Source organism: Bradyrhizobium sp. HKCCYLRH3099 (genome assembly GCF_051167855.1).
Classification (GTDB): domain Bacteria; phylum Pseudomonadota; class Alphaproteobacteria; order Rhizobiales; family Xanthobacteraceae; genus Bradyrhizobium.
The window spans coordinates 335,837-448,310 of record NZ_JBNPTW010000001.1 but is presented as its reverse complement, the minus strand read 5'-3'; the positions used below and the strand labels follow the sequence as shown (position 1 = coordinate 448,310).

Sequence of the window (112,474 nt, the reverse complement as noted above, 5' to 3'; positions counted from 1 at the left end):
GGCCTCGTCCGCGGTCTTCAGGATCGCCTCGCGTGCCTCGGCCTCCAGCGCCTTGGCGGTTTCCGGCGTCGGCTTCACCGCGCGCACGGCGACGCCGAGGATTTCAAGACCCAGCGCATCGATGTCGGCCCGTTGCTTCAATCCGGCTGCGATCGCCTCGGCAATACGATCGGAGGCGCGCAGCGCTTCCCGGAGGGTCATGTCCTTGACCGCCTGCTGCGCCAGCACCTCGACCGCGCCGAGCACGCGCTGCGGCAGCTCCTCGGGGTCGTCGGACTCGTAGGTCTTGCCGTCGCGCTTGAGGGTGAAGTTCAGCATCGCCGCCGCCTTCTTCGGCTCGCCGATGCGGTAGGTGACCTGGCCCTGGATCGTCAGCGTCTGAAAGTCGCGGGCGATCTGCTGGAAGATGAAGGCGGCGTCGCGGCTGCCGATCGGGATCGCGACCAGCGAGGTGGCGGGTCCGTAATAGAAGGTGGAGAGCCCGGCGCCTTCCTCCACGATCGCGCCGGCACGGTACTTGAGCAAATAGGTGGTGGGCTGGGCCTTGATGAAACGTAAGCCGAACATGGCGGTCTCCTGACGTTTGGCGACATAAGTGTGTCACGCCAACTAAGTAAGTTGGACAGTACAACTAAGTGTGCTAGTGTCAAGGGGCAAAATCGGCGGGAGCGGCGGTATGGCGGGACGGCAGGGGCACGGCGGGGGCGCAGGCGCAGGCGCAGGCGATCAGGCGGGCGCCAGAAGGGCCGGCCTGGATTTTCCGCGGCCGCTGACCACGGTCGACATCGTCATTTTCACGATCCGACAGGAGGCGCTGCATGTGCTGCTGGTACGCCGCGGCCAGGGTGACGGTGAGCCGTTCCCGGACACGTTTGCGCTGCCGGGCGGCTTCGTCGACGTGACCAAGGACGCCGATCTCGCCGCCTGCGCCCGGCGCAAGCTCGCCGAAAAGACCGGCGTCGTCAGTCCGTATCTCGAGCAGCTCGGCAGCTGGGGCAGTGCCACGCGCGATCCGCGCGGCTGGTCGGCGACCCATGCCTATTTCGCACTGATCCCGTCGTCAGCGGCGGAGGCCGCATTGGCGGCCGATGCGCAATGGTTTCCGCTTCAAGGCGCAGGCGTGAAGCCGAAGCTCGCCTTCGACCATGCCGAGATCCTGCAGGCCGCCGTACAGCGGCTGCGCAACAAGGTCGAATACACCTCGCTGCCCGCCTATCTCATGCCGGAGGAGTTCACGCTCCCCGAGCTGCAGCGGACCTACGAGATCGTGCTGGACCGTCCGCTGGAGAAGAGCGCCTTCCGCACCCGCATGCTCTCAGCCGACCTGATCGAGCCGATCGACAAGATGCGCAAGGGGCCGAACCGACCGGCCCAGCTCTACCGTCTAAAGAAGGCGGCCGCGCCGGTATACTTTGCGCGCACGTTCAACGCGCCGGAGTGACGGTGGTGTAGCCCGTCTGCCTCGCCACCGTCATTGCGAGCGTAGCGAAGCAATCCAGGGCCGAGCAAGGACTCTGGATTGCTTCGCTACGCTCGCAATGACTGGGATGAGAGGACAATGCGCCAAGCGACCGCACTGGCTGCGCGGCGCAAGGCCGGATCAGGCCGAAAAATCCACCACCAGCGATTTGCTGGTCGAGCTCGAGGAGCTGCTGCCGCTGGCGCTGTAGGACGACGTCGTGCTGCTGTTCGAGCTCTGCAGCGCCTCGAGCAGCTTCTTCAGCAGCTCCTCGATCTGGGACGAGGAGTCCGTCGACGTCGATGACGAGGTGCTCGACGTGGTGTCGGTGCTTGAGTCGTCGCTCGGCGGCGGGCCGGGCGGCGGGCCGCCGGCGCCGCCCGGACCGCCGGAGAAGGCGTTGGCGAACACGTTCTTCAGCTCGGTTGCCTGGTCCGAGGTGAGCTTGCCGCTGTCGACCTCGCTCTGGATCAGATCGTCGATCTTCGACTGCATCTCCTTGGGTGAGGGCGGCGTGGAGCTCGTCGACGCGGACGAGCTGCTGCTGCCGCTCGTCAGCGCCGAATCGATGTCGTCGAGCGCTGACGACAACGCGGTCTGGTCGGTCGAACTGACCTTGCCGGCCGAGACTTCCTTGGTGAGCTCCTGCTTGAGCAAATCGAGTGGCGAGAAGCCACTCATGGAGGAGGCAGAGATCGACGTCATGGCGTGCTCCGAAGGTTGCGACATCAAACCTGCCTCAAGCTGTCGACCGGGGCGCTTAACAGGGTCTTGTTCCGTATGTCCCGATGTGTCGGGCCGCGGGTTGCACACAAAACGAAGCAAGAAAGTCGACGATGTCCGTAATTTTGCGGAGCATTCGCAAGTGCGGCGGCGGACGGCGACCGACGAATTATTAACGACAACAGATGAAAGTAGTCCCGCAATACTTCGGGGTGGATTGATCAGATGCGATTGCTCGACGGCCTGACCATACGAACCGTTCTCGGCTTGATCATCGGCGCGCTGGCGCTGCTGTTGATCGGCAGCCTCGCCACCGGCCTGGTCGACGCGCTCGGCCGCTATCAGTCGGCGCAGCGGATCGCGCGGCTCGCCAGCGCCGACCAGCAGCTGTTCAACACCCTGATCGGCTTCCGGCTCGAGCGCGGCACCTTCCTGGCCACCCTGGCCGCGGAGGGGACGGCCGACCAGGCGGCGGAGACGCGCATCACGACCAACCGCCAGATATCCGAGACGGCCTACAAGCAGGTGCAGGAGGCGCTGTCCGGCGTGGCCGACGCCAAGATCGCGAGCCGTCTCAGCACGCTCGTCGCGACGCATGACCGGCTGGCCTCGCTGCGGCCCGACGCCGAGCGGGCCATCAGGCAGCCCAAGACGTCGCGCGACGGGCAAACCGCCGATGCCTTCCGCAAGGCCGCGCAGGACTATCTCGATGCGCTGCTCGTCATCGCCGCCGATCTCGAGGAGACGATGAAGCTTGCCGATCCCGCCGTGGACCAGATGGTCAACGTCAAGCAGTCGGCCTGGGCGGCGCGCAATTTCGGCGGCCAGTTCGCGATCAAGATCGAGAACGCGGCGGCTTCGGGTAAGCCGTGGAGCGTCGCCGAGATCGTTGCCGGCGCTGATGATTCCGGCCGGCAGGCGCAGGCCTGGAGCCAGGTGCAGACGGCCGCCGCGCGGCCCGACGCGCCTGCTGCGCTCGTCGATGCCGTTAACCGCTCCAAGCAGGCGGAGGCCACGGCCATGGCCGAGCAGCAGGCCGGGCTCGTCAAGGCGCTGCGCAACAACCAGAGCATCGACTTCAAGTTCGCCGAGCTGTCCAAGCTCAACACCGCGCTATTGTCCTACAGCGTCGACGCCGCCAATGCGGCGCTGGCGGAGATGGTCGCGGTCGCCGGCCGGCGCATCGGGGAGGCGCGCGAGAGTCTGATCATCAACCTCGTGATGATGGGCATCGCGCTCGCCGTGGCGCTCGTCGGCATGGTCGTGGTGCAGAGCCGCATCTCGGCGGCGATCCGCTCGCTGGCCGCGGCGATGCAGCGCCTGGCCGATCGCGACTACACGATCGAGCTCGCCGGGCTCGCCCGTCGCGACGAGATCGGCGAGATGTCGCGCACCGTCGCCGTATTCAAGGACAGCATGATCGCCGGCGACCAGCTTGCAAGTGAGAAGGAAGCTGCGCAGGCCCGGCGCGAGCAGCGTCAGGCCACCGTCGATGCGCTGATCCGGCAATTCGAGGCGACCGTGACCTCGTCGCTGAAGACGCTGACCTCGGCCTCGAGCGAGCTGAACGCAACCGCGCAGTCGATGTCGGCGACCGCCGACCAGGGCCGCCAGAAGGCCTCGTCCGTCGCCGACGTGTCGCAGCGCGCTTCGGGCAATGTCCAGATGGTGGCGGCGGCGACGGAGGAGTTGTCGGCCTCGATCAGCGAGATCAGCCGCCAGGTCACCGAGTCGACCTCGATCGCCAGCGCAGCAGCGACGCAGGCGGAGAAGACCAATGACGAGGTGCGGGCACTGTCGGATGCAGCGCAGCGGATCGGCGACGTCGTGGCGCTGATCAGCGGCATCGCCGAGCAGACCAATTTGCTGGCCCTGAACGCGACCATCGAGGCGGCCCGCGCCGGCGAGGCCGGCAAGGGGTTTGCCGTGGTGGCCGCCGAGGTGAAGACGCTGGCCAACCAGACCGCGAAGGCGACCGAGGAGATCACCTCGCAGGTCGCCGGCATTCAGAGCGCCACCAAGGCCTCGGTGGACGCCATCCAGGCGATCTCCTCGACCATCCATCGCGTCAACCAGATCGCCTCGGCGATCGCGGCGGCGGTCGAGCAGCAGGGCGCCGCGACGCGCGAGATCGCGCGCAACGTGCAGCAGGCATCCGAGGGAACCAACGCGGTGTCGCAGAACATCTCGACCGTGTCGGAGGCCACCGCTGCCACCGGCCAGGCCGCCGGCGGCGTGCTCGACTCCGTGCGCACGCTGTCAAAGCTGTCCGCCGATCTGCGCCACGACGTCGACCAGTTCGTGAGCCAGCTGCGCGCGGCGTAGCGTCGTGATCTGCGGGAATCATCTGGGCGGAACGTGATGCCACCGCCCGTCGCCTCACCACCGGTGATGCAGAGGGATGGATTCCGGGCTCGTGTTGCGCACGCCCCGGAATGACGGCCTCTATGGCGGCAGAGGGGCATGTGTCCCCAACGACATTGCGGCATGCCGAGAGCGCAGTGCTCGGGGCCGCGAAATGGTGTATCCGCGGGTGACTGGCGGCGCCTCACGGGGCATGTCCGCCACAAGGAATAAATTCCCGGAGGAACTCCATGTCGGCGCTGCCGCTATCTGGCATCAAGATTCTCGACCTCACCCGCGTGCTGGCCGGGCCGCTGTCCGCCCAGATGCTGGCGGATCTCGGCGCCGAGGTGATCAAGATCGAGCGGCCGGGCACCGGCGACGACGCGCGCGCTTTCGGCCCGCCCTACCTGAAAGACCCCGAGGGCAAGGCCAACAACAACAACTCGTTTTACATCTGCGCCAACCGCAACAAGAAGTCGGTGACGGTGAACATCGCCTCGCCCGAGGGGCAGGAGATCATCCGCGCGCTCGCCAAGGACTGCGACGTGTTCATGGAGAACTACAAGGTCGGCGATCTCAAGCGCTACGGCCTCGATTACGAGGCCATCAAGGCGGTCAATCCCGACGTGATCTACTGCTCGGTCACCGGCTTCGGCCAGACCGGGCCGTATTCGCCGCGCGCCGGCTATGACGCGATCTTCCAGGCGATGGGCGGGCTGATGAGCGTCACCGGCCACATGGACGGCGAGCCGGGGGCGGGGCCGATGAAGGTCGGTCCCTCGATTGTGGACTACATGACCGGCATGAACACCTCGATCGGCATCCTCTCGGCGCTGTACCACCGCGACGTCAATGGCGGCGGCGGCCAGCATGTCGACGTCTGCCTGTTCGACACCGTGATCGCGTCGCTGTCGCATTACGCCCAGATCTTCCTGATCAACGGCAAGTCGCCGCCGCGGCGCGGCACCTGGGGCAATGGCGGCATGCCGGCCGGCGTGTTCCGCTGCACCGACGGCGAATTGATGCTCGTGGTCGGCAACGACGCGCAGTTCGCGCGCACCTGCGCGGTGCTCGGCGCGCCGGAGCTCGCGACCGATCCCAAATTCCTCAAGAACAACGACCGCGTCGTCAACGGCAAGGAGATCATGGCGATCTTCGCCGGCCTGTTCCTGAAGAACTCGGTCGCGCATTGGCTGGAGGAGCTGGAGAAGGCCGGCGTGCCCTGCGGCCCCGTCAACGACTTCGCCCACGTGTTCGCCGATCCGCACGTCCGCTCGCGCGGCATGGAGGTCAAGGTCGAGCACAAGTTCGAGCCGCAACTGTCGGTGATCCGCAACGCGCTGACCTTTTCGGGCACGCCGATCACCGACTACCGCGCCCCGCCGCTGCTCGGCGAGCATACGCAGGACGTGCTGGCGGGGCTCGGCTACGACGCGGCGAAGATCGCGGCGTTGAAGCAGCAGGGCGTGGTGTAGCTCCTCCGAATCCCGGCTCTCTCCGTTCGTCATTCCGGGGCGCGCGTAAGCGCGAGCCCGGAATCCATAGCCACAAGCGGTCAAGGTAGAGCGAGCTGGACGTGGCCGCTGTCTCCGAACGACTGCTGTTCGTGGTTATGGATTCCGGGCTCATTCGCGCTGTTTCAAGATGGCTTCGCCATCTTGCGCGCGAATGCCCCGGAATGACAGCGGGCGTGGGTGGGGACTGCTCCCCGCTAACGTGTACGGTGATGCCTGTGCCGCTTCGGTTTCGGCCGGTGATAGCCCGGCTCTGCCACGTAGGGCGCAGGCGGCGGTGCGCCGAGTTGCTGCCGCGACTCCTGCAAGCGCCTTTGATAACCGGGGGAGTTCATGATGTTGGCGGCGGCACCACGCGCGAGCACCGGCTCGCTGGCCGAAACCATCGCGAGCGCCGCGGCGGCGACGGCCATGATCAATCGCAGGCGCTGCGTCATCAGGCTTGCTCCATTCTCGTCAGCGCGCCTCGCGCGCCGCAACCTTCGGCGCTGACTTTGCCGCCGGCACACGCGCGGTCAAGCCGAGCACGGCACCGCGCACCACGCGGTCGATCACATCCTCGACATCGTCGAGGTCGCATTGGCCATCGGAGAGTTTTGTCAGACGCTCGCTCTCGCGGATGGTGTGATGCGCCATGGCGAGCGCGAAGTGAAGGCCCCAGAACAGGTCGACCTCGGAACTCTCCGGCAGCGCGCGGGCCATCGCCGCGGCGAATTTTCGCAAGTGGTCGATTTCCTTGGTCTTGATGCGGCGGATCGGTGGCACCGATTCGATCGAGGCGCGGATCATGAACTGCGCCACCGGCGAGCGCTGGTTCTGTGGCCCCAGGCAGCCGCGCAGGATCGGGCCGACGAGGGCGCGCAGGATGGCGCCGATCTCGGCGCGGCCGCCGCCGGCATCCTCGGCTTCGCGCAATTCGCGCAGCCGCTCGCGGTTGAGCGCGATCGAGCGCGTCACGAACAGCTCGGCGATCAGCTCGTCCTTGGAGCCGAAATGATAGTTCACCGCGGCGAGGTTGACGTTCGCCGCCGCCACGATGTCGCGCAAGGTGACGTCGGAGAAGCCGCGCTCGGCATAGAGCCGCTCGGCCGCCACGAGGATCGCAGTCCGGGTCTGGTCGGTCGCCATCGGGTCCCCGTTGCGTTTCAAACAATTGTATGAAACTATTGTTTGAGACGACCGGAATGTCAATCGCGGTGCTTCCGCGGGGCGAGATTTCGGCGCTGCAGCGACGATCCCTGGGAAACCGTGCCGCGCAAGAACGCTCTTGCGCAGACGCGGCCGGCGGATCGACACTGCGGCCCAACAAGGTTCGAGGAAACGCTCAAGGAGAGTCCCATGGACTTCACGATGTCGGCGAAGCAGCAGGAATGGCTGGAGCGCGTGCGCAGCTTCATGACCAAGCATGTCCGCCCGGCGGTGCCGATCTACAAGCAGCAGGACGCCGAGGGTGACCGCTGGAAGGTGATTCCGATTCTCGAGGATTTGAAGGCCAAGGCGAAGGCGGAGGGCCTGTGGAACATGTTCATGCCGCCGTCGCCGCACGAGGACGACGAGTTCCGCGGCGCCGGCCTGACCAACCTCGAATACGCGCTGCTGTCGGAGGAGATGGGCCGCATCTCCTGGGCCTCCGAGGTGTTCAACTGCTCCGCTCCGGACACCGGCAACATGGAGGTGTTCATCCGCTACGGCACCAAGGAGCAGAAGCGCAAATGGCTGCGCCCGCTGATGGACGGTGAGATCCGCTCGGCGTTCCTGATGACCGAGCCGGCCGTGGCCTCGTCCGACGCCACCAACATCGAGACCCGCATCGTGCGCGACGGTGATCACTACGTCATCAATGGCCGCAAATGGTGGTCATCGGGTGTCGGCGATCCCCGCTGCAAGATCGCGATCCTGATGGGCAAGACCGATCCGTCGGCCGCCAAGCATCAGCAGCAGTCGCAGATCCTGGTGCCGCTCGACACTCCCGGCATCAAGGTCGAGAAGATGCTGCCGGTGTTCGGCTTCGACGACGCGCCGCACGGCCATGCCCAGGTGCTGCTCGAGAACGTGCGCGTGCCCGCCGAGAACATCCTGCTCGGCGAGGGCCGCGGCTTCGAGATCGCGCAAGGGCGTCTCGGTCCGGGCCGCATCCATCACTGCATGCGCACCATCGGCAAGGCCGAGGAGTCGCTGGAGAAGATGGTGCGCCGGCTGATGACCCGCACCGCCTTCGGCAAGAAGATCATCGAGCATTCGGTGTGGGAGCAGCGCATCGGCGAGGCCCGCACCAACATCGAGATGTGCCGGCTGCTCTGCCTCAAGGCCGCCGACATGATGGACAAGGTCGGCAATAAGACCGCGCAGGGCGAGATCGCCATGATCAAGGTCGCCGCTCCCAACATGGCGCTCAAGATCATCGACGACGCCATCCAGGCGTTCGGCGGCGCCGGCGTGTCCGATGATGCGGGTCTTGCCAAGGACTACGCCAACATCCGCACGCTGCGTCTGGCCGACGGCCCGGACGAGGTCCACAACCGCGCCATCGCCCGGCTCGAGATGAAGAAATACGCCAACGAGCCGCGCCACTGAGCGCGAACTTGTAGGGTGGGCAAAGCATCCGGCTGTGCGCGCAGCGCGCAGGCGGATGCGTGCCCACCATTCGCGTTTGAAGCAAGACGGTGGGCACGCTTCGCTTTGCCCATCCTACGTTTCTCGGCACGCTCGCAACCACGATCTCCGTCATTGCGAGCGTAGCGAAGCAATCCAGGGTTCCGCCGGGACTCTGGATTGCTTCGCTCGGCGAACGCGCTCCGCGCGCCCGCCGGCTCGCAATGACGGAGGGATCGAATGGCGCAGATGGCCGCCGCTCGATGGATGAGAGATCACACCAAGCGACCAAGGGAGTTCGTCGTGGCCGACGGCGTCAAAAAGGACGAAGAATTCTCCGGCACCAAGCCGGTCGAGGAGCGGCATCGTTTCGACGAGGCCAGGCTCGCGGCCTGGATGGCCGAGCATGTCGAGGGCTATGCCGGCCCGCTGACCGTGCTGCAATTCAAGGGCGGCCAGTCGAATCCGACCTACCGGCTCAACACGCCGTCGCGCTCCTACGTGCTCAGGCGAAAGCCGTTCGGCAAGCTGCTGCCGTCGGCGCATGCCGTCGATCGCGAATTCCGCGTCATCGCGGCCCTCGGCAAGCAGGGCTTCCCGGTCGCGCGCGCCTATGCGCTCTGCAACGACGACAGCGTGATCGGCTCGGCCTTCTACATCATGTCGATGGAGGAGGGCCGGGTGTTCTGGGATCCGACCCTGCCGCATGTCGCGGCTCCCGAGCGCCGCGCGATCTTCACCAGCAAGATCGAGACGCTGGCCAAATTGCACACCTACGATCCCGCCGCGATTGGGCTGGCCGATTTCGGCAAGCCCGGCAACTACTTTGCCCGCCAGGTCGACCGCTGGACCAAGCAATATCGCGCCTCGGAAACCGAGCATCTGCCGGAGATGGAGAAGCTGATCGAATGGCTGCCGCGCACCCTGCCGGTGCAGCAGCGCGTCTCGATCGTGCATGGCGACTACCGGCTCGACAACATGATCTTCCACGCCTCCGAGCCGCGCGTCATCGCCGTGCTCGACTGGGAGCTGTCGACGCTCGGCGATCCCATGGCCGACTTCACCTATCTGCTGATGCAGTGGATCATGCCCGGCCTCGCCGGCGTCGATCTCAAGGCGCTGAACATTCCGACCATGGAGGAGGCGGCGGAAATCTATCGCGGCGTCACCGGGACCGAGCTGCCCGACCTCAACTGGTACTTCGCCTACAATCTGTTCCGCCTTGCCGGCATTCTCCAGGGCATCATCGGCCGCATCCGCGACGGCACCGCCGCCAACGACAAGGCCATCGAGTCCGTCAAGCGCATGGTGCCGATGACCAAGCAGGCCTGGGAGTACGCGCAGAAGGCGGGCGCAGTGTAGCTACGCAGATCCAAGCACCGTCGACGACATCGTTGAGTCAGGCACCGTCGACGGCGCGGACGCATGGCGGGTAGGGTGGTCAAAGCGGCCGCCAAAGGCGGCGGCGTGCCCACCGTCCATCCGCGAACTCATCAGCAAACTCATTGGCAAGGATGGTGGGCACGGCGCCACGACGATCTCGTATGTGGAGATTGCACGGCTGCGCCTTTGCCCACCCTACGAGCCGATCCGGCCGCCGCCTTGGTGTATGTTAGCGCCCGCCGCCACCGCCGCCACCGCCGCCACCGCCACCACCGCCACCTCCGCCGCCACCGGCCGCGGTCATCGCGCTGCTGTAGCGCGGGTCGGTCTGCTTCATGTAGATCGGCGACGTATCTCGATTGGGACGCCGCCCGGCCTGCTGCACCGGAACCTCAGTGCCGCATGCGGTCCAGGAGACGAGTTCACAGCCCGGCCACTGGGTCTCGCGCGCGTTCGCGCTCGTCATGGCCGCGCCGGCGGTGAGAGCGCCCAAAGTGATCAAGGCTAGCTTCGATAATCTCGACATGGTGTCCATCCTTCGTTTCGGCGAAGCCGGAATGGTCCGCTTGCGAGGTTCGACGGCGGCTTGCAGAGCTCGGTTCGAGGACTTCCGCGGAAAAAAACGCCATTCAGTGGGGTAGACATGCGTGAACCCGATCGGGGCTCGCGGCGACGTGATGGTCTCGCCGCAGCCTCCCTCGACACGGGAGGTCCGCCGACGCATGGACCTGCCTGCCGGGAGCTTGACCGCGACGGGCGCGCGCAGTTAGGCAAACGACGTCGCATGCCATCTCGCAGAATGTCCCGCGAGCGGAGCCTTGTCGCCATGTCGCCGCTTTCGATCAGGCCCAATCTCGTGGTCGATGACGCAACCGCCGATGCAATGCTGGCGCGCGCTGACATCGACGCGCGGGTTGCCTCGGTGTCGCTGCTGTATGGTGGCGAGATCAGTGCCGTATATGCGCTGGCTCTACGAGGCGACCAGCCGTCGCTGGTGCTGAAGATCTATCCCGACAGCATGAGCTGGAAGATGCGCAAGGAGGCGCGGCTGCTCGATCTGGTCCGGGATCGTCTGCCGGTGCCGGCGCCGCTGCTGCGCGCGGCGGACGCCTCGCGCGAGCTGATCGGTCTGGACTACGTCCTCATGAGCCGGCTCGACGGTGAACCGCTCGGTCCGCTCGAGGAGGCGTTGCCGGCCTCGGAGCGGCGTGCAGCGTTCGAGCAGGTTGGCCGGTTGTCGCGTGCGTTTCACGACATTGCGATGGATGCGTTCGGCTATATCGGCGCCGACGGCATCATGGCGGGCCGCGCCGACAATCGCAGCTATCTCAGCTCTCAGTTCGAACGGAAGCTGGCAGAGTTTCGCAATCGCGGCGGAGCGACTGATCTCGCCGCGCGCATCGCGAGCCGTGTGGCCGACGCGAGCGATCTGTTCGCGGCCTGCGGTGCGCCGGTGCTGTGCCACAACGATCTCCATCCTGGGAACGTGCTCGCGCGTGTCAACAGCGGCCGGGTCGAGCTCACCGGTGTCGTCGATTTCGAGGGCGCGCTGGCCGGCGATCCGCTCAAGGATGTCGCCAAAGCGATCTACTATCTCTCGCCCGCGCAGCGCGAGGCGTTTCTGGATGGCTATGGTCCGATGAGCCGAAGGGCGGCCGAGCCGACGCTCGCGATCTATCGTCTGCTGTTCTCGCTGGAGCTGTGGTGCTGGTATCGGCAGTTCGGGGCGGACGAGAAGCTTCCGCCGGTCATGGAGGATCTCGAACGCCTTGCGAGCGGCTAGGTCCGTTCGGTCGACGCGTGCTCGTCGGGCAAATCGGCATGTGTGAAACCGGCGCTGAAGGCCGTCGCGAAGGCCCTGGCCGTCACTGAAATCATCGCCGCCGATGAAGAAAGATCGCGAGCGCGGTCAATATGATCGTCTCGTTCAGCCCCGATGGCTGAAAAATTCAGCTTTCGTTTTTCCGAATAACATGATTTGATACGCGCATCCCGTCCCACCGAAGGGGCGTTGCGCGCGATCGTCACGACACGCGGGGCGGGGAGCGGTGGCCGCGATCCTGTCGCAGCGTAGCCTGGCTACGCGGACGAACGGCAGGGCGCGGACGTGAAGTCGCAGCGTGCTGGCACCCCGATGCTGGTGCTACGTTCGTGACGGCGCATGCGCGCCGCGCGAGCCATGGTGGCCAACAAGCCCGGCGCACCAGGCAGACTGCGTATAAGCGTGAAGACCATCGCGCAGGGAAGGCCGGGTGTTGTCCGGCTGCACCTGTGGTACCTGCCGCCTGCATTTTTTCTCGCAGGCGGGCCGCAGGCGTCAGCCGACGCCTGGCCTTCCCTGCGCCCTTCGATTGCGAGGGGCGGTGACTATCAGGATCACTCGGGCGTGGATGCGCCGCGGGAACAAATCTGCATGATTTCACTCCGTCATTGCGAGCGCAGCGACTTGTCCGCCGTAGCTCGAAGAGCGAAGGCGGAAGCAATCCAGGGCTCAGGCGAAAACTCTGGATCGCGTCGCTGCGCTCGCGATGACGTTCACAACACACACCGTCATCCCGGCCAAGCACCGGCAGCGCGAACGCGCTGGCGGTGCGCAGAGCCGGGATCCATACGCCGCAGCAGAACTGTTGGGCAAAAAGCCAATGACCAGCCTGCCTCAAACCGCTCCCTGGGGGTATGGGTCCCGGCGTTCGCCGGGACGACAACCTTTGTTGCCGCGCGAGTGCTGCCCCCTGACCACCGCTGCGCGCCACAGCCTCCGCTGTCGTCCCCGCGGACGCGGGGACCCATACCGCGTGATCTATCGAGGGATGTCACTGTAGGTTGCCTGCCTCATTCCGGCCGGTGGCTATGGGTCCCGGCGTTCGCCGGGACGACGCTGGTGGACGGAGCGGTGGCTCAACTAGATCGGCTTCCCCGCATATGGCATCGAGGCCGTCAGGCCGCCGTCGACCGGGAACGCCTGGCCGTTGACGTAGGAGGCTTCGTCGCTGGCGAGGAACAGGGCCATGGCGGCGATCTCGTGCGGCTGGCCGGCGCGCTTCAAGGGATTGAGCTGGCCGATCTTGCCCTCGGTGCCGCGCTCCTTGGCGCCATCGAAGATCGGCTTGGTCATGCCGGTCTCGATCAGGCCGGGGCAGACCGCATTGATGCGCACGCCGGTGCCGGACAGCGAGTAGGCGGTGGTCTGCACCAGGCTGATGACGCCCGCCTTGCTGGCCGCGTAGGGATGGCCCGAGGCGCCGGACTTCAGGCCGGCAACCGAGGCCGTGCAGACGATCGCGCCGCGCTGCTGCCGCACCATGTGCGGCATGGCGTATTTGACCGCGAGGAACGGGCCGATCAGATTGATGCGCAGGATCTCCTGCCAGTGCTCGACCGTCTGCTCGGCGATCGGCTTCAGCCCGCCGGAGATGCCGGCATTGGCCCAGATGACGTCGAGCTTGCCGTAGGTCGCAACCGCGCGATCGATGAAGCCGGAGACATCGGCCTCGGAGCCGGCGTCGGCGAGCACGGCCTCGGCGATGCCGCCCTGCTGCTTGACCATGTCGACCGTCTCCTTGACGGCCTCGCTGCGATCGACCGCAATCAGCCGCGCGCCTTCCTTCGTGAACATCAGGGATGCCGCGCGGCCGATGCCGCTGCCGGCGCCGGTGATGATGACGGATTTGCCTTCGAGGCGGCCCATGTTTCCTCCTGTTGTGGTTGCGATCAGTTGCGTGCCGCGCAACGGAATTCAAACGCCGTTTCAAACGTGCCGGGATCGGCAAGCGGCTTGAGACGACTGATGCCTTCACGTACAGCGAGAGACCGGCAGAGGGAAGGGTGAGCGATGACGAGTGATGGAAGCAAGCCTTCTGTGGTCACCACGCGCTGGTGGTGGGTGCGCCACGCGCCGGTGCGCAGCGACGGCGGCAACATCTATGGCCAGTCGGACATCGCCTGCGACACGGGGGATCGCGAGGTGTTCGAGGCGGTCGCAAAAATCCTGCCGCGTAGCGCGGTGTGGTATGCGAGCAATCTGATGCGCACGCATCAGACCGCGGAGGCGATCTGGGCCGCCGGGTTTCCGCAGCCCGATACGATGATCAAGGAAGCCGCCTTTGCCGAGCAGCATCTCGGCCAATGGCAGGGCATGAACCGCGCCGCGTTCCTGGCGAGCCGCCCGGCAGGCAGCCATTGGTTCGCCGCGATCGACGAGCCCGCGCCGGGCGGCGAGAGCTACATGGATCTGTACACGCGCGTCACGGCGGCGATCGGGCGGATCACGGTGGCCGAAGCCGGCCGCGACGTCATCGCGGTCGGCCATGGCGGCACGATCAAGGCCGCGGTCGGCCTGGCGCTTGGCGGCCTGGTCGAGAAGGGGCTGGCGTTCGATATCGACAATTGCTCGGTGACGAGGCTCGATCACATCGTGGCCGGCGACGTCAGCACGTGGCGCCTGCCGATGGTCAACCAGCAGCCCTGGATCGCCGATGCCGCACACAAGGCGATGCATCAGCCGGCCGGGCCGGAGGTCACGACGAGCAAGCTGGCGTGAGGAGACGCGTGGGTGTTCGACAGGTTGAATATGGGTGGTGAGCCTCTCAGTGCACCCGCACATTCAACTGTCATCGTCCGCGGAGGCGGACGATCCAGTACACGCCGGCCTCCCGGGTCTCATGACCGCCGCAGCGTACTGGATGCTCCGCCTGCGCGGAGCATGACGGCGGTGGGTGGAACGGCTTCCATCCGCCTCACGACAAATGTCGCCCCGATAACTACCTAACAACAACCAGGAGGACTCCCATGACCCTGTTCGACATGACCGGCAAGGTGGCCGTCATCACCGGATCGACCCGCGGCATCGGGCTCGCCATCGCCGAGCGCATGGCGGAGCACGGCGCCAAGGTGGTGATCTCGTCGCGCAAGGCCGATGTCTGCGACGCCGTCGCCAAGGAGCTCAATGACCGCTTCGGCGCCGGCACTGCGGCGGCGGTCGCCGCCAACATCTCCAGCAAGGAGAATCTGCAGAACCTCGTCGACGAGGCCAACCGCATCTACGGCCAGATCGACGTGCTCGTCTGCAACGCGGCGTCGAACCCGTACTACGGACCGCTCGCCGGCATCTCCGACGATCAGTTCCGCAAAATCCTCGACAACAACATCGTCGCCAACAACTGGCTGATCAGCATGGTGGTGCCGCAGATGATCGCACGCAAGGACGGCTCGATCATCATCGTCTCCTCGATCGGCGGCCTGAAGGGCTCGACCATCCTCGGCGCCTACGCGATCTCCAAGGCCGCCGACATGCAGCTCGCGCGAAATCTCGCCTGCGAATACGGCCCGCACAATGTGCGCGTAAACTGCATCGCGCCCGGCCTGATCAAGACCGACTTCGCCAAGGCGTTGTGGGACAATCCGGACAACCTGAAGGCCTCCACCGCCCGCTCGCCGCTCTTGCGCATCGGCATTCCCGACGAGATCGCGGGCGCCGCGGTGTTCCTGGGCTCGGCGGCGGGCAACTTCATGACCGGCCAGACCATGGTGATCGACGGCGGCGCGACGATCAGTTGAGGTCGGACGACGCGTTTGACCGGCGGTGCCGCCACACCCACCACTGTCGTCCCGGCGAACGCCGGGACCCATAACCCCCGGCTGTGGTGAGGCAGGTGATTGGCAGTGACATCCCTCGACAGATCACGCGGTATGGATCCCGGCGTTCGCCGGGATGACGATGGTGGGTGTCGCCAGATCCGGGCATACGACGTAGCCGCCTCACTCCACCGCCGCGTACACGACGTCGCGCACCAGCGTGCGCAGATAGTCGCGCTGCCCCGGGGCCTGGGCCATGAACACGCAGAACAGCTCCTCCTTCGGGTCGATCCAGAAGAACGTGCCGGCGATGCCGCTCCAGAAGAAGGTGCCGGGCGAACCGGGGAAGGGCGCGATGCCGGCGTCGCGGCGGACGGCGAAGCCGAGGCCGAAGCCGTGACCGGGCGAGAGCAGGGTGCCGACCGTCTTCACCTCGGGTCCGAGATGGTCGGAGGCCATCAGCTCGAGTGTCTTGCGGCCGACCAGCCTGGTGCCGTCGAGGCTGCCCTTGTTGAGCAGCATCGCGCAGAAGCGGGCATAGTCCATGGTGGTCGCGACCAGGCCGCCGCCGCCGGATTCCATCACCGGCTGCTCGGTCATCTTGAACAGATTGACGGCCTCGCCGGTCCACGGGTCCTTGGCGAACGGCTCGGCCAGCCGGCCGGCATTGGCCTCGCTGGTGAAGAAGCCGGTCTCGTTCATGCCGAGCGGCTTGAGGATACGCTCGGACAGGAACGCGCCCAGCGATTGGCTGGAGACGACCTCTATGATCCGGCCAAGAATGTCCGTCGAGCGGCTGTAGTTGAACTCCACGCCCGGCTGGCAGATCAGCGGCAGGCCGGCGACGATGGCGGCGTGCTCGGCGTTGCTGATCTTGCGGCTGCGCACCCGCGACTGCTGGTAGAGCTGGTGCACCGGCCCGGTGCCGGTGTGTTCGTAAGCGAGACCCGAGGTGTGGCGCAGCAGGTCCTGCACCGTCATCGGCTGGGCCACCGGCACCAGCTCCAGCTTGCCGCCATTATCGATCCCGACCTTCTGGTCGCCGAACTCCGGGATGAATTTTGCGACCGGATCGGACAGCAAGAGATCGCCGTCCTCGGCCAGCATCATGATCCCGAGCGAGACGATCGGCTTGGTCATCGAGAAGATGCGGAACAGCGAATCGGGCCGCATCGGCGTGTCCGCATCGGGCGCCTGCCGGCCGATGGCATCAAACCAGCCGATCCGGCCGCGCCGGCCGACCAGCAGGGTGGCCCCGGGGATGGTTCCCTTGTCCGCCTCGCGCTTGAACGCATCCGACGCCCGCTGCAACCGCGCGGCCGAGAGCCCCAGCGCCTCCGGCCGGTCATCCGGCAGCGGCGGGCTCAGGGAGCGGAGCGCGGACAGCGGCATGCTGGGGGCGGGGGACGGGGTCATGGGCTCTCCCTTGGGCAGGTTTGTTCTGGGCAGTGTTGTCGGCTTGCATCAAGTCTGGCGTGGAAGTTGTGGTCTGACCAGTCGATTTGCCCCAATGCACCCTTGCATTGGGGGGGAGGTCTATGCTTGAAAGCGCCCGAACCGGCGACACTGTCCCGGCTCGCTAGGAGTGTAGCTCAATTGGTAGAGCACCGGTCTCCAAAACCGGGGGTTGGGAGTTCGAGCCTCTCCACTCCTGCCAGCGAGACGGTTGCCAGCGAGATCAAGCACTTAAAGCCAAAATCGACGAAGACAGTTTGCCCGGGGCCCGCGATACGCGAGCCCCGAATGCGTTTTGGCGGGTCTTTATTGTTTCACGTAAGGACAATTGCCGTCCTTCAGCGGCCGGAACGCCTGGTCGCCGGGCACTTCCGCCAGCACCTTGTAATAGTCCCACGGGCCCTTCGATTCCTCGGGCTTCTTGACCTCGAACAGGAACATCGAGTGCACCATGCGGCCGTCCTCGCGGACGATGCCGTTGTCGGTGAAGGCGTCGCGGACGGGGGTCTCGCGCATCTTGGCGAGCACCGGCTTGGTGTCGCGGGTACCGGCGGCCTTGACCGCGTTGAGGTAATGCAGCGTGGCGCTGTAGGTCGCCGCCTGGTTCATGGTCGGCATCCGCTTCATCTTGTCGAAGAACCTCTTGCCGAAGGCGCGGGTGCGGTCGTTGAGGTCCCAGTAGTAGGCCTCGGTGATGATCAGGCCCTGCGCCAGCTTCAGGCCGAGGCTGTGGATGTCCGAGATGAACATCACGATGCCGGCGAGGTTCTGGCCGCCGGCGACGATGCCGAACTCGGCCGCCTGCTTGATGGTGTTGATGGTGTCGCCGCCGCCATTGGCCATGCCGATGATCTTGGCCTTGGAGGCCTGCGCCTGCAGCAGGAAGGACGAGAAGTCCTGGTTGTTCAGCGGATGCCGGGCGCTGCCGACCACCTTGCCGCCGGCGGCGCGCACGACGTCGCCGGTGTCGCGCTCGATCGAATGGCCGAACAGATAGTCCGCGGTGATGAAGAACCAGCTGTCGCCGCCATTCTTGACGATGGCCTGACCGACGGTGTGGGCGTTGCCGTAGGTGTCGTAGGTCCAGTGCAGGGTATAGGGCGAGCAGGATTTGCCGGTGATGTCGGAGCTCGCCGCGTCCGTCACGATCATGATCTTCTCGAACTGCTTCGACATCTCCATGCCGGCGAGCGCGGTGGCCGAGGTCGGCATGTCGATGATCATGTCGACGGCTTCGTTCTCGTACCATTTGCGCGAGATCGAGGCGGCGATGTCGGCCTTGTTCTGCGGATCGGCGCTGATCACCTCGATCGGCTTGCCGAACATGGTGCCGCCGAACTCCTCGACCGCGAGCTTGGTCGCCTCCAGATTGCCCTGGCCGCCAATGTCCGAATAGACCGACGAGAAGTCGCCGAGCACGCCGATCTTGAGCGGCGCCTGGGCGCGGGCAGGGACGGCGGTCAGGGTGAGGGCGGCAAGGCCGGCAACGAGACCGACGGCGGCAAGGCGCGTCCGTCCCTTGCCCGTGGCAAAGGTCATGGGTTTCCTCCTGATTGTTCTTGTGCCCGCGAGCATGAGCGGGCGTCGCAGGCGCGGCAAGGGCTGGAAACCTTCCATCCCGGGCATTTCGTCGCGGCACCTGCTCAACCTGCCGTGGTGCGGAAATGGCCTGCCGTGGCGCGAAAAACCGGTGTAAAGCGGAGCCGTCGAGGCTGTGCTGCCGATATGACCGGGGACACCCGGCCTGCCCATATCTTGACCTCGGGCCGGTCCGACAGTAGATATCGGAGACCTGCAGCCGGCCCGCGGACAGCGGATATCCGGCGCGGCTTTTCACTCCCCGAACAAGCGAGCCCGTGGTTTCCGGCTCATCTCTCCGACAAGAGGGTGGGCAGCGGTCGGCTGTTCGGTTTTCCCAGTCAACTCTTCAATCGTCCGATGACGGACGAGGACCCCTGACGATGGCTACAAGCCCGTTCAAATTCCTGCAGGAAGTGCGCTCGGAGACCGCCAAGGTCTCGTGGCCGAGCCGTCGCGAGGTCACCATCACCACGATCATGGTGTTCGTGATGGTGGCGCTGGCCTCGGTGTTCTTCTTCGCCGCCGATCAGATCATCCGTTATCTCATCACCCTCGTGCTGGGCATCCACTGATGGCAACCGCAACGCATTCGTCCGACAAGCGCTGGTACATCGTCCACGCCTATTCGAACTTCGAGAAGAAGGTCGCGGAGTCGATCCGCGAGCAGGCCAAGCAGCGCAATCTCGAGGAGCTGTTCGAGCAGGTGCTGGTGCCGATCGAGAACGTCACCGAGGTGCGCCGCGGCCGCAAGATCAACGCCGAGCGCAAGTTCTTCCCCGGCTACGTGCTGGTGAAGATGAAGCTGACCGACGAGGCGTTTCATCTGATCAAGAACACGCCCAAGGTGACCGGCTTCCTCGGTGCCGAGAACAAGCCGATGCCGATCTCCGAAGGCGAGGCGATGCGCATCCTGAACCAGATGCAGGAAGGCGTGGAGCGGCCGAAATCGTCGGTGTCGTTCGAGATCGGCGAGAACGTCCGCGTCGCCGACGGCCCGTTCGCGTCGTTCTCCGGCGTGGTCGAGGAAATCGACGAGGCCCGTTCGCGCGTGAAGGTCGCGGTGTCGATCTTCGGCCGCGCCACCCCGGTCGAGCTGGAATTCAACCAGGTCGAGAAGGTGGTCGGCTAAGGCCGGTGATCCCTCGGTCCTTCCGCCGTCATTCCGGGGCAGCCCGAAAGGGCTGAGCCCGGAATCCATAACCCCAGGCGGGTGTGGGACGGCGATCTGCCACTTCCTGGGTGCCTCAAATGGCATCCTGTGACTATGGATTCCGGGCTCGCCCTTGCGGGCGCCCCGGAATGACGGGAGGAGAGAGCTTCGGCTCGACCCTTTCCTTTTCGTCCGATCTCGTGTATCGGGCGCGCTTCGCTCCCCGAATGGGGGGCAATTTCGTTCGTGGGAGGCGCGGCCGGCTTTGCCAGCCGGAATAAAGCGCGCCGGACCACGGTCCCAAACCTCGCCCAAAGGGTTTTGTCGCCCGGAGGGCGGTGCGTTCGCATCAGGCAAAAAGCGCGAACGCGTTGGAGAATCACAATGGCAAAGAAAGTAACCGGTTACCTGAAGCTTCAGGTCCCGGCCGGCGCGGCGAACCCGTCGCCCCCGATCGGCCCCGCGCTCGGTCAGCGCGGTCTCAACATCATGGAGTTCTGCAAGGCGTTCAACGCGCAGACCCAGAAGGAAGAGAAGAACACCCCGATCCCGGTGGTCATCACCATTTACGCGGACCGGTCCTTCACCTTCGAGATGAAGACCCCGCCGATGTCCTTCTTCCTCAAGCAGGCCGCCAAGATCCAGTCGGGCTCCAAGGCCCCGGGTCGCGACAAGGCCGGCAAGGTGACCAAGGCGCAGGTGCGCGAGATCGCCGAGAAGAAGATGAAGGACCTGAATTGCGACTCGATCGAGTCGGCCATGAAGATGGTCGAGGGCTCTGCCCGCTCGATGGGTCTGGAAGTTGCGGGGTAAGCGGCCATGGCACTCGGAAAGCGTTTGAAGAAGGCCCGCGAGGGCGTCGACCGCACCAAGCTCTACCCGCTTGCTGATGCGATCAAGATGATCAAGGAGCGCGCCACCTCGAAGTTCGACGAGACCATCGAGGTCGCGATCAACCTCGGCGTCGATCCGCGTCACGCCGACCAGATGGTCCGTGGCGTCGTGATGCTGCCGAACGGCACCGGCCGTACCTTGCGCGTCGGCGTGTTCGCCCGTGGTGCCAAGGCCGACGAGGCCAAGGCCGCCGGTGCCGACGTGGTCGGCGCGGAGGACCTGGTCGAGAAGGTGCAGAACGGCAACATCGACTTCGACCGTTGTATCGCCACCCCCGACATGATGCCGCTGGTCGGCCGTCTCGGTAAGGTGCTCGGTCCGCGCGGCATGATGCCGAACCCGAAGATTGGGACCGTGACCATGGACGTCGCCGGCGCCGTCAAGGGTGCCAAGGGCGGCTCGGTCGAGTTCCGCGTCGAGAAGGCCGGCATCATCCAGGCCGGCGTCGGCAAGGCCTCGTTCGCCGAGGACAAGCTGGTCGAGAACATCAAGGCGCTGGCGGACGCGGTCGTGAAGGCCAAGCCGGCGGGCGCCAAGGGCACCTACGTCCAGCGCGTTGCGGTGTCCTCGACGATGGGCCCGGGCGTCAAGGTCGAGCCGGGCACCGTGCTCGCGTAAGCGGCCTCGCATAGGTTAGACAGCAAGGGCGGGATCGTTGATCGATCCCGCCCTTCGCATTTTGGAGTCCGCAGCCGCGATGCCCGACAAGGTCCTGATCTATTCCCGCTTCCCCAAATCCCTCACCCAGCGCTTCGCCGACCGCTTCGACCTGCTCGACACCGGCGGGAAGCCCGCCCACCAGGTGTTTGCGGCGGAGGAGGTGGCGCAGGTCCGCGCGCTGCTCACGGCGGGCGCCACGCGGTTGGGCGCGGAAGAGATGGACCGGCTGCCGGCACTGGGGGCGATCGTCTGCTACGGCACGGGCTATGACGGCGTCGACCTGGAGGCGGCGGCGGCGCGCAACATCGCGGTCGGGCACAGTCCCGGCGCCAATGCTGCGGCGGTAGCCGATGTCGCGGTCATGTTGATGCTGGCGAGCACGCGGCGGCTGATGGTCGCCGACGCTTACGTCCGCGACGGTGGCTGGGCCGGCGCTAAGCCGTCGCCGCTGATGAAGCCGCCGCCGAGCTTGGCCGGCTGCAAGGTCGGCATCTACGGCATGGGCGAGATCGGCCGCAAGATCGCCGCGCGTGTCGCGGCGTTCGAAAGCGACGTCGGCTACTTCAGCCGCACCCGCTACGACGGGCTGCCGTACACATACTTCCCGAGCCTCGGGGCGCTCGCCGAATGGTGCACCGTGCTGATGGTCGCGGTTCGCGCGAGTGCCGAGACGACCCACGTGGTCAATGCGGATCTGCTGAAGAAACTCGGCACGGATGGCCATGTCGTCAACATCTCGCGGGGCTCGGTCATCGACGAGCAGGCGCTGGTGGCCGCACTGAAGGACGGCACCATCGCCGGCGCCGGGCTCGACGTGTTCGAGACGGAACCTCATGCTCCGGATGAACTGACGGCGCTTCCGAACGTCGTGGTGACGCCCCATATCGGCGGTAACACCCGCGAGTCGCATGTGGCGATGCAGGCGTGCGTGGTGGCCAATCTCACGGCCTTCTTCGCCGGCGAGAAGCTGCCTTACGCGGTATCCGCGTCCTCGGCGGGCTCATAAACGACTTTAAGAGCTGCGCGCAGAGGTGCGTCCGCGCCCACAACTGGTGCGAATTTTGCCCTGAGGGTCTTGGCAAGTCGCCATCGACCCGTTAAAGAACCGTCTTCCAGGCGGGCCGGCTGTTGCTGGCGCGCCTGTGCGCGCATTCCGAAAGACCTGGAGAGAGCCAGCATTCCTTTTGAGGATATCCATTCGGATGACTCGGAAGGAAGAAGGAACTTTCTGCTTTCGAAGGCCGCAGGGGAGGTCGGTCCGCCGATCCCCTCGAATCCTGTCCGAGACTGCAGGTGCCGGCGCGGAAATCCAATTTCCTCAATGGCTTAATCATTCAGCCTGCATAGACGGGTGAAGACCGGATTTCGGCATGTCCTCTGCGTTTTGTCGTGGTGGCATGCAGATTTGGTTCGAACCTCGACACTCCCGTGCCGCAAGGCGCGTGGAAGGGCAGGCTATTCATCGCCGTTTTGCCTTGCGTGTCCTCGGGGTCATCGGTCCAGAGGTCAGGTTTGGCGGGCGGCGGGTTTAACCCGGCGGTCCCGCTTTCGGGCGAAGGCCGCCAACCGGAGAGAGCTTGCTGTGGAACGAGCGGCAAAGAAAGAGGCGGTCGAAGAACTGCACGAGGTCTTCAAGACCACGGGCGTCGCGGTCGTCGCTCACTATTCCGGCCTCACCGTGGCCCAGATGCAGAAGCTGCGTTCGCAGATGAAGCAGGCTGGCGCGTCGGTGAAGGTCTCGAAGAACCGTCTCGCCAAAATTGCTCTTGAAGGCACGGACGTCGTCGGCATCGGTCCCCTGTTGAAGGGGCCGACCGTGATCGCAACTTCGAACGATCCTGTCGCGGCGCCCAAGGTTGCCATCGAATTCGCCAAGGCGAACGAAAAGTTCGTCATCCTCGGCGGCTCGATGGGTTCAACCGTCCTGAATGTCGACAGCGTGAAGGCTCTCGCCTCGCTGCCGTCGCTGGACGAACTGCGCGGCAAGCTCGTCGGCCTGATCCAGGCTCCGGCGACCAAGCTGGCCCAGCTCGCCAACGCTCCCGCGGCCAAGGTCGCGCGCGTCATTCAGGCTCATGCCTCAAAGGGCGAAGCGGCCTGACGCCCTTCGCAAACACTCACAACCTGGTTTCGAACCGAACCACACTAAGGGACTACATCAATGGCTGACCTGCAGAAGATCGTCGACGACCTCTCGGCCCTCACCGTTCTCGAGGCTGCTGAGCTCGCGAAGCTCCTGGAAGAGAAGTGGGGCGTGTCCGCCGCGGCCGCCGTGGCCGTCGCCGCTCCGGGCGCTGGTGGCGCCGCTGCCGCTCCGGCGGAAGAGAAGACCGAGTTCACCGTTGTCCTGGCTTCGGCCGGCGACAAGAAGATCGAGGTCATCAAGGAAGTCCGCGCCATCACCGGCCTGGGCCTGAAGGAAGCCAAGGACCTCGTCGAGGGTGCTCCGAAGCCGCTCAAGGAAGGCGTCAACAAGGAAGAGGCCGACAAGATCAAGGCTCAGCTCGAGAAGGCTGGCGCCAAGGTCGAGCTCAAGTAATCGGTAGCTCCTGATGGAGCGCCTCGCCGCCTGATGGCCGGGCGAGGCGCTTCCGAACGATTTCGGTGACCGGGTGGTAACATCGCCCGGTCATCATAAAGACAAAGACGTTTGCGGGGGTATCCGAAGCGGCCGGAATCGTTGCAAAAGGCGTGCAACGGAAACCTTCGCTGCGGGCCGAACACGGAAAAGTGTGGAGATTTGGGGACGTCGCTCTCGAATCTCGACTAATGTCAACCCATATTGGGTCGGCAGCACGAAAAGCCGGTTTTGACGATGGAGTGGCGTTTCCGTCGTAAGCCGTTGGGAGATAGGCAATTTCGGGCTTTTGCAGTCCGTGACGAGATGGTTCTGACGAGCGGGTGCGTCCTCGCGCCTCGCGCGTCGTTTTGCGTTTTGGCGGTGTGAAGAACAGATCTGGGACGTTTCCGTTCCGCGCTCTGTCCCTCAGACCTTCGAAATGGATCGAAATTCAACCCGGAAGGGCGGTGGCAGCCGCTGTTTCGGAAGGATCGCCCCTCCGGGCGACGACATGAGAGGCCACGATGGCGCAGCAGACATTCACCGGTCGCAAACGCGTTCGCAAGTTCTTTGGACACATCAAGGAAGTCGCGGAGATGCCGAACCTCATCGAGGTTCAGAAGGCGTCCTACGACCAGTTCCTGATGGTGGACGAGCCCACGGGCGGGCGGCCGGATGAGGGCCTGCAGGCGGTGTTCCGCTCGGTGTTCCCGATCTCCGACTTCTCGGGCACCTCCATGCTCGAGTTCGTCCGCTACGAGTTCGAGCCGCCCAAGTACGACGTCGACGAGTGCCGCCAGCGCGGCATGACCTTCGCTGCGCCGCTCAAGGTGACCTTGCGCCTCATCGTGTTCGATATCGATGAGGAAACCGGCGCCAAGTCGGTCAAGGACATCAAGGAGCAGGACGTGTACATGGGCGACATCCCGCTCATGACCATGAACGGCACCTTCATCGTCAACGGCACCGAGCGCGTCATCGTCTCGCAGATGCACCGGTCGCCGGGCGTGTTCTTCGACCACGACAAGGGCAAGACCCATTCGTCGGGCAAGCTCCTGTTCGCCGCCCGCGTCATCCCGTATCGCGGCTCCTGGCTCGACATCGAATTCGACGCCAAGGACATCGTGTTCGCGCGCATCGACCGTCGCCGCAAGCTGCCGGTGACGTCGCTGATGTTCGCGCTTGGCCTCGACGGCGAGCAGATCCTGGCGACCTTCTACAAGAAGCTGATCTACAAGCGCATCAAGGAAGGCTGGCGTGTTCCGTTCGACGCCAACCGTTTCCGCGGCTACTCGACCGTCAACGACCTGATCGACGCCGACACCGGCAAGGTCGTGCTCGAGGCCGGCAAGAAGCTCACCGTCCGTGCCGCCCGCCAGCTCCAGGAAAAGGGGCTGAAGGCGCTGCGCATGTCGGATGAGGAGCTGCTCGGCAACTACATCGCCGAGGATCTCGTCAACCCCAAGACCGGCGAGATCTACGCCGAGGCCGGCGAGGAGATCACCGACAAGCTGTTCAAGGTGCTGAACGAGCAGGGCTACAAGGACCTGCCGCTGCTCGACATCGACCACGTCAATGTCGGCCCCTACATCCGCAATACGCTGTCCGCCGACAAGAACATGACGCGTGAGGACGCGCTGTTCGACATCTACCGCGTGATGCGTCCGGGTGAGCCGCCGACGCTCGATTCCGCGCAGGCGATGTTCCAGTCGCTGTTCTTCGACGCAGAGCGCTACGACCTCTCCGCGGTCGGCCGCGTCAAGATGAACATGCGCCTCGAGCTCGATGCGCCGGACACCCAGCGCACCCTTCGCAAGGAAGACATCCTGGCGGTCATCAAGACCCTGGTCGACCTGCGCGACGGCAAGGGCGAGATCGACGACATCGACCATCTCGGCAACCGTCGCGTCCGCTCGGTCGGCGAGCTGATGGAGAACCAGTATCGCATCGGTCTGCTCCGCATGGAGCGCGCCATCAAGGAGCGCATGTCGAGCGTCGACATCGACACCGTGATGCCGCAGGACCTGATCAACGCGAAGCCCGCCGCGGCCGCGGTGCGCGAGTTCTTCGGCTCGTCGCAGCTGTCGCAGTTCATGGACCAGACCAACCCGCTGTCGGAGATCACCCACAAGCGCCGCCTGTCGGCGCTTGGACCGGGCGGTCTGACTCGCGAGCGCGCCGGCTTCGAGGTGCGCGACGTGCATCCGACGCATTACGGCCGCATCTGCCCGATCGAGACGCCGGAAGGTCCGAACATCGGCCTGATCAACTCGCTGGCGACCTTCGCCCGCGTCAACAAGTATGGCTTCGTCGAGACGCCGTACCGCAAGGTCAAGGACGGCCGCGTCACCGACGAGGTGGTGTATCTGTCCGCCATGGAGGAGGGGCGCTACCGCGTCGCGCAGGCCAACGTGCCGCTCGATGCCAAGGGCCGCTTCACCGAGGACCTCGTGGTCTGCCGTCATGCCGGCGAAGTCGTGCCGATGACGCCCGACAAGGTCGACTACATGGACGTGTCGCCGAAGCAGCTGGTTTCGGTCGCCGCGGCGCTGATCCCGTTCCTCGAGAACGACGACGCCAACCGCGCGCTGATGGGCTCGAACATGCAGCGCCAGGCGGTGCCGCTGGTTCGCGCCGAGGCGCCGTTCGTCGGCACCGGCATGGAAGGCGTGGTCGCCCGTGACTCCGGCGCTGCGATCGCGGCGCGCCGCTCGGGCGTGATCGACCAGATCGACGCGACCCGCGTCGTCATCCGCGCCACGGAAGATCTCGATCCGACCAAGTCGGGCGTCGACATCTACCGGCTGATGAAGTTCCAGCGCTCGAACCAGTCGACCTGCATCAACCAGCGTCCGCTGGTGAAGGTCGGCGACATCGTCAAGAAGGGCGACATCATCGCTGACGGTCCGTCGACCGATCTCGGCGAGCTCGCGCTCGGCCGCAACGTGCTGGTCGCGTTCATGCCGTGGAACGGCTACAACTTCGAAGACTCGATCCTGCTCTCCGAGCGGATCGTGAAGGAAGACGTCTTCACCTCGATCCACATTGAGGAGTTCGAGGTGATGGCCCGCGACACCAAGCTGGGTCCGGAGGAAATCACGCGCGACATTCCGAACGTGTCGGAAGAGGCGCTGAAGAACCTCGACGAAGCCGGCATCGTCTATATCGGCGCGGAAGTGCGCGCCGGCGACATCCTGGTCGGCAAGATCACGCCGAAGGGCGAAAGCCCGATGACGCCGGAAGAGAAGCTGCTCCGCGCCATCTTCGGCGAGAAGGCCTCGGACGTTCGCGACACTTCCCTTCGTGTTCCTCCCGGTGTGCAGGGCACGATCGTCGAGGTCCGCGTGTTCAACCGCCACGGCGTCGACAAGGACGAGCGTGCGCTGGCGATCGAGCGGGAAGAGATCGAGCGTCTCGCCAAGGACCGTGACGACGAGCAGGCGATCCTGGACCGCAACGTCTACAGCCGTCTCGCCGACATGCTGGATGGCCGCCAGGGCATCTCCGGCCCGAAGGGCTTCAAGAAGGATACCAAGATCACCCGTGCGGTGCTCGACGAGTATCCGAAGTCGCAGTGGTGGCTGTTCGCCTCGGCCAACGACAAGCTGATGGCCGAGATCGAGGCCATGCGTAAGCAGTACGACGAGTCGAAGAAGGGGCTGGAACAGCGCTTCCTCGACAAGGTCGAGAAGCTGCAGCGTGGCGACGAACTGCCGCCGGGTGTGATGAAGATGGTCAAGGTCTTCGTCGCCGTGAAGCGCAAGATCCAGCCGGGCGACAAGATGGCCGGCCGTCACGGCAACAAGGGCGTCGTCTCCAAGATCGTGCCGATCGAGGATATGCCGTTCCTGGAGGACGGCACCCATGCGGACATCGTGCTGAACCCGCTGGGCGTGCCCTCGCGCATGAACGTCGGTCAGATCCTCGAGACGCATCTCGGCTGGGCCTGCGCCGGCCTCGGCAAGCGCATCGCCCAGACGGTCGATGCCTATCTGTCGAAGCAGGACGTCAAGCCGCTGAAGGAAACCTTGAAGCGCATCTACGGCGAGGACGAGACCATCAAGACGCTCAACGACAATGAGCTGCTTGAACTCGGTCACAATCTGAGCCGCGGCGTGCCGATCGCCACCCCGGTGTTCGACGGCGCCAAGGAGAGCGACATCGAGGAGATGCTGAAGCTTGCGGGCATGGACGCGTCCGGCCAGTCGACCGTCTATGACGGCCGCACCGGCGACCCGTTCGATCGCAAGGTCACCGTCGGCTACATCTACATGCTGAAGCTGCACCATCTGGTCGACGACAAGATCCATGCGCGTTCGATCGGCCCGTACTCGCTGGTCACCCAGCAGCCGCTGGGCGGCAAGGCCCAGTTCGGCGGCCAGCGCTTCGGCGAAATGGAGGTGTGGGCGCTCGAAGCCTACGGCGCGGCCTACACGCTGCAGGAGATGCTGACGGTGAAGTCGGACGACGTCGCCGGCCGTACCAAGGTCTACGAGGCGATCGTGCGCGGCGACGACACGTTCGAGGCCGGTATTCCGGAATCGTTCAACGTGCTGGTCAAGGAAATGCGCTCGCTCGGCCTCAACGTCGACCTGCACAACTCCAAGCTCGGACCGGCGCCGACGTCGGAAGCCGCCGAGTAGTTCAAGAGATCCGGCTCGGCCGCCACGCGCGGCCGGGTGCCGGCGCCTTCCTCCCGCGGGTCGGGCAGGGCGCCGTCTCAAGAGAGATTTTCGAATTTGCGGCTGACCCCCGATCGGTCCGCGAGGAGAATACGATGAACCAAGAAATTATGAATCTCTTCAACCCGACGACGCCGGCTCAGGTCTTCGACCAGATCCGCATCTCGATCGCGTCGCCGGAAAAGATTCTGTCCTGGTCCTACGGCGAGATCAAGAAGCCGGAAACGATCAACTACCGCACCTTCAAGCCGGAGCGCGACGGCCTGTTCTGCGCCCGCATCTTCGGGCCGATCAAGGACTACGAGTGCTTGTGCGGCAAGTACAAGCGGATGAAGTACAAGGGCATCATCTGCGAGAAGTGCTCGGTCGAGGTGACCCTGTCGCGCGTCCGGCGCGAGCGCATGGGCCACATCGAGCTCGCCGCTCCCGTCGCGCACATCTGGTTCCTGAAGTCGCTGCCGTCGCGCATCGGCCTCTTGCTGGACATGACGCTGAAGGATCTCGAGCGGATCCTGTACTTCGAATACTACGTCGTCCTCGAGCCGGGCCTCACCGCGCTTAAGGACCGTCAGCTGCTGTCCGAGGACGAGTACCTCAAGGCGCAGGACGAATACGGCCAGGACAGCTTCACCGCCATGATCGGCGCCGAGGCCATCCGTGAGCTGCTGCGCGGCCTCGAGCTGGAGAAGCTCGAGCAGACGCTGCGTGCCGAGATGCAGGAGACCGACTCCGACATCAAGCACAAGAAGCTCGCCAAGCGCCTGAAGATCGTCGAGGCCTTCCGCCACTCCGGCAACAAGCCGGAATGGATGATCATGACCGTCGTGCCGGTCATCCCGCCGGACCTGCGTCCGCTGGTGCCGCTCGATGGCGGCCGCTTCGCGACCTCCGACCTCAACGACCTCTACCGCCGCGTCATCAACCGCAACAACCGCCTGAAGCGGCTGATGGAGCTGCGCGCGCCCGACATCATCATCCGCAACGAGAAGCGCATGCTTCAGGAAGCGGTGGATGCGCTGTTCGACAACGGCCGCCGCGGCCGCGTCATCACCGGCGCCAACAAGCGTCCGCTGAAGTCGCTCGCCGACATGCTCAAGGGCAAGCAGGGCCGCTTCCGCCAGAACCTGCTCGGCAAGCGCGTCGACTACTCCGGCCGTTCGGTCATCGTGGTCGGTCCGGAGCTGCGCCTGCATCAGTGCGGCCTGCCGAAGAAGATGGCGCTCGAGCTGTTCAAGCCGTTCATCTACTCGCGGCTGGACGCCAAGGGCCTGTCGACCACCGTCAAGCAGGCCAAGAAGCTGGTCGAGAAGGAGCGCCCCGAGGTCTGGGACATCCTGGACGAGGTCATCCGCGAGCATCCGGTGCTCTTGAACCGCGCGCCGACGCTGCATCGCCTCGGCATTCAGGCGTTCGAGCCGGTGCTGATCGAGGGCAAGGCGATCCAGCTGCATCCGCTGGTCTGCTCGGCCTTCAACGCCGACTTCGACGGCGACCAGATGGCCGTGCACGTTCCGCTGTCGCTCGAAGCGCAGCTGGAAGCGCGCGTACTGATGATGTCGACCAACAACATCCTGCATCCCGCGAACGGTCAGCCGATCATCGTGCCGTCGCAGGACATCGTGCTCGGTCTGTACTACGTCTCGATCATGCGCGAAGGCATGCCCGGCCAGGGCATGACGTTCGGCAACATGGCCGAGCTCGAGCATGCGCTGCACGCCAAGGCCATCCATCTCCACAGCAAGATCAAGTATCGCTGGGAGGGGATGAACGAGGAAGGCAAGATCGCCAAACGCTGGATCGAAACCACCGCAGGCCGCGTCATGCTCGGCAATCTGCTGCCGAGGCACCCGCGCGTGACCTTCGAGATCATCAACAAGCTGATGACCAAGCGCGAGATCTCGGGCGTCATCGATCAGGTCTATCGTCACTGCGGCCAGAAGGAGACGGTGATCTTCTGCGACCGCATCATGGCGCTCGGCTTCTACAACGCCTTCAAGGCGGGCATCTCGTTCGGCAAGGACGACATGGTCGTGCCGGCGGGCAAGTGGAAGATCGTCGACACGACGCGTACGCTGGCGAAGGATTTCGAGCAGCAGTACAATGACGGCCTGATCACCCATGGCGAGAAGTACAACAAGGTCGTCGACGCCTGGTCGAAGGCCTCGGAAGAGATCGCCAAGGAGATGATGAAGGAGATCTCCGTCACCAAGAAGACGGCGACGGGCGCCGATGCCGACATCAACTCGATCTACATGATGTCGCACTCCGGTGCGCGTGGTTCGCCGGCCCAGATGCGTCAGCTCGCCGGCATGCGCGGCCTGATGGCCAAGCCGTCGGGTGAGATCATCGAGACGCCGATCATCTCGAACTTCAAGGAAGGTCTCTCGGTTCTCGAGTACTTCAACTCGACCCACGGCGCCCGCAAGGGCCTCGCGGACACCGCGTTGAAGACCGCGAACTCGGGTTACCTCACCCGTCGTCTGGTGGACGTCGCGCAGGACTGCATCATTACGCAGGACGATTGCGGCACCCATCTCGGCATCAAGATGCGCGCGATCGTCGACGCCGGCACGCTGGTGGCCTCGCTTGGCTCGCGCATCCTGGGCCGTGTGCCCTGCGACGACGTGCGCGATCCCGCCACCAATGCCGTGCTGGTCAAGGCCGGCACCCTGATGGAGGAGAGCCACATCGACGCCATCCAGCAGGCTGGCGTGCAGGAGGTGAAGATCCGTTCGGCGCTCACCTGTGAGCTCGTCAACGGCATCTGCAAGATGTGCTACGGCCGCGATCTCGCGCGCGGTACGCCGGTCAACCACGGTGAGGCTGTCGGCGTCATCGCCGCGCAGTCGATCGGTGAGCCCGGCACCCAGCTGACGATGCGCACCTTCCACATCGGCGGTGCGGCGCAGCTCAACGAGCAGTCCTTCGTGGAATCGAACTTCGAAGGCAAGGTGGTCATCCGCAACAAGGCGATCGCTCGCAACAGCGAAGGTCACCTGATCGCGATGGTCCGCAACATGGTCGTGACGATCGTCGACCCCGACGGCACCGAGCGTGCGACGCACCGTATCCAGTACGGCTCGCGCATGCATGTCGACGACGGCGACATGATCAAGCGCGGCCAGCGCATCGCCGAGTGGGATCCTTACACCCGCCCGATCCTCACGGAAGCGGAGGGCACGATCGGGTTCGAGGATCTGACCGAAGGTCTGTCGATCTCGGAAACGCTCGACGAGTCCACCGGTATCGCCAAGCGCGTGGTCATCGACTGGCGTGGAACGCGCGGTGGCGCGGATCTGCGTCCGGCGATCGTGATCAAGGGCAAGGACGGCAAGGTGCTCAAGCTCGCCCGTGGCGGTGATGCCCGCTACATGCTGTCGGTCGACGCGATTCTGTCGGTCGACGTCGGGGCGACGGTGAAGCCGGGCGACATCCTGGCGCGTATCTCGACCGAGAGCGCCAAGACGCGCGACATCACCGGCGGTCTGCCGCGGGTGGCGGAGCTGTTCGAAGCGCGCAAGCCGAAGGATGCCGCGATCATCGCTGAGATCGCCGGCACCATCCGGTTCGGCCGCGACTACAAGAACAAGCGTCGCATCTCGATCGAGCCGGTCGACAAGACCGAGGAGCCGCGCGAGTACCTGATCCCGAAGGGCAAGCACATCCATCTGCAGGATGGCGACATCGTCGAGAAGGGTGACTTCATCGTCGAAGGCAACCCGGCGCCGCACGACATCCTGGCGATCAAGGGCATCGAGGAACTCGCGGCCTATCTGGTCAACGAGATCCAGGAGGTTTACCGGCTCCAGGGCGTGCTCATCAACGACAAGCACATCGAGGTGATTGTTCGTCAGATGCTGCAGAAGATCGAGGTCACCGACCAGGGCGACACTGACATGATCTCGGGCGAACAGGTCGACAAGATCGAGTTCGATCTGCTGAACGCGAAGGCGCAGGAGGAGGGCAAGAAGCCCGCCACCGGCAATCCGGTTCTGCTCGGCATCACCAAGGCGAGCCTGCAGACGCGGTCGTTCTTCTCGGCGGCTTCGTTCCAGGAGACCACCCGCGTCCTCACCGAGGCGGCGGTCAACGGCAAGATCGATCCGCTCGAGGGTCTCAAGGAGAACGTCATCGTCGGCCGCCTGATCCCGGCCGGCACCGGCGCCTCCATGGCCCGCATCCGCGAGGTCGCTCTCAAGCGCGACAAGCTGATTCTCGACGAGCGCGAGAAGCAGGCCGCGATCGTGCCGTCGCAGCCCGAGCCGCAGCCGCTGGCGCTGCCGCCCGCAGAGTAAACGGAACGTTGCGGCAGCCCCTGACGGTGTCAGGTGCTGCCGCTCGTTCATCGACCAGAGAAAAGGCCGGCGCTTGCCGGCCTTTTTTTGACAAGATCTTCTCCTGTTGCCGCGCTACTGCCCGCTTGTTCATCTTCCCTTCAGGCACAAAGGCGCTTCTGGGAGGCTCAGATCCGCTGAGCTGATGTCCGTCCACCGTTCTTGGCGATGCGCCGATTTGCTCCGGCGCAAACCCTGTGCGGGCCGGGTAGGCTATGGCCGATCGAGCCCCGAGGGTGGCAGGACCCGTGACACGGACGACCGGCGCTGCTGCAGACAGCCGGAGATGGCGGAACTTCGATGCTTGACCTTGCGATTGTTGGTGGCGGTCCGGGCGGCCTGATGAGCGCCTGGTATCTCAGGCGGAAGCTCGGCGATCTCTGCAAGGTGACGATCTTCGAGGCATCGGACCGGCTCGGCGGCAAGATCGTCACGCGCAAGTTCGACAGCGCGCCGGCGATGTATGAAGCCGGTGTAGCCGAGATCTACGACTACTCGATGACCGGCCCCGATCCGCTGCGTGAGCTGATCCAGCATTTCGGTTTGCAGACGATCCCGATGGACGCGCTGCAGGTGCAACTCGACGGCGAGCTGCTCGACGACGTTCCCGGCCTGCGCCGCAAATACGGGCCGAAGACCGCGGCGGCCGTCGAAGCGTTCCGCAAGCGCTGCTCGGAGGTGATGTCGCCGGTCGAATATTACGAGGGTGTCGGCGCCCACGACAACGAGCATCCCTGGGCCTACAAGACCTGCGAGGAGCTGCTCGACGAGGAGGTCGAGGATCCCACCGCCAAGCGCTTCTTCAAGGTGATGTCGCGTTCCGACATCGCGACCGAGGCCCACAACACCAACGGCCTCAACGCGCTCAAGAACTTCGTGATGGATATCGACGACTACATCGGTCTGTATTCGATCCAGAACGGCAATGAGCAGCTGATCGAGTGCCTCCGCTCCGAGGTCGATGCCGACATCCAGCTCAATCATCGTGTGCTGCGCATCGGCAAGACCGAGCAGGGCCGCTACCGCCTCAACATGATGAACGGCAAGGGCCCGGAGACGCGCGAGTTCGATCTCGTGCTGGTCTGCCTGCCGCATTCCTGGCTGTCGACGGTCGGCTGGGACGGCGAGAAGCTGCGCCAGTCGATGGTCAAGCACGTCGCCTATTTCGATCGCCCCGCGCACTACCTGCGCGTCTCGATCCTGTTCGATTCCCCGTTCTGGGGCGACAAGATCCCGGGCTCCTGGTTCATGTCGGAAGCCTTCGGCGGCTGCTGCATCTACAACGAGGGCTCGCGCCACGACGTCGGCAAGCACGGCGTGCTGAACTGGCTGATCGCAGGTTCCGACGCGCTGGCCTTCGCCAACCTGTCGGACCAGGAACTGATCGATGCCGCGCTGAAGTCGCTGCCGGCGGCGCTCGGCGATTCCAGGGCGCATTTCATGGAAGGCAAGATCCATCGCTGGCTGTCGTCGGTCAACGCGCTGCCCGGCGGCCTGCCGGTGCGCGACGTCATGACCAATCATCGCCCCGAGCCGAAGGAGCATCCGGGGATCGTGGTCGTCGGCGACTATCTGTTCGATTCGACCCTCAACGGGCTGCTCGATTCCTCGGATGCCGCGACCGACATCATCCTGACCGAGATGATGCGGCTGCGCCGCGCCAGGTCGCAGGCGGAGAAGCCGCTGTCAGACAAGATCGACCGCGACTATTTCGACAATTATCGCGGGCAGGGGCCGTACAGCGAAGCGTGGTCGCGGTTCACCGATCCCGACTACCTGCTCAGCCTGATCAAGATCGTCTGGAACAAGAGCAAGGGCAAAGGCTACAAGCTGCTCGTCGCCGGCTCCGCGAGCGGCGAACTGGTCGGTGCGCTGCGTGACCGCGGCATCGATGCCTGGGGCATCGAGAACAACCGCTACATCCACGGCAAGACACCGAAGGCGCTCAAGAAATACAACAAGCTCGGCTCGATCGCCGACCTGCCGTTCAAGCGCGGCGAGTTCGATTTCGTATTTGAGACCAGCCTCTGCCATCTCGGCGACAAGCAGGTCGCGCGCGCGATTCGCGAGCTCAACCGCGTGGTCAAGACCGGCCTCGTGTTCGGCTCGATCACCTCGGACATGGCGCCGGCGCTGGTCGACCGCTACGACCTGCTGCGCGGGGTGAAGAAGCTCGGCACCTGGTGGGAGTGGTCGGAGCTGTTTTTCGGCAACGGCTTCGATCTGGCGATGCACAGGCGCGACTGCACCGACGAGGTGTGGGCGGCGACCCTGGCCGCCAACAAGGGTCCCGGCCAGTGGTATGCCGACGCCGACAGCCTGCGCTACTCGTTCTTCGACAAGGTCGAGGACGACGAGGACTAGCACCGGCCGGCATGCCGTGGACTGGCGCATCGGCCGGGCTGAAAAGTCGCCGACTGTGCCGATTGCGCGACAGGGCCGGGCCGTGGTCGGCCAGGGTGCGGCGCCGTGTCGCGAGAATGCTGGCGGCCGACTTTCGCAGATGATAAAGCCGAGCCGCTTTCATCCGTTACGGTCATGCTGGCCGTGCAGGACCGGTTCGTTGAATGTCGCCCAAATCATCAGTGCCGGGAGATCCCAAGTCCAGGTCGGCAGCCGAACCTGCTGATGAGCTGGACAAGCGGGCCGCGGCCAAGGCCGGCTCTGCGGTTCCGAAAGCCGGAACGGCCAAGCCATTGGCGAGCGACAAGGCGCCGATCAACGACGAGGATGATGAGGACGAGGAGGACGGCGACGAGGCCGGCCTCGATCTCGACGGCGATGACGACGACGAGGACCTGGTCGTCTATACGGCCCGCGAGGCCGCCGGCGCGCTCGCCACGATCTACGGCTTCGTCTCGCCGCTGCTCGGCAAATACAAGAAGATGCTGGCCTTCGTCACGATCGGCGTGCTGATCGAGACGCTGTTCAACGTCATCATGCCGCTCAGCCTCAAGTTCCTGATCGACGACGCGCTCGGCGAGGAGGATTTCGAGGCGCTCTACCGCATCCTCGGCGTGCTCGCGGTCGCCGGCATCTTCACCTCGATCGTCGCCGTGCTGTACGAGCGCTGGGACGCGCGGCTGGCGGCCTGCATCATCTCCGACGTCCGCAGCCGGCTGTTCGACCACGTGCAGAACCTGCCGGCGGCGTATTTCCAGCGCACCAAGCGCGGCGAGATCCTGTCGCGCTTCTCGGTCGACATGTCGGCGTTCGAGGGCGTGGTGAAGACCTTCGCCAACAGCGCCGCGCTGCCGCTGCTCGAGCTCATCGCCGGCATCATCCTGATGCTGTTCCTCAACTGGCAGCTCGCCGCGATTGCGCTGCTGGTGTTCCCGATCACCCTGATCGGCCCGCGCATCCTGACGCCCAAGGCGGTGCAGGCCAATTACGAGCAGAAGCTCAACGAGGCCTCGCTGCTCGGTGTCATCCAGGAGAACATCGCAGCGCAGGCGGTGATCAAGGCCTTCAGCCTGCATCGCAAGGTGTTCGGCTGGTTCACCTTCCGCAATGACGAGGCGCGGAGGAAGATCGCTGACGCGATGTTCCTCTCGACCATGGTCGAGCGCACCGTGACCATCGCGGTGCTGCTGCTGCATTTGGTGGTGCTCGCGATCGGCGCCTATCTCGCGACCAAGGGCCAGATCACGGTCGGCACCTTCGTCACCTTCGAGAGCGCGTTCTGGGAGGTGTCCTACAATATCGCCCATGTCATGCACTTCGTCCCGGTCTCGATCTCCTCCGCCGCCGCGATCCGTCACATGCAGGAGCTGCTGGACGAACCGACGCGTGGCGCCGACCGGCCGGGCGCGCCGGACCTGCCGCGCATCAGCCATGACATCACCTTCGAGCGCGTCAGCTTCCAGTACGAGGGCAGCCAGACCCCGGTGCTGGACAATCTCAGCCTCAAGCTCGATGTCGGCAAGCGCATCGCCATCGTCGGCCCTTCCGGATCCGGCAAGAGCACGCTGCTTAATCTGATCCTGCGGCTCTACGTGCCGGACGAGGGCCGGGTCACCATCGACGGTGTCGACATTCGGAAGGTCACGCGCGATTCGCTCCGCGGCAGCATGGCCGTCGTGTTCCAGGAGAACATGCTGTTCAACATGTCGCTCCGCGAGAACATCCGGCTCGGCAAGGAGGGCGCGACCGACGAGGAGGTGGAGGAGGCGGCCAAGAAGGCCGAGATCCACCGCTACATCATGAGCCTGCCGCAGAAATACGACACCCTGGTCGGCGAGCGCGGCGACACCCTGTCGGGCGGCCAGCGCCAACGCATCGCGATCGCCCGCGCCATCATCCGCAATCCCTCCGTGCTGCTGCTGGATGAAGCGACGTCGGCGCTCGACCAGACCACGGAAGCCGCGATCAACCGCACGCTGCTCAAGGTCTCCAAGGGCCGCACCATGATCTGGTCGACCCACCGCCTGACCTCGGTGGTCGAGATGGACGAGATCATCGTCATCTCCGGCGGCCGCGCCATCGAGCGCGGCAGCCACGCCGAGCTGCTGGCCAAGAACGGCACCTATCGCAAGCTCTGGGACGACCAGGGCCATCAGCCGAGCCGGGTCGCTCAGGCGGACGACGACACCGACGATGACGAGGACGACGACTTCGAGGATGACGAGGACGACGACGAGGACGAATAAGCTTCGCGTGGTGCGCTCGCCAGCCGGTGCCGCCCGCCACGGCCCAGTGAGACTGCAAACCGCGCCCAGCGCTGCGCCAGCCAATACGGGCCGGTGCCGATCGAAACTTCGCGGAAGCGCCAGGCCTTGTCGAGCGACCACGCATCGCAGGCGATCTTGACCGGATCGTCGTAGAACGCGGCGATCTTGCCTTCGCTCATCCCGTCGGTGGCTAGCCAGCGCGGGATGTGCACGTTGCACAGGCGCTCGACATCCGTGAACACCTTGTCGGAGCCCGTACCCGTCACCGGGCAGGTGGTGCAAAAGGCGTCTCCGACCAGCACCACGCCCGGCATCCGGATGCCGCTATTGACGGTCAGATCCGCCGGCCGGACCTTGACCTCGCCGCTGACGGCGTAATCGCCGGTGATCCGCCGGAGGCCGGGCAGGGCGGCCGCCAGGGTCTCTGCCGGGTTGCGCCGGACCGCCCGCAGCCAGGGATCGTCGACCGGGCGATAGGCGAAGAGATTCGCTCGCATGCGGTCGCCAATCGGAAACAGGGTGACGTAGGGGACGCGGGCGCTCGCCCGTTCCTGGAAATAGGTCATGGCGGGGAAAGGGAAGGTGGCACGGCCGACCGGCTCCAGGTCGAAACCGACCGAGATCGAATGGGCGACGCTCGTGATCGTCCGGGTGATTCCCAGCTGATGCCGCAGGCCGACGTTCAGCCCATTGGCGAGCACGACCAGCCGGGCGGAGATCGTCTCGCCGTTGGAGAGCACGACCGATTGGCGATCGTCGCTCGGCGTGATCGCCACTGCCTTGGCCACGATTCGCAGGACCGACGCCGGGATCTCCTCGCGCACGGCCGCCACCAGCGCATCGTACAGGATGCCGTATTGATGGACCGGCGCCTTGTCGAGGACGTAGCCGAATCGGGCGATCCAGTTCTCGGCCGCCAGGGTCGCCCGATGCAGCGCCTTGTCCGAAGCGCCCGTGCGACGGAACCGCCCGATCTGCTCCGCGCCTGAGATCTTCTCGATTCGGAAGTCCGGCGGGTAAACCTCGTGGGGATCGACGAGAATCGCCGCAATGCCGGCGCGGCCGAGCATGGCTGCCGTGATCGAGCCGGCCAGCCCGCCGCCGATGATCGCGATGTCGGTATAGTGGGGCATGAGAGGCCTCGTCGAAGCCTCATCCTTGGCCCCTAAAGCCGAACAAAGCCTTAGCCGCCCTGTTTCAGATTGTTGCGGAGGGTGAACGGAGCATCGGGAGGCAGTAGGGTGGGCAAAGGCGCTGCCGTGCTGCATGCCCGCCCGGTGAGAGTGGTGGCGCCGTGCCCACCGTCGGGCGGCAGGCTCTGTGGCGAGATGGTGGGCACGCGACCGCCTCCGGCGGCCGCTTTGCCCACCCTACGGCACCCTAATCTCCAATCTAGTCAGGGACTTGATGTGGCAGCTTGAATGAATAGGTCAGCTCCTCCGGTTTGGCTGCCTCGCACCGGTCTGTCGGCACCCGACACCGACACGGAAACGTCTTGATTGCGCGTCCTGCGGCGTCGTTTTGCTTGACTTGGGTATTTACCGCTTATAAAAGGCGCGCACTCAACGACAGGCGGTGAGCTTCGCCAGCGTCGGTACGGATCACCCGGACCGCCCCTTACAGGGCAGAATGGGCACCAACCTCGACGAATGCCGCTCAAACGCTGTCGATCATAGCTAGGCAATGCCAGAACGATTTTAGATCTCTCGAGCTCGTTCTCTTGAGACCAATTTCGGATGCATGACCTCGGTAGGCCGCCGCCAGCGCAAGCTGGGGGAGGGTGATCGCGGTCCTCTGTGGCGTCAAGCGCTTTCCGTTCAGCGATGAATGGTTGGCGCGATTTCGTTTTGCGCGGATTTTCGTCGCGCTGGGCGGCCCGGTGAGGCGGGGAACCTCAAACAGAATTTGCGGAAATCCCTGGTGGTTTCCGTGTGAACGTTGAGAAGGGTGAAGGCCAAGATGCCGACGATCAACCAGCTGATCGCAAATCCGCGCGAAGTGCAGAAGTCGCGCAAGAAGGTGCCGGCGCTGCAGCAGTCGCCGCAGAAGCGTGGTGTTTGCACGCGCGTCTACACCACGACCCCGAAGAAGCCGAACTCGGCGCTTCGTAAGGTTGCCAAGGTGCGCCTGACCAACGGCTTCGAGGTGATCGGCTACATCCCGGGTGAAGGCCATAACCTGCAGGAGCACTCGGTGGTCATGATCCGCGGTGGCCGCGTCAAGGACTTGCCGGGCGTGCGCTACCACATCCTCCGCGGCGTGCTGGATACCCAGGGCGTCAAGAACCGTAAGCAGCGTCGTTCGAAGTACGGCGCGAAGCGGCCCAAGTAAGTCGCTTAACTAAGACGTTCGAGAGAAGCGGGAACAGATCAGATGTCGCGTCGCCATTCAGCCGAAAAGCGTGAAGTGCTTCCGGATCCGAAGTTCGGGAACATCATCGTCACCAAGTTCATGAACTCGGTGATGTACGCCGGCAAGAAGTCGGTCGCCGAAGGAATCGTCTACGGTGCGTTCGGCATCATCGAGGCCAAGACCAAGCAGAGCCCGCTCACGGTGTTCGAGCAGGCGCTGGAAAACGTCATGCCGACGATCGAAGTGCGTTCGCGCCGCGTCGGTGGTGCGACCTACCAGGTGCCCGTCGAAGTCCGCTCGACCCGACGTCAGGCGCTGGGCATCCGCTGGCTGATCTCGGCCGCTCGCGACCGCAACGAGAAGACCATGACCGAGCGGCTTTCGGCGGAACTGCTCGATGCCTCGAACAACCGGGGTAACGCCGTGAAGAAGCGTGAAGACGTGCACCGGATGGCGGAAGCCAACCGCGCCTTCTCGCACTACCGCTGGTAACAGCGGCCCGAACGGAAATCAGGGAACAGATCCATGCCCCGCCAACACGCCATCGAAGACTATCGTAACTTCGGTATCATGGCGCATATCGACGCCGGTAAGACGACGACGACCGAGCGCATCCTGTATTACACCGGCAAGAGCCACAAGATCGGCGAAGTGCACGAAGGTGCCGCGACGATGGACTGGATGGAGCAGGAGCAGGAGCGTGGCATCACGATCACTTCCGCTGCCACCACCGCGTTCTGGAACGGCAAGCGCCTGAACATCATCGACACCCCCGGCCACGTCGACTTCACCATCGAGGTCGAGCGTTCGCTCCGCGTGCTCGACGGCGCCGTGTGCGTGCTCGACTCCAACCAGGGCGTCGAGCCGCAGACCGAGACCGTCTGGCGCCAGGGCGACAAGTACAAGGTGCCGCGCATCGTCTTCGCCAACAAGATGGACAAGACCGGTGCCGACTTCTTCAAGTGCCTGGCCGACATCGTCGACCGCCTGGGCGCGAAGCCGGTTGCGATCCAGCTGCCGATCGGCGCCGAGAACAACTTCAAGGGCTGCGTCGACCTCGTGACCATGAAGGCGATCGTCTGGAACGACGAGTCGCTCGGCGCGAAGTTCGACTATGTCGAGATCCCTGCTGACCTCGCCGACCAGGCCAAGGAATATCGCGAGAAGCTGGTGGAAGCCGCCGTCGAGCTCGACGACGACGCCATGTCGGCCTATCTCGAAGGCACCGAGCCGGACGAGGCGACCCTCAAGCGTCTCATCCGCAAGGCCGTGCTCTCGGGCGCGTTCTATCCGGTGCTGTGCGGCTCGGCGTTCAAGAACAAGGGCGTGCAGCCGCTGCTCGACGCCGTCGTCGACTATCTGCCGTCGCCGCTCGACGTTCCCGCGATCAAGGGCACCGACGACAAGGGCAACGAGGTCGTGCGCAAGGCGGACGACAAGGAGCCGCTGTCGCTGCTGGCGTTCAAGATCATGGACGACCCGTTCGTCGGCACCATCACCTTCTGCCGCATCTATTCGGGCATCCTGACCTCGGGCACCGGCGTCGTGAACTCGACCCGCGAGAAGAAGGAGCGCATCGGCCGCATGCTGCTGATGCATGCGAACAACCGCGAGGACATCAAGGAAGCCTATGCGGGCGACATCGTCGCTCTCGCCGGCCTCAAGGAAGCCCGCACCGGTGACACGCTGTGCGACCCGAATAACCAGGTGATCCTGGAAAAGATGGAATTCCCGGAGCCGGTCATCGAGATCGCGATCGAGCCGAAGTCGAAGGCCGACCAGGAGAAGCTGGGCATCGCGCTGGCGAAGCTCGCCGCGGAGGATCCGTCCTTCCGCGTGTCGACCGATCACGAGTCGGGCCAGACCATCCTCAAGGGCATGGGCGAGCTCCATCTCGACATCAAGGTCGACATCCTGAAGCGCACCTACAAGGTCGATGCGAACATCGGCGCGCCGCAGGTGGCGTTCCGTGAGCGCATCACCAAGCCGGCCAATGTGGACTACACCCACAAAAAGCAGACCGGCGGCACCGGCCAGTTCGCGGCCGTGAGCCTCGTGGTCGAGCCGAACGAGCCGGGCGGCGGCTACGTGTTCGAGTCCAAGATCGTCGGCGGTGCGGTTCCGAAGGAATACATCCCCGGCGTCGAAAAGGGCATCGAGAGCGTGCTCGGCGCAGGCGTGGTCGCGGGCTTCCCCGTGGTCGACGTCAAGGTGGCGCTGGTCGACGGCAAGTATCACGACGTCGACTCGTCGGCACTGGCCTTCGAAATCGCCTCCCGCGCGGCTTTCCGCGAGGCGCTGCAGAAGGGCAAGTCGGTTCTGCTCGAGCCGATCATGAAGGTCGAAGTCGTGACCCCGGAAGACTACACCGGCTCGGTCATCGGCGACCTCAACTCGCGTCGTGGCCAGATCCAGGGCCAGGACATGCGCGGCAACGCCAACGTCATCAACGCGATGGTGCCGCTCATGAACATGTTCGGTTACGTGAATAACCTGCGCTCGATGAGCCAGGGTCGCGCGACCTTCACGATGCAGTTCTCGCACTACGCTGAAGCGCCGGCCAACGTGTCGGCTGAAGTCCAGAAGAAGTTTGCCTGATTGTCGCGAGCTCAAGTTAGCGACTGAACGGAGAGTCAAATGGCCAAAGCTAAGTTTGAACGTAACAAGCCCCACTGCAACATCGGCACCATCGGTCACGTCGACCACGGCAAGACCTCGCTGACCGCTGCAATCACCAAGATCCTGGCCGAGACGGGCGGTGCGACGTTCACTGCCTACGACCAGATCGACAAGGCGCCGGAAGAGAAGGCCCGCGGCATCACCATCTCGACCGCGCACGTCGAGTACGAGACCAAGAACCGCCACTACGCGCACGTCGACTGCCCCGGCCACGCCGACTACGTGAAGAACATGATCACCGGCGCTGCGCAGATGGACGGCGCGATTCTGGTCGTGTCGGCCGCCGACGGCCCGATGCCGCAGACCCGCGAGCACATCCTGCTCGCCCGCCAGGTCGGCGTTCCCGCGCTGGTCGTGTTCCTCAACAAGTGCGACATGGTCGACGATCCGGAGCTGCTCGAGCTGGTCGAGCTCGAGGTTCGCGAGCTGCTCTCGAAGTACGAATTCCCGGGCGACAAGATCCCGATCATCAAGGGCTCGGCGCTTGCCGCTCTCGAAGATTCGGACAAGAAGCTCGGCCACGACGCCATCCTCGAGCTGATGCGCAATGTCGACGAGTACATTCCGCAGCCGGAGCGTCCGATCGACCAGCCCTTCCTGATGCCGGTCGAAGACGTGTTCTCGATCTCGGGCCGCGGCACCGTGGTGACCGGTCGTGTCGAGCGCGGCATCATCAAGGTCGGTGAGGAAATCGAGATCGTCGGTATCCGCGCCACCCAGAAGACCACCGTCACCGGCGTCGAAATGTTCCGCAAGCTGCTCGATCAGGGCCAGGCTGGCGACAACATCGGTGCGCTGCTCCGCGGCACCAAGCGCGAGGACGTCGAGCGCGGCCAGGTTCTCTGCAAGCCGGGTTCGGTCAAGCCGCACACCAAGTTCAAGGCTGAGGCGTACATCCTCACCAAGGAAGAGGGCGGCCGTCACACCCCGTTCTTCACCAACTATCGTCCGCAGTTCTACTTCCGCACGACCGACGTGACCGGCGTCGTTCACCTGCCGGAAGGCACCGAGATGGTGATGCCGGGCGACAACATCGCGATGGAAGTGCACCTGATCGTGCCGATCGCGATGGAAGAGAAGCTGCGCTTCGCCATCCGTGAAGGCGGCCGCACCGTCGGCGCCGGCGTCGTCGCCTCGATCATCGAGTAACAACACGAATAGGGAATGGCGGGTGGCGAATGGTGATCCATTCGCCGTTCGCTACTCGCCACTCACTACTCACAGAAAGATACGGCAATGAACGGCCAAAATATCCGCATCCGTCTCAAGGCGTTTGACCATCGCATCCTCGATACGTCGACGCGCGAGATCGTCAACACGGCGAAGCGGACCGGCGCGCAGGTTCGCGGACCCATTCCGCTGCCGACCCGCATCGAGAAGTTCACCGTCAACCGTTCGCCGCACGTTGACAAGAAGAGCCGCGAGCAGTTCGAGATGCGCACCCACAAGCGTCTCCTCGACATCGTCGATCCGACCCCGCAGACCGTCGATGCTCTCATGAAGCTCGATCTGGCCGCCGGTGTCGACGTCGAGATCAAGCTCTAAGTTTTTGGATTCACGTTCGCCTTTTCGCGGACATAGAGAAGAACAGGAAGCACGCCGATGCGCTCCGGAGTGATCGCACAAAAGGTCGGGATGACGCGGGTCTTCACGGAGACCGGCGAACATATCCCCGTGACCGTGCTGAAGCTCGGCAATTGCCAGGTGGTCGGTCACCGTACCACCGAGAAGAACGGCTACGTCGCGCTGCAGCTCGGCAGCGGCAGCCGCAAGACGGTCTACATGCCGAAGGCGGAGCGCGGCCAGTTCGCGGTCGCCAAGGTCGAGCCGAAGCGCAAGCTCGCCGAGTTCCGTGTCAGCGAGGACTCGCTGATCCCGGTCGGCGCCGAGATCCAGGCCGACCACTTCGTCGTCGGCCAGTTCGTCGACGTCACCGGCACCTCGGTCGGTAAGGGCTTCGCCGGCGGTATGAAGCGCTGGAACTTCGGCGGTCTGCGCGCCACGCACGGTGTGTCGATCTCGCACCGTTCGATCGGTTCGACCGGTGGCCGGCAGGACCCCGGCAAGACCTGGAAGAACAAGAAGATGCCCGGTCACATGGGTGTCGATCGCATCACCACGCTGAACCTGCGTGTGGTGCAGACGGACGTCGAGCGCGGCCTGATCCTGGTCGAAGGCGCGGTGCCCGGCTCCAAGGGGGGCTGGATCTCGGTGCGCGACGCCGTGAAGAAGCCGCTGCCGAAGGAGGCGCCGAAGCCCGGCAAGTTCAAGGTCGCGGGTGAGCAGGCTGCCGAAGCGCCGGCCGTGCAGGAGGGCGCATAAATGGAACTGAAAGTCACCACGCTCGAGGGCAAGGAAGCCGGATCCGTCCAGCTGTCCGACGCCATCTTCGGTCTGGAGCCGCGCGCTGACATCATCCAGCGCTGCGTCCAGTGGCAGCTCAACAAGCGCCAGGCCGGCACCCACAAGGCCAAGGGCCGCGCTGAGATCTGGCGCACCGGCAAGAAGATGTACAAGCAGAAGGGCACCGGTGGTGCTCGTCACGGCTCGGCCCGCGTGCCGCAGTTCCGTGGCGGTGGCCGCGCCTTCGGTCCGGTCGTGCGCTCGCATGCGACCGACCTGCCGAAGAAGGTCCGTGCGCTCGCCCTGAAGCATGCGCTGTCGGCCAAGGCCAAGGACGGTGATCTCGTCGTCTTGGAGAACGCCACCCTCGAGGCGGCGAAGACCAAGGCATTGATCGGCCATTTCTCGGGTCTCGGCCTGACCAACGCGCTGATCATCGACGGCGCCGAGCTGCACAACGGCTTCGCCGCTGCGGCCCGCAACATCCCGAACCTGGACGTGCTGCCGATCCAGGGCATCAACGTCTACGACATCCTGCGCCGTCAGAAGCTCGTGCTGACCAAGGCGGCGATCGATGCGCTGGAGGCGCGCTTCAAATGAAGACCATCGATCCGCGCCACTACGACATCATCATCGCGCCGGTCGTGACCGAGAAGGCGACCTTTGCCTCGGAGCAGAATAAGGTTCTGTTCAAGGTGGCCGCCAAGGCGACCAAGCCGCAGATCAAGGAAGCGATCGAGAAGCTGTTCGACGTCAAGGTCCGGAGCGTGAATACGCTCGTCCGCAAGGGCAAGACCAAGGTGTTCCGCGGCAATTTCGGTTCGCAATCGGACAGCAAGCGCGCGATCGTGACCCTCGAAGAGGGCCACCGCATCGACGTGACCACCGGACTGTAAGGCTGAGCTGCCATGGCACTGAAGACATTCAACCCCACGACGCCGGGCCAGCGCCAGCTGGTCATGGTCGATCGTTCGGCCCTGTACAAGGGCAAGCCGGTCAAGTCGCTGACCGAAGGCAAGCTGTCGAGCGGCGGTCGTAACAACACCGGCCGCATCACGGTTCGCTTCCTCGGCGGCGGCCACAAGCAGTCGTACCGCACGGTCGACTTCAAGCGCGACAAGGTCGACGTTCCGGCGACCGTCGAGCGCCTGGAGTACGATCCGAACCGCACCGCCTTCATCGCCCTGGTCAAGTACCAGGACGGCGAGCTCGCCTACATCCTGGCGCCGCAGCGCCTGGCCGTCGGCGACACCATCGTCGCCGGCAACTATGTCGACGTGAAGCCGGGCAACGTCATGCCGCTCGGCAACATGCCGGTCGGCACGATCGTGCACAACATCGAGGTCAAGATCGGGAAGGGCGGCCAACTCGCGCGTTCGGCCGGCACCTACGCCCAGATCGTCGGCCGCGACCAGGACTACGTGATCGTCCGCCTGAACTCGGGCGAGCAGCGCCTGGTGCATGGCCGTTGCCGCGGCACCATCGGTGCGGTGTCGAACCCGGACCACATGAACACCTCGATCGGCAAGGCCGGCCGCAAGCGTTGGATGGGCCGCCGCCCGCACAACCGCGGTGTCGCGATGAACCCGATCGACCATCCGCACGGCGGCGGCGAAGGCCGTACCTCGGGCGGTCGTCACCCGGTCACTCCTTGGGGCAAGCCCACCAAGGGCAAGAAGACCCGCACCAACAAGTCGACCGACAAATTCATTCTCTTGAGCCGCCACAAGCGGAAGAAGTAAGGAACGACGGACATGGTTCGTTCAGTCTGGAAAGGCCCGTTCGTCGAGGCGTCGCTGCTCAAGAAGGCAGATGCGGCGCGCGCGTCCGGCCGTCACGACGTCATCAAGATCTGGAGCCGCCGCTCGACCATCCTGCCGCAGTTCGTCGGCCTGACGTTCGGCGTCTACAACGGCCAGAAGCACGTGCCGGTCGCGGTCAACGAGGAAATGGTTGGCCACAAGTTCGGCGAGTTCTCGCCGACCCGCACTTTCCACGGCCATTCGGGCGATAAGAAAGCCAAGAAGGCTTGAGGATTAAGCGATGAGCAAACCAAAGCGCGAACGGAGCCTCCCCGACAACGAGGCCAAGGCTGTGGCCCGGATGCTTCGGGTGAGTCCGCAGAAGCTGAACCTGGTGGCGCAGATGATCCGCGGCCGCAAGGCGTCGGCAGCCCTCGCCGACCTGCAGTTCTCGCGCAAGCGGATTGCGGTCGACGTCAAGAAGTGCCTGGAATCGGCGATCGCCAACGCCGAGAACAACCACGAGCTCGAGGTCGACGATCTGGTCGTCACCCAGGCTTTCGTCGGCAAGGGAATCGTGATGAAGCGTTTCTCGCCGCGCGGCCGTGGCCGTTCGGGCCGAGTTTTCAAACCGTTTTCGCAGCTGACGATCATTGTTCGTCAGGTCGAGGCGAGCGCTTAAACCGGGCGCTGGGAGAATACGATGGGTCAAAAGATCAATCCGATCGGTCTGCGTCTCGGCATCAACCGGACCTGGGATTCGCGCTGGTTCGCCGGCAAGGCCGAGTACGGCAAGCTGCTGCATGAAGACGTCAAGATCCGCGAGATCCTGCACAAGGAGCTCAAGCAGGCGGCCGTCGCCCGCATCGTGATCGAGCGTCCGCACAAGAAGTGCCGCGTCACGATCCACTCGGCCCGTCCGGGCGTCGTGATCGGCAAGAAGGGCGCCGACATCGACAAGCTGCGCAAGCGCGTCGCCGACATCACCTCGTCGGACGTCGTCATCAACATCGTCGAGATCCGCAAGCCGGAGCTCGATGCCACGCTGGTCGCCGAATCGATCGCGCAGCAGCTTGAGCGCCGCGTCGCGTTCCGCCGCGCCATGAAGCGCGCCGTTCAGTCGGCGATGCGCCTCGGCGCCGAGGGCATCCGCATCAACTGCTCGGGCCGTCTGGGCGGCGCGGAAATCGCCCGCATGGAGTGGTATCGTGAGGGCCGGGTGCCGCTGCACACGCTGCGCGCCGACATCGACTACGGTGTGGCCACCGCGTTCACGACCTTCGGCACCTGCGGCGTGAAGGTCTGGATCTTCAAGGGCGAGATCCTCGAGCACGATCCGATGGCACAGGACAAGCGGATGAACGAGGGCGGTGGCGAAAGCCCGTCGCCGCGTTCGCGCCGCGACGCGGCCTGATCGATCAGCCGCGACAAGACAGGTTTGAGGGCTCAAAGCCATGATGCAACCAAAGAAGACCAAGTTCCGAAAGGCGCATAAGGGCCGTATCCACGGCGTTGCGTCCTCGGGCGCGACGCTGGCCTTCGGCCAGTTCGGGCTGAAGGCGATGGAGCCGGATCGCGTCACCGCGCGCCAGATCGAGGCCGCCCGTCGTGCGCTGACTCGTCACATGAAGCGTGCCGGCCGCGTCTGGATCCGGGTGTTCCCCGATCTGCCGGTGTCGAAGAAGCCGGCCGAAGTCCGCATGGGCTCCGGCAAGGGTTCGCCGGAATTGTGGGTGGCCCGCGTCAAGCCGGGCCGGGTGATGTTCGAGATCGACGGCGTCAGCAACCAGATCGCGCGCGAGGCGCTGACGCTGGCCGCTGCCAAGCTGCCGATCAAGACTCGCTTCGTCGAACGCATTGCGGAGTAATGGTCATGGCCGAGATGAAGATTGCCGACATTCGCGCGATGAGCCCCGACCAGATGGACGATGCGATCGTCAATCTGAAGAAGGAGCGCTTCAACCTGCGTTTTCAGCGCGCCACCGGGCAGCTCGAGAACACCGCCCGCCTGCGTGAGGCGCGCCGCGACATCGCCCGTATCAAGACCATCGCCGCGCAGCAGCGCGCCAAGACGAAGTAAGAGGCTCGACATGCCGAAACGGACCCTCCAGGGCGTTGTCGTCAGCGACAAGCAGGCCAAGACGGTGGTCGTGCGCGTCGACCGGCGCTTCACCCACCCGATTTACAAGAAGACGATCCGCCGCTCGAAGAACTACCACGCCCACGACGAGAACAACGAGTTCAAGCCGGGCGACATGGTCTGGATCGAGGAGAGCAAGCCGATCTCGAAGCTCAAGCGCTGGACGGTGGTCCGCGGCGAGCATAAGAAAACCGCCTGAGTCGCGCGACGCGGCCCTGATTGAAGGGGCCGGTTTCGCTTTCGGGATCAGAAAAGGCGCAGCTTTCCTGCGCAGCATATGAAGAGGACGAGGTGCATCAATGATTCAGATGCAGACCAACCTCGACGTGGCCGATAATTCCGGCGCACGCCGTGTTATGTGTATCAAGGTGCTGGGTGGCTCGAAGCGCCGCTATGCCACCGTCGGCGACATCATCGTGGTGTCGATCAAGGAAGCCATTCCGCGTGGCAAGGTGAAGAAGGGCGACGTCATGAAGGCCGTCGTGGTGCGCGTCCGCAAGGACATCCGCCGCGCCGACGGCTCGGTGATCCGCTTCGACCGAAACGCGGCCGTCCTGATCAACAACCAGTCCGAGCCGGTCGGCACCCGTATCTTCGGGCCGGTGCCGCGCGAGCTGCGCGCCAAGAACCACATGAAGATCATTTCGCTCGCGCCGGAGGTGCTGTGATGGCTGCCAAGATCCGCAAGGGCGACAAGGTGATCGTCCTGACCGGCCGCGACAAGGGTCGCACCGGCGAGGTGTTCGAGGTGCGTCCCGACGCCGGCACGGCGCTGGTGCGCGGCATCAACCTGGTGAAGCGTCACCAGAAGCAGACGCAGAACCAGGAGGGCGGCATCATCACCAAGGAAGCCCCCATCAACCTGTCGAACGTCGCCTACGTCGGCAAGGACGGCAAGCCGACGCGCATCGGATTCAAGATTCAGGCGGACGGCAAGAAGGTCCGCGTTGCCAAGAGCTCGGGAGTTGAGATCGATGGCTGAGACCGCTTACACCCCGCGCCTCCGCACGGAATACGACCGCAAGATCAAGAGCGCGCTGACCGAGAAGTTCGGCTACGCCAACGTCATGCAGGTGCCGCGGCTCGACAAGGTCGTGCTGAACATGGGCATCGGCGAGGCCGTCAACGACCGCAAGAAGGCGGAGACGGCTGCGGCCGACCTGTCGCTGATCGCCGGTCAGAAGGCCGTCGTGACCTATTCGCGCGTCGCCATCGCGACCTTCAAGCTGCGTGAGAACCAGCCGATCGGCTGCAAGGTCACGCTGCGCAAGGCCAAGATGTACGAGTTCATCGACCGCCTGATCAACGTCGCGCTGCCGCGCGTCCGCGACTTCCGCGGCCTGAACCCGAAGAGCTTCGACGGCCGCGGCAACTACTCGCTCGGCATCAAGGAGCACATCATTTTCCCCGAGATCGACTTCGACAAGGCCGGGGAGAGCTGGGGCATGGACATCACGGTGTGCACCACCGCGACGACCGACGACGAGGCCCGTGCCCTTCTGACCGCATTCAATTTCCCGTTCCGGCAGTGAGCAGCTGACTTCTAGCTTCTCAAACGCGGATACCCAGGAGCCAAGCATGGCAAAGAAGAGTTCAGTCGAGAAGAACAACCGGCGCAAGAAGATGGCGAAGAACGCCGCTCCGAAGCGCGCCCGGTTGAAGGCGATCATCGCCGACAAGGAAAAGCCGATGGAGGAGCGCTTCGCCGCGACCCTGAAGCTCGCGGAAATGCCGCGCAACTCGTCGACGACCCGCATCCGCAACCGGTGCGAGCTGACGGGCCGCCCGCGGTCGAACTACCGCAAGAACAAGCTGAGCCGCATCGCGCTGCGCGAGCTCGGCTCCAAGGGCCTGGTTCCGGGCCTCGTGAAGTCGAGCTGGTAAGGAGGGTCGAACATGTCAACGCACGATCCCATCAGCGATCTGATCACCCGCATCCGCAACGCGCAGATGCGTTCGAAGTCGAAGGTCACGACCCCCGGCTCGAAGATGCGCGCCAGCGTGCTCGAAGTGCTGAAGTCCGAAGGCTACATCCGTGGCTATGCCACGCTGGAGCATCCGTCCGGCCGCAGCGAGATCGAGATCGAGCTGAAGTATTTCGACGGCGAGCCCGTGATCCGCGAGATCGAGCGCGTCTCCAAGCCCGGCCGGCGCGTCTACACCTCGGTGAAGAACCTGCCGCGCGTGAACAACGGGCTCGGAATTTCTGTTTTGTCGACGCCGAAGGGAATCATGGCCGACCATAGCGCGCGTGACGCGAATGTCGGCGGTGAAGTTCTCTTCACGGTGTTCTAAGAAGGATTGAGCCATGTCACGTATTGGCAAGAAGCCTGTGACGGTGCCGTCCGGTGTGACCGCTACCGTCGACGGACAGACCGTCAAGATGAAGGGGCCGAAGGGCCAGCTTCAGTTCCTCGTCCATGACGACGTCGAGGTGAAGTTCGAGAACGGCCAGGTCAAGGTCGCTCCGCGCTCCGAGACCAAGCGCGCCCGTTCGCTCTACGGCACCGCGCGCGCCCAGATCGCCAACCTGGTCGAGGGCGTCACCAAGGGCTTCGAGAAGAAGCTCGAGATCACCGGCGTCGGCTACCGCGCCGCGATGCAGGGCAAGAACCTGCAGCTCGCGCTCGGCTACAGCCACGACGTCGTCTACCAGATCCCGGAAGGCATCACGATCGCCGTGCCGAAGCCGACCGAGATCACGATCACGGGCATCGACCCGCAGCGCGTCGGCCAGGTGGCCGCCGAAATCCGCGCCTACCGTCCGCCGGAGCCCTACAAGGGCAAGGGTGTGAAGTACGCGGGTGAATTCATCTTCCGCAAGGAAGGCAAGAAGAAGTAACGGAGCCGGACATGTCGAGAGCAAAGGTTACGAATGCCCGGCGCAAGCAGCGTGTGAGGCTGTCGCTGCGCCGCTCCGCCGGCGGCCGTCCGCGTCTGTCGGTGTTCCGTTCGTCGAAGCACATCTACGCTCAGGTCATCGACGACCAGAAGGGCGAGACGCTCGCCTCGGCGTCGTCGATGGAGAAGGAGATGCGCGCGGCCGGCAACACCGGTGCCGACATCGATGCAGCCAAGGCGGTGGGCAAGCTGCTCGCCGAGCGCGCGGTGAAGGCCGGGATCAAGGAAGTCGTGTTCGATCGCGGCGGCTATCTCTATCATGGTCGCGTCAAGGCGCTGGCCGACGCGGCGCGCGAGAGCGGGCTGAGCTTCTAATATCAACGGATTTGGGCGCGAGAGCCCCACAGAAGATTGGATAGCACCATGGCAGGTGAACGGGAACGAGGCGGTCGCGATCGCAAGGAGCGTGAGGAGCGCGACAGCGAGTTCGTCGACAAGCTCGTCCACATCAACCGAGTCGCGAAGGTCGTGAAGGGCGGTAAGCGCTTCGGCTTTGCGGCGCTCGTCGTGATCGGCGATCAGAAGGGCCGGGTCGGCTTCGGCCACGGCAAGGCGCGCGAAGTGCCGGAGGCGATCCGCAAGGCGACCGACTCCGCCAAGCGCAATTTGACCCGCGTCGCGCTGCGCGAGGGCCGCACCCTGCACCACGACATCTTCGGTCGTCACGGTGCGGGCCGCGTCTATCTGCGTGCCGCTCCGGCCGGTACCGGCATCATCGCCGGCGGCCCGATGCGCGCCGTGTTCGAGACGCTGGGCATCCAGGACGTGGTGGCGAAGTCGATCGGCTCGTCCAACCCGTACAACATGGTGCGCGCGACCTTCAACGCGCTGAAGCATCAGGACAGCCCGCGCTCGGTCGCTGCCCGCCGCAACATCAAGGTGTCGACCCTGCAGGCCCGCCGCGTCGGTGGCGATGCCGAGGCAGCCGCCGACTAACGAACGCGCGCCGCCTTTGGCAGGCGCATCTCGGAGTGAGGACAATGGCTGACGCCAAGACGATCAAGATCGAGCAGATCGGCAGCCCGATCCGCCGGCATCACTCGCAGCGCGAGACGCTGATCGGGTTGAAGCTCAACAAGATCGGCCGCGTGACCGAGCTGGCGGATACGCCGGCGGTCCGCGGCATGATCACGAAGGTTCATCATCTCGTCCGCATCGTCGACGAGAAGTAAGGAGAAGGGCGATGAAGCTCAGCGATATCGCCGACAACGCCGGCGCGCGCAAAAAGCGCATGCGCGTCGGCCGCGGCATCGGCTCCGGCAAGGGCAAGACGTCCGGCCGTGGCGGCAAGGGCCAGACCGCGCGCTCCGGCGTGCGCATCAAGGGCTTCGAAGGCGGTCAGATGCCGATGCATCGCCGTCTGCCGAAGCGCGGCTTCAACAACATCTTCGCGCTCGATTTCGTCGAGATCAATCTCGACCGGATCCAGCAGGCGATCGATGCCAAGAAGCTGGACGCCGGCAGCGTGATCAACGCCGAGGCGCTGGTGAAGTCGGGCGCGCTGCGCCGCTCCAAGGACGGCGTGCGTCTGCTTGGCCGCGGCGAGCTCAAGGCCAAGATCAACATCGAGGTGTATGGCGCCTCGAAGTCGGCGATCGCGGCGGTCGAGAAGGCCGGCGGCACCGTCAAGATCCTGGCGCCCGCCAAGGATGAAGGCGAAGCGGCGTAACTTCTGCGTCATTGCCCTGCGGCCGGCTTGCGCCGAAGAGGGCAGGGCAATGGACAGAACGCGTTCGCGTACCAGATAATATCCGACGTCTGCCCAAGCCCCGCGAGCCCTCGCGGGGCTGATGCGGTCAAGAACGGGCGGCGGGAGAAAGCTAGATATGGCCTCAGCAGCGGAACAACTTGCGGCAAACCTCAATTTCGGCGCGCTTGCAAAAGCCGATGAGCTGAAGAAGCGCATCTGGTTCACCCTCGGCGCGCTGCTGGTCTACCGCCTCGGCACCTATATTCCGCTGCCCGGCATCGACCCGAACATCTGGGATTCGGTGTTCCGTAGCCAGTCCGGCGGCATCCTCGGCATGTTCAACATGTTCGCCGGCGGCGGCATCCACCGCATGGCGATCTTCGCGCTGAACATCATGCCGTACATCTCGGCATCGATCATCATCCAGCTCCTGACCACGGTGTCACCGCAGCTCGAAGCCCTCAAGAAGGAGGGCGAGGCGGGCCGCAAGATGCTGAACCAGTACACCCGCTATCTGACGGTGATCCTGGCCGCCGTGCAGTCCTACGGCATCGCCGTCGGCCTCGAGGGCGCCGGCAATGTCGTCGCCGATCCCGGCCTGTTCTTCCGCCTGTCGACCGCGATCACGCTGACCGGCGGCACTATGTTCCTGATGTGGCTGGGCGAGCAGATCACCTCGCGCGGCATCGGCAACGGCATCTCGCTGATCATCCTGTCCGGCATCGTGGCGGAGCTGCCCTCGGCGCTCGCCAACATGCTCGAGCTCGGCCGCCAGGGCGCGCTGTCGACCGGCCTGATCCTGGTCGTCATCGTGATGGCGGTCGCCGTGATCGCCTTCATCGTGTTCATGGAGCGTGCCCAGCGCCGCCTCCTGATCCAGTATCCGAAGCGCCAGGTCGGCAACAAGATGTTCGAGGGCCAGTCCTCGCATCTGCCGCTGAAGCTGAACACGTCCGGCGTCATCCCGCCGATCTTCGCCTCGTCGCTGCTGCTGCTGCCGGCCACTTTCGCCAATTTCAACGTCGGCAAGGGCTCGGGGTGGGAGTGGTTCCAATGGATCACCACCCAGCTCGGCCATGGCCGGCCGCTGTTCCTGGTGCTGTATCTGGCGCTGATCCTGTTCTTCGCCTTCTTCTACACCGCGATCGTGTTCAACCCGACCGAGACCGCGGACAACCTGAAGAAGCATGGCGGCTTCATCCCGGGCATTCGGCCCGGCGAGCGCACCGCGGAATACATCGATTACGTGTTGTCGCGGATCACCGTCATCGGTGCCATCTATCTGGCGATCGTGTGTCTAATCCCGGAAATTCTGATTTCCTACGCTTCCGTCCCGTTCTACTTTGGTGGCACTTCGCTTCTGATCGTGGTCAGCGTTACGATGGATACCGTGGCGCAGGTTCAGGGTTATCTGCTCGCCCATCAGTATGAGGGCCTGATCAGGAAGTCGAAGTTGCGGGGGCGCCGCCGCTAATTGCGGCGGATCGCGGCCCGGGAACCAACAAGCCAAGAACAAGGTGTGCGGGAGGGTCGCCCACCGTGTGCCGGGGGGCGGAATTCGATGAGACTCATTCTTTTGGGACCGCCCGGTTCGGGCAAGGGGACGCAGGCGCAGCGCCTGGTCCAGCAGTACGGCATTGTCCAGCTCTCGACTGGTGACATGCTGCGCGCCGCCGTGGCCGCACAGACGCCGATCGGGCTGAAGGCCAAGGACATCATGGCCGCCGGCGGCCTGGTGCCGGACGAGGTCGTGGTCGGCATCATTGCCGACCGGATCGAGCAGCCCGACGCCAAGAACGGCTTCATCCTTGATGGTTTCCCGCGCACGGTGCCGCAGGCCGAGGCGCTGGACCAGCTCCTGAAGAAGAAGCAGATGACGCTGGATGCGGTCATCGAGCTGCGCGTCAACGAGGGCGTGCTGCTGGAGCGCGTCGAGCGCCGGGCGGCCGAAATGAAGGCGCGCGGCGAGGCTGTCCGGGCGGACGATACGCCGGAGGTCCTGACCAAGCGGCTGTCGAGCTATCGCGAGCAGACCGAGCCCTTGATCCACTATTATTCCGACCACCGGATGCTGGCGACCGTCGACGGCATGATGTCGATCGAGCAGGTCACCGAGGAAATCGGCCGGATCCTGGCCGCCGTCGGCAAGAGCAGCGGCAGCCGGGCGGCCAAGAAGGCGAGCCCGGCCAAGCGCAGCGCCAAGGCGCCGGCCAGAGCCAACAAGACCGCCGCCAAAAAGGTGGCCAAGAAGGCTGTGAAGGCTGCCGCACCAGCCAAAAAGGCTGGCAAGACGGCGAAGACGGCGGCCAAAACCGGCAAAAAGGCCGCCAAGAAGGCTCCCAAAGCTGCGGCGAAGAAGGCCGGCAAGACGGCCAAGGCCTCCAACAAGGCCTCCAAGCCGGCTTCCAAGTCGGCCAAGGGCAGCCGGAAAACCTCTGCAAAGGCTGCAAAAAAGCGTTCGGCGAGGTGATCGAATCTTGTACGGGCGGTTGACGACCGCCGTGTGAATCCATTAATAAGCCCGCATCCAAGTCGGATGGTTTTCGAAGATGCCGGGCCCCACGAATCGAGGGGTGGGCGTCTTGTTCGCGTTTGCGGACACCTGCCCGAGATAGCGAGAATGAAGGCCGGCCCGTCATGGGATCGGCGACAGGAGAGAAGTCCGTGGCCCGTATTGCCGGTGTCAACATCCCGACCAACAAGCGCGTCCTGATCGCGCTCCAGTACATCCATGGTATCGGCCCGAAGATCGCGGGCGAGATCATCGAGAAGGTGAAGATCGCCGAGGATCGCCGCGTCAACCAGCTGAGCGACCAGGAAGTTCTTCAGATCCGTGAAATCATCGACCGCGATTACGTCGTCGAGGGTGACCTCCGTCGTGAGACCGGCATCAACATCAAGCGGCTGATGGACCTCGGCTGCTATCGCGGCCTGCGTCATCGCCGCGGCCTGCCGGTGCGCGGTCAGCGTACCCACACCAATGCGCGCACGCGCAAGGGTCCGGCCAAGGCGATCGCCGGCAAGAAGAAGTAATTTCGCGAGTTGCTGACAGCGGGTGGCGAGTAGGGGAGATCCCTATTCGCTACCCGCTGTTCACCATTCGCGATTTCGGTGTAGCCGCTGGCATTACGGCGGCGTTGAGATCTCAAGAAAGGTACTTATATGGCCAAGGAAGCCGCACGTGTCCGCCGTCGTGAGCGCAAGAACATCGCCTCCGGCGTCGCCCATGTGAACTCGTCGTTCAACAACACCACGATCACCATCACCGACGCGCAGGGCAACACCATTGCCTGGTCGTCCGCCGGCACGATGGGGTTCAAGGGATCGCGCAAGTCGACCCCGTATGCCGCCCAGGTCGCGGCGGAGGACGTGTCCAAGAAGGCCCAGGAGCACGGCATGCGCACCCTCGAGGTCGAGGTGGCCGGTCCGGGCTCCGGACGTGAGTCGGCCCTGCGCGCGCTGCAGGCCGCGGGTTTCACCGTCACCTCGATCCGCGATGTGACGACGATCCCGCACAATGGTTGCCGTCCGCGCAAGCGTCGTCGCGTCTGATCTGAAGGAGGCGGGCAGCATGTCCGCCTTCTCTTGCTTTTGAACCATTTCGATTGCCGCGATCCGATGCGCGGTTCTCCAACGCCAGTCAGTCGTCCCCCAGACGGACTGGCCCATGGGTGAAACAGTGACGATCCAGAAGAATTGGCAAGAATTGATTCGGCCGAACAAGCTCCAGGTCACGCCGGGCTCCGACGCGACCCGTTTCGCCACCGTGGTCGCCGAACCGCTGGAGCGCGGCTTCGGCCAGACGCTGGGCAATGCGCTTCGCCGCATCCTGCTGTCGTCGCTGCAGGGCGCCGCCGTGCAGTCGGTGCACATCGACGGCGTGCTGCACGAGTTCTCCTCGATTGCCGGTGTTCGTGAGGACGTCACCGACATCGTGCTGAACATCAAGGACATCTCGATCAAGATGCAGGGCGAAGGCCCGAAGCGGATGGTCGTGAAGAAGCAGGGGCCGGGCGCGGTCACCGCCGGTGACATTCAGACCGTCGGCGACATCGTCGTGCTCAACCCCGACCTGCAGCTCTGCACCCTCGACGATGGCGCCGAGATCCGCATGGAGTTCACGGTCGCGACCGGCAAGGGCTACGTCCCGGCTGAGCGCAACCGTCCCGAGGATGCGCCGATCGGACTGATCCCGATCGACAGCCTGTTCTCGCCGGTCCGCAAGGTCTCCTACAAGGTCGAGAACACCCGCGAGGGCCAGATCCTCGACTACGACAAGCTGACCATGACGATCGAGACCAACGGCGCGATCTCGCCGGAGGACGCGGTGGCCTATGCCGCCCGCATCCTGCAGGACCAGCTCAACGTGTTCGTCAACTTCGAAGAGCCGCGCAAGGAAGTCGCCCAGGAGATCATCCCGGACCTCGCCTTCAACCCGGCCTTCCTGAAGAAGGTGGACGAGCTCGAGCTGTCGGTGCGTTCGGCGAACTGCCTGAAGAACGACAACATCGTCTACATCGGCGACCTCGTGCAGAAGTCCGAAGCGGAGATGCTTCGCACCCCGAACTTCGGCCGCAAGTCGCTGAACGAGATCAAGGAAGTGCTGGCCCAGATGGGTCTGCATCTCGGCATGGAAGTGCCGGGCTGGCCGCCGGAGAACATCGACGAACTGGCCAAGCGCTTCGAGGATCACTACTGAGCCTTCTTCATTCCGGGGCCGATGCTGCGCATCGCCCCAGAATGACAACTACAACCGGGCGAACGCAGGCAGCCCACCTGAGCAACATGTCCGACGAACCGTCGCGGCAGATTGAAATTGAGGACTTAAGACAATGCGTCACGGCAAGGTTCATCGGAAGCTCAACCGCACCGCCGAGCATCGCAAGGCGATGTTCGCCAACATGTGCGCCGCGCTGATCAAGCACGAGCAGATCGTCACCACGCTGCCGAAGGCCAAGGAGCTGCGGCCGATCGTCGAGAAGCTCGTCACCCTCGGCAAGAAGGGCGGGCTGGCGCTGCGCCGCCAGGCGATCGCCGAGATGCGCGACGTCGACCAGGTGAAGAAGCTGTTCGACGTGCTGGCGCCCCGCTACAAGGACCGCAACGGCGGCTACACCCGCATCATCAAGGCCGGCTTCCGCTACGGCGACAACGCCGCCATGGCGGTGATCGAGTTCGTCGATCGCGACGTCGATGCCAAGGGCCAGGATTCCGGCCCGGTGCAGGAGACCTCGGAAGCCGCGTAAGCGGCGCTCCGGTTCGAGTTTTTAAAACGGCGCCTTCGGGCGCCGTTTTCGTTTTGAGGGACGCCCGGGCTAAAGGCGCCTGGTACGCACTGGATAATCCGTCAAATGGACTCGCGTCCATTTTGGCCGCGGTTCTCACTGTTGATGGCCACCGCAGTCTCTCCGCGCGTCATTCCGGGGCGCGCGGAGCGCGAGCCCGGAATCCATAGCCACAGGCAGCTTTGCGGGGCGGGATGTACGTGGCTCTTATCTTCGAATGCAGAGACGTTCGTGGTTATGGATTCCGGGCTCATCGCTGCGCGATGCCCCGGAATGACGCGTAGATGGAGATGAGCCATCTACCAACATGCGCGCGCATCCTGGTTGCCTGGTCTTATTCTTGAGGATCAGCTCTGCATGCCGCGCGTTGGGATCAACGCATCGGCGACCTACATGCGTTGCTCCAGCACAACGGAGAGCTGCTCATGCATATCGACCTCTCGGGCAAGATTGCGCTTGTCACCGGTTCCACTGCCGGAATCGGCTTTGCCATTGCCAAAGGTCTCGCCGCGTCCGGCGCGGAGGTGGTCCTCAACGGCCGCAGCCAGGGGCGCGTCGATGACGCCGTCGCACGTCTGAAGCAGGCTGTGCCCGGCGCCAAGGTCCGCGGCGTCGCCGGCGACGTCGCACAGGTCGACGGCGGCAATGCCATCGTCACTGCGGTCCCCGAGGTCGACATCCTCGTCAACAATGCCGGCATCTTCGAGCCGAAGGATTTCTTCGAGATTCCCGACGAGGACTGGAGCCGCTTCTTCGAGGTCAACGTGCTCTCCGGCGTGCGCATGGCGCGCGCCTACATGCAGGGCATGCTGACGCGCAACTGGGGCCGCATCATCTTCATCTCCTCGGAATCAGCCCTGAACATCCCGACCGAGATGATCCACTACGGCATGACCAAGACCGCGCAGCTCTCGATCTCCCGCGGGCTGGCCAAGCTGACGCGCGGCACCGGCGTCACCGTGAACGCCGTGCTGCCGGGCCCGACGATGTCCGAAGGCGTCGAGACCTTCGTCAAGGATCTGGCGCGGCAGAACAATCAGTCGGAGGCGGATGCGGCGGCCTCGTTCGTCAAGCAGCACCGACCGGCGTCGCTGCTGCAGCGCTTCGCCAGCGTCGACGAGATCGCCAACATGGTCGTCTACGTCGCCTCGCAGCAGGCCTCGGCGACCAATGGCGCCGCGCTGCGCGCCGAGGGCGGCATCGTCGATACGATCGCGTAGAGACAACAGGGGCAAGCCAGATGCCTGCTTACGTCATCTCCGAGGTCGAGGTCCGCGATGCCCAAGCAATGGAGCGCTACCGCGATCTCGCGGCGCGCTCGATCGCGCAACATGGCGGCCGGTATCTGGTGCGTGGCGGGGAGTCCGAAACGGTCGAAGGCGGGCCGCCGGCCAAGACCCTGATCGTCGTCGAGTTCCCGTCGATGGCCCGGCTGCGCGAGTGGTATGCGTCGGCCGAATATGCGGCAGCGCTTGGCGAGCGCGGGAAGGCGCTGGACCGCCGCCTGATTTTCGTCGAGGGTGCTGCACCTGCGTAAAGCCCGGACCGGCCCCTCTCGATGTTGACGATCAATCCCCGCCGCAAGCGCTGGCTGAAGCTGACCTCGGCGCGCTGGCAGCGGCGGGTGTTGTTCGTGGCCGGCGGGCTCGTGGTCGGTGCCGCCGCGGTAGCGCTGGCCGAACTCGCCGATTGGGCCCAACTCGCCTTCAACTGGCTGCTGTCGCAATCGCGCTATGCCTCGTTGATCGTCACGCCCGCCGGCTTTGCGCTGTCAGTCTATCTGACCCAGCGCTACTTCCCGAACGCGCAAGGCAGCGGCATCCCGCAGGCGATCGCCGCGCGGCACCTCACCGACACAAGCGCGCGCAGCCCGCTGGTGTCGATCCGCATCGCGATCGGCAAGGTGCTGCTGACCTTGCTCGGCCTGCTCTGCGGCGGCTCGGTCGGCCGCGAGGGACCGACCGTGCAGGTCGGCGCCTCCATCATGTTCGCGCTCGGCCGGCTGTCGCCGCGCCGGCAGCCGGGACTGATCCTGGCCGGCGCCGCGGCCGGCGTCGCCGCCGCTTTCAACACGCCGCTCGCCGGCATCGTGTTCGGCATCGAGGAGATGAGCCGCGCCTTCGAGACGCGTACATCGAGCTTGGTCATCGCCACCGTGATCGCCGCCGGTCTCACCTCGCTGGCGCTGATGGGCAATTACGCCTATTTCGGCACGACGCCGATCGCATTGGCCAAGGGCATCGACTGGCTCGCGGTCCCGATCTGCGGTGTGATCGGCGGAGCGGCCGGCGGCCTGTTCAGCCGCATCCTGATCACCATGGCGCGCGGGCTGCCCGGCACGATCGGCCGAGCCATCAAGGCGCACCCGCTGCCGTTTGCACTCGTCTGCGGCTTCGCGGTCGCGCTGTGCGGGCTTGCCTCCGGTGACACGGTCTACGGCACCGGCTATGCCCAGGTGAAGGCCGCGCTCGAGACCGGCACCCCGCTGCCGCATGAATTCGGCGCGCTGAAATTCCTCGCCACAACCTTCGCCGCGATCAGCGGCATTCCCGGCGGCATCTTCGCGCCGTCGCTGGCGGTCGGCGCCGGCATCGGCGCAAATGTGGCGAGCCTGTTCCAGCAGACGCCGCTGGCGCCGATCATGCTGCTCGGCATGGTCGCCTATTTCGCTGGCGTGGTGCAGGCGCCGATCACCGCCTTTGTCATCGTCACCGAGATGACCGACAACCACGCCATGGTGGTGCCGCTGATGACGGCGTCGCTGATCGCCTACGGCACCTCGAAACTGATCTGCGAGGAGGGGCTGTATCACGCGCTCGCCAAGGGCTTCGTCGCGCAAGCCGAGGCCAAGAGGGTGCCGGCGTCTCCGGCCTCTTGATGCTCCGGCGGTGGGCAGACTGATGCGAGATTGAGCGCGCCCGCCCGCGCTTGCATCGCCCACCGAAAAATTCCGTTGTTAGTTCAATATTGGCCCGCTGGCACACGGCTTGCGTAGCGTTGTCCAGCGCAGAGCATCGCTCTCTTGGGTTGGCGTGCCCATCGTCGGGGATCCCGTGGGGTCGGTGAGACGATGTTGGTCGTCCGCCGTCGATGGAGCTTTCGGCTCGTCGCCATCATGGGGTCCATCCCGTCGTCATGGATGGAGACTCGCATGTGCGATCGTGACGGAACTTTCCACCGCAGCTTCTCTCGCCGCAACTTCCTCAAGTCCTCGGTGGCCGCAACAGCCGCCACCGTCGCCGTTCCCGCCTCTCTCGCCGCGCTGCTGACGCCGACGCCGGCGATGGCCGGGACCGTCATCAAGGCGACCCATGGCTCCGGCTTCTGCAACATGGGCATCTTCCTCGCCAAGGAGCGCAACCTGACGGTCGCCGACGGCGTCGACCTCGAATTCGTCGTGACGCCGTCGAACACCGAGATCACCACGATGTTCGGCGCCGGCCTCGTCGACATCTCGATGATCCCATACTCCAACTTCATGACGCTCTACGATGCCGGCGCGCCGGTAAAGATCGTCGCCGGCGGCGGCGTGCAGGGCTGCATCATCGTCGCCAAGGAAGGCATCAAGTCCGCCGCCGATCTGAAGGGCAAGACCTTCGGCACGTTCCAGGCCGACACGCTCGAAGTGCTGCCCTACGACTACCTCAAGAAGGCGGGGCTGTCGTTCAAGGACGTCGACATCAAATATCTCGACACCTCGCCGGAACTCGCGCAGGCCTTCATGGCCGGCGCGCTCGACGCGATCTGCCATATCGAGCCATATGCGACGCAATGCGTGCAGCAGCGCAAGGGCGCGACCGTGTTGTCCGACGGCACCGATCTCTACGGCAAGGGCTATTCGGACTGCGTGCTCGCCGCGCGCGTGCCGCTGATCGAGAAGAACCCGGCGGCCGTGAAGTCGGTGATCAAGGCCCTGATGGTCGCGCAGAGCCAGGCCGAGGCCGACAAGACCGCCGCGCTGAAGGACACCGTCGGCAAGTACTACAAGACCTCGATGGAGGCGGCGATCGATGCCTCCTCGAAGCAGCCCATCGTCGTCGACCAGCGCAGCCAGACCCAGTTCATCATCGACCGCGGCGTGTCGATGAAGGAGCTCGGCTACGTCAAGAAGCTGCCCGACCAGGGCGCCTTCGACTGGTCGCTGCTGGAGGCCGTCATCGCCGACAACAAGGCGCTCTATGAGGGGCTGAAGCTGAAATCGGCGTGAGCGATCGCGCCGCCCTCGGCTTTTGACCCTCATGGTGAGGAGCGCCGCGCCGATCAGTGGCTACTTTGCAGAAATCGTCGTGCGCGGCGCGTTCAGGCGATGCTCTCGCATCGCCTTGAGAACCATGAGGCCACAGCTCGGGCCTCGCCCTTCGAGACGCGCGCCAAGCGGCGCGCTCCTCAGGGGGAGGGTTTGGAGGGTTCATGCGGGGTGACGGAGATCATGCGCTTGCCAACTGACACCTTAGCCATGGGCGCGCCGGCTAAGGACGCGCCGTCACCTCCCGCGTCTCCGCCACGCAACTGGCGCAAGGCCCAGCGCCAGCTCGCAGCACTCGGCTGGGGCGTCATCTCCATCGGCCTGTTCGCCGCGATCTGGGAAGCCCTGTGGTACTTCGACAAGGTGAACCCGCTGCTGCTGCCGCCGCCGCATCTGTTCCTGCAGGACATTCCGGGGACGCTGAAATTCTTCGACCGCTCCAACCGCGTCGGCTCGGTCGCCTCGGGCGGCGGCGCCGGCGCGCTGGCGATCACGATGTTCTGGACGACGTTCCGCGTCTTCACTGGCCTCGCGCTTGGCTTCGTCAGCGGCGTCGCCGTCGGCGCCGCGCTGCACTACGTGCGCTGGCTGCGCAACCTCCTGATGCCGACGGTGCTGCTGCTGGCGCCGATCTCACCGGTCGCCTGGCTGCCGGTCGCGATCTTCGTGTTCGGCATCGGCGACGTGCCGGCGATCTTCCTGGTCTTCATCACGGTGTTCTTCGCCATCGTGCTGTCGACCTCCGCGCAGATCGAGAGCGTGCCGATCAACTACATCCACGTCGCCCGCATCATGGGCGCCACCCAGACCCAGATGTTCTGGCGCGTGATCCTGCCGTCGATCCTGCCGAGCCTGTTCATGACCCTGCGGCTCAACCTGTTCGGCGCCTGGATGGTGGTTCTGATCGCCGAGACCGTCGGCGTCGGCACCGGGCTCGGCCAGATCATCTCGATGGCGCGCGCGACCTTCAACGCCAAGCTCGTGTTCTTCACCATGGCCGTGATCGGCGCGCTCGGCTTCCTCAGCGACTGGGGCCTGCGCCAGATCCAGCGCCGCATGCTGTGGTGGGTGGCGCCGCAGCGGGGAGGAATGTGATGGTGACGCCCGCGGTCTCCATTCGCAATGTCGGCAAGACCTGGACCATCGAGGGCCGGCCGCCGCTGCGCGCCATCGACGAGCTGTCATTCGACGTCGCGCCGGGCGAGTTCGTCGTGCTGCTCGGCCCGTCCGGCTGCGGCAAGTCCTCGCTGCTCTACATGATCGCGGGCCTCGAGACGGTGAGCGACGGGATCATCGAGGATGATGGCCTCGCGATATCGGGTCCGTCGCCGGAGCGCGGCCTGATCTTCCAGGAAGCCTCGCTGTTTCCCTGGCTGACCATTCTCGACAACGTCGCCTTCGGCCTGGCCATCCGCGCCGAACTGCCGGAGCGCCGCAGAGAGAAGGCGCGCGAGATCCTGCGCCGCGTCGGGCTCGGCGACGTGCTCGACAAGAAGCCGGACGAGCTGTCCGGCGGGATGCGCCAGCGCGCCGCGTTCGCGCGCGCCCTGGTGATGCAGCCGAAGGTGCTGATGATGGACGAGCCGTTCGCCGCGCTCGACGTCCAGACCCGCGCCAAGCTGCAGGATTTCCTGCTGCAGATCTGGCAGGACAGCCGCGCCTCGGTGCTGCTGGTCACGCATTCGATCGACGAGGCGATCAGTCTCGCCGACCGGGTGATCGTGTTCACGGCGCGGCCGGGACGGGTCAAGGAGATCGTGCCGATCGACCTGCCGCGGCCGCGACCGACACGGTCGCCGCGCTACCACGAATATCGCGACTATTTCACCGAGCTGCTCGCGGCCGAGGTCGACAAGGCCTTCGCCGAGCAGTCGGGCCTGTGAGAAGGAGAACGAGACATGGCTGAAGTGTTGGTTGGCGCGAAGTGGGTCGTGTCCGGCATCCAGGATCGTCACACGCCCGTCGTGATCGAGGACGGCGCGGTGCTCGCCCGTGACGGCGTGATCGTCGCGGTGGGGCCGCTCGCTGATCTGGAACGGCTGGCGCCGCAGGCGACCGTGACGCGCCATCCCAACCACGTGATGCTGCCGGGCTTCGTCAACAGCCACCACCATGTCGGGCTGACGCCGCTGCAGCTCGGCTCGCCCGATCATGCGCTGGAGTTGTGGTTCGCGAGCCGGCTGCCGGCGCGCCGTATCGATCTCTATCTCGACACGCTGTATTCGGCGTTCGAGATGATCGCCTCCGGCGTCACCACGGTGCAGCACATTCATGGCTGGATGGCGGGCGGCTTCGATGCGATCCATGGCGCCGCCACCAAGGTGTTGCAGGCCTATCGCGCGATCGGCATGCGCGCCTCCTATTGCTACGCGGTGCGCGAGCAGAACCGGCTGGTCTACGAGGCCGACGAGGCGTTCTGCGCCCGTCTGCCGTCGCCGTGGAACGAGCGGCTGGCGGCGCATCTCAAGGCGCAGCAGGTGCCGTTCGAGGACTACATCAAGCTGTTCGACGTGCTCACTGCCGATAATTCCGGCGAAACGCTGACACGCATCCAGCTCGCGCCGGCCAATCTGCATTGGTGCACCGACGACGGTCTCGTGGCCCTGCACGAGAAGTCGCGGTCTGCAAAGGTGCCAATGCACATGCATCTATTGGAGACCGCGTATCAGAAGGAATATGCGCGGCGGCGCACCGGCAAGACGGCCGTGCGCCATCTGCACGATCTCGGCGTGCTCGGCCCGCACATGACCCTCGGCCATGGTGTCTGGCTCACGGAGGAGGACATCGACATCGTCGCCCACACCGGCACCTGCATCTGCCACAACTGCTCGTCGAACTTCCGGCTGCGTTCGGGGCTGGCGCCGCTCAATGTCTGGGAGAAGAAGGGGATCACCATCGGCATGGGATTGGACGAAGCAGGGATCAACGAGGACCGCGACATGCTGCAGGAGCTGAAGCTGGCGCTACGCGTTCACCGCACGCCCGGCATGGACGACGAGGTGCCGACCGCGCCGCAGATCGTGCGCATGGCGACCGAGGGCGGCGCGAAGACCACCGCTTTCGGCGACAGCATCGGCCGTCTTGCCGAGGGCAAGCTGTTCGATGCAGTGCTGATCGACTGGAACGCCGCGACCTATCCGTTCCAGGATCCGGACATTCCGATGCTCGATGCGCTGGTGCAGCGCGCCAAGTCGCAGCATGTCGCCGCCGTCTATGTCGGTGGCGAGGTCGTCTATGCCGGCGGCCGCTTCACCCGCATCAACCGCGACGAGGTGCTGGCCGAGATCGCTGGCATCCTGGCCAAGCCGCGCAGCGACGAGGAGGTTGCCCGCCGTGAGCTTGGCCTTGCCGTGTTTCCGCACGTCAAGCAGTTCTACGACGGCTATTTCGACGGCACTCAGCATACGCCGTTCTACAAGACGTCGACGCGGACGTAGTCCCTCCGTTGACCGGGGCGGGCCCGGGCATGACGGAGAAAATCATCGACAGGATCGTTCGCCGAGACAGCTCCGCATGACCGTGTGCGAAAGCCCTGCCGCTCGACGGTGGGCACGCTGCCGCCTGACGGCGGCTGCTTTGCCCACCTTACGTGCGCTATGACTTAGCTCCACCCCTCCAGCACGATCTTGCCGCGGGCCTTGTTGCTCTCGATCAGCGCATGCGCGCGCTTGAGATTGGCGGCATTGATGGTGCCGTAGTTGTCGCCGAGCGTGGTGCGGATCACGCCCTTGTCGATCAGGTCGGAGACGTCGTTGAGCAGATTGTGCTGGGCGATGATATCAGGCGTCGTGAACGAGGAGCGGGTGAACATCGACTCCCAATGGATCGAGATCGCCTTGCCCTTGAACGGGGCGATCGAGAACTCGGCGGGATCGTCGATCAGGCCGAACTTGCCCTGCGGCGCCATGAACTCGGCGATCGCCTTGTAGTGCTGGTCGCTGTGGGTGAGGCTGGCCACGAGGCCGACCGGCGGCAGCTTGAGTGCCTCGATCTGCTCCTTCATCGGCTTGCCGTGATCGACGACCGCATGGGCGCCGAGTGACAGACACCAGTCGCGCGATTCCGGCCGCGTCGCGGTGGCTAGCACGGTCAGGCCGGTCAGGCGGCGCGCGAGCTGGATCAGGATCGAGCCGACACCGCCGGCCGCACCAGTGATGAGCAAGGTGCGGTTGTCGAGGCTCTTGCCTGGGACGGCGCCGAGCCGGTCGAACAGCAGCTCCCAGGCGGTGATCGAAGTCAGGGGCAGGGCGGCGGCTTCGGCGAACGACAGGCTCTTGGGCTTGCGGCCGACGATGCGCTCGTCGACGAGATGGAATTCGGCATTGGTGCCCTGGCGCAGGATCGAGCCGGCGTAGAACACCTCGTCGCCGGCCTTGAACAGCGTCACGTCAGGGCCCACCGCCTCGACGACGCCAGCGGCGTCATAGCCGAGGATCTTGGTCTCGCCTGCGGGTGGCGCGGCCCGCTTGCGCACCTTGGTATCGACAGGATTGACCGAGATGGCCTTCACCGCGACGCGGATGTCGCGCCCTTTTGGCTCGGGCTTGGCGGTCTCGAAATCGAACAGAGCGCGCTCCTCGGAAATGGGCAGCGACTGCTGGTAACCAATGGCCTTCATGAACAACCTCCTGGGCTGGCCGGTGATGGGGCGAAATTGTCCTGCTGGCGCCATTCCTGCAAGTACTGTAAAAACAGGGAACTAGTCCCCGTTTGGATACTATTGGGCCAGAACGCGATGAAACGGAAGAATTTCGCCCGACGTCCCGGCTGCGCGGTCGAAGCCACGCTCGATCTGATCGACGGCAAGTGGAAGGGGGTGATTCTCTACCACCTGCAGGGCGGCAGCCAGCGCTTCGGCGAGCTGCGCCGGCTGATGCCGGGCATCACCCAGCGCATGCTGACCAAGCAGCTGCGCGCGCTGGAGGAGGACGGGCTGGTGATCCGCAAGGTCTATGCCGAAGTGCCGCCGCGGGTGGATTACACGCTCTCCGAGGTCGGCGAGAGCCTGCGGCCGGTGATCGAGGTGCTCCGGAGCTGGGGCGAGCGGCACCATGAGCGGCTGTCCTGCGCCCCCGTGGCGGAGACCATCAAAACGCCGCATCCGGCCGCCTGAGCTTGGCCGCACCCGCCGTTCCGCCTATATCGAAGTCCTCATTGTCCAGGATTTTTCGCATGACGTTGATTCGCTCCACACTGGTCCTGCTGCTCTCCTTGCTGGCCGCGTCTCCGCTCGCGGCGCAGGACCGGCGCGTGCCGCAATCCCTGGCCGAGCTCAGGCTGTCCTATGCGCCGATCGTGCAGCGCGTGCAGCCCGCGGTCGTGAACGTCTATGCCGCCAAGGTGGTGCAGAACCGCAATCCATTCCTCGACGATCCGATCTTCCGCCGCTTTTTCGGCCTGCAGGGCGGCCCGCAGGAGCAGATGCAGCGCTCGCTCGGCTCGGGCGTGATGATCGATGCGTCCGGCCTGGTCGTAACCAACGTCCACGTGATCGAGGGCGCCGACGAGGTGAAGGTGTCGCTCGCCGACAAGCGCGAGTTCGAGGCCGAGATCGTGCTGAAGGACAGCCGCACCGACCTCGCCGTGCTCAGGCTGAAGGGCACCAAGGAGCAGTTTCCGACGCTCGAACTGTCCAACTCCGACGATCTGCTGGTCGGCGACGTCGTGCTGGCGATCGGCAATCCGTTCGGTGTCGGCCAGACCGTGACCCACGGCATCGTCTCGGCGCTGGCGCGCACCCAGGTCGGCATCACTGACTATCAGTTCTTCATCCAGACCGACGCCGCGATCAATCCCGGCAATTCCGGCGGCGCGCTGGTCGACATGACCGGGCGCCTCGTCGGCATCAACACCGCGATCTATTCGAAGTCCGGCGGCTCGCAGGGCATCGGCTTCGCGATTCCGGCCAACATGGTGCGTGTGGTGGTGGCCTCGGCCAAGGCCGGCGGCAAGGCGGTGAAGCGGCCGTGGCTCGGCGCGCGCCTGCAGGCAGTGACGCCGGAGATCGCCGAGAGCCTCGGCCTGCGCTCGCCGACCGGCGCGCTGGTCGCCTCGGTGGTGGCGAATGGCCCGGCGGCCAAGGCCGGCATCAAATCGTCGGACCTGATCGTGTCGATCGACGGCCAGACCGTCGATGATCCCAACGCCTTCGACTACCGCTTCGCCACGCGTCCCCTGGGCGGCACCGCGCAGATCGAGGTGCAGCGCGGCGGCAAGCCGGTGAAGGTCGCGGTGGCGCTGGAGACGGCGCCGGACACCGGGCGCAACGAGATGGTGATCAACGGCCGCTCTCCGTTCCAGGGCGCCAAGGTCGCCAACATCTCGCCGGCGGTCGCCGACGAGTTACACCTCGATGCGGATACCGAGGGCGTCGTCATTCTCGAGCCCGGCGACGGCACCACGGCAGCCAATGTCGGCTTCCAGAAGGGCGACGTCATCATGGCCGTCAACAACCAGAAGATCGCCAAGACCAACGACCTCGACAAGGCCTCGCGCGATGGCGCGCGGATCTGGCGGATCACCGTGCTGCGCGGCGGCCAGCAGATCAACGTCACGCTCGGCGGATGAGTCCGAAGCGTCCCCAGCAGGGAGGGCCGAGCCTCTTCGCTGCCGCGGGGATGGAGCATGACGCGCCGCGGCCGCTGCCGGAGCGGCTGCGGCCACACCAGCTGTCGGATGTCGTCGGACAGGATCACATCCTTGGCCCCGACGGCGCGCTGACCCGTATGCTGGAGACGCGGACGCTGGGATCGCTGATCTTCTGGGGCCCGCCGGGCACCGGCAAGACGACGGTCGCGCGGCTGCTGGCCGACGCCACCGAGCTGCACTTCGAGCAGATCTCGGCGGTGTTCTCCGGCGTCGCCGATCTGAAGAAGGTGTTCGACGCCGCCCGCGACCGCCGCGAAACCGGGCAGGGCACGCTTCTGTTCGTTGACGAGGTGCATCGCTTCAACCGGGCCCAGCAGGATTCCTTCCTGCCAGTGATGGAGGACGGCACGGTCGTGCTGGTCGGCGCGACCACCGAGAACCCGTCCTTCGAGCTCAACGCCGCTTTGCTGTCGCGCTCGCGCGTACTGGTGTTTCATTCACTCGATGCCGCCGCGATCGAGAAGCTTTACAGCCACGCCGAGGCGATCGAGGGCCGCAAGCTGCCGCTCGATGAGGATGCGCGCAACGTGCTGATCCGCATGGCCGACGGCGACGGCAGGGCGTCGCTGACGCTAGCTGAGGAAGTGTGGCGCTCGGCGCGCAAGGGCGAGATCTTCAACGCCGTGCAATTGCAGGAGATCCTGCAGCGCCGCGCGCCGATCTATGACAAATCGGCCGACGGCCACTACAATCTGATCTCGGCCATGCACAAATCGGTGCGCGGCTCCGATCCCGATGCGGCGTTGTACTACTTCGCCCGCATGCTCGACGCCGGCGAGGATCCGCTATTCCTGGCGCGCCGCATCGTCCGCATGGCGGTCGAGGATATCGGGCTGGCCGATCCCCAGGCACTGGTGATCGCCAACGCCGCCAAGGACGCCTACGACTTTCTCGGCTCGCCCGAGGGCGAGCTCGCGATCGCGCAAGCCGTGATCTACGTCGCCACCGCCCCGAAATCCAACGCCGCCTACAAGGCCTTCGGCGCCGCCAAGCGCGTCGCGAAGGAGGGCGGCTCATTGCTGCCGCCGAAGCACATCCTCAATGCGCCGACCAAGCTGATGCAGAGCGAAGGCTACGGCTCCGGCTATCAGTACGACCACGACGCGCCGGACGCGTTTTCAGGCCAGGATTACTTCCCGGAAGCGCTCGGCCGCCAGCAGTTCTACGATCCCCCCGAACGCGGCTTCGAACGCGAGATCCGCAAGCGGCTGGATTACTGGGCCAAGCTCAGGAAGGAGCGGGGCGGGTAGGGGATACACGCGTCGCTGCGGGCTGTGCCGTTGATGTCGTGCGATGCCTTCACCGCGTCATTGCGAGCGCAGCGAAGCAATCCAGAGTCCCGCCCACCATCCTGGATTGCTTCGCTGCGCTCGCAATGACGACGGAGAGCTAACGCGCTTCAACGCCGTCATTCCGGTGCAGTCGTGCGCCCCATGGGCGCGGGACTGAGCCCGGAATCCATAATCACCGCGGTCGCTGGTCGACGGCTCCACGCCACGGATATCTCGCATCATCATAGACATTCGTGGCTATGGATTCCGGGCTCGCGCTGGCGCGCGCCCCGGAATGACGGCGGAGAGAGCGCGTTATTACTTCCCCGTCTGCACGAACTCCGCGATCTCCCGCGTCAGCCGGTCGTCCTCGGTGTTGATCGAATACACCTCCGACATGTGACTATGCTGCGGCAGCATCACCGCACGCGCGCAGCCCGCGGGCCGCTTGCACGCAGCCTGCTTCAACAGATCGAACTGCTCGACGAAGCGCGGCGGGTCCATTTCGGCCGAGGCGATCATCAGCGGCAGCGACGAGGCCTGCAAACCCTGCAGCGATGAGCGCTCCTTGAAGCGTGAGGGATCGGTGCCGAAATAGGCCATCTCCTGGTCGCCGAGCGGCGTTGCCGTGAGGTCGTAGACGCCCGACGCCATGATCGCGCCGGCCAGGCCACCGCCGCCGACCTTGTGGAATTCGGGATGCGCCACGTAGGTGGCGACATGCACCGCGCCGGCAGAGTGGCCCATCAGAAAGATCCGCGCGGGATCGCCGCCGTTCTCGGCGGCGTGCGCCGCGACCCATTGCACCGCAGTGGCGACGTCCTCGACGCCTGCCGGCCAGGGGAATTTCGGCGCGAGCCGGTAGGTGATGTTGACGCCGACGAAGCCGTTCTTCACAGCCCACAGCATGATGTTGTCGTAGAACGGGCTGTCCGGCGTGGTGCGCTTGTTGCCGCCGATGAAGGCGCCGCCATGCACGAAGATCAGGATCGGGCGTGGCGCGGTGGCCGCGGTCTCCGGCGTAAAGACGTCGAGCAGGTTGCGCTCGGCGGTGCCGTAGCGGACGTCGCGCTGGACCTTGACGCTCGCGTAGGGTTCCCGCGCCTGCAGCGGCGCGTAGATCGCAGCCGTCTTCAGCGGGTCGATGGCGCGGCCGATCTCGATCAGCTTCCAGGCGATGTCGTCGGGCATCGGGCTCTGCTGCGCCTGTGCGATACCGAGTGTCAGCGCGGTCGTCAGGATCGTCAGGGCCAGTCTCGTCAGCAGCATCAGGTCAGCTCCGATCACGTCCGATTCGCGCAAGGGTACGCCTTGCCGGGCCGATTTACCGTGATTTCGCCGTGACTGGCAGGGGCTTTTGCGATAGGCACCTCGCATGAGCCGCCGCATCAAGCGAACCCAAACCCGATCCGACCGCCCGACCGACCGCCGCAACGGTGAGCGGCCCAAAACCGAGCGGCCTAAGAGCGAGGCCGCGCGCAGCAGCGGCGCGCCCGCCAAGCGCGAGTCGGCGAAGCGTGAGCCGGTGAAACGGACCGAGGGCGAGCGTCCGCGGCGCGAGCGCTTTGCTGGCGAACGTGACGCCGCACCGCGGAGCGAGTTCGGGCGCGGCAAGGGTGAACGCGTCCGCGCACCTCGCGCCGAACGTGAGGACCGGCGCGAGACGTTCGAGCCGCGCGGCAAGCGCGGCGCTGCGGCCAAGCCCGCGCGCTTCGGCTCCGAGCGGTCCGAGCGCAAGCCGGTCGCCGCGCCGCCGCCGAAGAAGCCCGAGCCGGAAACGGCCGTGCTGCCAACCAAGGTGCAGACCGTCGTCGTCACCGCCGACGAGAACAACATGCGCGTCGACCGTTTCCTCGAGGCGCGCTTTCCCGGCCTGTCATTCTCCCACATCCAGCGCATCGTCCGCAAAGGCGAGCTCCGCGTCGATGGCAAGCGCGCCGACTCCAAGGACCGCCTGGAGGAAGGCCAGACGGTCCGGATTCCGCCGCTCAAGCTCGACGCGCCCAAGGTCGCGGGCGTGCTGTCGGACGCCGAGCAGAAGACCCTCGACAGCCTGAAGGCGATGACCTTGTACGAGGATGACGACGTGCTCGTCCTCAACAAGCCCGCCGGCCTCGCGGTGCAGGGCGGCTCCGGCATGACGCGGCACATCGACCAGATGCTGGAGGTGATGCGCGACGCCAAGGGCCAGAAGCCGCGGCTCGTGCACCGCATCGACCGCGAGACCTCCGGCTGTCTGCTGATCGCCAAGACCCGCTTCGCCGCGACGCATTTGACCGGCGCCTTCCGCCATCGCTCCGCCCGCAAGGTCTATTGGGCGCTGGTGGCCGGCGTGCCCAAGCCGAAACAGGGCCGTATCTCGACCTATCTCGCCAAGGACGAAGGCGAGGACGACACCATCATGCGCGTCGCGGCGCATGGCGACGAGGGCGCCAGCCACGCGGTGACCTACTACGCGGTGGTCGAGGCCTCCGCCAACAAGCTCGCCTGGGTGTCGCTGAAGCCGGTGACGGGGCGCACCCATCAGCTGCGCGCGCACATGGCCCATATCGGCCATCCGATCGTCGGCGATCCCAAATATTTCAACATCGAGAACTGGTCGCTGCCCGGCGGGCTGCAGAACCGGCTGCATCTGCTGGCGCGCCGCATCGTCATCCCGCATCCGCGCGGCGGCGTGATCGACGCCACCGCGCCACTGCCGCCGCACATGCTGCAATCCTGGAACCTGCTCGGCCTCGAGCACGACCGTTTCGACCCGATCGAGAACGCACCGGAGGAGTGAGCCGGTCTATCTCCCACCTCCGTTGCGACTGAGTTCGAGCGCTTTCACCGCGTCATTGCGAGCAAAGCGAAGCAATCCAGAGCCCCGCACACCACCCTGGATTGCTTCGCTACGCTCGCAATGACGAAGTGATTGGCGACTCTGATGCTCACTTCCTGAACTGCTCCAAAAAAAGCCGCAGCGAATCGTGCGGGGTCTCGACGTCGAGGATCACCCAGCCGTCCGGTCCCTTGACCACGATGAAGTTCAGGCTGACGCGGCGGCCCTGGTTGTCGAAGCTCGCCGCGACGTAGGTCCTGTCGAACTGTTTGCGCAAAATCGAGATGGCCACCGGCCCGAGCTTCCAGCGCGGGCTTTGCACCAGGAAATCGTAGGGCTCGCGCCGCGGCGCGGTCCACGCCTTGGCAAGGCTCGGGTCGAAGAACTGCGCCGCCGCCTCGGTCGTGCGCGGCAAGCCGCTGGAGAGTTCCGGCGATCCCTGGCCGTAATAGGCATAGACGTTGCGCACCAGCGATTCCGGTGTGCGGAAGCCGGCGGCGGCCGTGACGGTGCTGCCGAGCAGGAGGAGGGCGGAGAGCAGGAGACGCATCGGCGGCTCGCATTTCGGTCGATCAGGCCTTATCTAGCGCGCAAACAACCGATCTGGTGTGATCTTCCCTGCAAGAGGGCCGGAATTCCGATGCGTGAGCTGTTTGACGAGGTGGTCGGCCAGGGCAAGCCCGATCCGCAGGAGGCGGCGCGGCAGGCGATGCGCGCGCCGCAGCGCAAGCGCTTCTACAAGGAGGCTGGCACGGCCGAGACCGAGGGCGGCCATCACGTGACACTCGACGGCCGGCCGATCCGTACGCCCTCGGGCCGCGTCGTCGTCGTTCCGGTCAAGCAGCTTGCCGAGGCGGTGGCCGCGGAGTGGGGCGCGCAAGGCGAGACCATCGATCCCGCGACCATGCCGCTGACCCGCTTCGCCAACAGCGTCGTGCAGTCGGTGGTGGACCGCGTCGACGACGTCCGCGAGGACATGGCCAGATACCTCCAGTCCGACCTGCTGTTCTACCGCGCCGGCCATCCCGAGGGGCTGGTCGAGCGCGAGGCCGCGCATTGGGACCCGGTGCTGGACTGGGCGCGGGATACGCTCGGCGCGCATTTCATCCTGTCCGAGGGCATCGTGCATGTCACGCAGCCGGCCGCCGCCGTGGCTGCCGCGCGCGCGGCGCTGCCGACCGGACCCTGGGCCGTGGCGGCGGCGCATGTCGTGACGACCGTGACCGGCTCGGCGCTGCTGGCGCTGGCGCTGGCGCATGGCGTGCGCGATGCCGGCCAGGTCTGGGCCGCCGCCAATGTCGACGAGGACTGGAACGTCGAGCAGTGGGGCGCCGACGAGGAGGCGATGAGCCGCCGCGCCGCCCGGGAGGTCGACTACCTCGCCGCCGTCCGCATCCTTGGGGCGGTCGATGCGACGGCCTGAGGCCGGTTAACGCCGGGTTTAGGGCGAACCGCTAGTCTGCCGCGCGTAACCCGAGTACGCGCATGGTCCAGAGTGTCACCCCGCCGCCATCAGTGAGCGCCGTCCGCGGCGTGGGAACCGCGGCGACCAGCACACCCGCGACCGCGACGGCCGGGACGACCTTGCAGGCTGGTGCGCTGATCAGCGCCAGGGTGCAGCAGGTGCTCGCCGAGAACCTGGTCCAGGTCGCGATCGGAAACCTGTCCTTGGAGCTCGCCACCGAGCTTCCGTTGCAGGCCGGCCAGTCGGTGCAGGTCGCAGTGTCGCAGACCGCGCAGGGCCTGCAGCTCGCGATCGTCGGGCAGGGCACGGCGTCCGGCACCAGCGGCACGCCGACTCCCGCCGCCACCGTCGTCGACGTCACCGGCCGCCTCGCGCCGACCTTGGCCCCGCCACCGGACCCCTTGACCGGGCTGGAGCGGCTCGCGGTCTCGATCGCCAGCGAGGAGGCGGCGACCCGCCAGGGCAGCCAGGGCCAGTTGTTCGCCGATCTCCAGGCGGTGGCCGACTCGCCGAACCTGCCGCCCGCCTTGCGCGCCGCCGTCGCCCAGGTGCTGGCGCAGCAGACGCCGCTGACCGCGGCGCTGACGGCCGAGGACGTCCAGACCGCCGTCCAGAATTCCGGCCTGTTCCTCGAAACCTCGCTCGCCAAGGGCAGCATCGCATCGGCGCCGTCGGACCTGAAGGCCGCGTTGATCGTGCTGCGCCAGACCTTGGCGTCGGTGCTGCAGAGCGTCGATTCCGGCACGACCGCGTCGACGCCGCTGTCCGGCGCCTCCTACGCCTCCGTGCTGTCGGAGGCCGGCCGCGCCGCGGCTGCGCAACAGAACGCCGCGCCCTCGCTGGTGCCGGACATGGACATCGAGCTGCCGCTGCAGCCCTGGGCCGCCGCCATGGGACGGTCCGGCGCGGCGCTGCTCGAGAGCCTGACCGGCGCCAAGGCGCAGTCGCTCACCCCTGGCGCGGTGCTCGCCGTGCTGCAGGAAGCGCAGCAGCAGATCCCGCGCGCCGCCGGCCTCGTTCCCGGACGCAGCGCCCATGGCGAGGTCGTCGTCCGCACCAACACGCCGCCGCCGCCGTTCCGCGGCGGGGCTCCTGTGCCGCAGCATGTCGCCACGCCGACGCTCAATCAGGACTCGCCGCTGCCGGCAATCGCCCATCGCCTGCTCGACGAGACCGACCAGGCGCTGTCGCGCCAGACCCTGCTGCAGGTCGCCTCGCTGCCCGATCGTCCGGACGCATCGGCCCCACGCAATGATCCCACGCTGCCGCGCTGGAATTTCGAGATTCCCTTCGCCACGCCGCAGGGCACGGCGATGGCGCAGTTCGAGATCTCGCGCGACGGCGGCACGCAGGCGCCGGATGCTGCCAAGCGCACCTGGCGTGCGCGCTTCTCGCTCGACGTCGAGCCGGCCGGTCCCGTGCATGCGCTGATCTCCTTCAACGCCGAGCGCACTTCGGTGCGGATGTGGGCCGAGCGTCCCGCGACCGCCGCGCGGCTGCGCGCCGGACTCTCCGAGCTGAGCCAGGCGCTGAGCCGCGCCGAGCTCTCGCCCGGCGATCTCGTGGTGCAGGACGGCGCGCCGCCGGCCGTGATGCCGCCCAAGGCCGGACATTTCCTGGATCGCGCGCTATGAGCATCGACGTGAAGGCCGCCAACAAGACGCAGCTCGCCGTTGCCCTGCATTACGAGAAGGGCCAGGGCGGCGCGCCGCGCGTCGTCGCCAAGGGCAAGGGCACGATCGGCGCCAAGATCATCGAGGTCGCCAAGGCGCACGACATCCCGATCGAGGAGAACGAGGTGCTCGCCGGCGCGCTCTCCAATGTCGAGCTCGGCGACGAGATCCCGGAAGAGCTCTACAAGGCCGTCGCCGAGGTGCTGGTGTTCGTGCTGAACCTGTCGCGTCCGGTGCGCTAGCGCCGCATTGTGATCTCCGTCGCGCTTCGATCGTCCTCGCTCTGTGATAGGGAGAGCCTGACCCCGACGGAGAGATGATGCGATGCCGATGATGAGCCGCCGCCATGCCCTGGGCCTGTTCGCCGGCGCCGGACTGTTGCCCGCGCGTGCCTTCGCCCATGTCGCGCCGCCGCGGAACGAGATCCGCGCATCGCTCGCGCAAAGCTTCGCCGATGTCGGCACCAAGGGCACGTTCTTCGCCTACAAGGTCGAGGAGTATCTGATCATCGCCAGCGACAAGGATCGCTCCGGCGAGGCGAAGCTGCCGGCCTCGACCTTCAAGATCGCCAACTCGCTGATCGCACTGGAGACCGGCGTGGTGGCCGATCCCGACAAGGACGTGTTCAAGTGGGACGGCGTCGTCAGGCCGATCGAGGCCTGGAACAAGGACCACACGCTCCGCAGCGCGATCGCGGTCTCGGCGGTGCCGGTCTATCAGGACATCGCCCGCCGCATCGGCCCCGATCGGATGCAGAAATTCCTCGAGGAGCTCGACTACGGCAATCACGACATCGGTGGCGGCATCGATCAGTTCTGGCTCACCGGTGCGCTTCGCATCGATCCGGTGGAGCAGGTCGATTTCATCGATCGTCTCCGCCGCGGCGCGCTGCCGGTCTCGAAACGCAGCCAGGACCTGACGCGCGACATCATCCCGACGACCAAGGTCGGCGATGCCGTCATCCACTACAAGTCGGGCCTGCTCGGCAAGGAGCAGGGTTCGCTCGGCTGGATGGTCGGCTGGGTCGACAAGGGTGACCAGCCGACCGTGTTCGCGATGAACATGGATTGCCCCGAGCCGCGCCACGTCGAGGCCCGGATGACGCTGACGCAGGACTGCTTGAAGCAGATCGGCGCGCTATAGGGCGCTTGCCGGACGCGATGGGTTGTGAAGCGTCCGCAAAGCTGCCTTGGGAACTCCGATCCAACCGCGCGTCAATCTGCAGGCTCGCCTGAGCGGTATCGCCGTGCTAGCAGCGCAACCTGTGGTCACATGATCCTCCGTCGCGTGACCGGCTCGAGCAACCTTTTTGACCTGCGTGAGATTGTGTTGATGATTGTCTACCCTGCGAAGCTTGGAATCATGATGCGGCGTGCCGCCAGGCGGCTCGGCGCGAAGATTGCGGCGCTTTCCGGTTCGGCCGCAAAGTCTGAGCCAGCCGATTTCGGCCAGTTCCAGGAGCGAAGCGCGGAGGACGAGGCGAGCGCGCTGCGACAAAGTCGTGATGGATACAAGGCGGCCTTCGAGGCCCTGAGTGTGGAGGCCACCGAGCTACGCCAGGCGGCCGATGGATACAAGGCAGCCTTCGAGAACCTGAGCGCCGAGGCGAGCGAGCTGCGCAGGGGGCGTGACGGCTACAAGAGCGCGTTCGAAAACCTGGACCTCGAGGCCAGCGAGCTGCGCCGAGGTTACGACGGCTACCGTCGCGCCTACGAAGAGCGCTGCTCTGATCTGGCCTTGGCGCAGGATCGGCGGAAACGGCTGCTGGACAGCCTCGAAAGATCCAGAGACCCCAAGCGGACTCTGCCGCCGGGCCTGGCGGGACGTCAGCTCAGCTTCATGCACATCGGCAAGACGGCGGGCACCTCCCTCCAGCACGCTCTGTTCGAATCGATGCAGGGCGCGGCGATCTTTCACGAGTCGCTCGAGAATTTCGATGAAGCGTCGCCGGCGGAGATTTCGCTCAATGATCTCGTGATCGGACATTTCAGCTATCAGCATGTCGCCAAGCTTCGTCCCGACCGTTTTCTTTTCACCTTCCTGAGAGACCCCGTCGAGCGGGTGATCTCGAACTATTACTTCCTGCGATCGGCATCGCCGGTGTCGGACTATAGCAGACGGGCGGTCGAGATCGCCCGGGAGACGACGCTGTCCGAGTTTCTCGCCTGCGACGATCCGTCAGTCCTGATGGTGACGCAAAACCTGCAAGCCAAGTTCATCGCACATGACATCCGACCGGAGAATCAGGCCGCAATCCGCGATCTGCGCCACGAGGCCGAACAAAATCTGTCGCGCTTCGACTTTGTCGGCATCGTGGAGCGGTTCGATGAGGGCGTCGCGATCCTGTCGCAGATGATCGGGCTCGATCTGACGGCGAAGCGCCTCAACGTCAACGAGCTCCGCGCGTCGAACCCGACCGTTTCGCAACACGACATCGACAGCATCAGGCGCCTGAATGCCATCGATGTGGCGCTCTACGACAAGGCACGCGGTCTCTTCGAGCAACGCGTCCGTATGACCCTGAGCGGGCCTGGTCACTGGCATGGAGATGAGCGCGCCCGGCTTGCAGGCCGGCCATCACCGCCGTGACATCTCGATGTCGACCCCGGTGATTTCCGTGCCCGCCGGCCGAATTGATACCGTCTGCCGGCGACCCTGCGTGGTCAGCGCCAGTCCGGCCGAAAAAGCCTGGCCGCGTGCCTGCGCTTCGATACGGTTGCCGACAGCGCGGCCCTCGATCGTGCCGGAGGCGTTGTGGCTCGACTCCGTCCACTGGCCGGAGATCTCGCCGCCGCGATAGGCGACGTCGCTGGAGAGGTCGATGTTGTAGCTGTCGCTGGCGCAGCGGATGTTGAGCCGCAGCTGCTCGCCGGCGCCGCCGACGTCATAGGCCGCGCGGCAGCGCAGCCGCTCCTGGTTGCCGCCGGACAGGTTGATGACGCCGCCGCCGGTCCAGGCGCCCTCCAGCGCGCGGAATGGCGAGGCGGGCGCGCCATGGGCTGCGCCGCCCAGTGCGAGGGCGGTGAGCAAAGTGGGAATTGCAAGGCGTGAGGCGCGCATCATCGGGCTCCGTTTCATCGTCGAAAAGCGAGCGACAACGCCTGATCACCCGATACGTTCGATGCGTAACCTCAAAAATTGACCGAAATCGTTCTATTTCTGGTCACGACAGCTTGAACAGCGTCCGCAGGAAGTCCGTCACCGCCTGCCGCGCCGCCTCGGCTGTGGCCGGATTGCCGCCGACATGCGGATCGAGCTCGACGCAGGCGTCCTGATAGGTGAAGGGCTGCTGCGTCTCCGCATTCATCAGCATGCCGCCGTCACCTTCGACGATCCGGCAGTTGCGCACGGTCTGCGCCTTGGGCGCGAGCGCCAGCATGTTGGCGCCGAGCAGGCCGAGATCGAAGCCATGCGGCGAGTCCGGATATTCGGTCAGCTCGACGTCGCGCCCGGCGGCCCTCAGCCGCTCGACGAAAGCCTTGCAGGTGCGCACCGGGTTGTAGTCATCAGGCCCGCCGTGAAAGATCCGGATCGGCCGCGCCACCAATTCGGTGTCGTCGCGATAGGTGGTGGAGCAATCCGGATAGAACGGGATGTAGGCGGCAAACTGCAATCCGGAAGTGTTCCAGCGCTTGTGGAAGCGCTGCAGGCTCGCATACAGCGCCGCCTGTCCGCCGCGCGAGAAGCCCATCAGCGCGATGCGCTCGGGATCGACGCGCGGATGCTTCGCCAGCACATCGAGCGCATGATAGATGTCCACGATGAAATTGAGCCGGCCGAGCAGCGCCTGGTTGGTGCTGGTGGCGGTGAGACCGCGCCCGGTGAAGCCGTCGATCACGAAGGTCGAGATCCCCATCGCGTTGAAGCTGCGGCTCCAGGCCGCGATATTGCCGCCGACGCCGCCGGAGCCGTGCATCAGCACGACCACCGGCATCCGGCCGCTGCCCTGCGCGACGCGCAGCTCGCCGGCCAAGGTGACCGGCTTCCCGCCCTCGTCGCCGGCAAGGAACTGCCGGTCGGACAACGTGAGCGAAGGGATCGGATACATCTCGATCCGCGCCGGCAGGTCCTTGGAAATACCCTGGGCCTCTGTGCCGAGCGAAACACTGACTAAGGTGAGCAGTGCCAGGGCAGCCGTCGTAACCAGGTTTCGCCAGCACTGAGCAGCGTAGCGCGCCACAGGCGCAAAACAAACATGCGCGGCATGTGCGATCCGCGCCGCACCACCGTATCGCTCCATCGGCATGCTCCTGGTCTGCCGCTTTTTGGCGCGGCTTTGGATCCGAGTAGAACGGGCGCGGGAGAAACTGTCAAACTCGTGCCAGAGTTGTGTCCACGATGAGCAGTGGACAATTTGGCCGAGGGAGGAGGAATGATGCGCCGCACGAATCTACGTCGGATACCTATGGAGCCGGGCGGCGAGCGAAGAAGTTAGAAGTCTGTCATATAGTCGCGGTCTATTCAGCGCCCAGATGGGCGGCGTAGGGGGCGCCGTGGTGCGAGCCGCTGCTGCTTCCGTCGCATTGCAGGGACGAGCCGGTGACAACTGCTGAGAACGTGCTGCCGTGGAAAAACGCGCCCGACGCCGTGGCTTGCAACTATGCGCTTGGCCATTTGTTTCGCAATGTTCCGGCGTGCCTGACGATCGACGGACGCATTCATGCCGAGACCTACATGTCCGCTGTCGGAGCGATCGCGGGTTATGCCGCTCAGCGCACGCTGTTTGCGGCCAGCCCGCCTGTTGTTGGGGGCAATATCAACCGGCTGACCGTCAAATCCGGCGACGAATATTGGTTTGGCGATTCCCTCAACAACATGCTCGTGCCGGAAACGCAGGCCGATGGAAATCGCTGCGTCTGGTCGCTGGCAGCTGGCGGCGCTCTCGGAGCAGGCCTGAAGATCGAGCAGATGCCGAAGCTGGGTGCAATGTTCGAACATGTGGCGTCGACGATTGGTGGACCCGATGAAGGCAGGTCATCGGTCCCTGCACCGCACCAGGCTCACGTAGCGGCACGCGATCTATTGAAGGCGGTTTGGCCGGTGGCAATAGTCTGTTTCGCCGGAAAAATCCCTGGCGCCGGTCGCGAGTTCGGCATCGCCCCAATCGCGTGGTGGTCTGCGATCGCTGCGCAGGCAGCAAGCCGTCCCATTCATGATGTGAGAGGCGTATTGTCTCCAGATATCGCGCTGACCTTGTTGATGGAGTCGGCCATCTACTGCAGCAAGCTTGACCAGGCACGTATCGAAGCGGCCTAGCTGCTGAACGCCTGATGTCTGCAAGACAGCCGTCCAATTGGCGGCCGCGGTAGGCGCCTCACGCGTCGACCAGCCCCGGCTTGCCCGCGAGCGTGACGAACGACCGCGCGGTCGACACCGTGCCGTCGGCGACGCTGATGCGGTCGACGACGCGGTAGTCGGCCTGCCAGCGGTTGGGCGTCACGACATGGCGGATGTAGCCGCGCTGGTTGCTGAAGAACTTCAGGTGCGGATTGTTGGCCATCAAGGTCGGCTCGTTGTCGTAGCGCGCGAAGCCGTCACCGTCGGACGAGATCGAGGTCGCCAGGAATTCCACGCCGACGCAGGGCGAGGCCGGGTTGCGCCAGTCCTGCTTGAGTTCGAGCGCGACGCCCTTGTGCAGGTCGCCGGTCAGCACCACCGTGTTGGTGATGCCGGCCTCGCGCAGCATCTGCATGACGCGGTCGCGCGCGGCGCTGGCGCCGTCCCATTTGTCGAGGCTGCGCAGCGGCGCGTCCGACGACGGCAGCCATGGGAACGAGCGCCAATCGAACGGGGCGAACATCACCTGCTGCGCCAGCACCTGCCAGGTCGCGCGGCTGCCGCGCAGGCCGTCGGCCAGCCAGCGCTCCTGCTGCGCGCCCATCATGGTGCGATCGGGCTCGCTGGCCTCCGCACAGTCCTTGATGCCGTCGCCGCAGGGCTGCTTCGAGCGGTATTGCCGCGTGTCGAGCACGGCGATGTCGGCGAGCCGGCCGAAGGCGAGGCGTCGATAGGCGAGAACGTCCGGCCCGCGCGGCAGCTGCGCCCGCCGCACCGGCATGTGCTCATACCAGGCCTGGAACGCGGCCGCGCGCCGGAACAGGAATACCTCCGGCGGCGTATCGCGGCTGTCGCGGTCGCCGGCCCAGTTGTTCATCACCTCATGGTCGTCGAAGCTCGGCAGGAACGGGCACGAGGCGTGCGCGGCCTGCAGGTCGGGATCGGTCTTGTAGAGCGCATAGCGCTGCCGGTACTCAGGCAGCGTGTAGCAGGTAGCGAAGTTCTTCGGCATCGGGCGCGGCAGCGCCACGCCCTTGTGGTCGGCGGCATAGGGATGTTCGTAGATGTAGTCGCCGTAGTGGAAGACGAAGTCGAGCTGGTCCTGCGCGATCGCGCGCCACGCCGTGTAGTAGCCGCGATCCCATTCCTGGCAGCCTGCCGAAGCGAAGCGCATCTGCGCGACGTCGGCGCCGGCCGCGGGAAAGGTCCGCGCACGCCCGACCGGGCTCTCCGCCTCGGGCAGGCGGAACCGATAGTAGTAGTCGCGCCCGGGAGCGAGGCCCGCGACCTCGACATGCACGGAGTGCCCGAGCTCCATGCGGGCGATCGCAAGTCCAGACTGCACGATGTCCTTCATCCCCGCATCGCTGGCGACCTCCCAGCTCACCTCGCGGGGCAGCGCGATCATCCCGCCGCGCGGCTGCAGCGGCTCGGGCGCGAGCCGGGTCCAGATCACGAAGCCGTCGGGAGCGGGGTCACCGGAGGCGACGCCGAGCGTGAACGGGTTGGATTTCAGCGCCGGCGTCTGCGCCCGCGCGATGTGCGTGAGCGGCGCGCCGAGCGGCAGCAGGCCGGCCTGCAATGCCATGCGGAGCAATGTTCGCCGGTCGAGGCCGGAGCTGATCGGGAATCTGGGCATGGCGGCAGTCTAGCCGCCGGAGCCGCGCCTTGCATCAGGCTTCGCAAGGCCGTCTCCTCCTGGGCCTTGTCTGTCACGGAGTCATGACAGCAGATCGCAACGGTCTTGACGCCGTTGATATGTCACCTGCACGACGGGCAATCTCCGCATGGCGCGCATGTCCAAACCGCCCGTCGTGCCAGTTTGTCGCGCATGCATCCCTTGCCTCGTCGGGCAAATCACCCTCACAGTCTCGCGCATCCCGGCTCGCTGAAGAGGGACGTTTCGCGATCGTCACGAACGTCGAGCCGGAGATGCGATGGGCGCGTCGCTCTGCAGCCTGATGTCACAGTCGGGCCGACGAACGGAGTGAGGCGACGGCGAAGTGGTGTGGTCCTGGTCTCCCGACGCTGAGACCAAGCCGGTGGTGATGATCCGCTGGTGACGGGGGCAAGACAGCCGGTCCCCGGGGAGAGCACCTATAACCCGCAAAACCGTCGCGCAGGGAAGGCCGGATATTGGGCTGAACCTGTGGTTCTGCCGCGTGCTTATTTGCTGCACGCGGACCGCGGGTGTCAGTCGATACCCGGTCTTCCCTGCGCCTCTTCGTCCAGAGAAGAGGTTGGCCGAATGCAAAGCTCGGGCGCAAGTCGCCGCGGGATCGCTTCGTCATATCCGCTGTTTGACGCGTCCAGGCCAATGCACATCCAGCGGACGATGTCATGCAGTGACATCAACGGAGTCGGTGTGATGACACCAGATGACGGCATCGTGAACGATCCGTTAGCAGCTCGACGAAAGCTTGAGAATATGCGCGCCGGGAGAGGCCAATCGGAGGCAAGGCGCCTCTCGACCGCGTCGGAGCGGGACTGATGAGCAGCGAACTCCGCGAAAAAATGTCGCGCAGTCTGCAGCGTCACTGATCCGTAACGGATATGCGGTCGTCTTATCGTGGCGGGCTCATGCGCTATCTCGTGGCCCGCGTCGAATGGGAGGACCGCGACAAAGTGCGCAGCCGCCGTCGATGTCCTCGGCGTCGTTGTCGCAGGCGGCGTTTTGTTCAGGAAAGAAGCTGGCCGGGAGCTAACAGGTCACCTATGTAACCGCCGCACGAAAGTTCGTCAGCTCGCGACCGTGGTATACGGCGCGCCAAGTTTGTGAGCGACGACCTGGGGCAGGGCGACCGGTCATTCTTCGATGATCGGACCGGCCCTGAATCGACCCGGGAATGATGCGCGCCGCGAAGTAATCAGATGGGCTTCATGTTGAAAGAGCAGTTGATCCGTTCTGCCGGTGCGATGGTCTGTGGCGCATCGCTCCTGACGCTTGCGGCGTGCAGTGACCGCAATGCCGCCTCGGCGCCGGGAACCGGTAATCCTCCGGAGGTTGGCGTCGTCAATGTCATCTCGGCGCCGGTGACCTTGACCAAGGACCTGCCGGGACGGATCACGTCGATGCGGATTGCGGAGGTGCGTCCACGCGTCAGCGGCATCGTCGTCGAGCGCAGCTTTCAGCAGGGCGCGATGGTCGAGGCGGGCGCCGTGCTCTACCGGATCGATCCGGCTCCGTTCGAGGTCGAGCTCGAGAAGGCGCGCGCCGCGCTCGCCAAGGCCGAGGCCGTGCTCTATCAGGCGGACCGGCAGGAAGATCGACTGAAGAATCTTTTGAAGGGCGAGGCGACCACGCAGGCGCAGTATGAGCTGGCCGTCGCGGCGGAGCGTCAGGCCCAGGCCGAGGTCGCCGCGCAGAAGGCCTCGGTGGCGCAGGCCCAGCTCAATCTCGACTGGGCCACGGTGCGGGCGCCGATCTCCGGCCGCATCGGACGTGCGCTGGTGACCGAAGGCGCATTGGTCAATCCGAACGAGACGACGCATCTGGCGACCATCCAGCAGCTCGATCCTGTTTATGCCGACTTCACGCAGTCCGTGGACGAGCTGAATCAGTTGCGGCGTGATCTCGCCGAAGGCCGGCTCAAGAGCGTGTCGCCGGAGGCGGCGCGGGTCCGTCTCGTGTTCGACGACGGCTCGACCTATAAGCATGCGGGACGGCTGCTGTTCTCCGATGTCAGCGTCGATCCGTCGACGGCCAAGGTCACCTTGCGCGGCGAGTTTCCGAACCCGGAGGGCGAGCTGCTGCCGGGCATGTATGTCCGCGTTCAGATCGAGGAGGCGATCGACACTGCGGGCATTGTCGTGCCGTCGCAGGCCGTGCAGCGGACGACGGCCGGCAACAGCGCCGTCTACGTCGTCAACAATGAGGGGCGGGCGAACCTGCAGCCGGTGCGGCTCGGGCGTTCGCTCAACGGCGGCATGCTGATCGAGGATGGTCTCAAGCCCGGCTGGAAAATCGTCGTCGACGGCTTCCAGAAGTTCGGGGCCGGCAGTGCGGTCACGCCGGTGCCGTGGAAGATGTCGGTCGCCGACAAGCCGTCCGCTGCGAAGTAAACGTGGCCCGCGGCCCGGAGAGCATCTGTCATGTCACCCTTTTTCATCGCACGTCCGATCTTTGCCTGGGTCGTGGCGATCTTCATCTGTCTCGGCGGCATCCTGTCGATTCCGTTCCTGCCGGTCGCGCAATATCCGATCATCGCGCCGCCTTCGATCTCGATCTCGACCGCTTATCCGGGCGCGTCGACCGAGAACCTGTATTACAGCGTCACGCGCTTGATCGAGGAGGAGCTCAACGGCGCCGCCGGCATCCTGAACTATGAATCGACCAGCGACACCACGGGCGAAGTCGAGATCATCGCCCAGTTCAAGCCGGGCACCGATATCGAGCTCGCCGCGGTCGACGTGCAGAACCGTATCAAGCGCATCGAGCCGCGTTTGCCTGAGGCCGTGCGCAAGCAGGGCATCGTCATTCTTGAGGCCTCGAGCGCCATCCTGCAGTTCGTCACGCTGACCTCCACCGATGGCAGCCTCGACGAAATCGGTCTCGGCGACGTGGCCACCCGCTACGTGCTGCCGGAGCTGCGGCGCCTGCCGGGCGTCGGCCGCGCCCGTCTGTTCGCCACCGAGCGCGCGATGCGCATCTGGCTCGATCCCGACAAGCTGCTCGGTCTGGGCCTCACCGCGCAGGACGTCGATGCCGCGATCGCGGCGCAGAACGCGCAGGTCGCCTCCGGCATTCTCGGCGTGCCGCCGTCGCCCAGGGCCCAGCGCACGCAGAACACCGTGCTGGTGAAGGGGCAGCTCGAATCGCCGGAAGAGTTCGGCAACATCGTGCTGCGTGCCAATCTCAATGGCTCCGCCGTCAAGCTGTCAGACGTCGCCAAGATCGAGGTGGGCGGCCTGACCTACGCCTTCTCGTCCTGGCTCGACGGCAAGCCGGCCGCTGCGGTCGCGGTACAATTGGCACCGACCGGCAACGCGCTCGCCACGGCGACGGCGGTGAAGACTCGCATGGCCGAGCTCGCCGCGTTCTTCCCGCCGGGCGTCAAATACGAGGTCTCCTACGACATCACCCCGGTCATCGCCGCCTCCGTCAAGAAGGTGCTGATGACCCTGGGCGAGGCGGTGATCCTCGTCTTCCTGGTGATGTTCCTGTTCCTGCAGAACATCCGCTACACGCTGATTCCGACCATCGTGGTGCCGATCGCGCTGCTCGGCACCTGTGCGGTGCTGCTCAGCCTCGGCTTCTCCATCAACGTGCTGACGATGTTCGGCATGGTGCTCGCGATCGGCATCCTGGTCGACGACGCCATCGTCGTCGTCGAGAACGTCGAGCGCATCATGGCGGAGGAGGGGCTGTCGCCCCGCGAGGCCACCGTCAAGGCGATGGAGCAAATCACCGGTGCGGTCATCGGCATCACGCTGGTGCTGATGGCGGTGTTCGTGCCGATGGCCTTCTTCCCGGGCTCGGTCGGCATCATGTATCAGCAGTTCTCTGCGTCGATGGTGGTGTCGATCGGCTTCTCGGCCTTCCTCGCGCTGTCCTTGACGCCGGCGCTGTGCGCAACCCTGCTCAAGCCGATCGAGAAGGGCCACGGCCACGCCAAGCGCGGCTTCTTCGGCTGGTTCAATCGCTGGTTCGGCCGGGTGACGGAGCGCTACACCGGCGCGACGCGCTGGGTCGTCGCCCGCGGCGGCCGGTTCATGATCATCTACGTCCTGCTGCTCGCGGGCCTCGGCTATTCGCTGTGGCGTCTGCCGGGCGGCTTCCTCCCGGTTGACGACCAGGGCTTTGTGATGGTCGACGTGCTGACGCCAGCCGACGCCAGCACCAACCGCACGCTCGATGTGGTGCAGACGGTGGAGAAGAAGCTCGCGGAGACGCCCGGCATCGACACGGTGTCCTTCATCGCCGGCTTCAGCTTCTACGGCCAGGGCTCGAACACGGCGCAGGCCTTCGTGACGCTGAAGGACTGGTCGGAGCGCGGCCGCAACGAGAGCGCGGACGCCCTGATCGCGCGTCTCAATCCGGAACTGGCCAAGATCCGGGACGCCGAGGTCTCGGTGCTGGCGCCGCCGCCGATCGACAACCTCGGCAACACGTCGGGCTTCAGCTTCCGTCTGCAGGACCGTTCGCAGCGCGGCTATGACGCGCTGATGGCGGCAAAGGACCAGTTGTTCAAGGCCGCCGCGGAATCGCCCGTGCTCGGCAAGCTCAGCGTCGAAGGCCTGCCGCCGGCGCCGCTGGTGCGGCTCGAGATCGACCGCGCCAAGGCGGCCGCGCTCGGGGTGACCTTCGCCGCGATCAACGGCGCGCTGTCGACCAGCCTCGGCTCGAACTACATCAACGACTTCCCGAATCTCGGGCGCATGCAGCGCGTCGTCGTCCAGGCCGACGAGGACAAGCGCACCAAGCCCGATCATCTGCTGACCTACAGCGTCCGCAACAATGCCGGCGAGATGGTGCCGTTCTCGTCGTTCGCGCGCATCGCCTGGTCGGTCGGTCCGACCCAGGTCGTCGGTTTCGACGGCTATCCGTCGGTGCGCATCACCGGCAATCCGAAGCCCGGTTACACCTCGGGCGACGCGATCGCCGAGATGGAGCGGCTCATGGGCACGCTGCCGAAGGGCTTCGGCTACGCCTGGACCGGCCAGTCCTTGCAGGAGAAGCTTGCGGGATCGCAGGCGGTCTTCCTGCTCGGTCTGTCGATCCTGTTCGTGTTCCTGTGTCTCGCCGCGCTGTATGAGAGCTGGGCGATTCCGTTCGCCGTCATGCTCGCGGTGCCGCTCGGCCTGATCGGGTCGGTCGCCGCCGCCTGGCTGCGCGGCCTGCCCAACGACGTCTATTTCACGGTGGGCGTCATCACCATCATCGGCCTGTCGGCCAAGAACGCGATTCTCATCATCGAGTTTGCCAAGGACCTCCGGGCCCGCGGCACGCCGCTGATCGAGGCGACGGTGACCGCGTGCGAGCTCCGCTTCCGGCCGATCATCATGACGTCGCTGGCCTTCATCCTCGGCGTCGTGCCGCTGGTGATCGCCACCGGCGCGAGCGGCGCCAGCCAGCAGGCGCTCGGCACCGGCGTGCTCGGCGGCATGATCACGGCGACCTTCCTCGCCGTGTTCTGGGTGCCGGTGTTCTTCGTGATGGTGATCCGGTTCTTCACCCGCGGCAAGGAGACGGTCCCCGCCGGAGCCAAGGAGGAGGTGCCGTCGGCGGCGCATTGAGTCTGATGCGGCGGCCCAGGTCCGCAGTGCGGATCTGGGCCGCTCCCATGAGAGGAGGGCGCCGGAGGTGGCCGAGATCGGCGATCCCGCGTCCGGCCGGCGGCCATATCCCTGATTCTGCTTCTAATTCCGAACTGTGGGATGAGGGGCAGCCCTGCCGAAAGCCGCTTTTCGCCGCCGAAACAGCCGTGTTAGAAGGCCGCCAACGGTCACGATATCGGGAACGGGCGGGAAGCGCATGAAGGACATCCTGGACACCCTCGAGGAGCGGCGCAAAGGCGCCAAGCTCGGCGGCGGCGAGAAGCGTATCGAGGCGCAGCATGCCCGCGGCAAGCTGACGGCCCGCGAGCGCATCGAACTGCTGCTCGACAAGGGCTCGTTCGAGGAGTTCGACATGTTCGTCGAGCACCGCTCGACCGAGTTCGGGATGGAAAAGAACAAGATTCCCGGCGACGGCGTCGTCACCGGCTGGGGCACCGTCAACGGCCGCAAGACCTTCGTCTTCGCCAAGGATTTCACCGTGTTCGGCGGATCGCTGTCCGAGACCCACGCGTTGAAGATCACCAAGCTGCAGGACATGGCGATGAAGGCGCGCGCGCCGATCATCGGGCTTTATGATGCCGGCGGCGCCCGCATCCAGGAGGGCGTCGCGGCGCTCGCGGGCTATTCCTACGTCTTCCGCCGCAACGTGCTGGCCTCCGGCGTGATCCCGCAGATCTCGGTGATCATGGGCCCCTGCGCCGGCGGCGACGTGTATTCGCCGGCCATGACCGACTTCATCTTCATGGTGAAGAACACCAGCTACATGTTCGTCACCGGCCCGGATGTCGTGAAGACCGTGACCAACGAGGTCGTCACCGCCGAGGAGCTCGGCGGCGCCTCGGTTCATGCGACGCGTTCCTCGATCGCCGACGGCGCCTTCGACAACGACGTCGAGACGCTGCTGCAGATGCGCCGGCTGATCGACTTCCTGCCGTCGAACAATTCCGACGGCGTTCCGGAATGGCCGAGCTTCGACGACATCGAGCGCGTCGACATGTCGCTCGACACCTTGATCCCGGACAATCCGAACAAGCCCTACGACATGAAGGAGCTGATCCTGAAGGTCGTGGACGAGGGCGACTTCTTCGAGATCGCGGACATGTTCGCCAAGAACATCGTCACCGGCTTCGGCCGTATCGCGGGGCGCACCGTCGGCTTCGTCGCCAACCAGCCGATGGTGCTGGCCGGCGTGCTCGACTCGGACGCGTCGCGCAAGGCGGCGCGCTTCGTCCGCTTCTGCGACGCCTTCAACATTCCGATCGTCACCTTCGTCGACGTGCCGGGCTTCCTGCCGGGCACCGCGCAGGAATATGGCGGCCTGATCAAGCACGGCGCGAAGCTCTTGTTCGCGTATTCGCAGTGCACCGTGCCGCTGGTCACCGTGATCACCCGCAAGGCCTATGGCGGCGCCTTCGACGTCATGGCCTCCAAGGAGATCGGCGCCGACATGAACTACGCCTGGCCGACGGCGCAGATCGCGGTGATGGGCGCCAAGGGCGCGGTCGAGATCATCTTCCGCGCCGACATGGCGGACCCGGAAAAGATCGCCGCCCGCACCAAGGAATATGAGGACCGCTTCCTGTCGCCGTTCATCGCCGCCGAGCGCGGCTATATCGACGACGTGATCATGCCGCACTCCACCCGCCGCCGCATCGCCCGCGCGCTCGCGATGCTGCGCGACAAGAAGATGGAGATGCCGGCGAAGAAGCACGACAATCTGCCGCTGTGAAGCGGGGGAATGGGGGGCGGAGGAGGTCCCCGATTTGAAGTCTCACGAAATCGAAGGGCGCGGCAGCTTTCCCGCTGCTGTGCTCGGCGCGGCAATCTGGCACTTCCGTGGACCCTGGCGTTAAGCATCCGGCTTAACTAACCTTTAATGATGGGTTTGCGGGAACTGGGCCGTTGGCCTAGCTTTGATGGTCAAGGCAGGTGAGTGCGTAGGGTAGAGGTCGCGTATCATGGCTGATAGAACATCGGCGTTTTCTTATCGGGTTTGGGTTGCCTGCGCAGGGGCCGCCGCGCTGATGCTGTCGTCGCAGGCCGCCTCGGCCGGTTCAGGCGCTGCGGTGGCGGCGCCGATCGCCGCTACGCCCGCTGCACCGGGCCACATTGCGCCGCCGATGACTATCGTCCGTCCGCACCACCGCGGTTATCGGCCCTATTTGCCGGCGACCGGCGCGTTTGCCTATGGCGGCACCGGCGAGCCGGTGATCCAGCAGATCCCCGAGCGCACCTCGGCGGACGTGCGTTACACCTATACCTACGACGTGCCGTGGGACTGGGCGCATCGCTATCCGCCGAACGTCGTGCCGTCCGACCGGCCCTATGTGTCGAGCTGTCCGATGCAGACGGTGACGGTGCCGGGACGCCGCGGCGGCGATCACAGCGTCACGATCACGCGCTGCTATTGACGGCTTGAGCCAGCTCAATGCGGTCCGCGTGAGCGCAGCCTAGACATCAACGAATACCGACCGGCTTCGCTCGCGCGAGGTCGCGAGGTGACGAGGCCCGGACTCCTAGGCACTCCGGGCCTCGTTGTCTTTCTGCTAGTCTTCCGCAGGCGCCCGAGTCGGCGCGGGGAGGCTGCGATGATCGGAACGATGACGTGGTCGTGGCGCGCGATCGTGCGGAGCTGTCTGGCGCTGGTGCTCTTTGTTACAGCGGCTGAAGCGGCCCGTGCCGACGAGACCATCACGGTCGGCGGCTCGCGTGTGGCGCTGATCAGGCCAAAGGCCGTGCGCGCCAGCGTGATCCTGCTGCCCGGCGGCGACGGCGCCATCAATGTCGGCGACCACGGCGACATCCACGGCCTTCTCGGCAATCAGTTGGTGCGAACGCGCAACGCCTATGCGTCCCGCGGGCTCGCGGTGATGATCGCCGACGCCAATACCGACCTCAAGGCGGCCGTCGACTATATGGCCGCGATCAAGCGCCCGGTGACGGTCATCGGCACCAGCCGCGGTACCTTGCGCGCCGCCGAGGGGATCGCGCGCGGTGCGCGGCCGGACGCGCTGGTGCTCACCTCCGGCTTCCTCAGCCCAGAGTCCGGCAGTTCGTCGAACGTGATGTCGATTTTGGGCTCACCCGCGGCGCTGCCGCGCACGCTCGTCATCCATCACACCAATGATGCCTGCAAGGTCACGATGCCGGCCGGCGTCGAGCCCTTCATCAAATGGTCCGGCGGCCGCGCCCGCGTCAAATGGCTGTCGGGCGGCGCGGAAGAGGGCGATCCGTGCCAGGCCCGTGGACATCACGGCTTCAACGGGCTCGATGGACAGGTGGTGTCGCTGGCCGCAGGATTTCGCTGAGCCTTTGATCGCTGGTAGGCTGTGGCGCCAAGACCAATAACAACCCGGAGGAACCCATGCCCGCAGCCATCTTCGTCGTCCGCGCCACCGTGCCCGATCCGGCCAGGCGCGACGCATTTGACCGCTGGTATCGCGACGTCCATCTGCCCGACGCGATCAAGAGCTTTGGCGTCAGCAAGGCGTGGCGCGTCTGGAGCCTCACGGATCCCGCCGTGCATCAGGCGATGTATCAGTTCGACGACGCCGTCGCGATGGAGCGGGCGGTGGGCGGCGGCGAGATGAAGCGGCTGATCGCCGACTTCAATCGCGACTGGCCCGACGTCACGCGCACGCGCGAGAGTTTCGTGCTGGCGCAAATTGTCGGGGCCTGAGCCGCAGTCGGCGGCCCTTGCACCGGCATCATTCCTGGCGAGGCCTGAACGTTTCAGCTCGCCCTGAGACTACTCCAGGGAACGCCGCTTCGCGGCGTCTTGAGGGAGGGAATGGTGCGATGAAGATTCTAGCCGCTTCCGCGATCGTGATCGGGCTTGGCCTGTTCGGTGTGTCGGCTGCTCAGGCAGTCCCGCTCGCGCCGGTGTCGCCAGCCCTGCTGCAGGGCCCATCCGGCGTGGAGATCATCCAGGTGGCGCAGGGGTGCGGGCCCGGTTTCCACCGCGGACCACGCGGCGCATGCCGGCCGCTCTACAATTGTCCCCCGGGCTGGCACACCGGCCCTTATGGCAAGCGCTGCTTCCGCAACTGGTGAGCCCGGCGCCGCGGCAGGGACGCGGCCTCGCCGGTGTCCCTTCCGCGTGTGATCGCCTGGGCTATTTGCCGAGAAACTCCAGCAGCAACGCGTCGTACTTCGCGGGCGCATCCAGAAACACGAGGTGGCCGGCATTTGCGATCACCTCGGCCCGGGCGTCGCGCATCTGACTTGCGAGGGTTTTGGCAAGCTCCGCATTCTGTCCCATCTTGGCGCGCAGCGCCTCCGGCGCATTCGGCCGTCCTGGCGCGTTGTGATCATCGGCGCCCATGATGAACAGCGTCTGCTGCGTGAGCAGCGGAATTTCGTGCACGACCGGCTCACGATAGATCATCTGATAGGAGCTGACGAAGCTCTTCAGCCAGCGAGAATAATCCGCGCTGTCCTTCAGATTGAACCGTGCGTCGATGAACGGCGTGACCTGATCGGGCGGCAGCTTGAGTGCGTAGTTGGTTTCGAGCTGCTTGCGGTAACCCTCCGCGGTGAGGCGATCCTCGTTCGCCATGATGGTCTCGGAGGCGATCGGCGGAACGTACATGCGATAATCCTCCAGGCCGATCGGCGCGGTCAGCACGAGATGCGTGACGCGGTCGGGATAGGCGCGGGCGATGCGCACCGCGAGCATGCCGCCCATCGAATGCGCAACGACCTCGGCCTTGCCAATCCCGAGGTGATCGAGCAGCGCGATGGTGTTGCGCGCCAGCGTATCGAAATGCAGCTCGCCCGTGGGCTTGGACGATTTGCCGAAGCCGACCTGATCCGGCACCACGACGCGGAAGCCGGCGCCGGTCAGCGTCTTGATGACCGGTGCCCAGTAGCTCGAGGGGAAGTTGCGGCCATGCAGCAGCAGAACGGTCCGGCCGTTCGGCTGCGCCGGCGCCACGTCCATATAGGCCATGCGCAGTTGCTCGCCGTCGTTCACCAGGGGCAGCAGGCTGACCGGGTAGGGATAGGGGAAGCCTTCGAGATTGATGCCATAGGGTTCGCGCGCAGTATCGGCAGCCGGGGCCATGGTGGGCGCGACTGCGAGCAGGGCGGCGAAAAGCGCGACGGCGAAGCGAGACATTGAAACTCCAGGACGGACACGACGACGTCGTCGTCAACCGTCCTGCGGTGACCCGCGTTCGCTCGGGACGCAAGCCCGCTCCGCTCGCAAGCGATAAACAGCGCGTGATGCTCAGCCGTCAGCCAGCCCGAACAGCGCCGCGAAATGCCTTTCGCCGGCACGGCTGAAGTTGACGACCCTGCTACCCGGCGTCGTATCGCGCGCGGCCCATTTCAATTCGGTGAAACGCTTCATCAAGGCTGCGCCAAGCGTTCCCGCCAGATGGTGACGCCGCGCGCTCCAGTCGAGACAGGCCTTACACACGGGGCGGCGCGGGTGCGCCAGCATCTCCGGCGAGATCCGCAGATGCCGCGCCAGGAACTGCTCGCCGTCCTCGGTCAGCACGATCTCCTGCTTGCGCCGGCGCACCAGCCGCTGCCGCACCATGCTGTCGAGCATCTGCACGCCGAGGTCGCCGGCCAGATGGTCGTAGCAGATGCGTGCGCGGCGCAGCTCCGGCTCTTTTGGCCCGGTGCGCACGCGCATGTGACCGGCACGGGCCGCAAGCCCGGCGAGCTTTTCCAGGACGTCGGCGACATCGGGATCGGCGAGCCGGTAGTAGCGATGGCGGCCCTGCTTCTCCGGCTCGACCAGCCCGCCGCCCTCGAGCTTGGCGAGATGCGAGCTCGCGGTCTGCGGCGTCACGCCGGCTTCCTGCGCGAGCTCGGTGGCGGTCAGCGCGCGGCCCGAGAGCAGGGCGGTCAGCATGTTCGCGCGGGCGGGGTCTCCAACCAGCGCTGCAACCATCGCGATATCAGGGCCTGATTTCATACTTCGATGCTAGGCGAAGCATTGCCGCCGGGCAAGCGGATAGTGTCGGTTGTGTCAAACATACTCGAGGTTGTCATGACAATCACCGTCTTCATCCGCTATCGCATCGATCCGTTCAAGCGCGACGTGTTCGAGCACTATGCGCAACGCTGGCTCTCGATCATTCCGCGCTGCGGCGGCGATCTGATCGGCTATTTCATGCCGCATGAGGGGACTAACGACGTCGCGTATGGCCTGATTTCCTTCGACAGTCTGGCCGCTTACGAGCGCTATCGCGCGACCTTGCGCAATGATGCGGAGGGCCGGGCGAATTTCGCGCTCGCGGAGGAGCACAAGCTCATTCTGGGCGAAGAACGAACATTTCTGCGCAATGTCGTAGCCGTGCGATGAGAGCGGTATTATGCTGGTGCAACCAAAAAGAGTTGGGAGGATGACATGACGGTCACCACGGCAGACAAGCGCGCCGCCTTTCGCAGGCTTCATGAGTCCGGCTGCTTCGTGCTGCCGAATCCGTTCGACGTCGGCACCGCGAAGATGCTGCAGCATCTCGGCTTCAAGGCGATCGCCTCGAGCAGCGCCGGCTTCGCCTGGTCGATCGGCAAGGCCGACACCCACACGGCGTTGGACGAGATGCTGGCGCATCTCGCGGCGCTGTCGGCGGCGGTCGACATTCCCGTCAATGCCGATTTCGAGGGTGGCTTCGCCGAGGCGCCGGAGGGTGTGGCGGCCAATGTCGCGCGCGCGGTCGCGACCGGCGTCGCTGGTCTATCGATCGAGGATTCCACGGGCGATAAGGACCATCCGCTGTATGATCGCGAGTTGGCGGTGGCGCGCATCCGCGCCGCGCGAGGAGCCATCGATGCCAACGGCGGCGACGTGCTGCTGACCGGCCGCTGCGAGGCGTTTCTCTGGGGCAAGCCCGACCTCGGCCTCGTCATCGATCGACTCTCGGCTTACGCCGAGGCTGGCGCGGATTGTCTCTATGCACCGGGGATCAAGACAGTCGAGGAGATTGCCGCCGTCGTCAAAGCGGTCGCGCCGAAGCCGGTCAACCTGCTGATCGGGGCGTCCGGTCTCTCGCTGAGTCAGGCCGCGGACCTCGGCGTGCGCCGTATCAGCGTCGGTGGTTCACTGGCGCGGATGGCCTGGGCCGGCTTCATGCGCGCAGCCAAGGAGATGGCCGAGCAAGGCACCTTCACCGAATTGGCCAACGGCTATCCCGGGGGCGAGTTGAACAAGATCTTCGGTTGAGACCAGGCTGCACATGAGAGAAGCCGCGGCCCGGGCCGCGGGTTCTTTTGACGATCAAAACGCGCTGCGCCTAGTCGCGGTCTACACCAATGCCGACGCTCACGCCGGGCGCACGGATCCCGATGCCGCCGCGGTCCTCATAGCGATGGCGTTCGATGTAGCGCTCCCGCGGCGCATAGGCGTAAGAGTCGCGGTCGCGGTCCTCGATGATGACACGACGCTCGCGGTGCTCCCGCCAGCAGCGGCCGTCCTCGTTGCAAACCATGCGGACCGTCTGGACGTCGCGCTGCGGGGTCACCGAAACCTGCGGCGAGAGTGGCGTAGCCGAAGCAGCCGTCATCATGAGCGTGCCGGCCGCAGCCGCGAGAGCCAAAGCTTTCATTGTTCGTCTCCTCCAGGAGTGTTGTGTCAAAGTGCCGCACATTCAATCGTGAAGCGCGGCAATCGTTCCAGCGCGGCCTCCTTCGCGTGCAACAAACACGTCGTGTGCAACAAACAAAAAGGCGGCGGATGATCGCTCACCCGCCGCGGAGTTGCTGATGGCGCTGAGCCATCCGCGAGATTGGTTGTTGGTCTTATTTGGCGTTGTTGGTCTGGCCAGCCGGCGGCGCTGCCGGCGTGGTCCGGTCACCCGCGGCACCGGTGGTCACGCCGGGCGAGGTGTTGGTGCTGCCCTTGCTGGTCGACGCCGACTGCGAGGCAGGGGTCGTGCTCGCCTGGTCGGTCCGCATCGAGGCGCTGTTCAATCCATAGAACACGGCGCCGAGCAGGATCGCGATGCCCAGCGCATAGGCCGCCATGCGGCCCGTCGACGCCCGCCCTTCGGTGAGTTCGGGATCGGGCTGCAGTTGGCTGTCCAGCCGCGCGGCGCGCTCGTACTCAGTGCCGGTCATGCCGGCGCCGGTCATGTCAGCACCGGTCACGCCGGGCCGCGTGCCCATGTCCGGGCGGTTCATGCCGTCGGGGTAACGTTCGTTCGGAAGTCGTTCGTTGGCCATGGAGTCCTCCTTGCAATTGTCCCCCGACAACCAAGGCAGCCCCGGCTCTGTTCCGCGAAACCCTGCGAATTCGCGCGTTGCGCCGCGCAGCGACGCGCTAAGGTTCCGCGTCAGCGTGAGCGATTCTGATTGACTGATTTGCCCTGGAGCTCCCGATGTGGAACCTGCCGCCCGCCGATAGCGTGTTGCATCTGTTGTCGTGGGTCGCGCTCGCGGCGCAGGCGATGACGGCGGCGCTTGCGGCCGGCCGTCGCAGCATGGACTGGATGGGCGTCTGCCTGCTCGGCGCCATCACCGCGCTCGGCGGCGGGACCCTGCGCGATGTGCTGCTCGGGCATTATCCGCTGGCCTGGGTCGCGCAGCCCTCGCTGCTGCTGCTGACCTTGCTGGCGCCGTTCGTGACCATCGCGATGGCGCGCGTCGTGCACCGGCTGACCATGGCCTTCCTCGTGCTCGATGCCATCGGGCTCGTCGTGTTCACGATGTCGGGCTGCACCATCGCCTGGCAGATGAACGTGCCGTTCGGCATCGTCATCGTCGCCGGCATGATCACTGGCTGTGCCGGCGGCGTGCTGCGCGACATTCTGTGCAACGACGTGCCGCTGCTGTTCCGTGCCGAGCTCTATGCCAGCGTGTCGCTGCTCACCGGGCTGATCTATGCGACGGGCCTGTTGCTCGGTCTCGGCAGCGGCATCCTGACCGCGCTGACTTTCGCCTTCGGCCTGTCGTTCCGGCTATTGGCGATCCGCTACAAATGGAACATGCCGCAGTTCGTGTTCACGGGGGAGGGCCGGAGCTGACGCATCTTTCGCGATGCACAATGAGCCAGCTTGCGGGGGCAGCGCCGGCGGCAACGATTCGGTAACTGTCCGCCAGCCGGAGAGAAGCCATGGCGGACATCATCCCATTTCGCGCGGGCGGCGGTTTTCGACACAAACCGCAAAGACCGACGCCGTCGGCTGCCATGAAATTGCGATTTCGAGTGGCTGCCCTGCATCCGCGAGATTTGTGATGCGCATTCTTGAAAAGCAGACTTAAATCATTGGCAGATCGCGCGCTTCCGCCCGACGGCGGCAAGCGGCGCACCCCGATAAAGCACGGCAAGAGGGCGGAATGGGCATCAACGAGAGCGAGATCAATCTCGACCAGAAATACACCGCAAGCTCCGGCCACATCTTCCTGACCGGCATCCAGGCGCTGGTGCGGCTGCCGATGGCCCAGATCCGGCGCGACCGCGCCGCCGGCCTCAACACCGCCGGCTTCATCTCCGGCTATCGCGGCTCGCCGCTCGGCGGCTATGACCAGCAGCTGTTCTCCGCGCGCAAACATCTCGAGCAGTACAACATCAAGTTCCAGCCCGGCGTGAACGAGGATCTCGCCGCGACCGCGGTGTGGGGCTCGCAACAGCTGCATCTGTCGCCCGGCGGCAAGTATGACGGCGTCGTCGGCATCTGGTACGGCAAGGGCCCCGGCGTCGACCGCTGCGGCGACGTCTTCCGCCACGGCAATGCGGCGGGCTCCGCCAAGAACGGCGGCGTGCTGTGCCTCGCCGGCGATGACCACGGCGCCAAATCCTCCACCGTACCGCACCAGTCCGACCACGCCTTCATGTCGGCGCTGATGCCCTATCTCTATCCGTCCTCGATCCACGAGATGATCGAGATGGGCCTGCTTGGGATCGCGATGTCGCGCTATTCCGGCTGCTGGGTCGGCATGAAGGTCATCACGGAAACAGTGGAGACCACCGCCGAGATCAATCTCAACGACGAGATGACGCCGTTCGTCATCCCGACCGACTTCGAGCTGCCGCCGGGCGGACTCAATCTGCGCTGGCCCGACGATCGCTTCGAACAGGATCGCCGGCTGCAGGACTACAAGGGCTTTGCCGCGATCGCTTTTGCCCGCGCCAACAAGGTCAACCGCATCACGATGGATTCCCCGAACGCCCGCTACGGCATCATGGCGTCCGGCAAGAGCTACGAGGACATCCGCCAGGCGCTGCGCGAGTTGGGAATTACCGAGGAGGTCGCCGCCAAGATCGGCTTGCGCCTCTACAAGATCGGCATGCCCTGGCCGCTGGAGCCGGAGGGCGTGCGCCAGTTCGCGGTCGGCCTCGAGGAGATCTTCATCATCGAAGAGCGCCGCGAGATCGTCGAGAACCAGGTCAAGCAGGAGCTGTTCAACTGGCGCGACGACGTCCGCCCGCGCATCGTCGGCAAGATGGACGACCACGACAAGCGCTTCCTGCCGTTCGCGACCGAGCTGTCCGTCGCCTCGCTCGCGACCTCGCTCACGGAGCGGTTGCTTCGCCTCGACCTCAATCCCGAGATCAAGGCGATGCTGCGCGCCAAGGCCGACTGGTTCAACGGCCGCGACGCCTCGCAGATGCAGCTGGTCTCGCCGGTGGCGCGCACGCCGTATTTCTGCTCGGGCTGTCCGCACAACACTTCGACCAAGGTGCCCGAGGGCAGCCGCGCGCTGGCCGGCATCGGCTGCCACTTCATGTCGCTGTGGATGAACCGCAACACCGAGACGTTCACGCATATGGGCGGCGAGGGCGTGCCGTGGGTCGGCATCGCGCCGTTCACGGGCGAGGAGCACATCTTCGCCAATCTCGGCGACGGCACCTATTTCCATTCCGGCAGCCTCGCGATCCGCCAGGCGGTCGCCTCCAAGGCCAACATCACCTACAAGATCCTCTACAACGACGCCGTCGCGATGACCGGCGGCCAGCGCCATGACGGCGATCTGTCGCCGCAGCAGATCACCTTCCAGCTCCACGCCGAGGGCATCCGCGAAATCTACCTGGTCTCCGAAAATCCCGACTCGTATCCGAGGGACAGCATCGCGCCGGGCGTCAAGCTCGCCCATCGCGACGAGCTCGAGAACGTCATGAAGACCTTGCGCCAGACCAAGGGCGCCTCGGCCATCGTGTTCGTGCAGACCTGCGCCGCCGAGAAGCGCCGCCGCCGCAAGCGTGGCACGATGGAGGATCCGCAGCGCCGCGTCTTCATCAACCCGGCCGTCTGCGAGGGCTGCGGCGACTGCTCGGTGCAATCGAACTGCATCTCCGTCGAGCCTTTGGAGACCGAGCTCGGCCGCAAGCGTGTCATCAACCAGTCCTCGTGCAACAAGGACTATTCCTGCGTGAAGGGCTTCTGCCCGTCCTTCGTCACCATCGACGGCGGCAAGCCGCGCTCGCGCGCACCGGCCGAGCTCGGCGACATCGGCGAGATGCCGGAGCCCTTGACCAAGCCGTCGCTCGACCGGCCCTACAATGTCGCCGTCGGCGGCGTCGGCGGCACCGGCGTGCTGACCATCGGCGCGCTGCTCGGCATGGCCGCGCATATCGAGGGCAAGGCCTCGATGATCCTCGACATGTCCGGCCTCGCGCAGAAGGGCGGGGCGGTGCTCAGCCATGTCCGGCTGTCGCAGAACACCGCGGATGTGACCTGCTCGCGCATCGTCACCGGCACCGCCGATCTCGTCATCGCCGCCGACGAGGTGGTGGCGGGCGCCAAGGAGACGATCACCTTGTGCGACAGCGAGCGCACCCATGGCGTGATCAACAGCCACCTGATCCCGACCGCCGACTTCGTGCTCAACCGCGATTTCAATTTCCAGAACCGCAAGGTGACGAGCCTGCTGGAGACCGCGCTGCGCAAGGACGCGACCTTCTTCGACTTCACCAAGCCGGCCGAGGCGCTGCTCGGCGACTCCATCGCCACCAACATGATGATGATGGGCTATGCCTATCAGAAGGGCCTTCTGCCGCTGTCGGCCGAGGCCATCGAGAAGGCGATCGCGATCAACGGCGTCGCCGTCAAGATGAACACCGAGGCGTTCCGGCTCGGCCGTCTCATGGTCGTCAATCCCGAGCGTGTCGCCGGCATGATGACCGGCCAGGACGAGACGGTGCCGCCGAAATCGCTCGACGCCATGACGCTCGACGAGATCATCGCTCATCGCATGACCTACCTCACCGCGTACCAGAACGCCCGGCTCGCCAAGCGCTACCGCAAGCTGGTCGACCAGGTCCGCGAGGCCGCCGACAAGGGCGGTTATGGCGAGGCGCTGCCGCGCGCTGTCGCGATCAACTACGCCAAGCTGCTCGCCTACAAGGACGAGTACGAGGTAGCCCGGCTGTTCTCCGACGGCACGTTCGAGAAGCAGCTCCACGACGCCTTCGAGGGCGACTACAAGGTCTCCTTCAACCTGGCGCCGCCGATCTTCAACAGCGGTCTGGACCCACAGGGCCGGCCGAAGAAGAAGAGCTATGGCCCGAGCATGATGAAGACCTTCCGTCTGCTGGCGAAGCTGAAGGGCCTGCGCGGCACGCCGCTCGACATCTTCGGCTACTCGGCCGAGCGCAAGATGGAGCGCGACCTGATCGCCGGCTACGAGAAGGACGTCGCCACGGTGCTCGGCCTGCTGTCGCCGGCCAACGCCGAGATCGCAGCCGAATTCCTGTCGCTGCCCGACAAGATCCGCGGCTACGGCCCGGTCAAGGACAAGGCCGTGCAGGACGCCAAGGTCCGCTACGCACAATTGGCCGCCGATCTGGCGAACCCGCCCCAGGCGCCGCGCCAGATGGCGGCCGAGTAGGGCGCCACACGCGAGGTGTCGTAGAGTGGGCAAAGCGCCGCCACCGGCGGCGCGTGCCCACCGTCTGGCGGCGTGTTCATTGCTCGATGGCGGGCACGTCGCGCCGCTCCGCGTCGCGCCTTTGCCCACCCTACGGTTTGACCGTCATTGCGAGGAGCGCAGCGACGAAGCAATCCAGGGGGTGCGCACACGGCCCTGGATTGCTTCGCTTCGCTCGCAATGACGCGGAGAGAGTGTAGCCCGTATGAGCGAAGCGCCATGTGTGGCGATTGTCCCGGACAAGTGTGGCAAGGGGAATTCCGTTTTTCAGATTTAGTTTGACGAAGTTCGGAAATAATGCTTTACTCCCGACATCCCGCCTCACTCGGAAGGGGCGTTGCGCGCGATCGTCACGACACGCGGGGCGGGGAGCGATGGCCGCGATCGAGCCGCAGCGTAGCTTGCTACGTGGACGAACGGTTTGGCGCGGACGTGAAGTCGCAGCGTGCTGGCACCCCGATGCTGGTGTCCCGCGCAATGCGCAAGCATTGTCGCGAATGGTGGCCAACAAGCCCGGCGCACCAGGCAGACTGCGTATAAGCGTGAAGACCATCGCGCAGGGAAGGCCGGGTGTTCTCGGCTGCACCTGTGGTACCTGCCGCCTGCATTTTTTTCCGCAGGCGGGCCGCAGGCGTCAGCCGACGCCTAGCCTTCCCTGCGCCCTCCGACTGATGAGGGTGAAAGAGAGCGGCATGACTCGGGCAGAGATGTCGCGGGAACGCGCTCTCGTGTAGTTCGATATCGGCTCGCTCGCGCTACACCCATCGGTGTCGTCCCGGGCTTGACCCGGGACCCATACCCACCGGCGGATATTATTAGACTTGATGGTCAACCAGTGTGCACTCTCACACCCGTCTGTGGTTATGGGTCCCGGGTCAAGCCCGGGACGACGGCGGAGTCGGAGGCGCGATCGCGCTCCATCTCCACCCGGCGGAATATTTTCCGCGCTCGCCAAGACGCTTGCCAAGCCTCCGGCAACGGTCCAGAAAATCTCCAACCATCGGGTGAGAAACGACAGGAAGCGGAGACGGAATTGACCATCAAGGGCAAGGCCTACATTGCCGGGATCTATGAGCATCCGACCCGGCACGCACCGGACAAATCGACCGCGCAGCTGCATGCCGAGGTCGCCAAGGGCGCGCTGGAGGATGCGGGGCTCAGCGCCAAGGACGTGGACGGCTATTTCTGCGCCGGCGATGCGCCGGGCGGCGCCTGGCCGATGGTCGATTATCTCGGGCTGAAGGTGCGGCACATCGACTCCACCGAGACCGGCGGCTGCTCCTATCTGATCCATGTCGGCCACGCCGCCGAGGCGATCGCCGCCGGCAAGTGCTCGATCGCGCTGATCACGCTCGCCGGCAAGCCGCGCACCGGCCCGATGCCGCCGCGCGCCGCCGGCGCCGAGGCCGATTTCGAGATGGCCTATGGCGCCACCACGCACAACGCTTACGGCATGTGCGCCATGCGCCACATGCACGACTACGGCACCACCTCCGAGCAGCTCGCCTGGATCAAGGTCGCGGCCTCGCACCATGCGCAATACAATCCGCACGCGATGCTGAAGGAGGTCGTGACGGTCGAGGACGTCATCAACTCGCCGATGATCTCCGATCCCCTGCATCGCATGGATTGCTGCGTCGTCACCGACGGCGGCGGCGCGCTGATCGTAACCACGCCGGAGATCGCCAAGAGCCTGAAGAAGCCGCTGGTGCGGCTGATCGGTCATGGCGAGGCCATCAAGGGGCCGCGCGGCGGCAAGGATCTCGACCTGACTTATTCTGCCGGCGTGTGGTCCGGACCGCGCGCGTTCGAGGAGGCGGGCATCACGCCGAAGGACATCAAATACGCCTCGATCTATGACAGCTTCACCATCACCGTGCTGATGCAGCTCGAGGATCTCGGCTTCTGCAAGAAGGGGGAGGGCGGCAAGTTCGTCGCCGACGGCAATCTCATCTCCGGCGTCGGCAAACTGCCGTTCAACACCGACGGCGGCGGCCTGTGCAGCAACCATCCGGTCAACCGCGGCGGCATGACCAAGGTGATCGAGGCCGTGCGCCAGTTGCGCGGCGAAGCCCATCCCAAGGTGCAGGTGCAAAACTGCGATCTCGCCATCGCCCATGGCACCGGTGGCCTGCTCGGCGTGCGCCACGCCGCCTCGACCTGCATTCTGGAGCGCGTCTGATGTCTGAAGCCAAGAAACTGCCGGCCCCCGTCACCAATCCCGAGACCAAGGCGTTCTGGGATGCCGCCGCCGAGGGCAAGTTCCTGATCAAGCGCTGCACGTCGTGTGGCGAGGCGCACTACTTCCCGCGCTCGATCTGTCCGTTCTGCTTTTCGGATCAGACGGTGTGGGAGCAGAGCGCGGGCGAGGGCGAGATCTACACGTTCTCGATCATGCGCAAGTCGCCGACGGGCCCATATGCGATCGGCTACGTGACCTTGAAGGAGGGGCCGTCACTGCAGACGAACTTCGTCGATTGCGATTTCGATAGTCTGAAGATCGGCCAGAAGGTGAAGGTGGTTTTCAAGCCCACCGACGGCGCGCCGCTGCCGTTCTTCACGCCGGTGTAGGCGAGGGAGCGCAAATGCAGCTCCGCGTCATTGCGAGGAGCGAAGCGACGAAGCAATCCAGGGCGTCTTGCGCGGCCCTGGATTGCTTCGCTTCGCTCGCAATGACGATGGAGGGCGAGCTGTGCACCCCATAACAAGTGTGGAGGGTGGGCAAAGGCGCGGAGCGCCGTGCCCACCGTGATCGTTGCAAGAAAGGCGGTGGGCACGCTTCGCTTTGCCCACCATGCGAAGAAACGAAAATTCGGGGAGGCGACATGCCGATCAACTACGATGAGCTGATGGCGATGAAGGCGATCGGGCAGCCCTATGCCTACACCGATCGCGACGTCATGCTGTACGCCTACGGCATCGGCATGGGCGTCGATCCGATGGATGAGCGCGAGCTTGCCTTCGTCAACGAGGCCACTGCTGAGCCGCGGCCGCTGAAGGTGGTGCCGACCTTTGCGTCGGTCGCCGCATGGGGCGCGGGCCCCGGCGACATGAAGCTCAACCGCGTGCTCGTGGTCGATGGCGAGCGCGACATCACCTTTCACAAGCCGCTCGCGACTGCTGCGAAGATCACCGCGGACTCCTCCGTGCTCGCCGTGTCCGACAAGGGCAAGGACAAGGGCGCCGTGATCCGCCACCAGACCATCCTGTGCGACGAGAGCGGCGCGCCGCTGGCAACCCTCGTCGCCTCCCGCTTCGCCCGCGGCGATGGCGGCTTCGGTGGCCCCTCCGGCGGCATCCCCGAGCCGCATCCAGTGCCGTCACGTGCGCCAGACCGCAGCGTCGATATTGCGACGCGGCCAGACCAGGCGCTGATCTATCGCCTGTGCGGCGACCGCAATCCGCTGCACTCCGATCCCGAATTCGCCCGCCGCGCCGGCTTCCCGCGGCCCATCCTGCACGGCATGTGCACCTACGGCCTGACCTGCCGCGCGGTGCTGCAGACCTATGCGGACTACGACCCGTCGGCGTTCAAACAGCATGCGGCACGGTTCTCCTCGCCGGTGTTTCCGGGTGAGACGGTCACGGTCGATCTGTGGAAGGATGGCAACGTGATCTCCTTCGAAGCGCGCGTGAAGGACCGCAACGTCACCGTGATCAAGAATGGCAGGACGGTGCTGAGTTAGGAAGGCACGGACCGTGGTCTCCCTCTCCCCGTTCTTCACGGGGAGAGGGTGGGGTGAGGGGCGGCCACGCCCGCCGGACTCGCGGAGAGTCCCCCTCACCCGGATTGCATCTTCGATGCAATCCGACCTCTCCCCGCACGCGGGGAGAGGTGAACAAGCGGCGCGGGGCTGCAACCTTAAAGCGCAGGAGGACACCCATGGGACTGCTCGACGGCAAGGTGGCGCTGATCACCGGCGCAGGTGGCGGGCTCGGTGAGGCCTACGCAAAACTGTTCGCGCGCGAGGGCGCGGCGGTCGTCGTCAACGACCTCGGCGGCCCGCGCGACGGCTCCGGCTCCGATCTCTCGATGGCCGAACAGGTCGTCGCCGCAATCAAGGCCGAGGGCGGCCGCGCGGTCGCCAATGCTGCCGACATCTCCACCATGGCCGGCGGGCAGTCGGTGTTCGACGACGCCATCCGCCATTTCGGCCGCGCCGACATCCTGGTCAACAATGCCGGCATCCTGCGCGACCAGACCTTTGCCAAGTCGAGCGAGGCCGACTGGGACAAGGTGATCCAGGTCCACCTCAAGGGCACGTTCTGCTGTACCCTGCCGGTGTTCCGCTGGATGCGCGACAATGGCGGCGGCGTCATCGTCAACACCTCCTCGACCTCGGGCCTGATCGGCAATTTCGGCCAGTCCAACTACGGCGCCGCCAAGGGTGGTATCTGGGGCCTGTCCAACGTGCTGGCGATCGAGGGCCGCAAGTACAACATCCGGGTCTGGACGCTCGCGCCCGGCGCGCTGACCCGCATGACCGCCGACCTGCCGCGCTACAAGGAGAACCCCGGCGCGGCGCTGACGCCCGAAGGCATCGCGCCAGCCGTGCTCTACATGGTCAGCTCCCTCTCGGGCGATCAGACGGGGAAGGTCCTCGGCGTCTCCGGTCCGCGCGGCGTGCGCGAGTTGCGCATGATGGAAATGGACGGCTGGAAACCGCCATCCTCGGCCTGGAAGGCCGAGGACATCGCGGATCATGCAGGGGAGATATTCTTTTCGGAGGACGAGATTCGAAAGTCCGCGCGGCGGTTTTGATGTATGTCTGGCCCCGTTCCGGAGGCCGCCGATGGTCGGAGAGCAAGGCGAAAGGCAGGTTCCGGAATCCAGAACGATGATCGGCCAGATCGACTCCGCGCCCTGCGCCGGGCAGCGCCTTGCGGAACGACGCCAGAGAGATTGGAGACCAGACGATGAAGCTCACCGCCGCCGCCAAAGGCACCTTCGCGATCGCGCCGACGCCGTTCCACGATGACGGCCGCATCGACGAGGCCTCGATCGATCGCCTGGTCGATTTCTATGCCGCGGCGGGCTGCGACGGCATCACCGTGCTCGGCATCATGGGCGAGGCGCCGAAGCTCGACGCGACCGAGTCCGCCGAGGTGGCGATCCGCTTCGTCAAGCGCGCGAAGACCATGCAGATCATCGTCGGCGTGTCGTCGCCGGGCTTCGCCACGATGCGCGCGCTGGCCCGCGCCACGATGGATGCGGGCGCAGCCGGCGTCATGATCGCGCCGCCGCCGAGCCTGCGCACCGACGACCAGATCACCAACTATTTCAAGCAGGCGCAGGACGCGATCGGCGAGGACATTCCCTGGGTGCTGCAGGACTATCCGCTGACGCAGCAGGTCCAGTTCACGCCCTCCGTCATCCGCAAGATCGTGATGGACAGCCCGTCCTGCGTGATGCTCAAGCACGAGGACTGGCCGGGTCTGGAGAAGATCTCTGCACTCCGTGCGTTCCAGAAGGACGGCTCGCTGAAGCCGTTGTCCATCCTGTGCGGCAATGGCGGTCTGTTCCTCGACTTCGAGATGGAGCGCGGCGCCGACGGCGCCATGACCGGCTACGCCTTCCCGGAGATGCTCGTCGACGTCGTCAAGCTGTCGCAGGCCGGCAAGCGCGACGCCGCGCATGACCTGTTCGACGCGCATCTGCCGCTGGTGCGCTACGAGCAGCAGCCCGGCGCGGGCCTCGCCGTGCGCAAATACGTGCTGCAGAAGCGCGGCGCCATCGCCTCGAGCGCGCAGCGCAAGCCGGCGTCCGGCATCAGCGCCGCGGCCAAGGCCGAGGTCGACTATCTGCTGTCGCGCGTCGCTCGCTATGACGCCCGTGCCAATTTGCAACCCCGAGCCACTGCCGCGGAGTAACCATGGCTGACGCTGCCGCCGTTCGTCCCGCCTCGACCGTGCTGCTGCTGCGCGACAGCGCAGCGGCTCGGGAGATCGAACTCTTCATGATGGTGCGTCACCATCAGATCGAGTTCAACTCGGGCGCCCTGGTGTTTCCAGGCGGCAGCGTCGACAAGGGCGATCGCGAGATCGCCGGCAACCCCGAGCTCTATGCCGGCGATCACGGTCTCGATGCAGAGGCGCTCGGCTTCCGCATCGCCGGCGTCCGCGAGACCTTCGAGGAGAGCGGCATCCTGCTGGCGCGCCGCAAGGGCGCGCAGGCGCTGATCGAGGCGGACGCCGCCCGGGCCATCGAGGCCGAGCATCGTCTCGCTTTGTGCGAGAGCAAGATCAGCTTCCGCGACGTCATCGAGGCCCATGGCCTGGTGCTGGCGCTCGATGCCCTCGTGCCCTACGCGCACTGGATCACGCCTGAGGGCATGCCCAAGCGGTTCGACACCTGGTTCTTCCTGGCGGCCGCGCCGCCGGCACAGCTCGGCGCCCATGACGGGCGGGAGTCCACCGATTCCATCTGGCTGTCGCCGCGCGAGGCGCTGGCCGGCGGCGACGACGGCCGCTTCAAGCTGCCGTTCCCCACCACGCGCAACCTGATCCGGCTGGGCAAGCAGGCCACCGTGGCGGAAGCGCTGGCGACCGCCCGGGACCTGGCCATCGTGACCGTGATGCCGGTCATGACCAAGACGGCCGACGGTGGCCGCCAGCTGCGCATCCCGCGCGAGGCCGGTTATGACGGGGAGGTGTTCGAGTTCGGTGCGGCCGGTTAACCGCACACGTCATTTTTCGTCTCCGAGGGGATGCGCCGAAAGCCGTTGTTCCTTATTTGTTCAGGCAGCCGTTTGACGGCTGGTGTATAGTGCGGTTCCGACCATCGGATCCCATGAGTAAACGCGCTGATTTCGGCCTGGCTTGCGACCGACTCCGATCCCTCACGATCGGACGGATGATCTTTGGCAGCTTTTTGCTGCTGCTCGCCGTCATCACCGCCACCAGCATGGCGAGCGTCATCGCCATCCGCCACATCGACTCCACTTTTGCCGAGCTTCAGCGCCTGCAGGGCGTCGGCGATCTCGCCGAGGAGATCGACCAGCGCATGAACGAGCTGCGGCTCGCGGCGCGCGATTTCGTCACCGATCCCGGCTCGCGCTCGGACCGCGTCATGGAGGCTGCGACCGAGCTCAGCGCGCTTCTGAAGAAGACCCGCCTGCAACTGGCGCCGGAGCAGCAGGCGACCATCGACGGCGTCGCCCAGCGGCTTGCCAACTACCGCGAGGGCATCGACCGCATCAGCGCCCTGATCGCGCAGCGCGCAGAATTGCTGACGGGGCTTCCGGCGGCGCGCGCGGGTTTCGAGGAAGCCATCGCTGGTGTCACCGAGCGCAGCACCGCCCGAGCGCTGTTCCAGGTTCAGAACCAGATCGGCGCGGCCTTGCTGGCGCGCGATCCGGCCGGCGCCGAGCAGGCGGCCCGCAGCATGCGCGCGCTGCCGATCGAGGACAGCACGCTGCGCGCGGCTGCCGACCGCTATGCCGAGGCGATCATCGCCATTGCCGGCACCGAGGACGAGATCGCACGGCTCGACAAGGAGGTGCTGGGCATCGAGGGCCGGCTGATCGGCCGCGTCACCGAGCTGTTGCGGACCCTGAGCGACAGCCAGGGCAAGGTGCTGTCGCGCGACTTCGCTCGGACGCTGGCGGAAACCAAGTGGCAGAGCATCATCTTCGGAACGGCGGGTGTTCTGATCGGAATCTTTGCCGCCTCGTTCGTGGTGCGCCGGACCGTGAAGCCGCTCGCCTCGATCGCGCGCTCGATCCGGGCTCTCGCCGCCGGCGAGAAGGCGGCGTCGATCCCGCAGACCGATGTTCAGAACGAGATCGGCGACATCGCGCGGGCGGCCGAGGTTTTCCGTCAGACGCTGCAGGACGCCGATGCCGCGCGTGAGGCCGCGGTTCGCGCGCTGGCCGAACAGCGGCTGGCCGAGGAGAGCTATCGCAAACTGTTCGAGGCCTCGATCGACGGCATCTACGTCACGACGCCGAGTGGGCTCGTGCTCAACGCCAATCCGGCCCTCGCACGCATCATGGGCTATGAATCGCCGGGCGAGCTGATCCAGAGCGTCAACGACATCGCCGATACGATCTACGTCCATCCCCTGGCGCGCGAGCGCTACCAGCGGCTGATGCGGCGCGACGGCATGGTGCGCGAGTTCGAGTACCAGGTGCGCCGGCGCAACGGCGAGATCCGCTGGCTCTCCGACAGCGCCACCGTGGTCCGCGACGAGAACGGAGAGGTCGTGCGCTACGAGGGCGTGGTCCGCGACATTACCGACCAGAAGCGGGCCGAAGATGCGATCGCCGAAGGACGGCGCTTGCTGCAGCAGGTCATCGACACCGTGCCGGCGGTCATCAACGTCAAGGATCGCGAGTTGCGCTATGTCCTGATGAACCGTTACATGGCCGGCATCTTCAACGTCGAGCCCGAGGATGCGCTGGGCCGCACGACGGGCGAGCTGATGTCGCGCTACGGCGCGAGCAAGACCGACTCCAACGACAAGCGCGTGCTCGCGACCAAGGACGGCCTTGGCTTCTATGAGGAGGAATACCTCGATTCCTGCAACGTGATGCGGCAATGGCTGGTCAACAAGCTGCCGTTGCTGGATTCCGATGGTGAGGTCGACAAGATCGTGACCGTGGCGCTCGACATCGGCGAGCGCAAAAAGAGCGAACAGGAGATGCGCAAGGCCAAAGAGGCCGCCGAGACCGCGCTTCGCAACCTGCGCGAAACCCAGGCCTCGCTGATCGAGGCCGAGAAGCTCGCGGCGCTCGGACGCATGGTCGCGGGCGTCGCACACGAGGTCAACAATCCCGTCGGCATCAGTCTGACGGTGGCATCCGCGCTCGAGCGCAAGACCGAACGCTTCAGCGAGGCGGTGACGCGCGGCGATCTCCGGCGCTCCAGCCTGAATGAGTTCATCGAGACAAGCCGCAACGCGGCGGCTCAGCTGGTCGCCAATCTCAACCGCGCGGCGGAGCTGATCCAGTCGTTCAAGCAGGTGGCGGCGGACCGCAACTACTCCGACCAGCGCAGCTTCGATCTGGCCGATCTCACCGAGCAGGTCGTGATGAGTCTGCGCCCGGGCGTGCGCAGACAGAACCTGACGGTCAATGTCGACTGCCAGCCCGGTCTCGTGATGAACAGCTATCCCGGGCCTTATGGCCAGGTTCTGACCAATCTGTTCCTCAATGCCGTCGCGCACGCGTTTCCCGACGGCAGGCCCGGCGTGATCGAGATTCAGGCCCGCGAGTCCGGGCGCGACAATGTCGAGATCATCTTTTCCGACAATGGCTGCGGCATGTCGCTCGACGTGCGGCGGCGCGCCTTCGATCCGTTCTTCACCACCCGCCGCGATCAGGGCGGCACGGGTCTCGGCCTGCACATTGTCTACAACATCGTCACCAACCGGCTCGGCGGCCGGCTCGATCTCGATTCCGAGCCGGGCGCGGGGACGCGCATTCAGCTCATTCTGCCACGCACAGCGCCGCTGGAGCAGGCGGCGGAGTAGGGCGGCGCGCCAAGATGTGGCGCGACCACGTCAGACTCCGGATTGACTCTCACGAAGCCGCGATCGAATCAAAATCTGGCCCGGTCGATGCATCTGTCCTGATGCACCCTGAGGTGGTGCAGGAGCCAGATGGACCAGATGGAAATGAGCAAATGGATCGTGCCCCGCGGCCATGCGCCGCATCGTTCTGATCGCGCCGTCACCAGCATTGGCGGTTCAAGGCGGCATCACGCCGGACGTTGGAAGCCGCCCATCCAGATGACCGGCGCGGCGCTGCTGATCGCGCTCGCCGCACCGCCGGCGCAGGCGCGCGACCGCGGCCAGTACGCGAACTCATCGCCGGAGATGAAGGCCTGGTTCGACGGCCTGCGTAGCGGCAAGGGCCCATGCTGCTCCGATGCCGACGGCAGCGCCGTCAGCGATGTCGATTGGGAGAGCAAGGGCGGCCACTACAGGGTCCGCATCGAGGGGGAGTGGCTCGATGTCCCCGATGAGGCCGTCATCACCGAACCGAACCGCGTCGGACGCACCATGGTGTGGCCGATGCGCGGTTATCAGGGGCTCTCGATCCGCTGCTTCATGCCGGGCAGCATGACATAGCGGACACCCGGCCGCTCAGACGTATTTCTTGTCGCGCTCCAGGAGCTCGATCGAGATGCCTTGCGGCCCGCGAATGAAGCAGATGCGAACACCGGGGCGGATCGTCGTCGGCTCGGTCGTGAAAGCGACGCCTTTGGCCTTGAGTGCGGCGGCCGCGGCGTCGATGTCTTTCACGGTCAGGCCGAAATGGTC

General features: G+C 65.4%; 108 protein-coding genes and 1 tRNA gene (2 of these 109 cut by a window edge). 88 read left to right on the top strand and 21 right to left on the bottom strand.

Features of this window, described 5'->3' with window-relative positions:
- On the bottom strand, positions 1-567 hold the 5' portion of the coding sequence (locus tag ACQR1Y_RS02140) for an SPFH domain-containing protein (protein WP_434875586.1). Its footprint begins 471 nt before the window's first position; 567 of the gene's 1,038 nt are visible here — the first part of the coding sequence; its start codon is at positions 565-567; its stop codon lies beyond the left edge, outside the window.
- 109 nt (positions 568-676) lie between these two features.
- Here ACQR1Y_RS02140 and ACQR1Y_RS02135 point away from each other — a divergent pair, with 109 nt between their 5' ends.
- Positions 677-1,441, top strand: coding sequence for an NUDIX hydrolase (locus ACQR1Y_RS02135; RefSeq protein WP_434875587.1), 765 nt, complete (start codon positions 677-679; stop codon positions 1,439-1,441).
- Positions 1,442-1,600: 159 nt separating this feature from the next.
- Here the strand turns inward: ACQR1Y_RS02135 and ACQR1Y_RS02130 are convergent, their stop codons facing one another.
- Positions 1,601-2,164, bottom strand: a complete 564-nt coding sequence (locus ACQR1Y_RS02130; protein ID WP_434875588.1) for a hypothetical protein — start codon at positions 2,162-2,164, stop codon at positions 1,601-1,603.
- 243 nt (positions 2,165-2,407) lie between these two features.
- On the opposite strand from ACQR1Y_RS02130, the gene ACQR1Y_RS02125 reads away from it, so the two are divergent.
- Both ACQR1Y_RS02125 and ACQR1Y_RS02120 read left to right on the top strand, forming a co-directional pair.
- Positions 2,408-4,507, top strand: a complete 2,100-nt coding sequence (locus tag ACQR1Y_RS02125; protein ID WP_434875589.1) for a methyl-accepting chemotaxis protein — start codon at positions 2,408-2,410, stop codon at positions 4,505-4,507.
- A gap of 269 nt (positions 4,508-4,776) precedes the next feature.
- On the top strand, positions 4,777-6,003 hold the full coding sequence (locus ACQR1Y_RS02120; RefSeq protein ID WP_434875590.1) for a CaiB/BaiF CoA transferase family protein: 1,227 nt from the start codon (positions 4,777-4,779) through the stop codon (positions 6,001-6,003).
- A 236-nt stretch (positions 6,004-6,239) separates the two neighbouring features.
- Here ACQR1Y_RS02120 and ACQR1Y_RS02115 read toward each other — a convergent pair whose 3' ends face one another.
- On the bottom strand, positions 6,240-6,479 hold the full coding sequence (locus tag ACQR1Y_RS02115) for a hypothetical protein (RefSeq protein WP_434875591.1): 240 nt from the start codon (positions 6,477-6,479) through the stop codon (positions 6,240-6,242).
- Positions 6,480-6,498: 19 nt separating this feature from the next.
- Positions 6,499-7,170: a TetR/AcrR family transcriptional regulator gene (locus ACQR1Y_RS02110; protein ID WP_434875592.1), complete on the bottom strand. Its 672-nt coding sequence runs from the start codon at positions 7,168-7,170 to the stop codon at positions 6,499-6,501.
- A 210-nt stretch (positions 7,171-7,380) separates the two neighbouring features.
- Between ACQR1Y_RS02110 and ACQR1Y_RS02105 the strand changes: the two genes are divergently transcribed.
- Positions 7,381-8,616: an acyl-CoA dehydrogenase family protein gene (locus tag ACQR1Y_RS02105; protein WP_250174032.1), complete on the top strand. Its 1,236-nt coding sequence runs from the start codon at positions 7,381-7,383 to the stop codon at positions 8,614-8,616.
- 321 nt (positions 8,617-8,937) lie between these two features.
- A complete protein-coding gene (locus ACQR1Y_RS02100; RefSeq protein WP_434875593.1) occupies positions 8,938-9,996 on the top strand; it encodes a phosphotransferase family protein in 1,059 nt (352 codons plus the stop codon).
- A 250-nt stretch (positions 9,997-10,246) separates the two neighbouring features.
- Here the strand turns inward: ACQR1Y_RS02100 and ACQR1Y_RS02095 are convergent, their stop codons facing one another.
- Complete coding sequence (locus tag ACQR1Y_RS02095) at positions 10,247-10,543, bottom strand: hypothetical protein (protein WP_434894293.1); 297 nt, start codon at positions 10,541-10,543, stop codon at positions 10,247-10,249.
- Between the two features lie 300 nt (positions 10,544-10,843).
- Between ACQR1Y_RS02095 and ACQR1Y_RS02090 the strand changes: the two genes are divergently transcribed.
- Positions 10,844-11,800 (top strand): phosphotransferase family protein, encoded by a 957-nt coding sequence (locus ACQR1Y_RS02090; protein WP_434875595.1) that lies wholly within the window; start codon positions 10,844-10,846, stop codon positions 11,798-11,800.
- Here the strand turns inward: ACQR1Y_RS02090 and ACQR1Y_RS02085 are convergent.
- Both ACQR1Y_RS02085 and ACQR1Y_RS02080 read right to left on the bottom strand, forming a co-directional pair.
- Positions 11,797-12,045, bottom strand: coding sequence for a hypothetical protein (locus tag ACQR1Y_RS02085; protein ID WP_434858682.1), 249 nt, complete (start codon positions 12,043-12,045; stop codon positions 11,797-11,799). The two genes, ACQR1Y_RS02090 and ACQR1Y_RS02085, sit on opposite strands and share 4 nt — an antisense overlap.
- 874 nt (positions 12,046-12,919) lie before the next feature.
- The gene (locus ACQR1Y_RS02080; protein ID WP_009031819.1) at positions 12,920-13,705 is read right to left on the bottom strand and encodes an SDR family NAD(P)-dependent oxidoreductase; all 786 of its coding nucleotides are present in this window, start codon (positions 13,703-13,705) and stop codon (positions 12,920-12,922) included.
- 144 nt (positions 13,706-13,849) lie between these two features.
- Here ACQR1Y_RS02080 and ACQR1Y_RS02075 point away from each other — a divergent pair, with 144 nt between their 5' ends.
- Entirely contained in the window at positions 13,850-14,557 is a 708-nt protein-coding gene (locus ACQR1Y_RS02075; protein WP_434858683.1) for a histidine phosphatase family protein, read from the top strand.
- 248 nt (positions 14,558-14,805) lie between these two features.
- A complete protein-coding gene (locus ACQR1Y_RS02070) occupies positions 14,806-15,573 on the top strand; it encodes an SDR family NAD(P)-dependent oxidoreductase (RefSeq protein WP_434878098.1) in 768 nt (255 codons plus the stop codon).
- Between the two features lie 201 nt (positions 15,574-15,774).
- On the opposite strand, the gene ACQR1Y_RS02065 is transcribed toward ACQR1Y_RS02070, so the two are convergent.
- Positions 15,775-17,007: a serine hydrolase domain-containing protein gene (locus ACQR1Y_RS02065; RefSeq protein ID WP_434878099.1), complete on the bottom strand. Its 1,233-nt coding sequence runs from the start codon at positions 17,005-17,007 to the stop codon at positions 15,775-15,777.
- Positions 17,008-17,172: 165 nt separating this feature from the next.
- On the opposite strand from ACQR1Y_RS02065, the gene ACQR1Y_RS02060 reads away from it, so the two are divergent.
- A tRNA-Trp gene (locus tag ACQR1Y_RS02060) sits at positions 17,173-17,248 on the top strand.
- Between the two features lie 104 nt (positions 17,249-17,352).
- Here the strand turns inward: ACQR1Y_RS02060 and ACQR1Y_RS02055 are convergent.
- On the bottom strand, positions 17,353-18,585 hold the full coding sequence (locus ACQR1Y_RS02055) for an ABC transporter substrate-binding protein (protein ID WP_434878100.1): 1,233 nt from the start codon (positions 18,583-18,585) through the stop codon (positions 17,353-17,355).
- On the opposite strand from ACQR1Y_RS02055, the gene ACQR1Y_RS02050 reads away from it, so the two are divergent.
- The 12 genes from ACQR1Y_RS02050 (at position 18,584) to ACQR1Y_RS01995 (ending at position 37,556) form a co-directional block, all read left to right on the top strand.
- The gene (locus ACQR1Y_RS02050) at positions 18,584-18,742 is read left to right on the top strand and encodes a hypothetical protein (protein WP_434878101.1); all 159 of its coding nucleotides are present in this window, start codon (positions 18,584-18,586) and stop codon (positions 18,740-18,742) included. The genes ACQR1Y_RS02055 and ACQR1Y_RS02050 overlap by 2 nt on opposite strands.
- Before the next feature lie 265 nt (positions 18,743-19,007).
- The gene (secE, locus tag ACQR1Y_RS02045) at positions 19,008-19,199 is read left to right on the top strand and encodes a preprotein translocase subunit SecE (protein ID WP_006611822.1); all 192 of its coding nucleotides are present in this window, start codon (positions 19,008-19,010) and stop codon (positions 19,197-19,199) included.
- Positions 19,199-19,756, top strand: a complete 558-nt coding sequence (gene nusG / locus ACQR1Y_RS02040) for a transcription termination/antitermination protein NusG (protein ID WP_434858687.1) — start codon at positions 19,199-19,201, stop codon at positions 19,754-19,756. Before secE ends, nusG begins: the two co-directional genes overlap by 1 nt.
- Positions 19,757-20,161: 405 nt before the next feature.
- Positions 20,162-20,590: a 50S ribosomal protein L11 gene (rplK, locus tag ACQR1Y_RS02035; protein ID WP_006611824.1), complete on the top strand. Its 429-nt coding sequence runs from the start codon at positions 20,162-20,164 to the stop codon at positions 20,588-20,590.
- A gap of 6 nt (positions 20,591-20,596) precedes the next feature.
- Positions 20,597-21,289, top strand: a complete 693-nt coding sequence (rplA, locus tag ACQR1Y_RS02030; protein WP_434878102.1) for a 50S ribosomal protein L1 — start codon at positions 20,597-20,599, stop codon at positions 21,287-21,289.
- Positions 21,290-21,368: 79 nt separating this feature from the next.
- Positions 21,369-22,337 carry a 2-hydroxyacid dehydrogenase gene (locus ACQR1Y_RS02025; RefSeq protein WP_434878103.1) on the top strand — a complete coding sequence of 323 codons (969 nt, stop codon included), beginning with the start codon at positions 21,369-21,371 and terminating at the stop codon, positions 22,335-22,337.
- A 576-nt stretch (positions 22,338-22,913) separates the two neighbouring features.
- On the top strand, positions 22,914-23,432 hold the full coding sequence (gene rplJ / locus ACQR1Y_RS02020; protein WP_434858690.1) for a 50S ribosomal protein L10: 519 nt from the start codon (positions 22,914-22,916) through the stop codon (positions 23,430-23,432).
- A gap of 60 nt (positions 23,433-23,492) precedes the next feature.
- A complete protein-coding gene (gene rplL, locus ACQR1Y_RS02015) occupies positions 23,493-23,870 on the top strand; it encodes a 50S ribosomal protein L7/L12 (protein ID WP_008963453.1) in 378 nt (125 codons plus the stop codon).
- 545 nt (positions 23,871-24,415) lie between these two features.
- On the top strand, positions 24,416-28,534 hold the full coding sequence (gene rpoB / locus ACQR1Y_RS02010; protein WP_434858691.1) for a DNA-directed RNA polymerase subunit beta: 4,119 nt from the start codon (positions 24,416-24,418) through the stop codon (positions 28,532-28,534).
- A 134-nt stretch (positions 28,535-28,668) separates the two neighbouring features.
- The gene (gene rpoC / locus ACQR1Y_RS02005; protein WP_434858692.1) at positions 28,669-32,868 is read left to right on the top strand and encodes a DNA-directed RNA polymerase subunit beta'; all 4,200 of its coding nucleotides are present in this window, start codon (positions 28,669-28,671) and stop codon (positions 32,866-32,868) included.
- A 339-nt stretch (positions 32,869-33,207) separates the two neighbouring features.
- Positions 33,208-35,271 carry an FAD-dependent oxidoreductase gene (locus ACQR1Y_RS02000; RefSeq protein WP_434878104.1) on the top strand — a complete coding sequence of 688 codons (2,064 nt, stop codon included), beginning with the start codon at positions 33,208-33,210 and terminating at the stop codon, positions 35,269-35,271.
- A gap of 203 nt (positions 35,272-35,474) precedes the next feature.
- Positions 35,475-37,556, top strand: a complete 2,082-nt coding sequence (locus ACQR1Y_RS01995; protein WP_434878105.1) for an ABC transporter ATP-binding protein — start codon at positions 35,475-35,477, stop codon at positions 37,554-37,556.
- Here ACQR1Y_RS01995 and ACQR1Y_RS01990 read toward each other — a convergent pair.
- Complete coding sequence (locus ACQR1Y_RS01990; protein WP_434878106.1) at positions 37,481-38,710, bottom strand: FAD-dependent oxidoreductase; 1,230 nt, start codon at positions 38,708-38,710, stop codon at positions 37,481-37,483. The two genes, ACQR1Y_RS01995 and ACQR1Y_RS01990, sit on opposite strands and share 76 nt — an antisense overlap.
- A gap of 826 nt (positions 38,711-39,536) precedes the next feature.
- Between ACQR1Y_RS01990 and rpsL the strand changes: the two genes are divergently transcribed.
- The 38 genes from rpsL (at position 39,537) to ACQR1Y_RS01800 (ending at position 66,392) form a co-directional block, all read left to right on the top strand.
- The gene (rpsL, locus tag ACQR1Y_RS01985; RefSeq protein WP_006611834.1) at positions 39,537-39,908 is read left to right on the top strand and encodes a 30S ribosomal protein S12; all 372 of its coding nucleotides are present in this window, start codon (positions 39,537-39,539) and stop codon (positions 39,906-39,908) included.
- A 42-nt stretch (positions 39,909-39,950) separates the two neighbouring features.
- On the top strand, positions 39,951-40,421 hold the full coding sequence (gene rpsG, locus ACQR1Y_RS01980; protein ID WP_006611835.1) for a 30S ribosomal protein S7: 471 nt from the start codon (positions 39,951-39,953) through the stop codon (positions 40,419-40,421).
- Positions 40,422-40,454: 33 nt separating this feature from the next.
- Positions 40,455-42,527, top strand: coding sequence for an elongation factor G (gene fusA, locus ACQR1Y_RS01975; RefSeq protein WP_434858698.1), 2,073 nt, complete (start codon positions 40,455-40,457; stop codon positions 42,525-42,527).
- A gap of 39 nt (positions 42,528-42,566) precedes the next feature.
- Positions 42,567-43,757 carry an elongation factor Tu gene (tuf, locus tag ACQR1Y_RS01970; protein WP_434858699.1) on the top strand — a complete coding sequence of 397 codons (1,191 nt, stop codon included), beginning with the start codon at positions 42,567-42,569 and terminating at the stop codon, positions 43,755-43,757.
- 87 nt (positions 43,758-43,844) lie between these two features.
- Complete coding sequence (gene rpsJ, locus ACQR1Y_RS01965; protein WP_002712302.1) at positions 43,845-44,153, top strand: 30S ribosomal protein S10; 309 nt, start codon at positions 43,845-43,847, stop codon at positions 44,151-44,153.
- A 57-nt stretch (positions 44,154-44,210) separates the two neighbouring features.
- Positions 44,211-44,930, top strand: a complete 720-nt coding sequence (gene rplC, locus ACQR1Y_RS01960; RefSeq protein ID WP_006611838.1) for a 50S ribosomal protein L3 — start codon at positions 44,211-44,213, stop codon at positions 44,928-44,930.
- Positions 44,931-45,551, top strand: coding sequence for a 50S ribosomal protein L4 (rplD, locus tag ACQR1Y_RS01955; RefSeq protein WP_006611839.1), 621 nt, complete (start codon positions 44,931-44,933; stop codon positions 45,549-45,551).
- Positions 45,548-45,847, top strand: a complete 300-nt coding sequence (locus ACQR1Y_RS01950) for a 50S ribosomal protein L23 (protein WP_008963463.1) — start codon at positions 45,548-45,550, stop codon at positions 45,845-45,847. Before rplD ends, ACQR1Y_RS01950 begins: the two co-directional genes overlap by 4 nt.
- 12 nt (positions 45,848-45,859) lie before the next feature.
- Positions 45,860-46,693, top strand: coding sequence for a 50S ribosomal protein L2 (rplB, locus tag ACQR1Y_RS01945; protein WP_434878107.1), 834 nt, complete (start codon positions 45,860-45,862; stop codon positions 46,691-46,693).
- Positions 46,694-46,705: 12 nt separating this feature from the next.
- Positions 46,706-46,984 (top strand): 30S ribosomal protein S19, encoded by a 279-nt coding sequence (gene rpsS, locus ACQR1Y_RS01940; RefSeq protein WP_008963465.1) that lies wholly within the window; start codon positions 46,706-46,708, stop codon positions 46,982-46,984.
- 10 nt (positions 46,985-46,994) lie between these two features.
- Positions 46,995-47,375: a 50S ribosomal protein L22 gene (gene rplV / locus ACQR1Y_RS01935; RefSeq protein ID WP_015667616.1), complete on the top strand. Its 381-nt coding sequence runs from the start codon at positions 46,995-46,997 to the stop codon at positions 47,373-47,375.
- A 21-nt stretch (positions 47,376-47,396) separates the two neighbouring features.
- Positions 47,397-48,107, top strand: coding sequence for a 30S ribosomal protein S3 (gene rpsC / locus ACQR1Y_RS01930; RefSeq protein ID WP_006611844.1), 711 nt, complete (start codon positions 47,397-47,399; stop codon positions 48,105-48,107).
- A 40-nt stretch (positions 48,108-48,147) separates the two neighbouring features.
- Entirely contained in the window at positions 48,148-48,561 is a 414-nt protein-coding gene (rplP, locus tag ACQR1Y_RS01925) for a 50S ribosomal protein L16 (RefSeq protein WP_006611845.1), read from the top strand.
- A 5-nt stretch (positions 48,562-48,566) separates the two neighbouring features.
- Positions 48,567-48,773 carry a 50S ribosomal protein L29 gene (gene rpmC, locus ACQR1Y_RS01920; protein WP_006611846.1) on the top strand — a complete coding sequence of 69 codons (207 nt, stop codon included), beginning with the start codon at positions 48,567-48,569 and terminating at the stop codon, positions 48,771-48,773.
- A gap of 10 nt (positions 48,774-48,783) precedes the next feature.
- Entirely contained in the window at positions 48,784-49,032 is a 249-nt protein-coding gene (rpsQ, locus tag ACQR1Y_RS01915; RefSeq protein ID WP_008963469.1) for a 30S ribosomal protein S17, read from the top strand.
- 100 nt (positions 49,033-49,132) lie between these two features.
- Entirely contained in the window at positions 49,133-49,501 is a 369-nt protein-coding gene (rplN, locus tag ACQR1Y_RS01910) for a 50S ribosomal protein L14 (RefSeq protein WP_006611848.1), read from the top strand.
- Positions 49,501-49,815, top strand: a complete 315-nt coding sequence (gene rplX / locus ACQR1Y_RS01905) for a 50S ribosomal protein L24 (RefSeq protein WP_006611849.1) — start codon at positions 49,501-49,503, stop codon at positions 49,813-49,815. The genes rplN and rplX overlap by 1 nt, the downstream gene beginning before the upstream one ends.
- Positions 49,808-50,365, top strand: coding sequence for a 50S ribosomal protein L5 (gene rplE / locus ACQR1Y_RS01900; RefSeq protein ID WP_006611850.1), 558 nt, complete (start codon positions 49,808-49,810; stop codon positions 50,363-50,365). Before rplX ends, rplE begins: the two co-directional genes overlap by 8 nt.
- Positions 50,366-50,411: 46 nt before the next feature.
- The gene (gene rpsN / locus ACQR1Y_RS01895) at positions 50,412-50,717 is read left to right on the top strand and encodes a 30S ribosomal protein S14 (protein WP_006611851.1); all 306 of its coding nucleotides are present in this window, start codon (positions 50,412-50,414) and stop codon (positions 50,715-50,717) included.
- Between the two features lie 12 nt (positions 50,718-50,729).
- Positions 50,730-51,128: a 30S ribosomal protein S8 gene (gene rpsH / locus ACQR1Y_RS01890; RefSeq protein ID WP_012045037.1), complete on the top strand. Its 399-nt coding sequence runs from the start codon at positions 50,730-50,732 to the stop codon at positions 51,126-51,128.
- A 13-nt stretch (positions 51,129-51,141) separates the two neighbouring features.
- Positions 51,142-51,675 (top strand): 50S ribosomal protein L6, encoded by a 534-nt coding sequence (gene rplF, locus ACQR1Y_RS01885; protein ID WP_434878108.1) that lies wholly within the window; start codon positions 51,142-51,144, stop codon positions 51,673-51,675.
- Between the two features lie 11 nt (positions 51,676-51,686).
- Positions 51,687-52,049 (top strand): 50S ribosomal protein L18, encoded by a 363-nt coding sequence (rplR, locus tag ACQR1Y_RS01880; RefSeq protein ID WP_008963474.1) that lies wholly within the window; start codon positions 51,687-51,689, stop codon positions 52,047-52,049.
- 48 nt (positions 52,050-52,097) lie between these two features.
- The gene (gene rpsE / locus ACQR1Y_RS01875; RefSeq protein ID WP_006611855.1) at positions 52,098-52,670 is read left to right on the top strand and encodes a 30S ribosomal protein S5; all 573 of its coding nucleotides are present in this window, start codon (positions 52,098-52,100) and stop codon (positions 52,668-52,670) included.
- A 44-nt stretch (positions 52,671-52,714) separates the two neighbouring features.
- Positions 52,715-52,906, top strand: coding sequence for a 50S ribosomal protein L30 (gene rpmD / locus ACQR1Y_RS01870; RefSeq protein WP_434858703.1), 192 nt, complete (start codon positions 52,715-52,717; stop codon positions 52,904-52,906).
- 11 nt (positions 52,907-52,917) lie between these two features.
- On the top strand, positions 52,918-53,403 hold the full coding sequence (rplO, locus tag ACQR1Y_RS01865) for a 50S ribosomal protein L15 (protein WP_015667606.1): 486 nt from the start codon (positions 52,918-52,920) through the stop codon (positions 53,401-53,403).
- A gap of 157 nt (positions 53,404-53,560) precedes the next feature.
- Positions 53,561-54,898, top strand: coding sequence for a preprotein translocase subunit SecY (gene secY / locus ACQR1Y_RS01860; protein ID WP_434858704.1), 1,338 nt, complete (start codon positions 53,561-53,563; stop codon positions 54,896-54,898).
- Between the two features lie 87 nt (positions 54,899-54,985).
- The gene (locus ACQR1Y_RS01855; protein ID WP_434858705.1) at positions 54,986-55,894 is read left to right on the top strand and encodes an adenylate kinase; all 909 of its coding nucleotides are present in this window, start codon (positions 54,986-54,988) and stop codon (positions 55,892-55,894) included.
- Positions 55,895-56,088: 194 nt separating this feature from the next.
- Positions 56,089-56,457 carry a 30S ribosomal protein S13 gene (gene rpsM, locus ACQR1Y_RS01850; RefSeq protein ID WP_008963796.1) on the top strand — a complete coding sequence of 123 codons (369 nt, stop codon included), beginning with the start codon at positions 56,089-56,091 and terminating at the stop codon, positions 56,455-56,457.
- A gap of 129 nt (positions 56,458-56,586) precedes the next feature.
- The gene (rpsK, locus tag ACQR1Y_RS01845) at positions 56,587-56,976 is read left to right on the top strand and encodes a 30S ribosomal protein S11 (protein WP_006611861.1); all 390 of its coding nucleotides are present in this window, start codon (positions 56,587-56,589) and stop codon (positions 56,974-56,976) included.
- 115 nt (positions 56,977-57,091) lie between these two features.
- On the top strand, positions 57,092-58,123 hold the full coding sequence (locus ACQR1Y_RS01840; protein ID WP_009029162.1) for a DNA-directed RNA polymerase subunit alpha: 1,032 nt from the start codon (positions 57,092-57,094) through the stop codon (positions 58,121-58,123).
- 133 nt (positions 58,124-58,256) lie between these two features.
- On the top strand, positions 58,257-58,670 hold the full coding sequence (rplQ, locus tag ACQR1Y_RS01835) for a 50S ribosomal protein L17 (RefSeq protein WP_006611863.1): 414 nt from the start codon (positions 58,257-58,259) through the stop codon (positions 58,668-58,670).
- A 464-nt stretch (positions 58,671-59,134) separates the two neighbouring features.
- Positions 59,135-59,929: an SDR family NAD(P)-dependent oxidoreductase gene (locus tag ACQR1Y_RS01830; RefSeq protein ID WP_434878109.1), complete on the top strand. Its 795-nt coding sequence runs from the start codon at positions 59,135-59,137 to the stop codon at positions 59,927-59,929.
- 20 nt (positions 59,930-59,949) lie between these two features.
- Positions 59,950-60,246 carry a DUF1330 domain-containing protein gene (locus tag ACQR1Y_RS01825; RefSeq protein WP_434878110.1) on the top strand — a complete coding sequence of 99 codons (297 nt, stop codon included), beginning with the start codon at positions 59,950-59,952 and terminating at the stop codon, positions 60,244-60,246.
- Between the two features lie 21 nt (positions 60,247-60,267).
- The gene (locus ACQR1Y_RS01820; RefSeq protein WP_434878111.1) at positions 60,268-61,587 is read left to right on the top strand and encodes a chloride channel protein; all 1,320 of its coding nucleotides are present in this window, start codon (positions 60,268-60,270) and stop codon (positions 61,585-61,587) included.
- Between the two features lie 273 nt (positions 61,588-61,860).
- The gene (locus tag ACQR1Y_RS01815; RefSeq protein WP_434878112.1) at positions 61,861-62,916 is read left to right on the top strand and encodes an ABC transporter substrate-binding protein; all 1,056 of its coding nucleotides are present in this window, start codon (positions 61,861-61,863) and stop codon (positions 62,914-62,916) included.
- Between the two features lie 249 nt (positions 62,917-63,165).
- On the top strand, positions 63,166-64,050 hold the full coding sequence (locus ACQR1Y_RS01810; protein ID WP_434878113.1) for an ABC transporter permease: 885 nt from the start codon (positions 63,166-63,168) through the stop codon (positions 64,048-64,050).
- On the top strand, positions 64,050-64,838 hold the full coding sequence (locus ACQR1Y_RS01805) for an ABC transporter ATP-binding protein (RefSeq protein ID WP_434878114.1): 789 nt from the start codon (positions 64,050-64,052) through the stop codon (positions 64,836-64,838). The genes ACQR1Y_RS01810 and ACQR1Y_RS01805 overlap by 1 nt, the downstream gene beginning before the upstream one ends.
- Before the next feature lie 15 nt (positions 64,839-64,853).
- The gene (locus ACQR1Y_RS01800; RefSeq protein WP_434878115.1) at positions 64,854-66,392 is read left to right on the top strand and encodes an amidohydrolase family protein; all 1,539 of its coding nucleotides are present in this window, start codon (positions 64,854-64,856) and stop codon (positions 66,390-66,392) included.
- Between the two features lie 164 nt (positions 66,393-66,556).
- On the opposite strand, the gene ACQR1Y_RS01795 is transcribed toward ACQR1Y_RS01800, so the two are convergent.
- Positions 66,557-67,573, bottom strand: a complete 1,017-nt coding sequence (locus ACQR1Y_RS01795) for a zinc-binding alcohol dehydrogenase family protein (protein WP_434878116.1) — start codon at positions 67,571-67,573, stop codon at positions 66,557-66,559.
- 117 nt (positions 67,574-67,690) lie between these two features.
- On the opposite strand from ACQR1Y_RS01795, the gene ACQR1Y_RS01790 reads away from it, so the two are divergent.
- The 3 genes from ACQR1Y_RS01790 to ACQR1Y_RS01780 are packed head-to-tail and all read left to right on the top strand — an operon-like array spanning position 67,691 to position 70,853.
- Positions 67,691-68,068: a winged helix-turn-helix transcriptional regulator gene (locus tag ACQR1Y_RS01790; RefSeq protein ID WP_434858715.1), complete on the top strand. Its 378-nt coding sequence runs from the start codon at positions 67,691-67,693 to the stop codon at positions 68,066-68,068.
- A gap of 59 nt (positions 68,069-68,127) precedes the next feature.
- A complete protein-coding gene (locus ACQR1Y_RS01785; RefSeq protein ID WP_434878117.1) occupies positions 68,128-69,522 on the top strand; it encodes a DegQ family serine endoprotease in 1,395 nt (464 codons plus the stop codon).
- Positions 69,519-70,853 carry a replication-associated recombination protein A gene (locus ACQR1Y_RS01780; RefSeq protein WP_434878118.1) on the top strand — a complete coding sequence of 445 codons (1,335 nt, stop codon included), beginning with the start codon at positions 69,519-69,521 and terminating at the stop codon, positions 70,851-70,853. The genes ACQR1Y_RS01785 and ACQR1Y_RS01780 overlap by 4 nt, the downstream gene beginning before the upstream one ends.
- 339 nt (positions 70,854-71,192) lie before the next feature.
- Here ACQR1Y_RS01780 and ACQR1Y_RS01775 read toward each other — a convergent pair whose 3' ends face one another.
- Positions 71,193-72,143 (bottom strand): alpha/beta hydrolase, encoded by a 951-nt coding sequence (locus ACQR1Y_RS01775; RefSeq protein ID WP_434878119.1) that lies wholly within the window; start codon positions 72,141-72,143, stop codon positions 71,193-71,195.
- Between the two features lie 106 nt (positions 72,144-72,249).
- Here ACQR1Y_RS01775 and ACQR1Y_RS01770 point away from each other — a divergent pair, with 106 nt between their 5' ends.
- Complete coding sequence (locus tag ACQR1Y_RS01770; RefSeq protein WP_434878120.1) at positions 72,250-73,656, top strand: RluA family pseudouridine synthase; 1,407 nt, start codon at positions 72,250-72,252, stop codon at positions 73,654-73,656.
- A 148-nt stretch (positions 73,657-73,804) separates the two neighbouring features.
- Here the strand turns inward: ACQR1Y_RS01770 and ACQR1Y_RS01765 are convergent, their stop codons facing one another.
- The gene (locus ACQR1Y_RS01765) at positions 73,805-74,245 is read right to left on the bottom strand and encodes a hypothetical protein (protein WP_434878121.1); all 441 of its coding nucleotides are present in this window, start codon (positions 74,243-74,245) and stop codon (positions 73,805-73,807) included.
- 90 nt (positions 74,246-74,335) lie between these two features.
- Here ACQR1Y_RS01765 and ACQR1Y_RS01760 point away from each other — a divergent pair, with 90 nt between their 5' ends.
- The 5 genes from ACQR1Y_RS01760 to ACQR1Y_RS01740 all read left to right on the top strand — a co-directional run bounded on the left by ACQR1Y_RS01760 (position 74,336) and on the right by ACQR1Y_RS01740 (position 79,422).
- Entirely contained in the window at positions 74,336-75,118 is a 783-nt protein-coding gene (locus ACQR1Y_RS01760; protein WP_434878122.1) for an ATP12 family chaperone protein, read from the top strand.
- Between the two features lie 62 nt (positions 75,119-75,180).
- Positions 75,181-76,794 carry a flagellar hook-length control protein FliK gene (locus tag ACQR1Y_RS01755; RefSeq protein ID WP_434878123.1) on the top strand — a complete coding sequence of 538 codons (1,614 nt, stop codon included), beginning with the start codon at positions 75,181-75,183 and terminating at the stop codon, positions 76,792-76,794.
- Positions 76,791-77,075 (top strand): EscU/YscU/HrcU family type III secretion system export apparatus switch protein, encoded by a 285-nt coding sequence (locus tag ACQR1Y_RS01750; RefSeq protein WP_434858723.1) that lies wholly within the window; start codon positions 76,791-76,793, stop codon positions 77,073-77,075. Before ACQR1Y_RS01755 ends, ACQR1Y_RS01750 begins: the two co-directional genes overlap by 4 nt.
- An 82-nt stretch (positions 77,076-77,157) precedes the next feature.
- Positions 77,158-77,976, top strand: coding sequence for an OXA-1091 family oxacillin-hydrolyzing class D beta-lactamase (gene blaOXA, locus ACQR1Y_RS01745; protein ID WP_434878124.1), 819 nt, complete (start codon positions 77,158-77,160; stop codon positions 77,974-77,976).
- Positions 77,977-78,120: 144 nt separating this feature from the next.
- Entirely contained in the window at positions 78,121-79,422 is a 1,302-nt protein-coding gene (locus tag ACQR1Y_RS01740; RefSeq protein WP_434878125.1) for a sulfotransferase family 2 domain-containing protein, read from the top strand.
- Here the strand turns inward: ACQR1Y_RS01740 and ACQR1Y_RS01735 are convergent.
- Together ACQR1Y_RS01735 and ACQR1Y_RS01730 are read right to left on the bottom strand one after the other, a co-directional pair.
- Positions 79,411-79,896, bottom strand: a complete 486-nt coding sequence (locus ACQR1Y_RS01735) for a hypothetical protein (RefSeq protein WP_434878126.1) — start codon at positions 79,894-79,896, stop codon at positions 79,411-79,413. The two genes, ACQR1Y_RS01740 and ACQR1Y_RS01735, sit on opposite strands and share 12 nt — an antisense overlap.
- Before the next feature lie 100 nt (positions 79,897-79,996).
- Positions 79,997-81,073: a dienelactone hydrolase family protein gene (locus ACQR1Y_RS01730; RefSeq protein WP_434878127.1), complete on the bottom strand. Its 1,077-nt coding sequence runs from the start codon at positions 81,071-81,073 to the stop codon at positions 79,997-79,999.
- 299 nt (positions 81,074-81,372) lie between these two features.
- On the opposite strand from ACQR1Y_RS01730, the gene ACQR1Y_RS01725 reads away from it, so the two are divergent.
- Positions 81,373-82,089, top strand: coding sequence for a hypothetical protein (locus ACQR1Y_RS01725; protein WP_434878128.1), 717 nt, complete (start codon positions 81,373-81,375; stop codon positions 82,087-82,089).
- A 58-nt stretch (positions 82,090-82,147) separates the two neighbouring features.
- Here ACQR1Y_RS01725 and ACQR1Y_RS01720 read toward each other — a convergent pair whose 3' ends face one another.
- Positions 82,148-83,749: an alkaline phosphatase D family protein gene (locus ACQR1Y_RS01720; protein WP_434878129.1), complete on the bottom strand. Its 1,602-nt coding sequence runs from the start codon at positions 83,747-83,749 to the stop codon at positions 82,148-82,150.
- A gap of 1,241 nt (positions 83,750-84,990) precedes the next feature.
- On the opposite strand from ACQR1Y_RS01720, the gene ACQR1Y_RS01715 reads away from it, so the two are divergent.
- From ACQR1Y_RS01715 to ACQR1Y_RS01685, 7 genes are all read left to right on the top strand, one after another.
- Positions 84,991-86,172, top strand: a complete 1,182-nt coding sequence (locus tag ACQR1Y_RS01715; protein ID WP_434878239.1) for an efflux RND transporter periplasmic adaptor subunit — start codon at positions 84,991-84,993, stop codon at positions 86,170-86,172.
- A 30-nt stretch (positions 86,173-86,202) separates the two neighbouring features.
- Positions 86,203-89,346 (top strand): multidrug efflux RND transporter permease subunit, encoded by a 3,144-nt coding sequence (locus tag ACQR1Y_RS01710; protein WP_434858731.1) that lies wholly within the window; start codon positions 86,203-86,205, stop codon positions 89,344-89,346.
- Positions 89,347-89,584: 238 nt separating this feature from the next.
- Positions 89,585-91,117, top strand: coding sequence for an acyl-CoA carboxylase subunit beta (locus ACQR1Y_RS01705; RefSeq protein WP_434878130.1), 1,533 nt, complete (start codon positions 89,585-89,587; stop codon positions 91,115-91,117).
- 229 nt (positions 91,118-91,346) lie between these two features.
- Positions 91,347-91,799 (top strand): hypothetical protein, encoded by a 453-nt coding sequence (locus ACQR1Y_RS01700; RefSeq protein WP_434878131.1) that lies wholly within the window; start codon positions 91,347-91,349, stop codon positions 91,797-91,799.
- Positions 91,800-91,976: 177 nt separating this feature from the next.
- The gene (locus ACQR1Y_RS01695; RefSeq protein ID WP_434878132.1) at positions 91,977-92,696 is read left to right on the top strand and encodes an alpha/beta hydrolase; all 720 of its coding nucleotides are present in this window, start codon (positions 91,977-91,979) and stop codon (positions 92,694-92,696) included.
- Positions 92,697-92,752: 56 nt separating this feature from the next.
- Positions 92,753-93,067 carry a hypothetical protein gene (locus tag ACQR1Y_RS01690; RefSeq protein WP_434878133.1) on the top strand — a complete coding sequence of 105 codons (315 nt, stop codon included), beginning with the start codon at positions 92,753-92,755 and terminating at the stop codon, positions 93,065-93,067.
- A gap of 119 nt (positions 93,068-93,186) precedes the next feature.
- Positions 93,187-93,441 carry a GCG_CRPN prefix-to-repeats domain-containing protein gene (locus ACQR1Y_RS01685; protein WP_434858735.1) on the top strand — a complete coding sequence of 85 codons (255 nt, stop codon included), beginning with the start codon at positions 93,187-93,189 and terminating at the stop codon, positions 93,439-93,441.
- A 61-nt stretch (positions 93,442-93,502) separates the two neighbouring features.
- Here the strand turns inward: ACQR1Y_RS01685 and ACQR1Y_RS01680 are convergent, their stop codons facing one another.
- The gene (locus ACQR1Y_RS01680; RefSeq protein ID WP_434878134.1) at positions 93,503-94,507 is read right to left on the bottom strand and encodes an alpha/beta fold hydrolase; all 1,005 of its coding nucleotides are present in this window, start codon (positions 94,505-94,507) and stop codon (positions 93,503-93,505) included.
- Positions 94,508-94,618: 111 nt separating this feature from the next.
- Positions 94,619-95,293 carry an ArsR/SmtB family transcription factor gene (locus tag ACQR1Y_RS01675; protein ID WP_434878135.1) on the bottom strand — a complete coding sequence of 225 codons (675 nt, stop codon included), beginning with the start codon at positions 95,291-95,293 and terminating at the stop codon, positions 94,619-94,621.
- Positions 95,294-95,392: 99 nt separating this feature from the next.
- Here ACQR1Y_RS01675 and ACQR1Y_RS01670 point away from each other — a divergent pair, with 99 nt between their 5' ends.
- Both ACQR1Y_RS01670 and ACQR1Y_RS01665 read left to right on the top strand, forming a co-directional pair.
- Positions 95,393-95,707: an NIPSNAP family protein gene (locus ACQR1Y_RS01670; protein WP_434858738.1), complete on the top strand. Its 315-nt coding sequence runs from the start codon at positions 95,393-95,395 to the stop codon at positions 95,705-95,707.
- 45 nt (positions 95,708-95,752) lie between these two features.
- Positions 95,753-96,568: an isocitrate lyase/PEP mutase family protein gene (locus ACQR1Y_RS01665; protein WP_434878136.1), complete on the top strand. Its 816-nt coding sequence runs from the start codon at positions 95,753-95,755 to the stop codon at positions 96,566-96,568.
- Between the two features lie 70 nt (positions 96,569-96,638).
- Here ACQR1Y_RS01665 and ACQR1Y_RS01660 read toward each other — a convergent pair whose 3' ends face one another.
- Both ACQR1Y_RS01660 and ACQR1Y_RS01655 read right to left on the bottom strand, forming a co-directional pair.
- Positions 96,639-96,950, bottom strand: a complete 312-nt coding sequence (locus ACQR1Y_RS01660; RefSeq protein WP_434878137.1) for a hypothetical protein — start codon at positions 96,948-96,950, stop codon at positions 96,639-96,641.
- Positions 96,951-97,143: 193 nt separating this feature from the next.
- The gene (locus tag ACQR1Y_RS01655; RefSeq protein ID WP_434878138.1) at positions 97,144-97,566 is read right to left on the bottom strand and encodes a hypothetical protein; all 423 of its coding nucleotides are present in this window, start codon (positions 97,564-97,566) and stop codon (positions 97,144-97,146) included.
- 155 nt (positions 97,567-97,721) lie between these two features.
- On the opposite strand from ACQR1Y_RS01655, the gene ACQR1Y_RS01650 reads away from it, so the two are divergent.
- The 10 genes from ACQR1Y_RS01650 to ACQR1Y_RS01605 all read left to right on the top strand — a co-directional run bounded on the left by ACQR1Y_RS01650 (position 97,722) and on the right by ACQR1Y_RS01605 (position 112,282).
- Positions 97,722-98,366, top strand: a complete 645-nt coding sequence (locus ACQR1Y_RS01650) for a trimeric intracellular cation channel family protein (RefSeq protein WP_434878139.1) — start codon at positions 97,722-97,724, stop codon at positions 98,364-98,366.
- Between the two features lie 313 nt (positions 98,367-98,679).
- On the top strand, positions 98,680-102,171 hold the full coding sequence (locus ACQR1Y_RS01645; RefSeq protein ID WP_434878140.1) for an indolepyruvate ferredoxin oxidoreductase family protein: 3,492 nt from the start codon (positions 98,680-98,682) through the stop codon (positions 102,169-102,171).
- A 1,072-nt stretch (positions 102,172-103,243) separates the two neighbouring features.
- Complete coding sequence (locus ACQR1Y_RS01640; RefSeq protein ID WP_434878141.1) at positions 103,244-104,392, top strand: thiolase domain-containing protein; 1,149 nt, start codon at positions 103,244-103,246, stop codon at positions 104,390-104,392.
- On the top strand, positions 104,392-104,781 hold the full coding sequence (locus tag ACQR1Y_RS01635) for a Zn-ribbon domain-containing OB-fold protein (protein ID WP_434878142.1): 390 nt from the start codon (positions 104,392-104,394) through the stop codon (positions 104,779-104,781). Before ACQR1Y_RS01640 ends, ACQR1Y_RS01635 begins: the two co-directional genes overlap by 1 nt.
- Before the next feature lie 254 nt (positions 104,782-105,035).
- Positions 105,036-105,896 carry a MaoC/PaaZ C-terminal domain-containing protein gene (locus ACQR1Y_RS01630; RefSeq protein WP_434878143.1) on the top strand — a complete coding sequence of 287 codons (861 nt, stop codon included), beginning with the start codon at positions 105,036-105,038 and terminating at the stop codon, positions 105,894-105,896.
- 197 nt (positions 105,897-106,093) lie between these two features.
- Positions 106,094-106,972 carry an SDR family oxidoreductase gene (locus ACQR1Y_RS01625; protein ID WP_434878144.1) on the top strand — a complete coding sequence of 293 codons (879 nt, stop codon included), beginning with the start codon at positions 106,094-106,096 and terminating at the stop codon, positions 106,970-106,972.
- A 155-nt stretch (positions 106,973-107,127) separates the two neighbouring features.
- Positions 107,128-108,081, top strand: a complete 954-nt coding sequence (locus ACQR1Y_RS01620) for a dihydrodipicolinate synthase family protein (protein WP_434878145.1) — start codon at positions 107,128-107,130, stop codon at positions 108,079-108,081.
- A 2-nt stretch (positions 108,082-108,083) separates the two neighbouring features.
- On the top strand, positions 108,084-108,887 hold the full coding sequence (locus tag ACQR1Y_RS01615) for an NUDIX hydrolase (RefSeq protein WP_434878146.1): 804 nt from the start codon (positions 108,084-108,086) through the stop codon (positions 108,885-108,887).
- A gap of 113 nt (positions 108,888-109,000) precedes the next feature.
- Positions 109,001-111,682 (top strand): PAS domain-containing protein, encoded by a 2,682-nt coding sequence (locus tag ACQR1Y_RS01610; RefSeq protein ID WP_434878240.1) that lies wholly within the window; start codon positions 109,001-109,003, stop codon positions 111,680-111,682.
- 138 nt (positions 111,683-111,820) lie between these two features.
- Positions 111,821-112,282, top strand: coding sequence for a hypothetical protein (locus ACQR1Y_RS01605; protein ID WP_434878241.1), 462 nt, complete (start codon positions 111,821-111,823; stop codon positions 112,280-112,282).
- 15 nt (positions 112,283-112,297) lie between these two features.
- Here ACQR1Y_RS01605 and ACQR1Y_RS01600 read toward each other — a convergent pair whose 3' ends face one another.
- A protein-coding gene (locus ACQR1Y_RS01600; protein WP_434878147.1) for a VOC family protein crosses the window boundary here: on the bottom strand, positions 112,298-112,474 show its 3' end. Its footprint extends 207 nt past the window's final position; the window shows 177 of its 384 coding nt (coding positions 208-384); the start codon falls outside the window, past its right edge; its stop codon occupies positions 112,298-112,300.

Bases quoted from the DNA above. Each gene is read 5' to 3' on its own strand.
- rpsG (WP_006611835.1), top strand. From the start codon at position 39,951: ATGTCGCGTCGCCATTCAGCCGAAAAGCGTGAAGTGCTTCCGGATCCG.
- tuf (WP_434858699.1), top strand. From the start codon at position 42,567: ATGGCCAAAGCTAAGTTTGAACGTAACAAGCCCCACTGCAACATCGGC.
- ACQR1Y_RS02090 (WP_434875595.1), top strand. From the start codon at position 10,844: ATGTCGCCGCTTTCGATCAGGCCCAATCTCGTGGTCGATGACGCAACC.
- rpsL (WP_006611834.1), top strand. From the start codon at position 39,537: ATGCCGACGATCAACCAGCTGATCGCAAATCCGCGCGAAGTGCAGAAG.
- ACQR1Y_RS01815 (WP_434878112.1), top strand. From the start codon at position 61,861: ATGTGCGATCGTGACGGAACTTTCCACCGCAGCTTCTCTCGCCGCAAC.
- ACQR1Y_RS02130 (WP_434875588.1), bottom strand. From the start codon at position 2,164: ATGACGTCGATCTCTGCCTCCTCCATGAGTGGCTTCTCGCCACTCGAT.
- ACQR1Y_RS01655 (WP_434878138.1), bottom strand. From the start codon at position 97,566: ATGGCCAACGAACGACTTCCGAACGAACGTTACCCCGACGGCATGAAC.
- rplV (WP_015667616.1), top strand. From the start codon at position 46,995: ATGAGCAAACCAAAGCGCGAACGGAGCCTCCCCGACAACGAGGCCAAG.
- ACQR1Y_RS01840 (WP_009029162.1), top strand. From the start codon at position 57,092: ATGGGTGAAACAGTGACGATCCAGAAGAATTGGCAAGAATTGATTCGG.
- ACQR1Y_RS02135 (WP_434875587.1), top strand. From the start codon at position 677: ATGGCGGGACGGCAGGGGCACGGCGGGGGCGCAGGCGCAGGCGCAGGC.
- ACQR1Y_RS01620 (WP_434878145.1), top strand. From the start codon at position 107,128: ATGAAGCTCACCGCCGCCGCCAAAGGCACCTTCGCGATCGCGCCGACG.
- ACQR1Y_RS01700 (WP_434878131.1), top strand. From the start codon at position 91,347: ATGGCTGATAGAACATCGGCGTTTTCTTATCGGGTTTGGGTTGCCTGC.
- ACQR1Y_RS02105 (WP_250174032.1), top strand. From the start codon at position 7,381: ATGGACTTCACGATGTCGGCGAAGCAGCAGGAATGGCTGGAGCGCGTG.
- ACQR1Y_RS01730 (WP_434878127.1), bottom strand. From the start codon at position 81,073: ATGGAGCGATACGGTGGTGCGGCGCGGATCGCACATGCCGCGCATGTT.
- ACQR1Y_RS02115 (WP_434875591.1), bottom strand. From the start codon at position 6,479: ATGACGCAGCGCCTGCGATTGATCATGGCCGTCGCCGCCGCGGCGCTC.
- rpsE (WP_006611855.1), top strand. From the start codon at position 52,098: ATGGCAGGTGAACGGGAACGAGGCGGTCGCGATCGCAAGGAGCGTGAG.
- ACQR1Y_RS01665 (WP_434878136.1), top strand. From the start codon at position 95,753: ATGACGGTCACCACGGCAGACAAGCGCGCCGCCTTTCGCAGGCTTCAT.
- ACQR1Y_RS01770 (WP_434878120.1), top strand. From the start codon at position 72,250: ATGAGCCGCCGCATCAAGCGAACCCAAACCCGATCCGACCGCCCGACC.
- ACQR1Y_RS01610 (WP_434878240.1), top strand. From the start codon at position 109,001: ATGAGTAAACGCGCTGATTTCGGCCTGGCTTGCGACCGACTCCGATCC.
- rpsQ (WP_008963469.1), top strand. From the start codon at position 48,784: ATGCCGAAACGGACCCTCCAGGGCGTTGTCGTCAGCGACAAGCAGGCC.
- rplC (WP_006611838.1), top strand. From the start codon at position 44,211: ATGCGCTCCGGAGTGATCGCACAAAAGGTCGGGATGACGCGGGTCTTC.
- ACQR1Y_RS01805 (WP_434878114.1), top strand. From the start codon at position 64,050: ATGGTGACGCCCGCGGTCTCCATTCGCAATGTCGGCAAGACCTGGACC.
- rplK (WP_006611824.1), top strand. From the start codon at position 20,162: ATGGCAAAGAAAGTAACCGGTTACCTGAAGCTTCAGGTCCCGGCCGGC.
- ACQR1Y_RS01650 (WP_434878139.1), top strand. From the start codon at position 97,722: ATGTGGAACCTGCCGCCCGCCGATAGCGTGTTGCATCTGTTGTCGTGG.
- fusA (WP_434858698.1), top strand. From the start codon at position 40,455: ATGCCCCGCCAACACGCCATCGAAGACTATCGTAACTTCGGTATCATG.
- ACQR1Y_RS01630 (WP_434878143.1), top strand. From the start codon at position 105,036: ATGCCGATCAACTACGATGAGCTGATGGCGATGAAGGCGATCGGGCAG.
- ACQR1Y_RS02080 (WP_009031819.1), bottom strand. From the start codon at position 13,705: ATGGGCCGCCTCGAAGGCAAATCCGTCATCATCACCGGCGCCGGCAGC.
- ACQR1Y_RS02070 (WP_434878098.1), top strand. From the start codon at position 14,806: ATGACCCTGTTCGACATGACCGGCAAGGTGGCCGTCATCACCGGATCG.
- secY (WP_434858704.1), top strand. From the start codon at position 53,561: ATGGCCTCAGCAGCGGAACAACTTGCGGCAAACCTCAATTTCGGCGCG.
- ACQR1Y_RS01735 (WP_434878126.1), bottom strand. From the start codon at position 79,896: ATGATGCGCGCCTCACGCCTTGCAATTCCCACTTTGCTCACCGCCCTC.
- ACQR1Y_RS01690 (WP_434878133.1), top strand. From the start codon at position 92,753: ATGCCCGCAGCCATCTTCGTCGTCCGCGCCACCGTGCCCGATCCGGCC.
- ACQR1Y_RS01760 (WP_434878122.1), top strand. From the start codon at position 74,336: ATGCGTGAGCTGTTTGACGAGGTGGTCGGCCAGGGCAAGCCCGATCCG.
- ACQR1Y_RS01715 (WP_434878239.1), top strand. From the start codon at position 84,991: ATGTTGAAAGAGCAGTTGATCCGTTCTGCCGGTGCGATGGTCTGTGGC.
- ACQR1Y_RS01855 (WP_434858705.1), top strand. From the start codon at position 54,986: ATGAGACTCATTCTTTTGGGACCGCCCGGTTCGGGCAAGGGGACGCAG.
- ACQR1Y_RS02055 (WP_434878100.1), bottom strand. From the start codon at position 18,585: ATGACCTTTGCCACGGGCAAGGGACGGACGCGCCTTGCCGCCGTCGGT.
- ACQR1Y_RS01680 (WP_434878134.1), bottom strand. From the start codon at position 94,507: ATGTCTCGCTTCGCCGTCGCGCTTTTCGCCGCCCTGCTCGCAGTCGCG.
- rpsN (WP_006611851.1), top strand. From the start codon at position 50,412: ATGGCAAAGAAGAGTTCAGTCGAGAAGAACAACCGGCGCAAGAAGATG.
- ACQR1Y_RS01705 (WP_434878130.1), top strand. From the start codon at position 89,585: ATGAAGGACATCCTGGACACCCTCGAGGAGCGGCGCAAAGGCGCCAAG.
- ACQR1Y_RS01810 (WP_434878113.1), top strand. From the start codon at position 63,166: ATGGGCGCGCCGGCTAAGGACGCGCCGTCACCTCCCGCGTCTCCGCCA.
- ACQR1Y_RS01645 (WP_434878140.1), top strand. From the start codon at position 98,680: ATGGGCATCAACGAGAGCGAGATCAATCTCGACCAGAAATACACCGCA.
- secE (WP_006611822.1), top strand. From the start codon at position 19,008: ATGGCTACAAGCCCGTTCAAATTCCTGCAGGAAGTGCGCTCGGAGACC.
- ACQR1Y_RS01765 (WP_434878121.1), bottom strand. From the start codon at position 74,245: ATGCGTCTCCTGCTCTCCGCCCTCCTCCTGCTCGGCAGCACCGTCACG.
- ACQR1Y_RS01780 (WP_434878118.1), top strand. From the start codon at position 69,519: ATGAGTCCGAAGCGTCCCCAGCAGGGAGGGCCGAGCCTCTTCGCTGCC.
- ACQR1Y_RS01720 (WP_434878129.1), bottom strand. From the start codon at position 83,749: ATGCCCAGATTCCCGATCAGCTCCGGCCTCGACCGGCGAACATTGCTC.
- ACQR1Y_RS02050 (WP_434878101.1), top strand. From the start codon at position 18,584: ATGGGTTTCCTCCTGATTGTTCTTGTGCCCGCGAGCATGAGCGGGCGT.
- ACQR1Y_RS01670 (WP_434858738.1), top strand. From the start codon at position 95,393: ATGACAATCACCGTCTTCATCCGCTATCGCATCGATCCGTTCAAGCGC.
- ACQR1Y_RS01695 (WP_434878132.1), top strand. From the start codon at position 91,977: ATGATCGGAACGATGACGTGGTCGTGGCGCGCGATCGTGCGGAGCTGT.
- ACQR1Y_RS02025 (WP_434878103.1), top strand. From the start codon at position 21,369: ATGCCCGACAAGGTCCTGATCTATTCCCGCTTCCCCAAATCCCTCACC.
- ACQR1Y_RS02125 (WP_434875589.1), top strand. From the start codon at position 2,408: ATGCGATTGCTCGACGGCCTGACCATACGAACCGTTCTCGGCTTGATC.
- rpsH (WP_012045037.1), top strand. From the start codon at position 50,730: ATGTCAACGCACGATCCCATCAGCGATCTGATCACCCGCATCCGCAAC.
- ACQR1Y_RS01755 (WP_434878123.1), top strand. From the start codon at position 75,181: ATGGTCCAGAGTGTCACCCCGCCGCCATCAGTGAGCGCCGTCCGCGGC.
- ACQR1Y_RS01685 (WP_434858735.1), top strand. From the start codon at position 93,187: ATGAAGATTCTAGCCGCTTCCGCGATCGTGATCGGGCTTGGCCTGTTC.
- ACQR1Y_RS02000 (WP_434878104.1), top strand. From the start codon at position 33,208: ATGCTTGACCTTGCGATTGTTGGTGGCGGTCCGGGCGGCCTGATGAGC.
- ACQR1Y_RS02120 (WP_434875590.1), top strand. From the start codon at position 4,777: ATGTCGGCGCTGCCGCTATCTGGCATCAAGATTCTCGACCTCACCCGC.
- ACQR1Y_RS01625 (WP_434878144.1), top strand. From the start codon at position 106,094: ATGGGACTGCTCGACGGCAAGGTGGCGCTGATCACCGGCGCAGGTGGC.
- ACQR1Y_RS01675 (WP_434878135.1), bottom strand. From the start codon at position 95,293: ATGGTTGCAGCGCTGGTTGGAGACCCCGCCCGCGCGAACATGCTGACC.
- rplQ (WP_006611863.1), top strand. From the start codon at position 58,257: ATGCGTCACGGCAAGGTTCATCGGAAGCTCAACCGCACCGCCGAGCAT.
- rplB (WP_434878107.1), top strand. From the start codon at position 45,860: ATGGCACTGAAGACATTCAACCCCACGACGCCGGGCCAGCGCCAGCTG.
- ACQR1Y_RS01635 (WP_434878142.1), top strand. From the start codon at position 104,392: ATGTCTGAAGCCAAGAAACTGCCGGCCCCCGTCACCAATCCCGAGACC.
- ACQR1Y_RS01800 (WP_434878115.1), top strand. From the start codon at position 64,854: ATGGCTGAAGTGTTGGTTGGCGCGAAGTGGGTCGTGTCCGGCATCCAG.
- rpmD (WP_434858703.1), top strand. From the start codon at position 52,715: ATGGCTGACGCCAAGACGATCAAGATCGAGCAGATCGGCAGCCCGATC.
- rpoB (WP_434858691.1), top strand. From the start codon at position 24,416: ATGGCGCAGCAGACATTCACCGGTCGCAAACGCGTTCGCAAGTTCTTT.
- ACQR1Y_RS01995 (WP_434878105.1), top strand. From the start codon at position 35,475: ATGTCGCCCAAATCATCAGTGCCGGGAGATCCCAAGTCCAGGTCGGCA.
- rpoC (WP_434858692.1), top strand. From the start codon at position 28,669: ATGAACCAAGAAATTATGAATCTCTTCAACCCGACGACGCCGGCTCAG.
- rpsC (WP_006611844.1), top strand. From the start codon at position 47,397: ATGGGTCAAAAGATCAATCCGATCGGTCTGCGTCTCGGCATCAACCGG.
- ACQR1Y_RS01750 (WP_434858723.1), top strand. From the start codon at position 76,791: ATGAGCATCGACGTGAAGGCCGCCAACAAGACGCAGCTCGCCGTTGCC.
- rpmC (WP_006611846.1), top strand. From the start codon at position 48,567: ATGGCCGAGATGAAGATTGCCGACATTCGCGCGATGAGCCCCGACCAG.
- rplX (WP_006611849.1), top strand. From the start codon at position 49,501: ATGGCTGCCAAGATCCGCAAGGGCGACAAGGTGATCGTCCTGACCGGC.
- ACQR1Y_RS01605 (WP_434878241.1), top strand. From the start codon at position 111,821: ATGGAAATGAGCAAATGGATCGTGCCCCGCGGCCATGCGCCGCATCGT.
- ACQR1Y_RS02075 (WP_434858683.1), top strand. From the start codon at position 13,850: ATGACGAGTGATGGAAGCAAGCCTTCTGTGGTCACCACGCGCTGGTGG.
- ACQR1Y_RS01615 (WP_434878146.1), top strand. From the start codon at position 108,084: ATGGCTGACGCTGCCGCCGTTCGTCCCGCCTCGACCGTGCTGCTGCTG.
- rplN (WP_006611848.1), top strand. From the start codon at position 49,133: ATGATTCAGATGCAGACCAACCTCGACGTGGCCGATAATTCCGGCGCA.
- ACQR1Y_RS01950 (WP_008963463.1), top strand. From the start codon at position 45,548: ATGAAGACCATCGATCCGCGCCACTACGACATCATCATCGCGCCGGTC.
- blaOXA (WP_434878124.1), top strand. From the start codon at position 77,158: ATGCCGATGATGAGCCGCCGCCATGCCCTGGGCCTGTTCGCCGGCGCC.
- ACQR1Y_RS01775 (WP_434878119.1), bottom strand. From the start codon at position 72,143: ATGCTGCTGACGAGACTGGCCCTGACGATCCTGACGACCGCGCTGACA.
- rplA (WP_434878102.1), top strand. From the start codon at position 20,597: ATGGCACTCGGAAAGCGTTTGAAGAAGGCCCGCGAGGGCGTCGACCGC.
- rplL (WP_008963453.1), top strand. From the start codon at position 23,493: ATGGCTGACCTGCAGAAGATCGTCGACGACCTCTCGGCCCTCACCGTT.
- ACQR1Y_RS02110 (WP_434875592.1), bottom strand. From the start codon at position 7,170: ATGGCGACCGACCAGACCCGGACTGCGATCCTCGTGGCGGCCGAGCGG.
- ACQR1Y_RS01795 (WP_434878116.1), bottom strand. From the start codon at position 67,573: ATGAAGGCCATTGGTTACCAGCAGTCGCTGCCCATTTCCGAGGAGCGC.
- rplP (WP_006611845.1), top strand. From the start codon at position 48,148: ATGATGCAACCAAAGAAGACCAAGTTCCGAAAGGCGCATAAGGGCCGT.
- rplO (WP_015667606.1), top strand. From the start codon at position 52,918: ATGAAGCTCAGCGATATCGCCGACAACGCCGGCGCGCGCAAAAAGCGC.
- rpsS (WP_008963465.1), top strand. From the start codon at position 46,706: ATGGTTCGTTCAGTCTGGAAAGGCCCGTTCGTCGAGGCGTCGCTGCTC.
- ACQR1Y_RS02065 (WP_434878099.1), bottom strand. From the start codon at position 17,007: ATGACCCCGTCCCCCGCCCCCAGCATGCCGCTGTCCGCGCTCCGCTCC.
- rplD (WP_006611839.1), top strand. From the start codon at position 44,931: ATGGAACTGAAAGTCACCACGCTCGAGGGCAAGGAAGCCGGATCCGTC.
- ACQR1Y_RS01990 (WP_434878106.1), bottom strand. From the start codon at position 38,710: ATGCCCCACTATACCGACATCGCGATCATCGGCGGCGGGCTGGCCGGC.
- rplF (WP_434878108.1), top strand. From the start codon at position 51,142: ATGTCACGTATTGGCAAGAAGCCTGTGACGGTGCCGTCCGGTGTGACC.
- ACQR1Y_RS01660 (WP_434878137.1), bottom strand. From the start codon at position 96,950: ATGAAAGCTTTGGCTCTCGCGGCTGCGGCCGGCACGCTCATGATGACG.
- rpsK (WP_006611861.1), top strand. From the start codon at position 56,587: ATGGCCAAGGAAGCCGCACGTGTCCGCCGTCGTGAGCGCAAGAACATC.
- ACQR1Y_RS01830 (WP_434878109.1), top strand. From the start codon at position 59,135: ATGCATATCGACCTCTCGGGCAAGATTGCGCTTGTCACCGGTTCCACT.
- ACQR1Y_RS01710 (WP_434858731.1), top strand. From the start codon at position 86,203: ATGTCACCCTTTTTCATCGCACGTCCGATCTTTGCCTGGGTCGTGGCG.
- ACQR1Y_RS02095 (WP_434894293.1), bottom strand. From the start codon at position 10,543: ATGTCGAGATTATCGAAGCTAGCCTTGATCACTTTGGGCGCTCTCACC.
- nusG (WP_434858687.1), top strand. From the start codon at position 19,199: ATGGCAACCGCAACGCATTCGTCCGACAAGCGCTGGTACATCGTCCAC.
- rpsJ (WP_002712302.1), top strand. From the start codon at position 43,845: ATGAACGGCCAAAATATCCGCATCCGTCTCAAGGCGTTTGACCATCGC.
- ACQR1Y_RS01825 (WP_434878110.1), top strand. From the start codon at position 59,950: ATGCCTGCTTACGTCATCTCCGAGGTCGAGGTCCGCGATGCCCAAGCA.
- ACQR1Y_RS01790 (WP_434858715.1), top strand. From the start codon at position 67,691: ATGAAACGGAAGAATTTCGCCCGACGTCCCGGCTGCGCGGTCGAAGCC.
- ACQR1Y_RS01820 (WP_434878111.1), top strand. From the start codon at position 60,268: ATGTTGACGATCAATCCCCGCCGCAAGCGCTGGCTGAAGCTGACCTCG.
- rplE (WP_006611850.1), top strand. From the start codon at position 49,808: ATGGCTGAGACCGCTTACACCCCGCGCCTCCGCACGGAATACGACCGC.
- rplR (WP_008963474.1), top strand. From the start codon at position 51,687: ATGTCGAGAGCAAAGGTTACGAATGCCCGGCGCAAGCAGCGTGTGAGG.
- ACQR1Y_RS01785 (WP_434878117.1), top strand. From the start codon at position 68,128: ATGACGTTGATTCGCTCCACACTGGTCCTGCTGCTCTCCTTGCTGGCC.